The following is a 115,343-nucleotide window of genomic DNA, read 5'->3' as shown; positions in this document are numbered from 1 at the left end:
GTCGCGCGGACCATTGCCGATTGCATGGTGTTCGAGAACAAGATTTACCGCGAATGGCTTGTTGTCGACAGCATGGCGCAGATCAAGCAGATCGGCCTTGATCCGCAGGACTACGCCGAGAACCTCGCACAAGGGTATTTCGACAAAGGGTTGCTGTCCATCGACATCGGCGAAAACGGACGCCTGTCAGGGCAATACCCGCCTGAGGCCAAGCCTGACCTGGAGATCGCCCATAACGATCTTGAAGAGCAGGTGTTGATCTGGCTGAACGACATTCACAATCGCCGGATGTTCGGCAAAATCAATGAAGTGTACGCGCCGACCGTTCAGTACCACGGCCCGCTGATGAAGGAACTTTACGGTCAGGCCGCAGTGATCCATCAAACGGTTGGCTTTTACGCATCCATTCCTGATGGCCATTTCATGCCACAGCACATCTGCTCCGTGCCTTGCGATGAAGGCGGTCACAAGGTGGCGATCCGCTGGGTGGTGGAAGGGCATCACCTTGGCTGGGGCATTCTGGATGATCTTGGTGCACCGACTGGCAAACGGGTTCAGGTCATGGGCATGACCCATCTGCATATTCGCGATGGCCGGATTGTCGATGAATGGGTGAACTACGACGAAATGTCGATCCTGATGCAGGTAAAATTGGCACAGATGGCGGACCGGCCCAGCGCGGTCTTGCCTGAAGCCTGAGTTCAGGCGACCATCCCCCAAGGTTTTTGGCTTGGGGGATGGCGGCGTAACAGATGCAGGTCAGATGCTCTTGATCGACCCGCCGTCGATGCGGATTTTTGATCCTGTCACATAGCCCGCCCGCGCCGAAGCAAGGAATGTGACCACATCGGCAAACTCCTCCGGCTTTCCGTAGCGGCCCGCAGGGATCGTGGCGCGGGATTTTGCCGCGACCTCTGTCACATCAGTTTCGGTGCGTTTGGCGGCTGCGGCGTCCAGTTCATCGACCCGCTGAGTATGGATGCGGCCCGGCATCACAACATTGACGGTGATCCCGTCCCCTGCCACCTCATTGGCCAATGTCTTGGACCAACCCACAACCGCAGAACGGATACCATTGGACAGGGCAAGGTTCGGGATTGGCTGCTCTACTCCGGATGAGGTGATCGAAATAATCCGCCCCCATTCGCGCCTCTTCATGGCGGGCAGCAGACGGGTGTTGAGGTGGAACAAATTGGCGGCCATCGCCTCAAAATGGGTCAACCACTGACCGCGTTCTGCCGTTTGTGCCGTTCCCGGGGGTGGGCCGCCGCCGTTATTCACGATGATATCGACACCGCCGTCCTTGAGCAGATCATCGACGACAGAGTCCACTTGCCCAATATCCGCAAGATCCAACGCCAGCGGCGTCACATTCGACATGCCTTGCGCCCAATCTGCGATCTTGTCGCGGCTGCGTGCGGCGGCAAAGACCGTTGCACCTTCGGCAGCAAGCGATTTGGCAATGGCCATGCCAAGTCCGCGACTGGCACCCAGCACCAGCGCCCGTTTTCCGTTCAGTTCGAGATCCATTAGCCCAGTTCCTTCAATCTTCGTTCTTGCCGTTCGATCAATCGGTCCACTTCGGCGCGGCTGTCTGCCGAAAGCGCCGCACCCGGTTTGCGCAGCGCGTCATGGGCGATGATCCCGCGTTTGGCCAAGGTGTATTTGCGGATCGCCAGCCCCATGCCCGGCTGCTGTTCAAAACGGGCCAGCGGCAGATAGGCATCAAAGATATCGCGCCCGCGTTCGGCCTCTCCCTTGTTGTGGTGTTCCACCACGCTGACCATCATCTCCGGATAGGCAAAGCCGGTCATAGCCCCATCCGCCCCCCGCGCCATTTCTTCGGGCAGGAACAGACCACCATTGCCACAAAGGATCGAAAGCGGCCTGTTCAGCGCACCTGCCTTGCGTAGCGCTGTGATCTTCTCAAGCCCCGGCCAATCCTCATGCTTGAGGCAAACGCAGGTTGGCAGATCGTTAACTATTCTGGCGATCACCTTTGGCGCGATCTGCACCCCTGTGACCAGCGGAAAGTCCTGCAAGACAAATGGCACATCGCCAATCAGCTCGGCCACTTGGGTATAGTAAGTCACGATCTGGTCATCGGTACGCAGGTTGCCTGGCGGCGCCACCATCACGCCTGCCGCGCCAAGATCCATCACCATCTGCGTCAAGCCGCCGATCTGGGCAAAGCCGGGGGCGGATACACCTACAACCACCGGCACCCGGCCATCCACGCGGGCCAATATCCGTGCCACCACATCGCGGGATTCCTCGACGGTTAACTTGGGCGCTTCGCCCATCATGCCCAAGACTGTCAGCCCTGTCGCACCTGCGCCGAGGTAGAAATCCACCATCCTGTCACAGCTGTCCATGTCGATCCGTCCGTCCGGGTGAAAGGGCGTCACGGCAATCACAAAGACGCCAGCGGCTTGGGGAGTGAGTAAAGTCATTGTTGGTCCTATCGTGTCTTTTGAAGTGCCACCCGCCCGATCGCCATGGCAGTGGCGGCCTGACAAGGTTCGACCACCGGAATGCCAAGATGGGTTTCAAGATCGGTGCGAAAAGCGGTCATGCCTGCGCAGCCCAGAATAACAACGTCTGCCCGTGCTGTGTCGCGCAGGTGTTCGCCGACGGAAATGAGCCGCTCGAACGTGCGGGTTTCATCGGCCAATTCGGCCACGCCCAGCTCCAGCGGGTGATCCCCCGCCAGCCGGTCCATCACGCCCATGGCCCCGACATAGCGCATGTGACGCGGTATGCTGGTGGACAGGATGGAGATAATGCCGAACTGCTGGCCGAGGGTCATCGCGGTCAGGATGGAGGCCTCTGCAATGCCCAGCACAGGATGGTTTGATTGCTCGCGCAGCGCCGCCAATCCCGGATCGGAATAACAGGCCACGACGAAGGCGCTGGCGGTTTCTTCAAGAGCCGCGCAATGGGCCAGCATCGGGGCCACGACCCCATCCACATGCGCTTGCGTTTCAATGCCCGGCGGCCCTTCGGCCAGAGTCCGGGCTTCAATCGGAACCGGAGCGGCAGCGCGCATTGGGTCAACAGCGCGGCTAATGCCATCCGTGACGTGTTGGCTGCTGTTGGGGTTGATCACATAGATGGTCATGCGGGTGTTGCCTCTCTTCCCCAAAAGTCATCCGGCAGGGCCATATCCGCCTGACCGCCGCCGATACGTTCCAGCATCACGGCACATTGCCGCGCGGCATCGGCAAGGATCTCATCCTCGTGCACCTGCGTTGCGCGGCCATCCTCAAGCACCATGGCCCCGCCCACCATCACATTGCTAACATCATTGCCATTTGCAAAACAGACCAGCCGGTGCAGCGGCATGTTGGGCGGGAACAAATGCGCACGGCGCAGATCAACGGTGATCACATCCGCGCGTTTGCCAACCTCCAAAGACCCGATATCGGCCTCCATGCCCAAGGCCCGCGCCCCACCAATCGTACACATTTCCAACGTCTTGCCGATGGGCAGGACATCTGCATCCTGAAAATGCCTGCGGTGGTAATGCATCGCCTGCTGCATGTGGCGGAACATGTCTGCCGACCGGTCCGGCGCTGTGGCGTCTGATCCCAGGGCAACCGTCGCCCCCTGCGCCATCATCTCAATCGCGGGGCAGCGCCCCATGATAGAGGCATTGGCGGATGGATTATGCGCCACCTTGGTGTCTGTCTCGGCAATCAGCGCGATCTCGTCCTCGTGCAGATCAATGCAGTGGGACAGCAAGGATTGCGGCCCCAAAAGCCCCAGTTCATGTGCCCTGCGCACTGATCCGCGCCAGTGACCGTCCTGGGTGAAGACCGCGCTATTGTCTTTGGCAAACTGACGGACTGCCTGGCTTTGTGCACAGGCGGCGACGTAGTCTTCAGGCGCCATGTCGCGCTCATGCTCATCGCGTAAAACGGGATAGAGCATGGCGATGCGGATCGTGTCATCTGCCTTGCCGTGCCATGCCTCGAAGATATGTTGACAGGTCTCGAACTGCTGCTCAAAGCGCACCGGATAGGTTGTGCGGCTGCCGCCTTTGTAATGGGCATAATCAATTGGATGCGGGGCGCGGGTTGGCCCCACGGCAACAACCGAACGGGTGCCGACGGTCATGACCCCCTCGCAATGCGCCGTGGCATAGGCCGGATCATCTGTGCGCATGATTGTGTCACCGCCGCCCAGCAGGGATACCCCGGTGGTCACGCCAAACCGAAGCCGCTCCAACGCGGCAAGGCGGGCCTCGGCATACCAGAACGCCGTGTCCGAGGCTTGCGTGTAAACTTCGCCGCAGATCTCTTCCCACCTATTGCCGTTGTGCATGCCGATAGATTTGATCAGCCCGTGACCGGCGTGGGCATGCACATCCACAAGACCCGGCAGAATGATCTGGTCGGTGCAATCAATGACCTTTGCTGCACGCACCTGAACGGCCAGCGCCACAGCCTCCCCCACAGCCACGATCCGCCCGCCAGAAACGGCCACCGCGCCGCGATCCAGCACCTCGCGTTGATCGTTCATGGTCACAAGGCAACCACCAGTGAAAAGCGTATCAGCCTCTGTCATTCTGGTGCCTCCAGTTTTGGCAAACTTGCCACGTCAATCACGCCGTCCGCGGGCATCTTAAAACCCGGGTGCGCGCCCCAAAGACCAATCACCCGAACCGGATTGTAAAGTGTCAGCCAAGCCGGATCATCCTGCAACAGCCGGTAGGCCTCTTGCCAGATCTTCGCCCGCGCGGCGCGGTCCGTTGTGATGCGGCCCTTGTCGATCAAAGCCTCGATCTTGGGGTTTTCATAGCCTTGCCACCACGATCCTTTGATGCGCGCGTCGATCTTTTCATAAAGTACCCGGTAGGTGCTCATCGGGCTGGAATCAAAGACACAAAGATCTGCGATTTCCTTGCGGCGCACCATATGGGCATAGTCTTCACGTTCCGGATGGACGGTGACCGCCAATGCGATCCCAACCTCCGCCAATTGCACCGCCAAAGCCGCAGTGAGCCTTTCGGCCTCATCGGGGAGCCGTGTCGGGCAGTCCACGTTCAGGGTCAGACCGGAGCCATATCCCGCTTCGGCCAAGAGCCGTTTCGCGGTCTCTCGGTCCATTGTGATTGGCGCGGTGTGGCAGGAACCATAGTGATTTGGACTGACAAAACCGTGCAGCGGCCGGGCCGCGCCCTGCATCACGGTCTGCACAATCGCATCGCGGTCCACAGCAAGGCTGAGGGCACGGCGCACCCGCGCATCGGCCAGCGGCCCCTGCGCGGCATTCAGCAGATAAATAATTGCGACCGGGGACAGAAATTCATGACGCATCGCGCCAAGGGCGCGAGAAGCGTCAAAGTCCAATCCGTTGGCGACCGCAACCTCGCCGCGTTCCAGCAGCGCCAATCGGTCCGCCGGGTCTTGAACCAGCTTCCAGGTGATCCGGGCGTTGGCCGGTGTTCCGGCAAAATGATCCGCCACGCGGGTGGCGGTGATCTGCCCATCCGACACCGCTTGAAGGCGGTAAGGGCCGCTGCCGATCTGGACGGTGTAATTCTTTGTATCGAGGGCAGCAAAGGCGGATGGCGCCACGATGAAGCCTTGCTCCAGCACATCAAGCAGATCCGCCATCGGGGCGGCGAGCCGGACCGACAACCGAAGTGGGTTCAGAACCTCCAGCGCCGCGCCGCCAAGAAATTGCCGCCAAACGGCTGGGGCACCGAGGGTATAGCCTTTGTCCGCACGTGCCATACGCTCAAGGCTTGAGGCCACGGCTGCTGCGTCACAGGGAGAACCGTCATGAAATGTCACGCCCGGTTGCAAATCGAAAACCCAGTGCTGTGCATCCTCGCTGACCGTCCAGCTTTGTGCCAGATGTGGAACAAATTCGGTGCCCACCCGGCGCACCAATGTATCGTAGATCGCGTGCAGGATCGGCAGCTCATCGCTGGCATCGGTGCAATCATGGGGGTCGTGAATGCCTAAACGCGCCTGTGCGATTGTGGTCATGGGCGATCCCTTTCCGGCTCATCCGTCAGGTGGCACGCCACAGTTTGCCCTGCACCCACGTCCTGTAGTGCGGGTCGTTCGCGGGCGCAGCGGTCCCATGCAAAGGGGCAACGGGTCCGGAAACAGCAGCCCGTCGGAAGATCAAGCGCCGATGGCACCTCACCGCTGAGGACAATCTCTTCGCTGCTGCGCTTGGGTTTGATACTGGGTGCTGCAGAAAGAAGCGCACGTGTGTAGGGGTGCCGCGGGCGCGAGAAAAGAATATCGCGCGGCGCGTTCTCGACCATGAAACCCAGATACATCACGCCCACACGGTCCGCGATGTGATGCACAACGGAGAGGTCGTGGCTGATGAACAGATAGGCCAGCCCAAATTCGTCACGCAGATCTTTCATCAGGTTCAGGATCTGTGCCTGAATGGACACATCCAAAGCCGAGACCGGTTCATCCGCCACGATCAATCCCGGCGTCACCGACAGTGCACGGGCAATGCCGATCCGCTGCCGCTGCCCGCCGGAAAACTGGTGCGGATAACGCCCCGCATGTTCCGCGTTCAGCCCGACCCGCGCCAAGAGTTTCTCGATCTGCGCGGGCACGGCTTTGCGGTCTGCCGCGGATTTGGTCTGCTCCAACAATGGCTCTGCCACGATGTCGCGTACCTTCTGGCGGGGGTTCAGCGAAGCATAGGGATCTTGGAAGATCATCTGCATCTTGGCCCGCACCGGCAGCATCTCTGCAAACCCGTGACCGGCGATGTCTTCGCCATCGACATGGATTTCGCCCACGGTCGGTTTGTAGATACGGGCAATGGTTTTGGCGACCGTGGATTTGCCGCATCCGCTTTCGCCAACCAAAGCCATGATCTCGCCGCGGGCAATGGAAAAGCTCACGCCATTCACCGCCCGCACAACCGGGTTTTCCAACCGCAAGCCGCCCCTGTCCAGCTTGAGCCGGTCCAAAAGACCGCCGCCGATGGCAAAGTGCATCTCAAGATCACGCACATCCAACATGGGATCAGATATCGAAGTCATGCAAGCTCTCCCGGTTTGAGGGGGAAGTGGCAAGCCGCCCAAAGCGAGCCATGCTGCGCCGTGAGGGACGGCTCGCGCTCTGCGCAAAGCGCTTGCGCCCGTGGGCAGCGATCCTTGAAATTGCACCCTTTGGGCAGGTTTCGAATGTCCGGCACCGAGCCGGGGATCTGTTTCAACCGGTCATGGCGTTCTGCGGTGTCTGGGATGCTGTCAATCAGACCGCGGGTATAGGGATGGGTCGGCGTTTCAATCAGTTCTCTGGTTTTGCCGCGCTCAACCACGTTGCCGCAATACAGGACCGTGATGTGATCGGCCATTTCGGAGACCACCGCCAGATCATGGGTGATCAGGATCATCGACGCGCCCTTGTCCGCGATCTGCTGGCGCATCAGCTTGAGGATCTGGCTTTGGATGGTCACGTCTAGGGCAGTTGTCGGCTCATCCGCGATGATCAACCGGGGTCGGGCCAGCATGGCAATGGCGATCACGACCCGCTGTCTCATGCCGCCAGAGAACTGGTGCGGATAGGCCTTGAGACGTTCCTCAGCCCGGCTGATGCCGACGCTTTCCAGCATGTCGATACAGGCCTGCTTGCGGGCGCCTGCGTCCAGATCGGAGTGCAGGCACAAAACCTCATCCATCTGCCGACCCACAGTGTGCAACGGGTTGAGCGAGGTCATCGGATCTTGAAAGACCATCGATATCTCGCGGCCGCGCACCTGTCTCAGACGGTCCTCGCCAGCGGTTACAAGGTCTTGCCCGTCCAGCAGGATCTGCCCGCCCTCGATCTTTCCAGGGCTGTCGATCAGGCCGAGAATGGAAAAACCGACAACCGATTTGCCACCGCCGCTTTCACCGACAAGGCCCATCACCTCACCTGCGCCGATTTCGAAGCTGACACCGTTGACCGCTTTGACCGTTCCGGCAAAGGTGTGGAAATGGGTGTGCAGATCCTGCACCGCCAGCAACGGCTTTGACTTGGTTTGCGTGGTCATTTGAGCCTCGGATTAAGTTCGTCGCGCAGGAAATCGCCAAACAGGTTGATGCCAAAAACCAAGGTCATGATCGCCACACCGGGGAAAACCGAAGTCCACCACAGGCCGCTGAACAGCACGTCAAAACCGTTTTTGATCAGCAGGCCCAGCGACGGTTGGGTGATCGGCACACCCACCCCCAGAAAGCTCAGTGATGCTTCGATCAACACGAAGGTGCCGACCTGAATCGTGGCGATTACGATCAAGGGGGTCAGAACATTGGGCAGGACATGTTTGCGAATGATCTTGCGGTTGGACAATCCGGCCACCTTGGCCGCCTGCACGTATTCCTTTTCGATCTCCGACAGGGTCGAGCCCCGCACCGTTCTGGCATAGACGACCCAACCCACGGCGGTCAGCGCAATCAGAACCTTGTCGATGCCGGTGCCCACCGCGGACATCAGGAACAGGGCAATTAGAATGGACGGAAAGGACAGCTGAATGTCCGCAATGCGCATGATGATCGCATCGGCGATGCCACCATAAAACCCGGCAACCAGACCCAGCAGAGTGCCCAGCGTACAAGAAGCAATCATCGCCACCAGCCCGATAAACACCGAGATCCGTGCACCATAGAGAATCGACGCCCAGACATCCCGCCCCTGCCCGTCTGTGCCAAGCGGAAAGCGTGGATCGCCGCCCTCCAGCCACATGGGTGGTTTGTAGCTGTCCATCAGGTTCAGCGCGGCAATATCATAGGGATCCTGCGCCACCAGAAATGGGCCAGCCAGCACCGCAAAGGCAAAAAAGGCCATAAGCGCACTTCCAATGATAGCAGAGGTGCTGCGCTTGTAGTTGTGGAAAAACTCGGAACGGAAGAAGCCAGTCATCATATGCTCATTTCAGCGTGATGCGCGGGTCGATCATCGTGTAGACGATATCGACGATAAAGTTGATGACCACAAAGATCAGCGCCACCAGCATCAGGTAGACCACAATCACCGGGCGATCGGCGCGGTAGATGCTGTCGATCAAAAGCTTGCCCATGCCGGGCCAGGAAAAGATCGTTTCGGTGATTGTCGCAAAGGCAATCAGATCCCCCAATTGCAGACCAAAGATTGTCACCACCGGGATCAGCGCGTTTTTCAGCCCGTGTTTATACAGCACATCGCGCCGCGTCGCCCCTTTGGCGCGGGCAAATTTCATAAAGTCCTGACGCCCCACTTCCATCATGCCGGCACGGGTCATGCGCAGCAAAATGGCCATGGTTCCAAGGGACAGGGTGATCGCGGGCAACATGATGTGATGCCAGCCATCCCAAGTCAGCAAGCTGATCCGCAGACCAAAAAGCTCTGCCGTGTCGCCGCGGCCGGAAGAGGGAAAGACCCCCCAATGAACTGCGAAGAGGTAGATCAACACCATCCCGACCCAAAAACCCGGCAGGGAGATCCCCAAGAGAGACCCGGCCATGATAACCCGGCTGATCCGGCTGTTGGGGTTGGCCCCAGCATAGACGCCCAAGGGGATTGCCACGGCAATGGCGAGCGCCATCGCCACCAGAACCATTTCGACCGTGGCTGGCATCCGTTCAAGGATGAGGGTCATGGCAGGTTGGCGGAACACGTATGAATTGCCAAAATCACCCTGCACCAGACTGGTCAAAAACTTGCCGTATTGGACCAGCAACGACTGATCGAGCCCCAGCAAACGGCGGGCCTGCGCGATCTCGGCGTCGGTGGCGTCAATCGGGACAACCATGAACACTGGATCGCCAGTGAAACTCATCATCAGGAAGACAATCACCGAAACCACCCAAAGAACGAGGGTCATCTGGATCAATCGTTTGAGCAGGTATCCGAACATCAGCGCCGATCAGCCTTGTTTGATAGGAAAAAAATGACCCCAACGCGCATTGCGCGCTGGGGCCAGTTACGGGGTCAGTTAACGTCCATGTCGTAGGCCCACAGGAACTTGTCCACGCGCGGCTCAAGCATCACGCCATCACGGGCGGCATAGATGTCCTGCTCGTAATGCAGGGGGATCATCGGCACATCCGCCATCAGGATCTTGGTCGCTTCTTGCAGAAGGGCGTCACGTTCTTCGATCTTGGGGGTGGAATCGGCCTTATCAACCAGTGCGTCCATTTCAGCGTTGGAATAGGAACCACGGTTCACCTGACCATAGCCATCCTTCTTGCCCCGCGTGTAAAAAAGCGCACCATACATGGATCCGGCATCGCCCGACGGCACGTCCCAGCCACTCATGATAAAGCTGGAGTTCTCGGTCGGCACGCGGATGTAGCCCCAGAAGTTGGACTTGGGCATGATGTTCAGTTGCAGGTCAATGTTGATCTTGGCCAGCATCGACGCCAACGCCTGTGCAATCTGGGCATCGTTCACATATCGGTTGTTGGTGGCATCCAGCGTCATGGTGAAGCCATCAGCATAGCCTGCCTCGGCCATCAAAGCCTTGGCCCCCTCGATATCCAGCGGATACATCTCACGGAAGTTCAACCCGTCGACATGTCCAATGTGGGACGCTGGTACATATTGATCCGAAGGTGTCGCCAGCCCGTTCATCACGATCTTGTTGATCGCGTCCACGTCAATTGCCTGCGCAATTGCCGCACGCACACGCTGATCCGTCATTGGGTTCTTGCCCTCGATGGTCGGGGAGTTTTCGCGCATGTCCATGGCCAGAACGACATTCAAGAGACTTGGCCGGGTGATAACGCTGAACCCGCCCTCTTTCTTCACGCGGTCCACATCACGCACGGCAAGATCCTGGATCACGTCCACTTCGCCGGTCAGCAATGCCGCCGTGCGGGTGGCTGGATTGGTGATCGGGCGGAAGGTGACCTCTTTGATCTTTGGAGCCCCGGCCCAATAGCCATCAAAGGCTTTCAGAACCAGCTTTTCCTCTTTGATCCATTGATCCAGCATATAGGGCCCGGTGCCCATAGGCTTGAGGTCCATATCGGTGTCACCGGTGGCGGTGGTATATTCTTCATCAAGGATCAACAGCTCGGCCAGATCATTGGGCAAGACCGCATAGGGCTTGGGCGTTTTGATCTCGACCGTCGTGTCATCCACCGCGGTGATGGAGGCGATGTTTGCCACCAGATCAGGCCGAATGGATTCACGGGCCTTTTCAATGGTGAAAACAACATCCGACGCGGTAAATGCATTGCCGTTGTGGAAGGTCACACCATCGCGCAGCTTGAAGCGCCATGTGGTCTCATCCACGTTCTCCCAGCTTTCTGCAAGACCCGGCCCAAAGGACAGATCCCCCGCTCGCTTCACCAGCGGATCATAGAGGTGGTAATACATGATATTGGACGACAGCTCTTCGCCCGCGAGGGGGTAAAGGTGGCTTGGATCGGATGTCAGACCGATGGTCACCGACTTGCCATCGGCCTGGGCCATGCTGGCCGCCGCGGCTAGGACAGCCACTCCGACAGCTCCGGCGCGCAGGGCGGTTTGAGACAGATATTTCATGGAAACTCCTCTGGTTGGTCGCGTTTGCGAAAGGTAGAACCGGACGGTTTGCCGCCCTTGTTTTGGTTTGATTGAATTGGGTTTGCGCTGATCAGTGCCCCGGTTTCGCGGTCTGCACCTCGATCTGGTATCCCTCTGGATCGTTCATCACGAATGCCCGAATGCCTAGCTCCGCACTGTCGCGCGGCGCGGTTAATCCTTCGACGTTTTGGGACGCGGCCCATGCGTGCCACGCATCGACATCCGGCACCCGCAGACACAGTTGAACGGTTTTGTCCTCGGCCCAATTTTGCATACCGCGTGCTTCATCCACGAGGCCGACATGGGCCTGCCCGTCGATCCGGTAAATTTTTGACCAGCCCTGATCGATGGCCAGATCGAACCCCAGCACAGTCTCGTAAAAGGCCATCGCCGCGGGAAGGTCGCGATAATACTGAAAGGTGATGGCCAGCACGATCCCGTCATCCGGGCGTTTTACCTGTGTCGAAGTCATCTGGTTTCTCACTCTGGGTCAATTTGGTATCCGGACGGTATACCATTTGAACACCGAGTCAATAGCCCCTCTCAGAATCCTCTAAAGACCTGCAAGAGCCTGCGTTAGAACGGGTGGTAGATGTGTGAAATAATGGCTTCGCGCACGTTGCTCAGGTGCAGCTTCATCGCAGCCGAGGCCGCATCTGGCGCTTGCGCGGTGATGGCGTCAATGATCGCCAAATGCTCATGACAACCGGGCAGAAGCCGGTCGGGAATCGACCCCTGGTCGAACATCCGGGTCTTGTTCTTAAGCCCTTCTATCAACTCAACCAGTATTTTGGATCCGGCCAAACGCGCGATTTCAAGATGCAGGTCCCGGTCAAGCTTTGAGTGGGTGCGCGCATCTGGCCGCTCCCCTTCGATAAACCCTACAATCTGCGCCCTCAAAGCCAATAAGCCCTCGTATGAACCCTTTGAAAGAGCGGCCTTTTTAGCGGCTTCGCACTCGAGAAGGCTGCGGGCGTGCAGGATCTCCATGATATCGCTTAGGGACACACTGCTGACCATAGGGGTGCCGCCGGCAGACCGGGTCGCCAGGCCTTCGCTGATCAGCTGGCCAATCGCCTCTCGGACCGGGGTTCGTGACACACCAAGACGGTCGGCAAACTTCTTTTCGCGCAGCAAGGTGCCCGGCTCCAGCGTGCCATCGAGAATCATCGCCTTCATCCGCTCAAACGCAGAATTCCCCAAGGTTTGAACGGGATCGGCCATGGTTTCTCCTTCGTGGCTTGCTCGACTATGTCATATTTATATCCGAGGCATCTTTAAAGATGTGAGAAATGGTATACACTGAGTATTTCAATATGCAAAATTTGGCGTTGGACCGGGCATGAACAGCACTACTTTCGATCTCATCATTCGCGGCGGAACGGTGGTGACGCCCCAGGGGACACAGCGGTCTGACGTGGGCGTGGCAGGCGGGCGGATCACTGCCGTTGCACCAGACCTGCCCGGCGATGCCGGCGAGGTGATTGACGCCGGTGGCCATCTGGTTGTGCCCGGCGGTGTCGATACCCATTGCCATATCGAACAGATCTCGGGCGCAGGTCTGATGAATGCAGATACCTTTGAAACCGCCACCCGTTCAGCGGTCTTTGGCGGCACAACCTGCGTCGTGTCTTTTGCCGCACAGCATCCGGGCCAGAAGATCAAACAGGTCGTGGCGGATTACGCCGCGCTCGCCCAAAAGGGCGCGATGATTGATCACGCCTTCCACATGATCGTCGCCGATACGGGTAATGGCAACCTGACCGAAGATCTGCCCGACCTGATCGCGCAGAACCACAGGTCGATCAAGATTTTCACCACCTATGACAAGGTGCGACAAGACGACAAATCCATTCTCGACATTCTGGATCTCGCGGCCCGCGACGGTGCCTTGGTGTGTTTTCACGCCGAGAATGACGGCTTGATCCGCAACATGACCGACAAATTGCTGGCCGAGGGCAAAACAGCACCAAAATACCACGCGGCGTCACACCCACGAGAAGCAGAAATTGAAGCGATTGACCGCATGTGCCGCTTTGCCAAATTCACCGGGGCACGGATCATGATCTTTCACGTATCCACCCGCGAGGGGGCGGATATTGTGCGCAAGGCGCGCGCGAAAGGGGTGAATGTTCAGGCCGAGACCTGTCCGCATTACCTGTTCATGACGGTGGATATTCTGGAGCAGGACAATCCGGCGCGGTTCATGTGCTCTCCTCCGCAACGCACGCCCGAAGATCAGCAGGCGCTATGGGAGGCAATTGCCGATGGCACCTTGTCGTTGGTTACATCCGATCACGCCCCCTATCGGATGGATGCAAGCGGCAAGTTCGCCAACGGACGTGATGCCCCGTTCAACAAGATTGCCAACGGAATGCCGGGGCTTGAGACACGCCTGCCGCTGATGTTCAACGCAATGGTAAGCGAAGGGCGCGGCGGGCTGGATGCCTTTGCACGCGTCACCGCAACGGCCCCTGCACAGGCATTCGGCCTGATGAACAAGGGCGCAATCGCGCCGGGGTTCGATGCAGATATCGCCATTTGGAACCCTGAATTGAGCTACACCTATGGCGCCAACGATCTCAAAGACAATGTTGGCTACAACCCCTTTGAAGGAACCACCGTCACAGGCATGCCGGTGACCGTCCTTTCGCGGGGGCAAGTGATAGTCCGCGACCGCGCATTACACAGCCTGCCCGGTCACGGCGCATGGCAACCCATGACATGGCAGGGCAATCAGCGCCCTGCGTGAGGATTAGGAGCGGTGACGCGCCAGCGCAAGATGGGTGTTTCGCATAACAAATGAGGCGTCAAAGACCCGTCTGTTGATGTGTTGCTCTGCGGGCAGGCAAGCGGCAAGGCGGGCGGCCTCTTGCGCGAGTTCGTCCACCTGCATCGCAATCGTGGAAACGCCTCCGCCCAGCCAGGCGTAGTAGGACGGATCGCCATATCCGACAAATCCTATACCCTGCACCACCTCTTGGTCCGCCTCCAACAAAACGCTGAGCGCCCCGTTCGAGATTTCGAAACCGCCACAGACAATCGCCGTCACGTCGCCTGCCGCCAGCATTCGGGCCGCATTTTTCTGGCCAGTGATAAAATCCGGAGCGCCCAGCGCGATCCGACTGGCGTCAAGGGCAAGACCTGCAGACGCCAGACCGGCCTCGAACGCCGCGCGCCGTACCCGGCCCGAGGACAAACGTCCGTCCGCCCCGATATAGCCGATGGCTTGATGGCCCAACTCCGCCAAATGCTGCACGGCGGCGCCAATGGCGCTGTGATCTTCAACAAGAATGGACGACACAGGCTGGCCCACATCCTGCTCCCGGATCAGCTGGATCACATTTACTCCACCTAGGTGGGCGGCCACATCTTGCCCCGCGCCCGGAGCTGGAACATGGATCACCGACATCGCCTGCACTTCGTGCAGCCGCTCAAAGGCGCGCAATTCGGTGTCGGGGTCATCATTGGTCAAGTGGATGATCAAATGCAACGAATGGTCTTCGCAAGACTGCGCCAGCGTATTGGCAAAGCGGGCGTAAAATTCATTGACGATATTGGGGAGCAACAGACCAACAATCTTGGTCCCGTCGCCGCGCATTGCCTTGGCTGCGGCATTCCTGACGTAGCCAACTTTGCGGGCATGGTCTTGCACCGCCTTTCGGGTGTCGGGACGCACATTCGGATGGTCCGAAAGCGCCCGTGACACCGTCATATGGGAAATCCCCAGATCCCTGGCGATGGATTTGATGGTGACGCGATTGCTCAAGAAAGAATCCTACTTGTTTGGCCGGACGTTAGCATTTCTTGTTTGGATGTGTTGACAATTATGTTTGCGTTACAGCATATGTTCACGTGAACACGATGCGGAGAGGCTAAGCCCTTGGCGAGCGGAATTGAGAAAAGATGCGCAGATCTACTGGTCGAGCTTGGCTTGATCAAAGAGGGGCAAAGCTGCACCGCGACGCCTTTGACCGGCGGTGTGGCCTCCGACATCGCCATGGTGGAGTTTGAGGGCCGCAAAGTCTGTGCCAAGTTCGCCTTGGCCAAGCTGAAAGTTGCCGAAGACTGGTTCGCGCCGGTCCATCGCAACCGCGCCGAATATGAGTGGCTGCGCGTGGCGTCGGCCATTGCGCCGGACGGCGCGGTAAAGCTGTTTGGGCGGTCTGACACGCTGAATGGTTTTACCATGGAGTTTTTGGAGGGGTCGGACGTTTATCTTTGGAAAGATGCGCTGTTGGCGGGGCATGCTCCGCAGGGCGAAGCCACAGTGGTTGGTGATCTGATCGGACGCATTCATGCCGCATCGACCCAAGCGGGTTTCGATGCCGCGCCATTCCACAATGCTGACGATTTTCGCGCCCTGCGCATCGAACCCTATTTGACGTTTACCGCAGGGCGGCACCCCGATTGCCGCGACAACCTCCATGCGCTTGCGGATATGCTCTATTCGGCTGATCGCGTGCTGGTGCATGGCGATGTGAGCCCTAAAAACATTCTGTTGCGCGGCGGTCGCCCCGTGGTGCTGGATGCCGAATGTGCGACCCTTGGCGATGCCAGTTTTGACCCCTCTTTCTGTCTCAATCATCTGGTGCTGAAATCCATCCATCTTCCGAGAATGGCCAAGGCCTATCTGCAAGAGGCCGTTGCATTCTGGAACAGTTACCGCGCCCATGTCACCTGGGAAGACGATGCCGCGCTGGAACAGCGAATTTGCCGGTTGCTTCCTGCGCTGATGCTGGGGCGGATCGATGGAAAATCGCCGGTTGAATACTTGAACACCGCCTCACAAAGCCTGACACGCGATCTGGCACGATCGTTGATTATGGCGCCGCCAGCAACTTTGGCCGAGGTATTCACCACCATCCACAAAACAATAAGGGACGCCCAATCGTGAGTGAAATTGCATCCATCAACGGCATGCGGGTCTGGGACTCGCGTGGCAATCCGACAATCGAGGTCGAGGTCACCCTTGCAGATGGATCAACAGGTCGGGCGATTGCCCCGGCCGGGGCATCACGGGGCACACGCGAGGCGGTCGATCTGCGCGATGGCGGCACAGCCCTGCGCGGCATGGGGGTGCAGAAGGCGCTTGCCGGGATCGAACGACACATCGCGCCCCGGCTCCGCGGGATGGATGGGTTGGACCAGGCTGCGGTTGACGCTACACTTATCAACGCCGATGCCTCTACACTGAAGAAAAATCTTGGCGGCAATGCCATGGTCGCCACTTCGTTGGCCATGCTGCACGCCGCTGCCGATCATGCAGGCAAACCGCTTTGGCGTCATGTCGCGGACAGTTATGACCGCACCCCCAAGTTGCCCTTGCCAGAAATCCAGATCTTTGGCGGCGGCGCACACGCCGGCGGGCGCGTCGACATTCAGGATTTCATGATCATGGTGCCTGGCGCGACCAGTTTTGACGAAGTGATGGAAATTACCAACGAGGTCTACTTTGCCGCCGGCGATATCATGGCCCAGCGCGGCAAGCTGGCAGGTGTGGCAGACGAAGGCGGCTGGTGGCCGCAGTTTGACAGCAACGAAGAGGCGCTGGAAACCTTGGTCGCAGCCATCGAGAAGGCCGGCGAAAAGCCGGGGGACCGTGTTGTGATCTCACTCGACATCGCCGCGTCCGAGTTTGGCACGGCGGGACAATACCGGCTGTCCCTCGAAGACCGCGAGTTGGACAGCAGCGGCATGATCGACATGCTGGGGCGTTGGCTGGACACATACCCCATTGCTTCGATCGAAGATCCGCTGGGCGAAGACGATCCAGAAGGCATGGCCGAGTTCACGCGCCGGTTTGGGGGGCGTGTTCAAATCATTGGCGATGATTATCTGGTCACAAACGCCGATCTGGTGCGCGAGGCGATCTCGCAGGGGGCGTGCAATGCGGCACTGATCAAGGTGAACCAGGCCGGAACCGTGAGCGAATCCATTGCGTGTTTTGATGCCGCTGTGAAAGAAAGCTGGGGCGCGATTGTGTCTGCGCGGTCGGGCGAGACAGAAGATGTCTCGATCAGCCATCTGTCCACAGGTTTGGGATGCGGCCAGCTTAAGGTCGGCTCGTTTACCCGCTCCGAACGGATGGTAAAATGGAATGAGTGCCTGCGGATCCAGCGCGATCTGGGCAAAGACAGCTTTGTTCAGGGGGCGCCGCTGGCGCAGACCTGGTGGGGCAAACAAAGGAACTAAGGAACAGATTATGAAATTTCTTCGATTGGGTGATGCTGGGCAGGAAGTGCCATGCGTGTTGGATCAAAACGGGGTTGCCCGCGATATCCGCAGTGTTGCAGCCGACATTGGGCCGGATACGATTGAGGGCTTGCAGGCAAATCTCGCCAATACCGATCTTGCAGCCTTGCCAGAGGTCACGGCAGACGGGGCGCGGATCGGCAGCCCGATGGCCCAGCCGCGCAATATCTATTGCATTGGTTTGAACTACTCCGATCACGCAGCCGAGGCAGGTTTGCCTATTCCGGATGAGCCGATCCTGTTTACCAAATCCTCCGGCACGTTCTGCGCGCCCAATGATCCGATCCTGCACAGCCCCAAGATGACCAAACTGGATTGGGAAGTCGAGCTGGGCATTGTGATTGGCAAGTCGGCGCTGAACATCACCAAGGCAGAGGCCAAGGACCACATTCTGGGCTATACGCTGGTCAACGATGTGTCCGAACGGGCGTGGCAGCAGGAACGCTCTGGCCAATGGTCCAAGGGTAAATCCTTCCCCAACTTCTGTCCGACCGGCCCGATGATTGTGACAGGTGACGAGGTTGGCGATGCGGCCGCCCTGCCGATGTGGCTGGATGTGAACGGCCAGCGGATGCAGACCGGCAACACTGACACCATGATCTTTGATTGTGAAACCATCGTCAGCTACCTCAGCGAGTTTCTGCGCCTTGAACCGGGTGATCTGATCTGCACCGGCACCCCTCCGGGTGTGGGCGCGGGCATGAAACCGCAGGTCTGGCTCAACCCCGGTGATGTGGTTCGGCTGGGCATTGATGGTTTGGGTGAACAATCCCAGACAGTTGTTGCACTGTAGGGCAGCCATCCGATGAAAAAGCTACGGTCACAGCAGTGGTTCGACAATCCAGACAACCCGTCTATGACCGCGCTTTATTTGGGTCATTACCTCAACTACGGGCTCACACTCGAAGAACTGCAATCAGGCAAGCCGATCATCGGCATCGCCCAGACCGGCAGCGATCTGAGCCCGTGCAACCGCCATCATATTGAGCTGGCCAAGCGGGTGCGCGACGGGATTACGGCTGCGGGTGGTATCTGCCTTGAGTTCCCCGTGCATCCGATTCAGGAAACCGGCAAGCGCCCGACGGCGGCGCTTGACCGGAACCTTGCCTATCTGGGACTGGTTGAAAGCCTTTATGGTTATCCGCTGGACGGTGTGGTGCTGACTATTGGTTGCGACAAGACCACTCCGGCGCTGCTGATGGCGGCAGCCACGGTTGATATCCCCGCTGTCGCGCTTTCGGTTGGGCCCATGTTGAACGGCTGGCACGAAGGAAAACGATCGGGCACAGGGCAATCTATTTGGCTGGCTCGCAAGATGCTGGCGGCGGGCGAGATCGATGATGCCGAGTTCATGACAATGGCCACCGCATCCACCCCTTCCGTGGGGTTTTGCAACACCATGGGCACGGCCACTACGATGAACAGTCTGGCAGAGGCATTGGGCATGCAATTGCCCGGCGCGGCGGCCATTCCCGCGCCCTACCGCGAACGCGGGCAGATGGCCTATCACACCGGCCAGCGGATTGTGGACATGGTGCATGAAGACATCAAACCCTCTGACGTGATGACCCGCGCGGCCTTTGAAAATGCCATTGTGGTTAATTCCGCCCTTGGAGGCAGCACCAATGCCCCGATCCACCTGAATGCCGTCGCCGCCCAACTGGGTGTACCTCTCAGCAATGATGACTGGCACAGGTTGGGCCATCACATTCCGCTGCTGTGTAACGTGCAGCCTGCCGGTGACTATCTGGGAGAAGATTTCTATCGTGCCGGCGGAGTGCCCGCGGTTGTCAAAGAACTGCTGATCGCCGGGGTGTTGCCGCATCCGGACGCCATGACGATCACGGGCAAGTCAATTGCCGAGATCTATGCCGATGCAAAGGTGTCAGAGCGGGACGTGATCCGCACCGTGGCTGATCCGCTGAAAGAGGCAGCGGGTTTTCTGCATTTGTCGGGCAATCTGTTTGACAGTGCGATCATGAAAACATCCGTGATCTCGCCCGACTTTCGCAAGAGATACCTGTCTGACCCCGAAGACCCCGACGCCTTTGAGGGCCGCGCCATCGTGTTTGATGGGCCAGAGGATTATCACGACCGGATTGATGACCCCGCATTGCAGATCGACGCAGATTGCATTCTGGTGATCCGCGGCGCGGGGCCCATCGGATATCCCGGTGGGGCCGAGGTGGTGAACATGCAGCCGCCTGCCGCCCTGATCCGCGCCGGAATTTCAGAGCTGCCAACCCTTGGCGATGGCCGTCAATCGGGCACATCCGGAAGTCCGTCCATTCTCAATGCCAGCCCCGAAGCGGCGGCAGGTGGCGGATTGGCTCTGCTGCAGACAGGTGATCGCATCCGGGTCGATCTGGCGCTCCGGAAGGTGAATGTGCTGATCCCCGATGCCGAGTTGGCGCGGCGCAAGGAGGATTTGGCAAAAGCGGGCGGCTATCAATACCCCGCCCATCAAACCCCTTGGCAAGAGATCCAGCGCGGCATGGTCGATCAGCTCGATCGCGGCATGGTGTTGAAACCAGCGGTCAAGTACCGCGCCATTGCCCAGAAAAGACAGGTGCCCCGTGACAACCATTGATACCAGCATCGCATCACCCGGTCTTAGCTACGCGATTTACCCAAGCCTGTCAGGCAAACGCGCCTTTGTGACGGGCGGCGCCACCGGTATCGGCGCGGCGATGGTACGGGCCTATGCAGATCAAGGTGTGCATGTCGGCTTTATCGACATCGCTGAAACCGAGGGGCGTCAGCTTTGCCGATCAATTACCGATGCGGGGGGCGCGGCGTGGTTTCGCAAGGTGGACGTCACAGATATTGCCGCGATGCAGGCCGCGATTGCGGATTTTGCGAAGGCCGAAGGCCCGATTGATGTTCTGGTCAACAACGTGGCCAATGATAGCCGTCATGAGATGCAGGATGTGACCCCTGACGTCTGGAACCAATCGTTTGACGTGAACCTGCGCCCTGCGTTTTTCGCCATTCAAGCGGTGGCCGAACAGATGATCGCCCGCAAGCAGGGCAGCATCATCAACTTCGGCTCGATCTCCTGGAAGGCCAAAGTGGACAGCATGCCAGCCTACACCACGGCCAAAGCCGCCGTGCATGGGTTGACCAGATCCTTTGTCAAACCATTGGGCGCGGCCGGGGTGCGGATCAACACGTTATTGCCTGGATGGGTGATGACCGAGCGCCAGATAACACTGCATCTGGATGCAGAGGGCGAACAGTTCTTGCGGGCCAATCAACCGCTTGCGGGTCGGATAACCCCTGAAGACACCGCAGCGATGGCGCTTTTCCTATCAGCGGATGACAGCGCCTTGTGCACCGGTCAGGAATTTACCGTCGATGGTGGTTGGACGTGACCGAGGCGCGTGGTGGCACAGTAATTTCCGGCCTCTCCGATCCGTCGGTTGAGCTGTTTGACCAACGGATTTGCAGGCTGGGCGAAGGCGTGTTCTGGCATCCACTGCGCCAGCAGTTGTTCTGGTTCGACATTCTCGGGCGCAAGATGCACAGCAAGCGGAACGGCAAACCGATCACTTGGATGTTCGACGAACATGTTTCCGCCGCCGGATGGATCGACCATGATACGCTCCTGATCGCCAGCGAAAGCCGTTTATTCACCTTTGATCCGGATTCCGGTGCGCGGCGCGATGTCGTGCCGCTCGAAGCCGACAATCCGGTCACGCGGTCCAATGACGGGCGAGCGGACCCCTATGGTGGGTTCTGGATTGGCACAATGGGCAAAAAAGCCGAAAATGGCGCAGGCGCGATCTACCGGTATCACGATGGCACTCTGCGCCAGATCTTCGCGGATCTGACGATCCCGAATGCCATTTGCTTTTCGCCCGATGGCGCCTGGGCCTATTACACAGATACGCTGACACAGATCATCCATAAACAGGCATTGGACGATCACGGCTGGCCGCAAGGGCCGGTGCAGGTGTTTGCGGATCTGCGGGAAGACGGGTTGTTTCCGGATGGCGCAGTCGTCGATGCCGATGGCCATCTGTGGAACGCGCAATGGGGCGCATCAAGGGTTGCCCGCTATACCCCTGACGGCAGATTTCAAACTGCGGTTGTCTTTCCTGCGTCGCAAATCAGCTGCCCGGCTTTTGGCGGCTCAGGTTTGGACCGCTTGTTCGCGACTTCTGCGGCAGACGGGTTGCCTCAAGACGCATCGGCTCACGGCAAAACCTATGACGTCCAGACGGCTGTCAGGGGCCAAGAGGAACATCAGGTCCATCTTTGACAGGCGCCTTCATCGCCGCGTTGAGAACACAAACGACGTCCGCTGCCGATAGACCTCACCGGGCCGCAGTATCGGCGATGGCGCCTTTGGGTTGTTGATGGCATTGGGCCAGTTCTGCGGCTCAAGCGCGATACCGGCATAGCTGTTCCAGTTGCGCGTCCCTTCCCTCACCAGATCGGTCAGTTCGCCATCATAGACCTGCAATCCCGGTTCGGTGCTGTGTATGGCCATGCGAACCCCGCTGTCCGGCGCGGAAAGCTGCGCCAAAAGGGCCTGTCCCTGCTGATGCTCAAAACAAAAGTTGTGATCAATCCCGCCGTCCCGCAATGCCGCGCGCAATGGTTTGGCCACCCGAAAGTCGAGAGCCGTTCCCGCCAATGGCACCGGATCGTTTTCTGGAATCAGCGTATCGTCCGGGCGTTGATATGACCCCGCCGGGATATGCAACAGATGGTCTGTGACATCTTCGGTCAGGCCCAGGTTAAAATACCCATGATGGGCAAAGTTGCACAGGGTCGGTTTGTCCGCCTGCGCGGTGATCTCCAGGCTCAATGCGGGTCCGGCGGTGATGCTAAAGGTCAGCCTGACGTCCATCGCCCCCGGAAAGCCCATATGCCCATCCGCCAAATCCATCCCGAGCGTCACCCGATCAGGATGGTGATCCAAAACTTGCCAGTTCAGCCGCGAGGTGCCGCACGCGCCGCCGTGCAGCGTGTGTCGATTTAGAAAGTTCTGGTCTGTCTGATGGTCAGTTCCATCGATCGAAAAACGCCCTTCTGCGATCCGGTTGGCGCAGCGACCGACCGTCGCGCCCAGATAGATGGCTTGGTTCAGATAGCCCTCAAGATCATCCAGCCCTAGGACCAAGGATTTTGGATGACCAGCGATGTAGAGGCTCTGCAAGGTTGCGCCATAGCTTAGGACATTGGCGCGCAACCCCTGCCCCGCAATCGGGATTTGCCAGACAGTCTGGCCATCCGGCAGAACCCCTAATGAGCGTGGACGAGAATCTTCTGTCATTGGGTCAGTAGGTCGCACGGCCGCCGGACATGTCGAACACGGCAGCTGTGGAATAGGAACACGCCTCTGAGGACAGGAACATCACCATTTCGGCCACCTCATCCACAGTGCCCATACGGCCCATCGGTATCTTCGAAAGCATGTAGGAAATCTGTTCTTCAGTCACATCATCCAGCATCTCGGTCTTGATCACCGCTGGGGTGATCGCATTCACCCGGATGCCGGTTTGCGCCAGCTCCTTGCCCAAGGATTTGGTCAGGCTGATCACACCCGCCTTGGATGCCGAATAGGCCGAGGCGTTGGGATTGCCCTCTTTGCCCGCGACAGAGGCCACATTGATGATGCGGCCATAGTCCTGCTTTTTCATGAACGGCACCACTGCGCGGGCGCAATGAAACACCCCGTTCAGGTTCACCTGCATCACGCGGGCCCAGTCTTCGGGCGGAAAGACCTCGACCATGGCGTTTGGTCCTGCGATTCCTGCGGAGTTCACAAGGATATCCAGCCCGCCCATCTGATCATTTGCCTCTTGTGCGGCAGCGGCCACATCGGAATAGTCGCTGACATCTACAACCCGGTGCATGACAGGCCCAAGCGGGGCAAGTTCCTGCGCCTTCTGGGTCAGGACATCGGCGTTGGCATCCCAAAGACAGACCTTTGCGCCCCGCTCCAGCATGGCGCGGGCTGCTGCCGCCCCCATGCCACGTGCGCCACCCGTGATGATCGCCTTGCGCCCTGAAAAAATTTGCGCGTTCATAATATTATCCTTGTTATTCATTGTGGAACGGGTTGCGTTCACATCAACATTTTGATGATTGCGTCATGGCTCTCGCGGTCATCCGGCCCATTCAAATTGACCGTGCCGCGCCGCGTGCCAGAGCGCATGACGATGGCGCGCTCGGCCACTTCCATGACGTGTTCGATATTGTGCATGATGACGATCACCGACAGATTGTGCGACTTGAGCGTCCGTATCAGATCCAGCACTTTTCCGGTCTCGCGCACCCCAAGGGCCGCTGTCGGTTCATCCATGATCACCACTTTTCGGCCCCACATCACCGATTTGGCGATGGCCACACATTGCCGCTGACCACCTGAAAAGGCGCTGACCTCCTGGTCGATGCGGGGGATATTGATTGCCATTTGGCTGACCGCTTCGCGGGCCTCGTTGCGCATCGCTTTGCGGTCCACAAATCCCAGCATCTTGCGCCAGCCGCCGCCGACCTTTTCCTTGCCCGCAAAAACATTGGCGGCCACGTCCAAATTGTCAAAAAGCGCGAGATCCTGATAAATCGTTTCAATCCCGTGATCACGGGCTTCGTGCGGCGTGCCAAAGGATACCGGCTGCCCACCGATACGGATTTGCCCCGCGTCAGGTTGGTAGTAGCCCGACAAGGTCTTGATCAGCGTCGATTTGCCCGCACCGTTGTCGCCCAGCAGTGCAAGAACCTCGTTCTCATAGAGCTCGAAATCCACACCGCGCAACACTTCAACAGGGCCAAACCGTTTTTCGATACCGGTCATTTCGACCACTTTGTTTGGTGCGGTCATGACCGTTTCCCCCGGTTGATAATGGCGTCCGACAGAACAGCGAGGATCAGAACACAGCCCGATGCGACCCCCTGCCAATAGACAGACACAGCATTCAAAACGAGGATGTTATTGACCAGCGCCAGGAACAAAACACCAAGTGCCGCGCCCAGAACCGTGCCGCGTCCGCCATAGATCGAACAGCCGCCAACGATCACTGCGGTGATCACGCGCAGTTCCATCCCCGTCGCGGTGTTTGGAAATGCGGAGCCAAGCCGCGCCACAACAACAACACCCCCCAAGGCCGCAAGAACCGAACAGATTACATAGCCCATCAGCTTGAGACGCTTGACGTTGATCCCTGCGCGCAGGGCTGCCATTTCGGACCCGCCTAGAAAGGAGAATTTGCGGAACCAGACATTCTGCCACATCGCCATGTGAAAAAGCACAACCAGCACCACAACCAGTACCACCAGATTGGGCAGCCCAAAGACAACGTCGCCGTTGGCCAGAGCCTTGAAACTGCCGGGGATCGAAGACATCGCGTATCCACCGGACAGGATGTACACCGCGCTGCGGAAAATCGTCATGGTGCCAAGTGTCGTGATCAGCGGATTGAGCCCGACATAGGCGATCAGATATCCGTTCACCAAGCCCACAACGACACCGGCACAAAGACCCGCGGCGATGGCCACAGGAATGGACAGGCCGGCATTAAAGGCCAGCGCAATGACAACCGCGCTTAGCGCGACGACAGAGCCAACCGAAAGATCGATCCCACCGCTCAGCAGAACAATCGTCAGGCCGATGGCGACGATCATCTCGATTGACATACCAATCACCACATTCTTGATGTTGGCGGCCGTCAGGAAATAGGGCGACAGCATTGTCGCGGCGATGGCGGTGATCAGGATCATCACGCCGACGATAATCTCGCGGCTCAACAGCAGGCGTTTGACGTCAAACCCTCCTGCATCGCCTAGCCGATCAGTGTTTGTCTGGGGCAAGGTCATGGGACCTCTTCATGAGAAAGGACAGTAATGTCCGGCCAGCAATCTGCCAGCCGGACGCGAGGCTGCTTATGAACAGCTCCCGACGAGGAATGAATCGGCGTTCTCTTTGGTGATGAAGAACATGCCGGGATCAATTTTTGGTGGCAGAACAGAGACACCCACATCCGCACCGGGCGTGCCGTCGAGGTTGTTGTTGACATATTCATAGGCCAGCTTCAGCGCGAGAAACCCTTCGAGATAGGTGTTGACCGCCGAGGTTGTCTGAATCGCGCCATCCTTGATGCCGCAGACGATGGGATCAAAGACATCCGACGCCACAACCATCACTTCGCCTTTGCGGCCCAGTTCGGTCAGCGCTGTTGCCACGCCGGTGCCGGTTGCGTTGATCACTACCAGACCGTCGATATCGGGATTGCCAAGCAACATTGTCTTGGTACGTTCGGCGGTGATCTGATCATCGCCTTGGTTGTCTTCGATCGCGACAACCTCATATGCGGGTGCATTGGCAGACAGGTAGTCTTTCAGGCCTTGGATACGCACTTGCAGGTTGGTTTGGTTGATGGCTGTCAGCAGGCCGATCTGGCCCTCTTCTTTGCCTTGCCCTTGCAGCAACTCAACGATCTTTTTGCCGTACTGAAAGCCGACATTGTAGTGATCTGGCCCAACAAAGGTGATGCGCGGGCTGTCCGGTGCGTCGCTGTCGAACGTGGCCACGGGCACACCCATTTCCGTCACGCGCTTGATGGTTTCGGACATGGACGGGTCAAATGCGCCGGTGAGGAAGGCGGACGGTTGGGTCAGCGCGATCTGCTCCATCTGGTTTTGCGTTGCGATGTTGTCAAACTCCACGGGGCCGGTGAATTCGAACTGCACGCCCAGTTGATCAGCCGCATCTTGTGCACCCTGCCGGATCGGCACCCAGAACGGATGGCCCGAGATCGGAACAACCATAACATATTTCTGATCCGACACATCCGCCGCATAGGCGCCTGTCACAGCCGCCGCCGATAGCGCAATAGCCGCGAGGGTTGATTTGATAATTGACTTCATTTGGGTCCTCCCTGAACACCGTACGCCGTCCCGATTGTCGGACCGGCAGAAGCGCGAAAAATGGATCAAATCCACCTCATCGCAAATTGGTACATTGAATGGACCATATAACCAAAACAAGATCTGTCAACCGCCCCTCCCGTTTTCAACTTTTTGGCAGCTCCAACGCGCTGGTGGCCAAGTTATTGTAGATCCGGTCCATGTGGCGATGCATCATCCGGCGGGCCAGATCGGGATCGCCCGCCGTGATCGCAGCCAGAATTTTCCGGTGGTCTCGAACCGCATAGTCCCGCATTTCGGCGGTCGAAAAGTGATCTTCAAGGCGCTGGTAATACTTGCCGCGCTGCATGTTCCACAGATCGCGCACCATATCGCCCAGCACAGTATTCTGACTTGCACGGGCAATTTCGCGGTGGGACTGGCGGTCCGACGGGTGGCGCAGACCATAGCGCCGCTCGCCTTCTTCCAGCGCCTTTGCAGCGGCTTTGATCCGCTCAATATCCGCTTCAGTTCCCAGCTTGGCCGCTAGAAACGCGGTTTCTCCTTCGACTGCACGGCGGGCTTGAATAATATCCAGCGGCCGTCTGCCACTGACATCCAGTGACGGCAAGCGGTTGGCATTGGACAGCGCATTCTCCGCGACAAAGATCCCGCTGGAGGTGCGAATTTCCAGAACACCGCTGAGTTCAAGCACAACAAGAGCCTGCCGCAGCGATCCGCGACTGACCTTCAACTGATCCGCAAAGTCGCGCTCGGACGGCAACCGGTCTCCAGGGGAAAATCGCCCGCCAGGCTGAGTTCGATCAACAATTCCGCGATCTGGTCATGTAGTTTGTTCTGTTTCAGAGCCCGAACCGGCATGCGTCCTCTTTCGAGCGGCGAGGCAAATACCGAGCCGCAACTGTCACATGGCATTTGGTTCATCCTATAAACCGATTGGCAAACACACATTCACCGCACATGGCGGGATGTGCCTTGGCCAAACTTAGAATTTGGCGACCAGCTGGCGCAGTGATCCGACGTTCATGCGCTTATAGGCATTCTTCCGATGGGTGATGATGGTGGTTTCTGCCAGCCCCAATATCTCAGCCGTCTGCGCAGCAGTACGTCCCTTGATGGCCATGGCGGCAACTTCCCGTTCGCGGTGCGTGAGGCCTGGATAGCTGAGCGCGAGACGTGCTTGAATGTCCTGCTCCATCCAGACGGAGCCTTTCAGGGAAAAAGCCACGTGCCGCTCCACCGCAGCCAAGAGGAACGGCAATACTGCCGCCGCCCTTTTGTGGCTGGGAGGGTCAAAAACACCACTCTCTTCGGCGCTGTAAAGACTGACACAAAGGCCATAGGTGGATGCGCGCCGCACTAGGGAAATTCGCCCCGCGATGCCGGGCAGATCATAGCAATCCCGACGGTAAGTGAAGGATTTGATGTCAGCCGCGTTCTGGCTTGTCAGGAAATCCCCCTCTCCCTTGCGACCGGACAGCAGAACGGTGTTTGGGTCTTCATCCATGTGGCGGGTGTAGCCCTGCGCCGCCCGTTCGGCCCGTTGTTTGCCTTTGCGGCCGTCGGTGCCAACCAAAAGCGGCAGATCACGATCTCCCTGGCAGAAGACCGACACAAAATCGGCACCGCAAACCTCATGCGCAAGCTCAAGCAGTGCCGGCACACACCGGGTTGATCCGATGCATTCCACCAGCGCAGCACATTGGGTCGCTGTCAGGCTGAGTTCTGTGTCCTCTGGTGGATTTGACCGCTTCAAATCAATTTCCTTTGGCGAAATGGAGCGCATTCTGGCCCTAGGTTGTGCCCTAAAGTAGTCGCGGCGCCGCTCCTCATCAATGAGGAATGCCTTGGTTCATTTCACAGGCTACGACTTTGCTAAACCCGGCTGCTGCCACTGCTGTGCCGAAACGAACTGCCAAAGGAGATCCCTCATGTTTGCCCGCGAAAACATCACATTCGATCCGATTGCCCTGCCCGACCGCGCAGATATGACAGACGCCGAAATACTGGCACAGGCGCAATCTTTTCACGGTAAAATGCTCAAGCGGCACACGGTGCGCGATTTTAGCGACCGCCCCGTTGACCGAGCCGTGATCGAGGAATGCATCCGAACCGCCGGAACCGCGCCATCGGGTGCCAATCACCAGCCATGGCATTTTGTGGCCATCTCCGATCCTATGTTCAAAAAACGCATCCGCGATGCCTCGGAAGAAGAAGAACGCAGATTCTATGAGGGCGGCGCAGGCGATGAATGGCTCAAGGCGCTTGAGCCGATCGGGACCAATGACAACAAACCCCATCTTGAGGATGCGCCCTGGTTGATTGTGATTTTTGCCCAGCGATGGGGCCATTTTGACGACGGTACGCGCTACAAAAATTACTACGTTCCTGAAAGCGTTGGCATCGCCACAGGATTTTTGCTTGCGGCGCTGCACCATGCCGGGCTGACATCCTTGACACATACCCCCAACCCGATGAAGTTTCTCAACGATATGCTTGGCCGGCCACAATCGGAAAAGCCGGTGATGATCCTTGCGGTTGGCCATCCCGCGGCTGATGCCACGATCCCGCGTGTCGCCAAGATCAAGAAACCGCTAAGCGAGATCCTAACCGTTTCAGAATGATCGCCTGAAAGATCGCGCCCGGCTATTTTACCAAACAGATGAGAAAGCTTTGCCATGACCTATGTCGTGACCGATAATTGTATCGCCTGCAAATACACCGACTGCGTTGAGGTTTGCCCCGTTGATTGCTTCTACGAGGGGGAAAACATGCTGGTGATCCATCCCGACGAATGCATTGATTGCGGTGTTTGCGAGCCTGAATGCCCGGCGGACGCGATCCGAACAGATGCCGAGCCTGGCAGCGACCAATGGGTCGCACATGCGCGGCTATACGCAGAGATCTGGCCGGTCATTACGGCCCGCAAGCCGCCCCTTAAAACCGCCGCGCAGCGCGATGGCGAGACAGGCAAATTCGAACTATTCTTTGGTCAGGCGCAAGCTTAGGGGCAGATACCCTGCAGTCCTTATCAAAGTTCACCCGCCTTTCAGTGCGCCTTGCAGAAATGATCGGGCCGGATCGCGAGAATCAGCCCGAGATCGGGTTGACAATTCTCCCATCACCCACAAGGAAGGCGGCACTGAATGGTCCGTCCGAAACGCCCGTAAAAAGGGCGGCTTCACCCGGTTTGTCCAGTAAAGTTGTCGTTCAAAACAAGGTCAATTTCTGCGTTCCAGCGATGACTTAAATCAAATAAAATTCGGAGTACTATTATGCCTCGTATCGGTATGAAATTGCCTGATGTGACATTCCGCACCCGCGTGCGCGACGACAGCATCGATGGGCCAAACCCTTTCACCTGGAAAGACATGACAACGCAGGATTACTTCGGTGGCCGCCGTGCCATCCTGTTCTCACTGCCCGGTGCATTTACACCGACATGTTCTACCTATCAGCTGCCTGGCTTTGAAACCCTGGCGGGTGAATTTGCCGAACAAGGCGTGCAAGATATCTACTGCCTCTCGGTGAACGATTCCTTTGTGATGAACAAATGGGCTGCAGATCAGGGCATCAAGACCGTCAAGGTGATCCCCGATGGATCCGCAGAATTTACGCGTAAAATCGGGATGTTGGTTCAGAAGGACAACCTTGGGTTCGGCCTGCGCAGCTGGCGCTATGCGGCTGTTGTAGATGACGGCAAAATCGTCGCCTGGTTCGAAGAGCCGGGCATCGAGGACAATTGCGCGGATGATCCTTACGGCGAAAGCAGCCCTGAGAACATCCTCAAGCACATCAAAGCCAACAACCCATTTGCGGTTGCCTCCTGATCCGGCGCTATTGAGCTGAATGGCCTGAGCCACGTTATCCAGCCCCGCGGTTTCGCGGGGCTGTTCTTGTTTGGGCATCCTCACTTTCGGACAATCCTGAGATGGTCTTCTGGCCATTAAGCCAATGTTAGCGACCTAGGCTTACACCCCGCTCTGCAACCCGTGATCCGAATGCAGGAGCAAAATATGAACAAGCCGCTTATCACAGCATGCCTGATGTGTACCGCCACCGCCGTGGCAGCCGCCGATCTTCAGGAAATGGGCGATATGTCCAAAGAAATGGTGGCCCGCGCCGTCACCCATTATCAGAAAGTCGGACGTGAGCAGGCCGAAAAGGATTTCAACCACAAATCCGAAGACTGGTACGCCGAAAAGTATTTTCTACATATGTTTGCCATGAACGTAGATGGCACCGTCTGGGCCGATAACGTTTGGCCAGAATTTGTCGGGACAGATTTTACCGCCGCGGCAGACTTTGACGGGTTCGAGTTTGGCCATGACATCATTGCGAACACACCGCAAAGCGGCGAAGTCTATCAGGTGCAGCTGAAATTCATGAACCCGGAAAGCGGCGATCTCACGCCATCTGTCGGCTCCTGTGTGCGGGCTGATGCGCAAAATATCTTGTGCAGTTGGGCCAACGGCTGATCTCTGCCACGAATGAAAGGCGCAAGCCGTGTTCCCGACCTCTATCAAGCAGAAAATCATCTTTGTCGCCCTGCTGTCCTTTATCGGGGCGACGGTGGTGTCCATGTTTTCCTATCGCGGCTTGAATGATGCCACCGGCGCCATGCAATATTTGACTGATATTGCAGCGCCGCAGGAGAAAGCAAACAACGAGGCAAGCGCGGCGCTCGCGACATTGATCCAGAAGCTTTACCAGTACCTTCTCTGGCTTGAAATGAACGGCCCAGCCGAAGATGCCGCGAAAATGCGCGGTCAGATTGATCAGATGATCGTCGAGTTGGACCGTTTTGCTGAGGCGGGTCTTGTCCCCGTAGAAAGCTATACCGAGTTCAAGAAGAAACTGAACGGCCTTTTGGGCATGGCAGAACGAAACCCCAGGATCGCATTTGGCGGGTTGCGCGGAGCGCTTTCTGTCTATGGTGAGATATTTGGCGTCATTTCAGAGAACCTGACAAATTCGAAAACCGAGACCGAGAATGCCATCAAGCGGGCGCAAAGCTCGATCAGCAGATCCCTTTTTGTGATCCTCACCGTCGGCATTTCCACAATTGCGTTAAGCCTGCTCATTTCCATTGCGGTCAGCATCCGCCTGTCACGTGGCATTCATAAGATGGTCAATGCAATGACCGCGATTGCCGCCGATCAGGATGATGTCGAAATTCCCAATATCGGGCAAAAAGATGAATTGGGACAGATGGCGGGTGCCCTGGTCGTGTTCCGTGACGGCCAACAGGCCAAACGGGATTTGGCCATCGCACAGGCCCAACATCAAGACGCCGAAAAAGCCAAAGAGGCCGCCGCCCGAGAAGCGGAAGCGGCGCGTCTGCAAGCCTTGCAAGAACAGGCCGATCTGGAACGGCAACAAGCAGAAGACGCTTTGGAACGATCGCGCAAAACAGAAGCAATGCAAGCCGAACTCGCGAGGGTGATCGCATTGGCACAGGCGGGGGATTTCACCGGCAGAATGCAAAACGCCGCGTCAGAGGATGACGACGATGCCATCCGCGCCTCGGTAAATCAGCTTGTCGAGACGGTCGAGGTTGGTGTCAAAGAAACGTCCCGTGTTCTTGAGGCTTTGGCAAAATGCGATCTCACCCTCAAGATGGAAGGTGAGTTCCAAGGCGCATTTTCAAAACTCAAAATGAATGTGAACAAGGGGACCTCATCGCTTGGCGCTGCTCTTGGTCACATTTCGCAGAACGCGCAGATCGTTACCAACAGCTCTTCTGAGTTGTCCAATGCGGCCAAAGACCTGTCCCAGCGCACCGAAGGCGCTGCGAGCCGTCTCAGCACAGCCAATGACATGATGCGCGAAATCAACTCTGCTTCATTGTCCGCATCCGATCATGCCAACAAAGCCACCGAATTTGCTGTCAGCGCCCAGAGCGCTGCCGAACAAAGCGGACAGGTTGTCGATAAAACAGTCACAGCGATGGCGCAGATCGCGGAATATTCAAACAAGATCAGCGTCGCAACCGATGTAATCAATGAGATCGCCTTTCAGACCAATCTGCTCGCGTTGAACGCAGGCGTTGAGGCGGCCCGTGCGGGGGAAAGTGGCAAAGGGTTCTCAGTTGTCGCAACCGAAGTGCGCTCCCTTGCTCAAAGGTCGGCGGAATCGGCCCATGAAATCGGCCAACTGATCGCCAACAGCCAACGCGGCGTAGAACAGGGCAGCAAATTGATCACTGAACTTGGCAGTGCAATGGACGAGGTGGTCGCCCGCATTTCCAAAGCCGCCGAAGCGGTGCAAGCCATTGCTGTCTCCACTGGAGATCAGGCGCATCAGATCAAGCAGATGGAAGGGACTGTTGTTGAATTGGAACAATTGACCCAGACCAACGCCGCGATGAGCGAGGAATCTTCAGCTGCGACCGCAGTTTTGCTGGAATCTGCCCAGCAGATGAAAGCACTCATTGAGAATTTCAAGTTCGAAGGCGGGGTCAATTCTTCTCAGACCGATGCCATTGTGTCTTCTGAAGCCGCAGCGGATGATCTCTGGACGGCCTCAGAGAATGCCATGCGCGCCAGCTGATTGATTTGGGTTTCCACTTGGTGGCCAGGTGGATTTCCAGATCAATCCGAGCCAACGCAGATCTGGTGCAATGCTCCAAATCAATCTTTGAAATCGCTGCTGGCCGATAAACCCATCACAGACCTGACGCCAAAATTGCGTCAAAAACGGCGTTTTCCGCGAAAACATCACCGTGGAACATACCTGTTGCATTCTTTGATCAAAGATGCACAATCAAAGATAGGAACAGAGTCGAAGGGAGGAGACCTCAAATGACCCCGCATAAGATCAGCATGTTAGGCACAGGCCTGATATGTAATTTCTACACACAGGTGCTGCACGGGCAGCGAAATCCTGATCGTGTCATGAATGTTTATTCACGCACCGAGGAACGCGGTCAGGCGTTCTGTGAGCAATGGGGCATTCCGCGCCATGCCACATCCATGGAAGAAACGATCAACGATCCAGAAACGGATGTTGTCGTCGTTGGCCTGCCCAACTCAATGCATGAAGAGGCGATTCGCCTCTGCGCCGAAGCGGGCAAAGCGGTCTTGTGTACCAAACCACTGGCCCGGAATGCCGAAGAAGCCAAGCGGATGCTTGAGCTCGTCGAAAAGGCTGGTATCTTTGCTGGCTATCTCGAAGACCTTTGCTACACCCCCAAGACGCTCAAGGCGTTGGAGGCCGTTAAAAAGGGTGCGTTGGGTGACATCACCTGGGTCCGTTCCCGCGAGGCACACCCTGGCCCGCATTCCGCCTGGTTCTGGGATAAGAACCGCGCTGGCGGCGGCTGTACCATCGATATGGGCTGTCATTGCGTTGAAATCATTCGTAACTTTGTCGGTAAGGGCAACCGCCCCGTCGAAGTGATGGCATGGGCCGACACGCTGTATCACCCGATCCCGATCGAAGACAATTCCATCGGCCTTATCCGCTTTGAAAGTGGTGCTGTGGGGCAGATGGAATGTTCCTGGACATTCCGTGGCGGTATGGATCTGCGCGATGAGGTCAGCGGCACCCAAGGCATGGTGCGGTTGGATCACTTCCTGCGCACTGGCTTTGAGATGTACAGCTCAGGCGGCGCTGATGGATATGTTGCCGAAAAGGCAGAAACCGACAGCGGCTGGTTGTTCCCAGTAGGCGACGAAGCCGTGGCACTTGGATATGTCGACATGTTCACCGATCAGTTCGCCGCATTGGAAGAAGGCCGTGAGCCGCAGGAAACCTTCTATGACGGCTATGTCGTCGCCGCGGTTCTGGATGCGTTCTACAAGTCCCTGGAAACCCGTGCCTGGGCACCGGTTGAGCTGGATTGGAGATATGGCACAACGCCGCATCTGTCGCCCAACAAACAACAGCACGATGGCAAAGACATCCTCAAGACAGAACTGTTGCCAGATGGCCGCAAACGCCTGATCGTCCGCAACCCGGACACAGGTGAGACAGAAGACATCTTGATGGACGCCTGATGCGATCATCATAGAAACACAAAGCCCGGCTCTGAAAGGAGCCGGGCCTTTTTCATTAAGGGCTTCTGAACAAGCAGAGGCAGAGCAACGCGTCGCTCAGATGATCGGCATTTGCGCAGGAATATCAAACGGCGACAGCACCTCGTGCCCCGTTTCCGTGATCAAGAACATCTGCTCCAACCGCACGCCGCCTATATCTTCGCGATACACACCTGGTTCAACCATCAGCACCATACCGGGCTGGATCAAGGCCTGTTCCCCCGGAACAAGGCGCGGCCACTCATGAACTGAGGTGCCGATGCCATGCCCCATATGTACAGGATTGAAATACCCCGCGTCCTTGATGCGCTGGCGTATCGGCGCGTCAAATTCATGTGCCGTAATTCCCGGCCGCAGCGTATCGCGCACCATTTGGTAGCACTCATAAGCCAGGTCGTAAGCCTGCATCAGCGCGGGCGACGCCTCACCCAAGCAAGCAGTACGGCAGCTGTCGCCCCAGTAGCCCCGCGCACGTGGCGCCAGATCCGAGATGATTGGATCTCCGTGCGCCAGAGTACGGCCCGTCGCTGGGCCGCCGATTGCTGCGGTGCGCGCCACGCCACTGACGAAATCCCCCGCCACGGGCAGCCTTGTACCCTCGGCCTCTTCCATTGCAAACCGAATGTCGCGCCATGCAAACAGTTCGCTTTTCCCTTCCGTCACAGCGGCGGCAACGGCATCTTGCCCTGCGGCCGTCAGCTCTGCGCAATGGCGCAGCGCGGCAATCTCTTGGGGGGTTTTGATAGATCGGGCACGGCCCAATTCCACATCAAACCACCGGATGCGCGCGCGCCCGCCAATGGCAGCCATAACGGAAGCCGGACAGTTTGCCGCCTCGACCGCGATTGCGCCCTTAACGTTCGTCCGGTCCAGCATTTGACCCAGCCCTTCGGCATATTTTTGCGTCAGATGGCGCAGATCGGCAAAGCCAAGGCTTTCATAGGTGAACACATGATCTGCATCCGAAGATCGCGCCGCGGCGGCCTCTAACTCATTGCACAAAACACTGATCTCACCTTCAGGACTGATCAGTGCTGCCGTCGGACCACCGTCAAAAGGCGACGGTCCGGTTTCAACACCGGCCACGTGCCGGGCGGCATAGGCCACGCTGTCTGGCGCAGTCAGCAACGCCCATTGCGATCGTTCCGCGCCTGCAGCGGCGATCACCTTTTGTGTGCGTTCATCCATCAATCCGCCTCCGTTTTTTGTAGAAACGATGCCACAGCATCGCGGCCCGAATGGGCGGTGAACTCCATGTGGTAGTCGCGGCTTTCTCCGGCGCCCAACATTGGCAACCGGCCTTGCTCACGCAGCGCCTCACGGGGCGTGGTGTCTACACTTGATGGCTCAAGCCCCACAACATAGGTGCCTTCCCCAAACATCCGCCAAAGCAAGAGATAAGGTAGGGTGTCCGAACGGAACCGTTCGTGAAACAGCAAGTCTTCTTGCGCATTCACCACCGATGCTTCGGCCCAGCCATCGATGGATTTCGGGTAGATCTCCATCACCTCTTCGGAAAATCCAGCTTCGGGAGGCCCAAAAACCTGCCAGCCTTCCGGGTCAAACGTCCCGCGCGGCTCGGCTTTTTCATAGTCAACGATAACCCGCGCGCCCTCTTCGATCAGGGGAAAGCCAAGGTTTACATGATAAAGTGAAAGTTGCGGATTGGCAGTATGGGCGTGATTGGTCACACGGTCGTGCAAAGACATGGTGTTGCTGCCAACCGCCACCTCGATGCGGCGCGTCAGGCTGAGGTTTTCGCCAAAAAGGCAGGCTTGTCGCACCTCGCCTTCGGCCCATAGAATTGGCTGATCGCCGTCCCACCGCGTACCATAACCCGTCAGCTTTGCTGGAATATTGGTCAGCCGCCCATGTAGCGGATAAGTCTCCGTTGGTTTGGCCGGATAGTTCAGATGGCTGGCGTCATCCTCGGTAGGGAACATCGTGTGATCAAGCCCGCCTGTCGCCATCAAACCGCCGCCGAAGGACCGCAGCCAGCTTTCCAGCCACCGGGCTTCCCCATACCATGGCGCCTGCACACCAAGCGGCGCAGTAAAATTCAGCGGGCGCCCGTCGATCCGCGCCGCGCCCAGATCAAAGGCCCGGTCCACGATCACCTCAAACTCAAGCCCGCCGCCAGAACGGAACTCAAGCATCCGCACCCCGCGCCCGGCGCCATCAGACAATTCGACCAACCGCACTCCCGCGACCTGATCCAAACTGCCGACACGGCGCATCAGGTCTTTGCGGTTTAGCGTGTTGCCGAAAATCTGCATCAGATCATCGCTCCGCCGCCATCAACAATCAGAGTCTGGCCGGTGACAAATCCTGATCCTTCATCTGCAAAATAGGCCACCGCACGGGAGATGTCCCCAGGTGTTCCGCGCACTTTCATAGATTGGAAATCAAGGATTTTCTTGTTGAATTCATCTTGATCGGGATGATGTTCTTCGGCTTTGGTCGGGATAGCGCCGGGTGCAACCGCGTTGACGGTCACGCCTTCTTTGCCGATTTCTCGGGCCAATGTTCGGGTCAGACCGATGATACCGCCCTTGGAACTGACATAGCTCATCAACCCCTCCCAACCGATAAAGAGTGTGTTCGAAACAATGTTCACAACCCGGCCAGTGCCGCTTTTCTTAAGGTAGGGAAAACATGCCTTTGCGGTCAGGAAACAGCCACGCTGATTGACCGAAATGATATGGTCAAATTCTTCAGCGCTGATCTCAAGCCAGGGGCGCAGCTTGTAAGTCGCGGCGTTATTGACCAACACATCTATCCCGCCAAAGGCCTGCGCGACAGTCTCGGCCATGGCTTCGATCTGGGCCGGAATGGCAAGGTCACATTCCACTGCAATTGCATCATGTCCCGCATCTGTCAGCTCTTTGGCCAACGCATGGAGGCGCTCCGAGGAACGCCCGACGCAAGCCACCGCATGGCCGCTTTGGCAAAAGTGATGAGCCATGTCTGCGCCAAGGCCTCCGGCGGCCCCTGTGATGATGACGACACGTTTGCTCATGTACGGTCCTTTCCAAATTCGTATGTGCGTGTGGGAAGATCAGATGTTGGGCGCGGTGCGCCATAGGCGAGGTAACCACCGTCAACCGGCAGAACCTGACCGGTGATATAACGGCCTTCGCGGCTCGATAGAAAAAGCGCGGCATTGGCGATATCTTCGCAAGCGGCCAGTTCGCGCATCGGTATACGGTCGATCAATTGGGGCAGGTCCAGGAGGCCTTCGTCGATGGCCGATTGCACCATCGGGGTCAAAACGTAGCCCGGCTCTATCGCGTTGACACGCACGCCACGTGAGGCCCATTCCACCGCCATGGCACGGGTCATTCCGACGATCCCGGTCTTGGTCGCGCAATAGGGCGTGCGCCCCGGCATGCCGCGTTCGGCATTCACGCTGGCGAGGTTGACGATCGATCCGTAGCCTGCCGCAAACATGCCCGGCACCACGGCTTGGATGCAGTCAAACACGCCTGTTAAATTGACCGCGATACTTTCGTCCCAAAGAGCGCGGTCCAGGTCCTCTGTGGCGCCAATGCGTTGGATGCCTGCGTTGTTCACGAGAATCGTTGGCGCACCAAGATCTGCGGTGATTGCCGCGACTGTTTCAAACACTGCGCCGCGATCTGAGGTGTTCAGCTGCCATGATCCGGCCTCGGCTCCGATAGCATGCGCAACCTCGTCGGCCCCGTCCTTGACGATATCCGTCACGGCCACTTTTGCCCCATGTGCCGCCATCACTTCGGCGCAGGCACGGCCAATGCCTTGCGCAGCGCCAGTGATCAAGGCGACCTGTCCATCAAGCCTCATGCCGGCACCCCCTCTAGTTCAGTGATCTGCGCATCCAACTCATCGGCAGCGGCCTGCCAGATCTCTTCGGTGGTGCGCACATAGTGAACGCGGGCAAATTGATCGAAGGTTTTGATACCTTTGCCGGGTATCGTTTTGCAGATCAACGCAACCGGTCCAACGGCGGTTTCTGCGTCGCGAAAGGCGGTGCGGAGCGCGGTGAGATCATGGCCGTCCACGTCGATTGCTTTGATGCCAAACGCCTCAAATTTGGGCGCAAGCGGACCGATGTCCAAGACCTCAGCAGTGGCGCCATCGGCCTGTTCGCCATTGTCATTGATCACAAAAACCAAATTAGACAGGCCGCGGGCTGCCGCAAACATAAAGCCTTCCCAAGCGGCGCCTTCTTGCAGCTCACCATCAGAGACTTCGCAAATGACCCGCGCGTTGCTGCCTTGCATCCGAAGACCCAGCGCCAAACCAGCGGCCTGACTTGGCCCCTGCCCCAATGACCCGCCCGTCATCTCAAACCCCTTGAGATCATCCAATGGGCTTTCTTCAATTTCGGTCCCGTCAAAGCCGTAGGTCATCAGCTCTTCTTGTTCATATTCACCAACGGACCAAAGCGCGGCATAAAGCGCGATGGCGGCATGGCCTGTCGACAACAGAAAACGATCTTGTGGGCGCTTGATGTCGTGAAACACCACCGTCATGATATCGGCCAGCTCAAGCCCTTGTCCGGCATAGCCCTGTTTGGGTTGACGGCACATTTCGATCACCATCCGGCGGATCCGCGCGGCAGTCAGCGCAAGCTCTGCGGTTGAGGGCGCATTGGGTTTCATGATGCCTCCAGTTGTTTTTGCGCAAACGCGGCAGCTAGGTCTGTGCAGCCAAGGCCAAGCTTGCTACGAGAAAATTCGGGTGTCCCGTATTCGCCCCAACGGTCGTTGATCCCTTTGATCTGGACGGGCACACCAATACCGCGTGTCGCCAGGGCTGCACTGACGCTGGCACCAAGGCCACCATGTACCAGATGATTTTCCACCGTGATCACCCGTGCATTACGGGCGCAAAACGCAGCCACTTGCGCATCGGGAAAGGGTTTCAGCGTCGGCACATGCAAATGCGACACCCCGCCCTGATCGGCCAGCGTTTCAATCGCTTCCACGGCCCAGCGGGTCGCGGCGCCAGTGGTCACAACCGCCAGATCGCCGCTGCCCTCGCGCAATTCCCGTGCTGGCCCGATTTCAAATCCGGTGCCAGTGTCGAATAGCTGTTCGGCGCGGCCACGGCTGCAACGGATATAAATCACGCCCTCGTGTTCAGCGGCGGCAACAACTGCGGCCCGTAACTCGGTGGCATCGGCAGGGTCAATCACTGTCAAACCCGGCAAGGAGCGGATCAACGCCAGATCGTCGATAGCCTGATGCGTACCGCGGAAACGGCTGTCCAAACCGGGCAAAAATCCAGCGATGATCGCGTGGCACGGTTGGGTCGCAAGGCTCATCGCGATCTGGTCATAGGCGCGACGTGTTGCAAAAACGCCAAAGGTCACCGCGACAGGCAAAAGACCGGATTTGGCCAAACCAGCGGTCACACCCATGAGGTTTTGCTCGGCCATGCCGACCTGTACAAACCGATCGGGGTGCGCCTTGGCAAAAGGCAGAACGTCGGTCCATTTGGACAAATCCGCTGTCACCACAACCAGATCATCGCTGGTTTGCGCCAGATCTTCCAATGCGGCGGCAAAGGGGGCCTCGACCACGGCCTTGCCCAGGTTCTTGTCTTCTGGATCAAGCATTGTCGCCCGCCTTTTTGCCTTTGGGCGGGCCTGCCCAATAGGTGGACCGCATCGTGTGTTTGACGCCCGGAACATTGACCGCAAAGATGTCGAAACTTTCAGTTTTGTCTGCTGGTGTGCGATAAGTGTGCGGTGTGCCTGCGGGGATCCAGAAAATATCGTGCTTTTTGGCCTCGTATTCGACACCGTCAATAATCACGATACCTTCGCCGTTAATGATGAGATAAATCTCATCACCATAGCCGTGGGTATGTGGCGGAAATTCCCCGCCCGGCTCGCCGCGCAGCATGACAAAGTCCATCATCCGTTCTGGCCACAACATCAAGTTGATCGGCAGATTGCAGGGGTTTTGCGGGAAATCCGCAGAGACCCGCGGATCGTACAGATTGCCTTTCAGCGGCTCATCCTTGCGCATCTCTTCCAGGCGGTCCCAGAAATCATAGGCCTGCTGTGCGCCCGGCCCGGTCAAATTGTCAAACCCGTTACCATCGTAAAACCCGCGGTCTTTTCCGTCTTTGTCGTTGCTCATGAGTGATGTCTCCTATTCGCCGTCCAATGCGCCGTCTTCGGGCAGACCCACCGCCCGTCGTCCGTATTTGTGTTTGATTGAAAAATCGCGGCCCGCGTAATCCACCGCACCGCCTTGCGCGAGCCAAGCGATCGCCTTGGCAACCCATTGCGGCGGGATATGTGCCTCCCACGGGGTTTGGCTGACGGGATTGAGGCCCGATTGCGCGATGGATTTTTGCATGCCTGTCGCGACTGTGCCGGGGCTGAGTCCTACAGCTGTCACGCCCCTATCGCCCCATTCGGCCATCACACTGCGGGTCAGCGACAGCACCGCGGCTTTGGAAGCGCAGTAATGCGACCAACCTTCCAATGCTTTGACCGCCGCGATGGAGCTGATGTTGATCACTGTCCCGCCACCGCTTTGCCCCATCAGGGGCAGGCCTTCGCGCAGCATGTGGTAAACGCCCAGCACGTTCACATTCATGACTTGCGCCCATGCCTGTGGATCGCTGTCTTCGAGGCGGGCAATCGGGTCAATCAACCCGGCATTGTTCACCAGAATGTCCAAGCCGCCAAACCGGTCCTTGCAGGCCGCAATGGCATTGGCCACGTCGGTGGGATTGGCCACGTCGCAGGTCAATGCCTCTGCAGCGCCGCCGTGGTCTTTGATGTCATCTGCCAGCGCGCCGATCTCATCTCCGGATCGGGCCAGCAAGATCACATTTGCCCCCAAATCCGAGAGGTGCAGCGCGGTCTCGGCCCCGATCCCCCGCGATGCCCCGGTGATGATGGCAGTTTTACCCTCGAACTTCATTTTGTGTCTCCCATGCGCTCATTGTTGGCGTCAAAGCGCATCAATGCGCTTGGGGTGTATTCAATGGCTATTCCTGCGCCGACCTCAATCGTTGGCTGGCCGCGCAGCATCAACCGTATCGGTGTGCCACCTTCGGGCGGGTCCAGCGTCACGATTGTCGCCCCGCCCAAAGGCTCCACCATTGAGACCGTTGATCTTAGACCGCTGTCGACACCAATCAGCCGCCCGTCTTCAGGACGCAGGCCGACCCGCTCAACCCCGTCCAGATCTACTCCATTGAGATCAAGTGCCCCGTTTTTGGTAACACCGCTGATGGCATCCACATCGAACAGGTTGATCGCAGGCGCGCCGAGCATAGAAGCAACATAGGTATTAGCAGGCGCATCGTAGATTTCTATCGGAGTGCCAATTTGTTGCACCTGCCCATCGCGCAGGATCGCCATACGGTCGGCGATCGACATCGCCTCTTCCTGATCGTGCGTTACATAGATCAGGGTATGTCCGACCTCGCGTTGAATGCGTTTCAGCTCGATCCGGGTCTCTTCACGCAGACGTGCATCCAAGGCCGAGATCGGATCGTCCATCAGATAGGCCACTGGATCGCGAACCAGCGCACGGGCAATCGCGACCCGCTGTCGTTCGCCCCCCGACAATTGCGCCGGATGTTTGTGCAGGATGTGCGACATATGCAGTTTTTCCGCCACATCGCCCAGCTTGGCCTCGATCTCCGCAGGAGCGGTTTTGCGTTCGACCAGCGGGAAGATCACATTCTCCCGTGCAGTCATATGCGGAAACAAGGCGAGGTTCTGGAACACCATTGCGATGTTTCGTTCTGCCGGCCCGATGTGGGTTACCGGTTTGCCGTCGATCAACACCTCACCACTGTCCGGGGTGTCCAGGCCCAGAATAATCCGAAGGATGGTTGATTTGCCTGACAGAGGCGGCCCAAAGAAGCAGAAGAATTCGTTATCCTCAATATCAAAGGACACATCGTTCAACGCCATGGTGTCGCCAAAGCGTTTGGTTACATTGCGAAAGGAAATACTAGCCATTATGCCACCTGCAGGCTTTCGCCGCTTTGCGCTGCGAAAAGACGGATTGCATTGTCCTGGGGGGCAATGCGGGTTTGATCCCCGACGTTCACAGCAACCTTGTTATCAAAAACCGCCTTTACCGATGCGGCACCCTTGCCCATGTGGACAATTGTCCGCGCGCCGATCCGTTCGACAAAGGTCACAGAGAGGGAGACACCCGCATCATCAAACTGCACGGCCTCGGGGCGGAAGCCGCAGACCACATCGCGGCTTTTTGCGGCGCGACCGGCCTGTGCATCACTACCTTTGAGCGCGATGCTGCCGCCCAGCTCAAGATCGACAAACATATCACCGCCCCGATCTGCCAAGGCGCCCGGCAGCAAGTTCATCCCCGGCGAGCCCAAAAACTGCGCGACAAACAGATTGCGAGGGTTGTTGTAGACATCAATCGGCGTGCCAACTTGTTGCAGGACGCCGTGGTCCATAACCGCAATCCGGTCCGCCATTGTCATGGCCTCAAGCTGATCATGAGTTACGTAAACCATGGTCTGTTTGAATTTGCGCTGCAGCTGCTTGAGCTCTTGACGCATCACCGCGCGGAACGCGGCGTCGACGTTGGACAAGGGTTCATCCAACAAGAATATTGACGGCTCCAGAATAGCGGAACGACCGATGGCCAGACGCTGCAAGATGTTCACTGACAGTCCCGCAGACGGTCTATGCAGGATCGCGGTCAATTCCAGAAACTCCGCGATCTCCTGAACTTTGCGATCCAGTTCAGCCTTGGGGGTGCCGTTCATCCGCAGCCCATAAGCGAGGTTTTCATAGACCGACATATGGGTGAAGATCGCGTAGTTCTGGAATACAAATCCAACGCCGCGCTTTTGCATCGGCACATGGGTGATGTCCCGTTCGCCAAATTTGACCGTACCGTGGGTCGGGGTTTCCATCCCCGCGATGATATTCATCGTGGTGGATTTACCGCAACCCGATGGCCCGAGCAGCGCGAGAAACTCACCATCGCGCACTTCCAAGTTCATGGTTTGGATCGCGGTGAAATCTCCGAATTTCTTGACGATATTAGCAAGGTGGATGCTGGTCATTTGCCTGCCTCCTTGGATTTGGGAAGGAAATACATCGCAGCAACAGCGAGGATCGACAGGGCAATCAGGATCACCAGACCTGCAGCCGCAACATAGCTCCAGGCCAGTTCCAGCGTCATGATCTTATAAAAGAACACCGAAATCGTTTCCGTCGCTGTGCCCGGACCGCCAGCTGTCATGATGAACAGCGTGTCAAAGATCTTGAAAACCTCGATCACGCGGATCGCCAGCGCAATCACGATAATGACTTTGATCTTGGGCAACACAATGGTGCGGAACCGCTGCCACGGGGATGCGCCCAGAAGGGTCGCCGCCGTCAGTTGTTCGCGCGGCACGCCCAAAAGCCCTGCCAAAAGGATCAAGAACATCAGCGGCGTCCACTGCCAGATGTCTGCAATCATAACCGCAAAGATCGCAAGGTCAGGGTCTGTCAGCCAGCGGATACTCACATCAAGCCCGGTCAGCGCAGAGAGCAAACCATTGATTGGACCATCCGATTGGAACAGCAAAAAGAACATATATCCGGCAACCGCAGGTACGATCATCATCGGCACCAGCAGCGTGGAATAGAGCACCTTCTTGCCGCGGAAATCTTGCATGAACAGGGTGGCGAGACCCAGCCCCAACAAGAATTCAACCGGCACTGCGATACCGATCACGATCATTGTGCGCCACAGGGCACCCCAAAATCGCGGATCTGCAAAGAGGTCCGAGTAGTTCCAAAAACCGATCCACAATTCATGCGCCCGGGTCCAAGATCGTCCGGCCAGCGGAGTCCAGTCGGAGAAGCTGAGGTAGAGCTGCATCAGCAGCGGGAAAACCGCGACAAAGAGGATCAGAAGCTGTGCCGGCAGGGTCAACCAAAGTCCAAGCCGGGATTTCGGTGCGTCTTTCGCAGCGTTCGAGGTTTGGGGCGAGGAATGTGTCATTGCTTCAACGCTCCGAATGTCAGGCCACGCACGAGGTGTTTTTGAATCAAGATGCCCATAATCACAGGCGGCACAGCTGCAATCAGACCCAGCGCCGCCTTGGCACCGTAAAGTTGTCCGGTCATCGAAGATGAAAGTGACGCCATGTACACGGGGATCGTGACCCAATCGCGCGTCGTGAGCATCAATGCGATCAGGTAGTCGGACCAGTTCAGGATAAAGACCAGCAACGCGGATGAGGCCAGCGGGCCGCGCATCATTGGCAGGGTCACGCGGGTAAGGACACGAAAGCGCGAACACCCTTCGACCAATGCAGCCTCTTCGATCTCAATCGGCATATCGTCAAAATAGGTTTTCATGAGCCAGAAGGCGAAGGGCAGTGTGACGATGCCGTAGACCAGGCTCAGCCCGTACCACGTGTCGGTAAGTCCTAAGAACGTCCACATCACCATCACCGGGATCATGACCGCGAGGGGGGGGAACAGCCGGAGCTGAATCAATGCCAGCGGCAGGTTCTTACCTGACCCGTAACGCGATACGCCATAGGCCGCGCTCGATCCGACAACCATCGCGATCAAGGTGCCGATTGTCGCCGCCAGCAGGGAGGCCAAAATGGGGCGCCCCGCGGTGCGCTCCAATGTCGACAACAACTCGCTTGAGCTTGCGCCGAAGATATAGCGGAAGTTGTCCAGCGTCGGGTCTTTGGGCCACCATGTCAGGTTGTCGCCACTGGCAGACCATTCGGGAATAGGTTTGAACGCCATCGACATCATCCACAAAACCGGAATGAGCGTGAAGACCAATGCCAGCCCGATGGCAAAAAATCGAAATACGCGGAAGGACAGTGACAACTGCATGCAAAAAGCCCTTTGAGACAGGATCAAAGCACAGGCCAGCCCGCAAAGGCCGGCCTGTAGGATTGTGTTTGTGGATCAGGTAACCGGATCAGTGATCGTCGGCCAAGCCTCGTTGTTAAAGCGGATTGCTTCGAGCAACTTGTCTTCGCCCACGCGGCGGGTGATGCGTTTCCACTGGCGCTCGGTGTCCGCCATTGCCTGCTCGGCGGTTTTTTCACCGGTGAGGGCCGCAACGAGGTTTTCGTCCAGGGCGTTGTGGAAGGCTGTCGCGCCGGGATAGTTAATCGACGGCACTGCACGTTGAATCGATTTGCGGATCGTGTCCACATGGTAGTCGTGATAGGTCCGCTGCACCAACGGATCATCCAGATGCGCGTTCTGCCATGGGTCGAAGTAACCCGCAGGGTTTGCCACCATCCAAGATGAGATTTGCGGCCCGCCCAGCCACTGCAGGAACAGATAGCAGGCTTCGGGATTGTCCGCTTGATTGGATACGGATGCGGCCAGCGAGAACCACAAAAGGGAGCGGCTGATCAGGTCGCCATCGACTTCGCGGCCTGGCGGCGTCCAAGATCCCAGCTTCCCGACAACCTTGGACCCTTCATTTGCCGGATTGTCGAGGAACTTGGGCATATTCGACCATGCGCACGTCATTGCAGAGGTGCCGTTCGCCATAGACCCGTATTGCTCTGGCCAGCTCCAAGAGATCGCATCCGGGGCATGGTGGGCAAGGCTATCGACATATTCTTGCGTGGCCCGTGCGCCAGCTTCGGAGTTGATCAGCATGCTGCCATCGTCGGCAAACAGGAACTGGTTTGGATTGCCCATCGTGGTGTAGCGGCCGTACCAGTTGATATAGCCCCAACCCTGATTGCGCAGATCGGTGCAGCCGTGAATCTCACCATTTGTGTGTTTGGTGAAGAACAGCGCCGTTTCATCAAGTTCGGCATAGGTGGAAGGCAAGGTCAGCTCGCGGCCTGTCGCGGCCTTGTGGGCCTGACGCATCGCGTCATCCTCAAACAGATCTTTGCGATAGATCCATGTGAGGAAGTCACCATCGAGCGAGATACCATAGTAACTGCCCCTATATTTGTTGAGCAAGCTAACGCCTTGCTCACCGCCGACATAGCCGTTTTCAGCAGCCCATTCCGGCTGATGCTTTTCGACAAACTCGTCAAGATTTGCGACGCCGCCGGTTTCGACGATGTCGCCGAGACGGTTAAAGTCAGTGGTGTAGATGTCGTATTCACCAGCGTTGGTTGAGATATCTTGCACCGCCTTGGTAAATTCCTGCCCGGACGGAACCCCGATAATGTCCAGCGTGATACCGCTTTCAGCTTCGAACAGTTCTTTGATGGATGGTGCGCCCTCGGGGAAAGCCTGGGTCAATTGGCCAATGGATCCTTCTGACAGCGCCAGACGAATGCGGGTCGGTGCTGAGTTGGTGCCGGCCATTGCGCGCAACGCCTCCATTGCGCGGCCTTCAGGTGTGTCTGCCCCGTACTGATAGGCTTCGGCGCCCTCGAAGCCTGTTGGCCCACCGATCTTGCCGTTTGCCAAAGCCTCTTGAGCGATGCCCCGGCGCGGCATGATCAACGGCGATGCTAACGCAGCCGAAGTTCCGTAAAGCAGGCCCTTGGTGAACCGGCGGCGGGTCATTCCGTTCTTAAGTGTCATTCTGGTGTCCTCCCGTTTGATGACCTGTGCGCCGCGCATTCCTCCCGCGCACCGCTTGTCATGGAGCGACGCTAACCCACATAAACTGATCACGTCAATAAAATCTTTGATCAAAGATATATAATCGGATTAAATGGGCCTAGCATGACAGCCCAATCACGGCGGTCCGTAATAACAAGGAGTGTGAAAACAATGACAAAAGCTGAGCGAACGGGCACAGAATCACCTGCATCCCCCAAGATCGCAGGACAGGACAAGCGCCGCCCCGTGATCGTGACGGCCGCCCTCACCGGGGCGATTCACACCCCGTCGATGTCGCCGTATCTGCCCGTGACTCCGGAAGAGATTGTCGCTGAGGGTATCCGCGCCGCGCAGGCCGGAGCGGCAGTGCTTCATGTGCATGCCCGCGACCCAGAGACCGGAAAGCCGGATCAAAGCGTGGCCGCTTTTGCCGATATCCTACCAAAGCTGAAGGCACAGACCGATTGCGTGATCAACGTAACCACGGGCGGCTCGCCATTCATGCCTGTGGAAGAACGGGTGCAGCCGGTAGCGCATTATGGCCCGGAACTGGCTTCTCTCAATATGGGATCCATGAACTTTGGTCTGTTTGGGATGCTGGACCGTTACGACACATTCGAACATGCCTGGGAACGCGAGCATCTCGAAAATTCTCGGGATCTGGCTTTCCGTAACACTTTCAAGGAGATCGAATATATTCTCACAACTTGCGGTGCGCGCGGCACGCGGTTTGAATTTGAATGCTACGACATCAGCCATCTTTATACGCTCAAGCACTTCCTTGACCGTGGACTGGTGACGGGGCCGCTTTTTGTACAATCCGTCTTTGGCTTGCTTGGGGGCATCGGCAACCATGCAGAGGATGTGATGATGATGCGCCGCACAGCGGACCGCTTGTTTGGCGATCAATATGTCTGGTCGGTGCTTGGCGCGGGCGCAGCGCAACAAAGGATTGCAGCCAGTTCTGTTGCCATGGGCGGCAATCTGAGGGTTGGCCTCGAAGATTCTCTCTGGAAGGCACCGGGCAAGCTGGCGACAACCAGCGCCGAACAAATTGAATTGGCCAAAGGCACTTTGGCTGCGCAGGGTTGCCGCGTGGCGACTCCTGCGGAAGCTCGCGAAATGCTGGCCCTGAAAGGCAAAGATCAGGTTAATTTTTAATCAAGGCGAAGGAAATCTCAATTGCGGGCGGTTACAGGATGTTGCCGCCCTACCCCGCCTCCAGCTCGTCATTTCGCGCACAAATCGTCGCTGCGGCATCCAACAAATCAGAGCGCAGCGCATCTTTGGCACGTTGTGCATCGCGGGTGCGCAGTCCTTCGATCATTTCCATATGATCGTCATTGCCGCTCATCAAAGCATCCCGAGCAGATCCGCCGTTGAGCATGTTCAACATCGGGCCATACCGCAGCCATGCCAGCTCGATCACATCCATCAGTTGCGGATTGTCAGCAATCGCATAAATGCTGAAATGGAACTGCTGATTGAGACGCAGATAAGCCTTTAGGTTCAATGTCTCGCTCTGCAGCAATTGATCCATCTGGGCCCGAAACGCCGTCAGCGTGGCGATGTCTTCGGCTGTAACTTTCTCCACCGCACATTCGATGGCACGGCCCTCGACCGCCAAGCGCAAATCCATCAGGTCATCCAAACGCTGCGGTGAGAAAGCCACGATTGACGCGGACCGGCGGGGATGACTTTCCAATGCGCCGATGATTGTCAGCTGATTGATCGCCTCGCGCACGGGCATGTGGCTGGTCTTAAAGACCTGCGCAAACTCATCAATGCGGAATTTTTGCCCAGGGGCAAACTCCCCCATCATGATAGCGTCTTTGAGTTCTTGAAAAACGTGCTGCAGGCTGGATTTTGCCTCGAAACTTTTTAACTCTGGCAGTGTGGAGGACATGAAGCACCTTTGATCTTTGATCGCAAGAAAGCCTATTTCAATCGTGCACCCGTGTCACGCGCAAATTGGCAATCTCGGGTTGAACTATATGCTTGTGCCACGTTTCTTCTCATAACGACAGCCCAACATCTGAATGGTTGCGGCATGAATATCGCTCAATTGCAGTTTCACTTGATAGCCTGATCGGGATCGATCCGTTACCAATCAGTCCGCCTCTCAATTGACGACACCTCTTATCCTAGATAAAGAATATCTTGATTGATTCGTAAGGAGATGTCGATGAAACTGAGTGATGGCGTTGAATGGGCGGCCCATTGCGTTTTGCTTTTGGCGGCCTTGCCCGGAGAGGCCCGGCTGTCAGGAGGCGCTTTGGCCGAATTTCACGGTGTGCCCGAGAGCTATCTGCTCAAACACCTGAAGGCGCTTGCCAAGAACGGTATTCTGGCGTCCTTTCCCGGACCGGCTGGAGGATATGGCCTGGCGAAACCGCCACAAGATATTTCATTGCTGGACATTGTTCACGCCGTCGAAGGGACGACCCCCGCTTTTCGCTGCTCAGAAATTCGTCAGCGTGGGCCATGTGCCGTCGACGACCCCAAAGCCTATCCCAAGCCGTGTGGCATCAACCGTGCGATGCTCCGCGCCGAAATGGCCTATCGCGAAGCTCTCCAGACGGAAACCATCAGCGATCTCTTAACCGATTTCGCTGCTTCCGTTGACCCGCGCATTGCAGTCCTGGGCCAAGCCTGGGCCACCCAGAATATAAGGAATGTTGTATAATGAAGGTTTTTGTAACCGGCGGTACCGGCGTGCTTGGCCGTCCCGTCATCCGTGCGCTGGCCCGTTGTGGGCACACGATTATCGCAATGGCCCGCAACCCCGCAAAAATGGAGGCCTTGCGCGCGCTCGGGGCGGAGCCGATCGGTGCCAGCCTCTTTGATCCTTCAAGCCTGCGCGACGGCATGGCAGGCTGCGATGCCGTTCTGCATCTTGCAACGCGCATACCCAAAACATCAGACATGAAATCCGCGACGGCCTGGGCCGACAATGACCGTATCCGGGATGAAGGCACCCGCAACCTTGTGGATGTCGCGCTGGCCAGTGACAGTGTCAAAACCTTCATCTATCCGAGCGTGTTTTTCATGTATGCGGATGGCCGCGACACTTGGCTGAGTGCAAAATCGGCAAAACTCGATCCGCCAACGCCGCTGCGATCCACTTTAACGGCAGAGAACCACGTAGCCCGTTTTGCCGCACACGGCAGTCAAAACCGGGGAATCAATTTGCGGTTTGGCAGTTTCTACGGCCCCAGTTCCCGAGACAGCCAAGAAATGATCGCCATGGCGCGAAAAGGTGTCGTGATGCCCTTGGCCAGCGGCGGCACATACAAGTCAATGATCTGGATCGACGATGCAGCGTCAGCGGTGATCGCCGCACTCAATCATGGCCAATCCGGCACTTTCGATGTGGCCGAGACAGAACCCTTCACACAAGATCAGGCGATCAAAGCGCTGGCCACGGCCGTTGGCCGCCGCGGTTTGTTCAAGCTGCCACGTTTCCTGCTCCGGTTTGCGCTACATTCCGATATGCGCGGTCTTTTGGGCCGCAGCCAACGCATTACCTCGCAGGAATTTTCCGAGATGACGGGCTGGCAAGCTGAGGTGGCCAACCAAACTGAAGGATGGCAACGGATCGCCTAAGCCCCCGCGCCAAAACGCTTTCGTAGTCAAGGCGGGCAAAACTTGGCTTGTCTTCAAAAAATTTCTATCAGACCGGAACCGAACCTTTCATCCCGCGTTATTGTCTGAGACCCCGGCCCGGCACCTCGTTTCTGAATTGCCCAGTCTATTGCCGAGTTGGGGTCTCAAACCCAAAACGCCTGCCACGCCGCTGGCTCTGCTGCCTTAGGTCCGCCGCGCAGCGCCAAGATGAAAGCCCAAAATATGACCAGCACGCTGATGACCCGCCTCGCAATTCTGGGCATCGGGGTTGTGACGGCATTTGCGACTTTAGAATTTGCCCAGGATTTCTTTGCCCCCGTGCTGTCTGCGTTGATCCTTGGGATCGTGCTTTCGCCGCTTGTCCGGTTTTGGGAACGCATTGGCCTTCGTCCGTCATTGTCCGCGTTTGCCACGGTTGCGTTCACGATGATTGCCGTGGTGTGCCTCGTCCTTCTGCTGGAACCCTACGTGGCAGAGGCCATCGCGCGCGCGCCCGTCATATGGATTGAGTTGCGAACCACGATCGAAGGGATCAGGGCGATGATCCTCGGTTTGGATGAAATTGCAGAAGACGTCGTAGCGGCGGTTGACCCAAAAGGCGACAAGGCTCCGCCCCCGGCAGAAGGCATTGATGTGCCTTCAATCACGGATGCCTTGTTTTATGCGCCACAGTTCCTGGCTCAACTGATGATGTTTGTTGGTGTTTTATATTTCTTTTTGCTGACCCGAACAGAGATTTACAGATGGGTCGGTGCCTCTGTTCCTACATTAAACAGGGATGACTTTCTGCATGCAGAACGTCAGGTCTCCCGTTATTTCCTGACCATCACCGCGATCAACGGATCGTTTGGCGTGGCCATTGCTATCGTGATGCAGCTGATCGGCATGCCCGGCGCGGTGTTCTGGGGTGTTTCGGCGTTCTTTCTCAATTACATCCTCTACCTGGGTCCGTTGGCCTTGGGCGCCACGCTGCTGGTGGCGGGTTTGGTCGTGTTCAACGGCGCGGCCAGCTTTGCCCCCGCCGCGATCTATCTGTCTATGAATGCTGTAGAGGGCCAGTTTGTGACCCCAGCTATGGTCGGCAAACGCATGTCGGTGAACACGCTGTTGGTGTTTGTGTCGCTGGTGTTCTGGCTTTGGCTATGGGGGCCGATTGGGGGCGTGATCGCGATCCCGCTGTTGATCTGGATGATCACAATCACCGAACGCGCATTGGGTCAGCCGATCGTGGACGGTATCCCGAACCTGATCCGTACAGATCCCGATCAGAACAAACTCTGAGGGTCGCTCAGAACCATCGCATGTGGGTCGATCTTCGTCGCGATGGCCCCGGCACCTTAGGTTCAGGACCCATTCATCCTTTTTCTCTGGTTTGACAGATTTTGCCTGTGACAAGGCGCTGCTGCGCAGGGACTTTGGTTGAGTTTCAAGCAGCTGCAACGAAGCTCACGGGGAAAATCTGCCAAAACTGAAGGACGGCAAAACCTTTTATTTCAGTGGCGTGAGTCGTTTTTAATGAACCCGTTTGTTGCTACATGTCTCAAGCCACTGAACTTGCACGGTTTTGGCGCCAGAGACACAGGATGAATAGATCCTGAACCTAGAAGTCGCCCGGCTCCAACTCAAAGGTTGCCGCATCAAAACGCACCGTCATCTTATATTGGTCGTCATCGCGCGTAACGTCGATCTCTGCCCCCAATTGGATGGCGAAAGCGGTGATCAGCTTTGACCCCATGCCACTGCTTTTGGGGGCAGGTTTATCTCCGAGGCTGTTGGCAAGAACAAAACGGCATTTGTCATTCGCGTCGCGTGTGAAACTCACAGATATCTTGCTGCGCCCAGCGTCTTTAGCGCCCACATATTTCATCGCGTTGGTTGCCGCCTCCGAGGCCAGCAGGGACATCGGCACAGCCTGATCAGGATAGAGCATGACATCTTCGACCTGTAGCTCGACGTCGATGTCCTTGGCGGCGTCTGTCCCGATTTCAACCGACCTTTCGATGATTTCCCGAACCAGTTCGCCCACATTGACCAACCCGCCGCTGCTGGTCTGGTAAAGGTCGCGGTGAATGGTCGCGAGGCTCAGAACGCGATCCTGCATCCGGCGCAGAATGCGTTTTGTATCGTCATGCTGCGCTTCTCGGATTTGCATGTTCAGGATCGAGGAGATCAGTTGCAGGTTGTTCTTGACCCGATGATGCACCTCTTTAAGCAGGACGTTTTTCTGCCGCACAGAATCTTCCAGCTCCGCCTCGTCGCGCAGGATGGAATGGGCCATGGCGAGGAAGGAATTTTGTATGTTTTGCAGTTCGCTTGGCATCTCGCGGGTGCGTTCGTCCGTCAGCAAGGTACGGTTGTCGGCAAAGCGCATCATCTGTGCGCCAACGCTTCGAATGTGGCGAGACACCAACCGGTGCACCGCAAAAAGCGCCACGGCGAGGCTGATCATCCACATCAAGGCTGGGAACAGGCTGGTGGGGAGGATCTTGCTGATCTGACCGGAAACACCATTGTCTTTGTCCCAAACGCCCAAGGCAAATATTTTTCCTGCCTCGATGGGCACAACTGCATAGATGCGATCCTCACCATAGACACTCTGGCGGGAAAAGGTTTGCGCACTCACGGTGGAAAACTCTGCAAGGTTGATGCCCAAAGGCAAATTCGCAACGGCAGCCTCTGCGCCGTTGCGGGAACTCAGGATTTCGCCGTTTCCGTTAAAGGTCAGTAGATCCAGCAGCGCCTCATTGCCGCTGTCATCGCCCAGAGCGTCCAGGATGGAATGGGGAACGGACACAGTGACAAAACCAGTCAGATCATCCTCGTCAAACACCGGATGGGAAATGTTTATCACCGACCCTTCGCCGTTGGGCCCGTCTATACTGACCTCAATGCGCGGCCTCCCCGTTTCGATGGCTTCGGCAAAGCCGGGGGTGTTGGAATAGTCCAGCTCGACCCCGGATGAAGAACAGTTCATCCGTCCGGAAACCGGTACATAACCGATGAAATTGAAGATCCCGGCGTTTTCCAGAACCTTCGCCAGTCGTTTGGAACATGCTGCCGGATTTTCCAGCATTTGCGGAAGAAACGCACCGACACCAGAGGCGAGACCGAATGCCCGCTGGATGACGATGCGCTCTTCTGCTGCAGCCTGTTCGGTCAAACCCAGCAGGGCCAGTTCCGAATTCTGCTGCGCCTGTTCTGTCACGCTGCGCGTCTGGCTGACAGCAATCATGCCGATTGGCAGCATCGCCAATGACATCATCACCGCCATCCGAAACCGCAGGCTTTTGTACCAGCGCGGTGTTTGATCTTCACTCAGCTTCACTGCGGAACCGTACCTGCACCCGAAATAACTGCCATTGTGGCCGAATCTGTTAATTCCATCGGCCCTTCATCGTCCAGATGCAAAAGTTCCGTAAGCTTGGCGCGGCCACGGTTTGCGCGGCTTTTGACAGTGCCAACGGCCACGCCGCACATATCCGCAGCTTCCTCATAGGAAAACCCGGATGCCCCAACAAGGATCAGCGCCTCGCGCTGTTCGTCTGGCAGCAACTCAAACGCCTGCTTAAAGTCGCTCAACTGCATTCGCCCATCATGATCCGGCTTGACCGAGAGTGTCGCCGTGAACACGCCATCCACATCAGCGACCTCGCGGTTCAGTTTGCGGCGGCTGGAATAATAGGTGTTGCGCAGGATGGTGAACAACCAAGCCCGCATCTTGGTGCCGGGCTTGAACTTATCAATGTTGGTCCAAGCTTTGACAACGGTGTCTTGCACCATGTCATCGGCGGTCGCCCCGTTGCGTGTCAAACTCAGCGCAAAGGCACGCAGGGCCGGCAAATGCTCGACCAATTCATTTCTTGGATCTTCGGACATTAACTGTTGCCCTTCTGCTCAGCATCCTGCGCTTTGAGAACATCAAGAAGATCCTTGAACCGATCAGGGAGCTGCTCCTGCACAAGGTCGGAATAGACCATCTTGAGGTTCTGATCGATCAGGTCTGCTATGCGCTCATCGTCTTTTGATTTGTTATCTGTCATTGCTTCTCGGTCTCTTTTTTTCGAAAAAACTCATCACCCAACGGAACCGAACGCATGATCACCGCGTTTGGTTCCGAAACAAATTGAAAAAAAGGCAAAAAAGAATGTCGGATACACAAGACACTGTGGACCTTTCTGATCAGATCGCACGGGAACTTCCGTACCTCCGCCGCTATGCGCGGGCACTGACCGGGTCTCAGACCAGTGGGGACAATTACGCAATCGCCACGTTGGAGGCGATTCTGGAAGATCGTTCCATTATTCAAGGCGACATGACAACCAAGGTTGGCCTGTTCAAATGTTTTCACGCAATTTGGTCCAGTTCCGGCGCGCCGGTGGTCGAAGACAGTGCCGGTGCGCTTGGCAGGGCCCAAGCACATCTGGCGTCCCTTGCGCCAAACACACGCGAGGCATTGTTGCTGTCCACCGTTGAGGAATTCACCATAGGTCAAGTCGCCGCAATCATGTCTGTCAGCGAGGACGAGGCGCAGCATCTGATCTCGACCGCGCGTTCGGACATGGAAAACAGCGTCTCTGGCCGCATCCTGATCATTGAGGACGAACCGATCATCGCCGCCGATCTCAGTGCGATTGTCAGTGATCTTGGCCATACGGTCACTGGCGTGGGCCGGACCCGCGCAGATGCCGTTGCCAAGGGCAAAGGCGATAAGCCTGATCTCATCCTTGCTGATATTCAGCTGGCCGATAATTCGTCCGGCATTGATGCGGTCAATGATTTGCTGACGGAATTGGGGGACACTCCGGTGATCTTCATCACGGCCTTCCCAGAGCGGCTTCTGACAGGGGACCGCCCCGAACCTGCGTTCTTGATCGCCAAACCGTACAAGGAAGATCAGGTGCAATCTGCGGTGAGCCAGGCGATGTTCTTTGCCTCAACCGAAACACTCAAACGTTGATTTGAACGCGCATCCAAAAAGAAAACCCCGCCTGCACTTCAGGCGGGGTTTTTCGTTGGGTGGTGGCTGTCGCAGCAGGTGCCGGATTTATCCGGACCGTCCTTTGACAGCGCGCGCGATCAACGTGGCGGCAAAAAGTGCCAAAAAGATCAAGAAGAGGATCTGTGCGATACCTGCCGATGCAGTTGCGATACCGCCAAACCCAAAGATGGCCGCGATGATGGCGACCACAAAAAAGATAACTGCCCAAGAAAGCATGTCATGGTCCTTTCGTTAATGTTGGTGCGTCTCGATGTGACGCTGATCTGAGACAACAACGGACTACCCCTTGGACAAGTTCCAAAGAATCTTGGCCAATGTTTTATGGAACTTTTCGCGCAGCCATCTGTTGTGTGGACAGAGACACACGAACAAAAATCAAGGAGTGATATCATGGCACGTGCCAGCACCAACGGTTCCGCAAAAGACGTTTCTGTTGAAGACCTGACCAATCAGATCGAAATCCTGCGCAAGGATTTGAGCGATCTGACCAGCACAATGTCCGACATGGGCAAAGCCAAGAAAGCGCAGCTTGCCGACGCAGCCGCGCAACAAGTCGAAGCGGCCCGCCAAAAAGGCATTGAGACCGCAGATCTGCTGGGCAGCCACGCCCGCGACGTGCACGGTCAGGCCAATGATTTTGTGAAATCGCAACCTGCCACCGCACTTGGTATCGCGGCTGGCGTTGGATTTCTTGTCGGCTTGATGAGCACACGCCGCTAAGATGCTGAGCAAGGTCAAACATTCCGCGGCACGGGCCGCTCGCAAGGCCGGTATGGTCAGTGCGGGCGCCCTGTGCGTCCTTGTAGGCGCTGGTTTTCTGACCGGTGCCAGCTGGATTTTTCTGGCGACTGCCTATGGCACGTTGATTGCGGCGTCGGTCATCGGCGCGGCCTACGCGGGCATCGGGTTGCTCTTGATCGGATTGGCCGGATCGGATGAACCACATCAGGACACCGCGCCAGAGCCGGAGGCGACGCCAGCGCCAGCCTCGTCCGACGCGCCGCCGTTACTGCAGGCATTCTTATTTGGTCTGCAGGCAGGCGCCTCTAGTGATCGGCGCTGACCCGAGAAACTGCGTTCTTAACCATATCCGCTGAAAAAGGTCGCGGCAGGACCACGACATTGGCCGCGGCGTCATACACTGTTTCGGCTGAATCGCTCAGCAGAATACTGCGCTCCGCAAGGTCACATTGGACCAGGACGGCGCTGTTTTCCTCAGGCGTTTCTGACAAGGGTTGCCAAATGATCAAGGACGCCTTGTCCTGACCTTTCGCCGCCTCTTTTGCGTCCTCCGCAGACCGGTAGGTGACAATATGCGCCGCGGGGTCCAAATCCTGCAACGTTTGTGCAAGGTCCAACGCCACGACGACGTCATCCAAAACGATGACTACTTTTCTTCGCATGTGCGTTTCCCCAAAGTGAAACACCAATATAGCGCCACGGAAACACACCGCATTAAACTATGACATAGGAGCAGACATTAAATGGCCCAAAAATGCGAAAATTGCCCACTACGTCAAAAACCTCTATTTCAAGACCTCTCGGCAGAAGAAGTTCGCTTTATGCAGAAATTCAAGGTGGGCGAGCTCGTCGTAGATCCCGGCACGCCAATCTTGATGGAGGGGTCCAACAGTCCACAGCTTTTCACAGCTCTCAGCGGCATGGGACTTCGGTACAACACATTGCCAAATGGCCGCCGGCAAGTGCTGAGCTTTGTGTTTCCGGGTGATTTTATCGGGATGCAGGCGGGCATCATGGGCGAAATGGGTCATTCCGTTGAGGCGACAACGCAAATGACCCTTTGTGTGTTTGATCGATCAGGCATTTGGAACCTGTTTAAATCCCACCCCGAACGCGCGTTTGATCTGACATGGCTTGCGGCCAGCGAGGAACATTTCCTGGGCGAGGCGCTGTCTTCCGTCGGGCAGCGCAGCGCCATTCAAGCCATCGCTTGGGCAAAGGTGCGGGTGTTCCAACGGGGACAGGCATTGGGATTGGTACGCAACGGTGTGATGCCTTTGCCGTTCCGGCAACAGGATCTGGCCGATGCACTGGGGCTTTCGCTTGTGCACACCAATAAGACGCTGGCGGTCCTGCGTGACCGGCAATTGTCATCATGGTCAGACGGCGAGTTGCAGATCAACAACCTCGAAGAGCTGGCACGCATTGCCGAAACTGACACCGAAAAGCTGCCCGCGCGGCCGATTTTGTGACATTCCATGGAACCCCGAAGGCAAGTCGTGCGTTAATTCGCTCAGGCTGAGATATGAAAGACCCCATGATAGCGCCCGAATATATTCACCGTAGCGGCCTCACATGAGCAAACGCGCCCTTGTCGCCAAGCTGATCCAGGATGTCCGCGCCAGCTATTGGTTCTTGCCGGGCTCATTGGTTTGCCTTGCCGCCGTTCTGGCGCAAGGCACCCTGTACCTTGACCAGCATCCCGATCTGTTACCATTCGATTTGCCCAAAGGTTTGCGCGACACCCAAGTGGACGGTGCGCGGTCTTTGATGTCGATCATCTCGCAATCTGTGTTCGGGGTTGCCGGGGTGATGTTCTCCATGACGATTGTGGCTGTATCCTTTGCCTCAGGCAATTTCGGGCCACGGCTGATTGGCAATTTCATGCGCGATCGGGGCAACCAATGGAGCCTTGGCATTCTGGTTGCCACCTTCGTTTACGCCTTGCTTATCACCCGCGCGATCCAAAGCCCGACAGGCGCCGATGCAGATCTGTCCACCGCTCTTTTTGTCCCTTATCTGTCGATTCTCATCGCGCTTGGGCTGACCTTCGTGTCGGTCTTCACGGTTGTCTATTTTGTCCACCACATCCCTGAGACAATCAATGTGTCCAATATCACCGCCGGACTGGGCAAACGCCTGGTCAGGGATATCAAGGCGCTGATTGATGCCCAGTCAGATCGTGATCCCGCCGGGACCTCGCAGCAACCCACCGGTGATCCCGCCATAACCGTCACCCTGGGGCAATCCGGCTACATTCAAACCATGAACAAGGAACAACTGCGTGATCTGGCGCAGGATCATGACCTGTTCATCGATGTTCCCTTGCCCGTGGGCGAATTTGTCACGGAAGACACCGTGGTTCTGCGGATCTGGGGGCCAGACGTACCAGACGAAAGGAAGGAGGAACTGACCTCCTGTTTCGCGCTTGGCCATAGTCCGACGGAAAGTCAAAACCTGATGTTCATTGTTGATCAACTGGTCGAGATGATTGCCCGCGCCATGTCACCGGGGGTCAATGATCCGTTCACCGCTATCAATTGCCTCAACTGGTTGCATTCGGCCTGTGTGGTCGCGGCCAACCACGAGGGTGGCTTGCGCCCTGCGCAAGATGGTCCCGTGAAAACCAAAGCACTGGAATTTGGCGATCTTCTGGAGGCAAGTTTTGGAGTGCCGTGGAAATATATCCATGCCGACCCGCTTTGCGCCCGTCATATGCGGGTGATCTTTGCGCAATTGCCCAGCCAGCTGGAACATCCCGACCATCTGGACAGCTTCCGTGCCTTTATGGATCGGGTAGATCCGGCAATCTGATCTTAACGCAGCCGCGCCTCGGTTTTGGCGTCAAAGAAATATGCGGTGCCGGGCGCAAGGACCACTTCAACTGCAGTGCCTGACCGGATCAATTCATCGCCCTTGGTCTCGACCACGATCCGCTCTGAAGTTGGGGTGTTGAGATAGTCATAGGCCACCCCGCCCAATTGTTCTGAAATATCCACCGTGATCGGGGAACTCGCCGGCTTGATCGTCAAGTCCTGCGGGCGCAGGCCCACGGTGATGTCGCTGCCCTCTGCTGGCAAGGCCACCGATGCGGCGATCACGGCATCATTTAGCGCCGGAATGCGCACCTTGCCGCCCTCCACCACACCGGTCACAAAATTCATGCTGGGCGATCCGATGAACCCCGCGACAAATTTGTTGTCCGGGTTCTGATACAGCTCCATCGGGCTGCCGACCTGTTCGATGCGCCCGGCCCTGAGCACGACGATCTTGTCGGCAAGGGTCATGGCTTCGACCTGATCATGGGTGACATAAATCATCGTCGCGCCGATCTTGTTGTGCAGGCGACTGATCTCCACGCGCATATCAACGCGCAACTCGGCATCGAGATTGGACAGAGGTTCGTCGAACAAAAACACCTCCGGCCCGCGCACAATGGCGCGGCCGATGGCAACGCGCTGGCGTTGTCCACCGGACAGAGCCTTCGGCTTGCGGTCCAGGTAATCGTCCAGTTGCAAAATGCGGCTCGCCTCGGCGACTTTCTTTTCAATCTCGGCTTTGGGCACGTTGTTCATTTTGAGGCCAAAGCCCATATTCTCTTTCACCGTCATATGCGGGTAAAGCGCATAGGTCTGGAACACCATCGCGATGCCCCTGTCCGAGGGATCATCATGGGTCACGTCGCGCCCGCCGATATGGATCTGGCCGCCCGTAGTTTCCTCCAGCCCTGCGATCATCCGCAGCAAGGTGGATTTGCCGCAGCCCGAGGGGCCGACAAAGACGCAGAACTCGCCTTCGTTGATCTCAAGATCGACGCCATGGATCACCTGAACATCACCGTATTTTTTGACGGCCTTGGAAAGTGTAACACCGGACATTTCAGTATTCCTTCGCGGTTGTTAGGACGGGAATTGCCAGGACGTTGCCTCGGCCCCGATGTTTTCAGCAGCTTGCAAAAGTGGCGCACGGAATGCGTCCAACCCTTCAAGCGTATGACGTGTGGTGGATGTGGCAATCGACAGCGCCCCAATGACACGGCCATTCGTGGTCAATATCGGCGCCGCAATTGAGATGATGCCCTGTTCGTGTTCCTGTCGGTCAAAGGCAATGCCCGCCTCGCGGATCGCCTCAAGCTCGATCGCGAGGCTTTCGGCGGTGCAATGGGTGGCGGGGGTATATTGGAAATAGGCCTGTTGCTGCAGCGCCAGTTGCAACCTTTTTGGAGCCATAAAGGCAAGCATCGCCTTGCCCACACCCGTGCAATAGGCGGGCGCAACCTTACCCGCTTCGGCGAGGGTTTCGAAACGGTCTGTCGCCTCCAGCTTATCAACGAACAAAACCTGACCGTTGTCGATCTGCGCAAGGTGAACTGTTTCACCCGCCAGCGCCGCCAGCTCTTCGACAAAAGGCCGCGCGATGGGGGCAAGCGAGGCGTTCTTCCATGCCGTATGGGCCAGCCGCATCAGACGCAGGCCAAGTGAATATGTCCCGTCTTCGGGGTCATATGACAGCATGTGTTGATTCGTCAGCGTTTGCAGGAACCGATAGAGCGTCGCCTTGGGATGAACGCTTTGCGCCAGCAGTTCAGAGAACCGAACAGGGCGGCCAATCTCTGCCACCATATCCAGTATTTCCAAAGCTTTTCCGACTGTTCCGTCGTTTTGCACCGGCTTGTTCACGTAATAATCCCCTCCCGCTTCATAGGGCGCGACCTTATGAAACTGTTGACATGGATAGCTGATCAGCGCAGTGTTTTCAATAGTTGAGATTAAGGTTTCATTATTTGAAACCATCCGTCAACAGGGAAAAACCTGGGACCTTAGGGAGGAAACCATGTTCCATCGCACCAAAACTCTTGCCGCCGCTGTGGCAACTTCGACTTTGCTTGCCTCATCGCTTTTTGCCGGTGAGTTGGTGATCAACACCGATACATCGGACCCCGCGCCAAAGGCCGCTTTCGAGGCGTTGATCGCAGGTTTTGAAGCCGAAAATCCGGACATCAAAGTGACCTGGAACTTGTTTGATCACGAGGGCTACAAAACTTCGATCCGCAACTTCCTGACCGCCGACGCGCCCGATCTGGCGAACTGGTATGCGGGCAACCGGATGCTGCCATACGTCAACGCGGGTCTGTTTGAGCCTGTTGATGACGTTTGGGCCGAACACGGTTTGAACGAAAGCCTTGCCTCCGCCAAAGGGTCGATGACAATCGATGGCAAGATCTGGGGCGTGCCTTACACCTATTACCAGTGGGGCGTTTACTATCGCAAAGACCTGTTTGAGGCGAACAACATCGCCGTGCCCACCAACTGGGATGAATTCAAGGCGGCAGGCGCAACCCTGAACGCGGCGGGCATCACACCGATCACCATCGGCACCAAGTACCTTTGGACCGCTGGCGGCGTGTTCGACTATCTGAACCTGCGCACCAACGGCTATGACTTCCACATGGCACTGACCAAGGGTGAAGTGGCTTGGACCGATGACCGCGTCCGCGCCACAATGGCCAACTGGAAAGAGCTGATCGACGCTGACTTCTTCCTTGAAAACCACGCCGCCTATTCCTGGCAGGAAGCCTTGGCGCCAATGGTTCAGGGCGATGCCGCGATGTATATCATGGGTAACTTTGCCGTTGCGCCCCTGCGCGAAGCGGGCCTGACGGATGACCAAATCGGGTTCTTCCAGTTCCCCGTGATCAACCCCGATGTGCCGCTGGCCGAAGAGGCGCCAACCGACACGATCCACATCCCAGCCAATGCCAAGAACAAAGAGGACGCCAAGAAATTCCTCGCGTATCTGGCCCGCGCCGATGTGCAGACCCAGATCAACGACACGCTGGGCCAGCTGCCGATCAACGCGGACTCCTCTGTGGGCGACGACAAGTTCCTGCAGGCCGGTTACAAGATGCTCAGCTCTACCACGGGCGGCATCGCACAGTTCTTTGACCGCGACGCGCCAGCCGAGATGGCCAAAGCGGGCATGGAAGGCTTTCAGGAGTTCATGGTCAAGCCAGAGCGGCTGGACGCGATCCTTGAGCGTCTCGAAAAAGTTCGGGGCCGGGTCTACAAATAAGGCTGCCATCTAAACTACGTGCCGCCGCCTCAACGGGCGGCGGCACAGGTACCATTTGCGACCCTGGGGGAGGATGACATGAAAACCTACTGGAAAAAGAACCAGCAGCGTTTGGCACCCTGGCTGTTTCTCGCGCCGGGCATTGCGATGTTCGCGATTTACGTCATCATCCCGATTTTTCAGTCCATGAGCATCTCGCTTTATGCCTGGGACGGGCTGGGCGAGAAAGAATACGTCGGCCTCTCCAACTATGTAGAGCTGATGGACGACGACGCGTTCTATACCTCTCTCAAGAACAACGTGATCTGGCTGGTGCTTTACATGCTGGCGATCCCGGCGGGTCTGTTTGTGGCCTTGTTCCTGAACCAGACGGTCCGCGGCATCCGGATTTACAAGTCTTTGTTCTTTTTTCCATTCGTGATTTCGCAGGTTGTTGTTGGCCTTGTCTTCTCATGGTTTTACGACCCCAACTTTGGCCTATTGAACATCGCGCTTCAGGCGGTTGGGTTTGACCCCATCGCGGTGCTGGCAGATGAGGACTGGGTCACCTACGGCATTATCGCTGCCGGTCTCTGGCCGCAGACGGCCTATTGTATGATCCTGTATCTCACGGGCCTCAACGCTGTTGATCCCGAGCAGATCGAAGCTGCGCGTTTGGACAATGCAAAGGGGTTCAAGATGCTGTGGTATGTCGTCTTGCCGCAGCTGAAACCTGCGACCTTTATTGCCATGGTTGTCACCGTGATCGGGGCGCTACGATCCTTTGATCTGATCTCGATCATGACCGATGGCGGGCCGTGGGGATCGTCGCGGGTTCTGGCCTTTTACATGTATGAGCAAGCCTTCTCGGAATATGGGTTCCGCATGGGGTACGGCGCGGCGATTGCCGTGGTGCTATTCCTGATCATGATGGTTTATATCACCGCCTTCCTTGTCAAAATGTACCGCGACGAAAGGGGGCTTTGAGATGTTTCCGACACCCATTGAAAAGACCTCAACCGCCAGTCAGACACTGTACAAGATCGCCTTGCCGATTGCCCTGATCGTTTGGCTGCTGCCGCTTCTGGCGGTGGCGCTGACCTCGATCCGATCCGCTGGGGACATCACGGCGGGTAATTACTGGGGCTGGCCGACCTCCTTTAACCTGCTTGAGAATTACACGGCGATCTTTGAAAACACGCCGATTGGCAAATACATCCTGAACAGTTTCAAGGTGACAATCCCGACCGTGATCGGCGCGGTGGCCCTGTCGTGCATGACCGGTTTTGCCCTTGGCGTGTACCGGTTCAAATCCAACCTGCCCTTGTTTTTCATGTTTGTCGCAGGCAATTTTGTACCCTTTCAAATCCTGATGGTGCCGGTGCGCGATTTGTCGCTGAACCTTGGGATCTACAACACAACGATGGGGCTGGCACTGTTTCATATCGCCTTTCAAACCGGGTTTTGCACATTGTTCATGCGCAACTTCATCAAGGCGATGCCTTTTGCACTGATTGAGGCCGCGCGGGTTGAAGGCGTGAGCGAGATCAAGATTTTCTGGTATGTTGTCATGCCCCTGATGAAGCCCGCGATTGCCGCGCTTTCAGTGCTGATCTTTACGTTCATCTGGAATGATTATTTCTGGGCAACCGTTCTGACCCAAGGGGCGGACACACAACCGATCACCGCGGGTCTATATTCGCTCAACGGGCAATGGGTTGCGGCATGGCATCTGGTGTCTGCGGGATCTATCGTGGCGGCAATGCCACCTGTCTTGATGTTCTTCCTAATGCAAAAACACTTTATCGCCGGTCTGACCCTTGGGGCCGTGAAATGATCCAAAGCTGGCGATTGGACGATGGACGGCAGTCCCTTGTTCTGGGCTGCGCCGATGGGCGTTTGGCCGAAGTGATCTATTGGGGTTCGCCCCTGCCCGAGGGTGAGAACCTCGAAACACTTTTTGCAGCGGGAAGGCAGGATGTGACTGGCGGTATGCTGGATCAGGCGCCCGCCCTGTCGATCTGTCCCGACGCCGGACGCAGCTTTCCCGGACAGGCCGGTCTGTCGCTGCGCCGTGCCGATGGGGCGGCGATCCATCCCGACTTGAGGCTTGAGGATGCGCAGCAAACTGCGGATGCGCTGACCTTGGTGTACAAAGATATCACGCTGGGGCTCACCTATACTGCGCGCTTCACGATCAACGCCGACACGCACATGATCACGGCCCAGGCAGCGCTGACCTCTGATCAGCCCGTCCGCCTTGAATGGTTAGCGGCACCTGTGCTGCCCGCGCCGCAATTGGCCGATGAGATGATTGATTTCGCGGGTCGCTGGTGCGGTGAATTTCAGATGGTGCACAGCCCGTGGTCCGCTGGCATCCGCATGCGCGAAAGCCGCACGGGCCGCAGCGGGCATGAACATTTTCCCGGTTTGATCCTACCCTGCCTTGGCGCGACCAATACCCAAGGCCAAGCATACGCTCTGCATTACGGCTGGTCCGGCGGGCACCGGATGGTGGCCGAAGAATTGCCCGATGGCCGCAGACTGGTGCAGTTCGGCAATGCCTCAGCCACCGAATTGGAACCCGCAACAGAATTTGCCACTGCCCCGCTATATGCAACGTTCTCGGCCCAAGGGATCAATGGCTGCGCGACCGCCTTTCAACGTCATCTGCGTGACGCGATTGTGCGCTTTCCCGATCCGGCCCGCCCCCGCCCTGTGCATTACAACTGCTGGGAGGCGATCTATTTCGACCACAAATTGTCGGACCTCAAAGACATCGCCGCCCGTGCGGCAGATCTGGGCGCAGAGCGGTTTGTGCTGGATGACGGGTGGTTCGGCAAACGCGATGACGACACCACATCGCTTGGCGATTGGACGGTGGACGCCCGCAAATACCCCGATGGATTGGGCCCGCTGATCGACCATGTGCAGGGTCTGGGCATGACATTCGGCCTTTGGTTTGAGCCTGAAATGATCAACACCGACAGCGAAACCTATCGCGCCCATCCCGATTGGGTGCTCGGCCCCGAAGATCAGATCACCGGCCGGCAGCAACTGGTACTTGATATGGCGCAAGACGCGGTGCGCGACTTTCTGTTTGACCGGATTTCTGCCCTGCTGTCCGCCCATCCCATCGATTATATAAAATGGGATCACAACCGGGTTTTGCCCGCCCCCGACGCGGCGCAGACCCGTGGCACCTATGCCCTGCTGGACCGGCTGGGCGCGGCCCACCCCGAGGTCGAGATTGAAAGCTGCGCCTCGGGCGGCGGGAGGATTGATTTTGGCATTCTGGAGCGCACGCAACGGGTCTGGCTGTCCGACAGCAATGATGCCCATGAACGCCTCAAGATCCAGCACAACGCAGCGCTGTTCCTGCCGATGGTCGTCACCGGCAGCCATGTCGGCCCGCTTCTTTGCCACACATCGGGGCGCAAACATGACATAAGGTTCCGCGCTTGGGTCGCGGCGCAGCGGCACATGGGGTTCGAAATGGACCCGCGCGAATTGACCGATAGTGAGGCCGATGTCCTGCGCGATGTCACGGGCTGGTGGAAGGCCAATCGCGATTGGATGGCGCGGGCAGATATCCTGCGCCTTGATACAGGCGATGCGGCAATGATCGCAGAGCAGCAGATGGCCGAGGATGGCAGCCGTTTCGTGGCATTTGCCGGACTTGCGGCCGCGCCCAGCCAGATTGTGCCGCGCCCCCTGCGCCTGACCGGATTGGACGCAAACGCCGCATACGAGATCAATCTGCGCAACCGCGATGATCGCGAGCGGCTGTCGCGCGGGGCACCGGCGCTGCGCAACGGGCCGGTCACGCTTTCAGGTGCCTATTTGATGAACAACGGTCTTACCCTGCCGTGGTCTTTTCCGGACCGGATGTGGGTGATCGAAGGAAAACGGCTATGACAGATAACAAACGCAGAAACCGGGCGTGGTATGGCAAGGCCGATCGGGACGGGTTTATTCACCGCAGCTGGATGAAAAATCAGGGGTTTCCGGATCACGTCTTTGATGGTCGTCCGGTCATTGGCATTTGCAACACATGGTCCGAACTCACGCCTTGCAATTCCGGCCTGCGTGATTTGGCCGAAGGGGTAAAACGCGGCGTCTGGGAGGCGGGCGGCTTTCCCGTTGAGTTCCCGGTGATGTCGCTGGGCGAGACCCAGATGAAACCCACCGCAATGCTGTTTCGCAATTTGCTGGCGATGGATGTCGAGGAGTCCATCCGGGCCTATGGGATTGACGGTGTTGTTCTGCTTGGCGGGTGTGACAAGACCACGCCGGGGCAGTTGATGGGCGCCGCGTCGGTCGATTTGCCGACGATCGTGGTCAGCTCCGGCCCGATGCTGAACGGCAAGTGGCAGGGCAAGGACATCGGCTCTGGCACGGATGTCTGGAAATTCTCCGAAGCGGTGCGCGCGGGCGAGATGACATTGCAGGATTTCATGGCCGCAGAAAGCGGGATGAGCCGGTCCAAGGGGGTCTGCATGACCATGGGGACCGCCTCTACCATGGCGTCCGTGGTTGAGGCGATGGGCCTGTCACTGCCGACCAATGCCGCGCTGCCGGCCGTCGACAGCCGCCGGATGGCGCTGGCGCATATGACCGGAAAACGCATCGTCGAGATGGTCGAAGAGGAACTGAAGCTCTCTGATGTGGTCAGCCGCGAAAGCTTTGAAAATGCGATCCTTGCTAATGCTGCCGTGGGCGGATCGACCAATGCCGTGGTGCATCTTCTGGCGATTGCGGGACGGGTCGGCATCGACTTGAGTTTGAATGATTTTGAACTGGGCAGTGATGTGCCCCTGCTCGTCAATTGTATGCCATCGGGGCAGTACCTGATGGAGGATTTCTGCTATGCGGGCGGGATGCCCGTTGTGCTCAAGGAATTGGGCGAGATGCTGCGACCGGCCCGGACGGTCCTTGGCGGCGATATCGGGGTCTATGCGGATGGTGCGGAATGCTGGAACGAGGATGTGATCCGCCCGATGTCCAACCCGCTCAAACCAGCCGCAGGTCTGCGGGTGCTGCGCGGCAATCTGGCGCCGCAGGGGGCGATCATCAAACCCTCCGCCGCGACCGAAAGCTTGCTGGAACATGAGGCCGAAGCTTACGTTTTCGAGAGCATCGAGGACTTCAAAGCCAACATCGACCGCGAAGATTTGCCCGTGACCAAGGACACGATCCTTGTGCTCAAAGGCTGCGGGCCAAAGGGATATCCGGGCATGCCGGAAGTGGGCAATATGCCGATCCCGGCCCGTCTGGTCAAAGAGGGCGTGCGCGACATGGTCCGACTGTCGGACGCCCGCATGTCCGGCACCGCCTATGGCACCGTGGTTTTGCACATCTCGCCCGAGGCGCAGGCGGGTGGCACATTGGCTCTGGTCAAAACCGGTGACCGCATCCGCCTGTCTGCCAGCGAAGGATCACTTGAGCTGTTGGTCGATGAGACCGAACTGGAGACACGCCGCGCCGCATGGGCCCCCGATCCTGCGCATTATACGCGCGGATATGCAAAAATGTATGTTGATCATGTCCTGCAGGCCGATCAGGGCGCAGACCTTGATTTCCTCGTCGGCAAAGACACCCGTCCCGTCACAAGAGAGAGCCATTGATGCCCACAGCCACGTTTCACGATCTCAAAGATACTTCCGTTTTTATCACCGGCGGCGGCGCGGGCATTGGTGCCGCGATCACCGAAGGGTTTATCGAACAGGGCGCCAAGGTCGCCTTTGTCCAGCGTTCGGATGCCAGCGGGTTTTGCGATGACATGCAGGACAAACACGGGGTGCGGCCGCTTTTCATCCCTTGCGACATCACCGATGTCAGCGCCCTGCAATCGGCCATTTCAACCGCCGCCGAAGCCCACGGCGCGGTGACGGTTTTGGTGAACAACGCCGCCAATGACAAACGCCACGACACCGAGGACGTCACCGAAGAGTTTTGGGACTGGTCGCAGGCGATCAACCTGAAGGCCTATTTTTTTGCCTGTCAGGCAGTGATCGCAGGCATGCGGGCGGCGGGCGGCGGTGCCATCGTCAACTTTTCCTCAATCAGTTACATGATGGGCAACGCGGGTTACCCGTCCTACACAACGGCAAACGCAGGCATCAACGGCATGAGCCGCAGCCTTGCCCGCGAATTTGGCCCCGACAAGATTCGCGTCAACGCCTTGGCCCCCGGCTGGGTCATGACCGACAAACAACGCGATCTTTGGGTCACGCCAGAGGCGCTGGCTGCGCATCTTGAGCGGCAATGCCTCAAGGAAGAGTTGCTCCCGCAGGACATCGTTGACGCGGTGTTGTTTTTGTCTTCCAAAACCTCGCGGATGATGACCGGACAGATGATGGTTGTTGACGGCGGAACAGTGGTGACAGGATAACAAAATGAACGCGGTTGAATGGATTGCCGTCGATTGGGGCACTTCTGCTCTGCGGGTCTGGCTGATGGGAGCGGATGCGCCCCGGCTTTTGCGATCTGACAAGGGCATGGGCGGGCTGGCACCCGATCAATTTGAAGCGGCCCTGCTGGATCTGGTTGGCCCTTACCTTGAAGGGCCTGTGCCGGTGATCGCTTGCGGCATGGTCGGTGCGCGTCAGGGCTGGGCCGAGGCGCCCTATGCCAAGGTGCCATGTGCGCCGCCGGGGATCGGCAATGCCACCCGGCCAACGGTGGCTGATGCGCGGCTCGATATGCATATTCTGCCCGGTGTGTCTCAGGACAGGCCTGCCGATGTGATGCGCGGCGAAGAAACCCAGATCGCCGGCTTTCTGGCGCAGACACCGGACTATGACGGCGTGCTGTGCCTGCCCGGCACCCACACCAAATGGGCACACATCAGCGCCGGCGAGATCGTCAGCTTTCAAACCGCCATGACCGGAGAGTTGTTTGCGCTGTTGTCTGGGCAATCTGTTCTGCGCCATTCCATCGGCACAGGTTGGGATGATGCCGCCTTTGCCGAAGCGCTTTCAGATGCGATGTCGCGGCCGCAGGCCATCGCGGCCAAGCTGTTTCAGATCCGTGCAGAAAGTTTGCTGCACCCGCCCGCACCAGACAGCGCCCGCGCCCGACTTTCTGGCTTATTGATCGGGCTCGAACTGGCGGCGACAAAGCCCTATTGGCTGGGCCAGAGGATTGCCCTGATCGGTGATTCCGCCCTTTGCGCCCGATATGCCGAAGCGCTGGCCGCGCAAGGCTTGCAACCTGAACACACCAACGCGGACGAAATGACCCTTGCCGGGCTGTCTGCCGCGTATCAATCCCTCAAGGAGACCTCGTCATGAGCCGCCCCATCATTGCCATCCTGCGCGGTGTCACCCCGGATGAGGCTGTGCCCATCGGCACGGCGCTGATCGATGCGGGCATCGACCGGATCGAAGTGCCCTTGAACTCACCCGATCCCCTGCGCAGCATCGAAGCCTTGGCAAAGGCGTTTGGCGATCACGCGCTGATCGGAGCGGGCACAGTGCTGACCCCCAAGAACGTGACCGATGTTGCGGATTGTGGTGGCAAATTGATCGTATCTCCCGATTGCAACAGCGACGTCATCAAGGCCACCAAGGCCGCAGGCATGTTGTCCTTTCCCGGCGTGATGAGCCCGAGCGAGTGCTTTGCCGCCCTGCGTCACGGGGCTGACGGGTTGAAATTCTTTCCGTCCTTTCTGGTTGGCACTGCGGGTCTCAAGGCGATCTCAGCGGTGCTGCCCAAAGGCACGCAGACTTTTGCGGTCGGCGGTGTGGGGCCGGACAACTTTGCCGAGTGGCGGGCGGCAGGGGTTACAGGTTTTGGCATCGGGACCGGCGTTTTCACCCCAGGCCTGACCGCAGCAGAGGTCGGCGCAAAGGCGCAGGCCATCACCGCAGCTTTTGATGAGGCATGGACATGACCGCTCCTGAGGTTTTTGATGATCGCATATGTGTTCTTGGTGAAGGGCCGCTTTGGCATCCGCTGCGCGGTCAGTTCTTTTGGTTCGATATCCTGCGCAAACGGTTGATGAGCCGGATTGGTGAGGAAACTCTCGAATGGCAATTTGACGAACATGTCTCTGCTGCCGGTTGGGTCGATGAAAACCGCCTGCTCGTCGCATCGGAGACAAGCCTGTCAACCTTTGACCTGAACACCGGCGAAAGCGAATGGGTGATCGGGCTGGAGGTGGACAACACGGTCACACGGTCCAACGATGGCCGTGCCGACCCTTTCGGCGGCTTCTGGATCGGGACAATGGGCAAATCCGCCGAGAAAGGCGCGGGTTCGATCTATCGTTTCTACAAGGGTGAGCTGCGCAAGCTTTACGGCGATATTTCCGTGTCCAACGCCATTTGTTTCGCCCCGGACGGAACCTGCGCCTATTTCACCGACACCCATAGCCGGCAGGTCATGCGCCAACCCCTTGGGCCGGATGGTTGGCCCGAAAGCGATCCAGTGGTGTTTATCGATTTGCGCGAAGAGGGTTTGAATCCTGATGGCGCGGTGGTGGACAGTAAGGGGTGCATCTGGGTCGCGCTCTGGGGTGCCGGTCAAATTGCCCGCTATGATCCGCAGGGGCGGTCCCTATCGGCCATTGATTATCCTGCATCCCAGATGACCTGCCCCTCCTTTGGCGGGCCGGATCTGACCACGCTTTATGCAACGTCGGCGGCGGTGCATCTGGATGAGACACAGGGCGGACAGACTTTCGTGCTCCAGACTGATGTGACCGGACAGCGCGAACATCAGGTTATTCTATGACCGATCTGAAACGCAGCCTCGGCACCTGCTATTACCCCGAACACTGGCCCGAAGAGATCTGGACCGAGGATGCCCGCCGGATGGCCGAGGCCGGGCTGACCTGGGTGCGCATCGGTGAATTTGCATGGTCTCGGCTGGAGGCGGCGCCGGGTGAATACACCTTTGGCTGGCTTGATCGCGCGATTGAGATTTTGGGCGCGGCAGGCCTCAAGGTCGTGCTGGGCACGCCCACCGCGACACCGCCGCGTTGGCTTGTGGACAAACATCCCGATATGCTGGCCCGCGATGCCGAAGGTCGCCCGCGCGGATTTGGATCGCGGCGGCACTATTGCTTTTCCCATGTGGGTTATCTTGCCGAATGCAGCCGCATCGTCACCGCATTGGCCGAACGCTATGGCCGGAACCCGCATGTGGCGGCATGGCAGACCGATAATGAATATGGCTGCCACGACACCACCATCTCCTACAGCGTTGCGGCCCGCGACGCCTTTCGCGGATGGTTGCGCGCCCGCTATCCCGGCGCTGGAAATGACGGGGATATTGCGGCGTTAAATGCCGCGTGGGGCAATGTGTTCTGGTCGATGGAATACGATGATTTTGACCAGATCGAGCTGCCCAACCTTACGGTGACGGAACCGAACCCCGCCCATGCGCTGGCCTTCCGCCGTTTTGCCTCGGATCAGGTTGTGGCATTCAACCGCGCGCAGGTTGAGAACATTCGGGCCCATTCGGATGCACCTATCACCCATAACTACATGGGCCGGATCACCGATTTTGACCATTTCCAGGTTGGCGAAGATCTGGATTTTGCCAGTTGGGACAGTTACCCGCTGGGCTTTCTCGAAGACCGCGTTGGCGCGGATGCGGACCATCAACGCCGCTTTGCCCGGCAGGGTGATCCGGATTTTCAGGCCTTTCACCACGATCTTTATCGTGCCGTTGGCAAGGGCCGCTGGTGGGTGATGGAACAACAACCCGGTCCGGTGAACTGGGCCCCGTCCAACCCCGCGCCCGCACCCGGCATGGTCCGGCTTTGGTCATGGGAAGCCTTTGCCCACGGGGCCGAGGCGGTGTGTTACTTCCGTTGGCGGCAGGCACCCTTTGCGCAGGAACAGATGCACAGCGGTCTGCTCAGGATCGACAGCGCCGATGCGCCGGGCCTGGATGAGGCCCGCAAGGTCGCTGCCGAGATTGCCGATGCGCCGGATGTTTCCGCCGCGCAGGCTCCGGTTGCCCTGATCTTTGACTATGACGCCGATGCCGCTTGGTCGGTGCAACCCCATGGCGCGGGGCTCAGTTATTTTGGGCTTGTGTTTGACACCTACAAGGCGCTGCGGCGGTTGGGGCTTTCGGTGGACATTCTGCCGCCCAACACACCCGATTTCACGGTTTACAAGCTCATTGTTGCACCCGGGCTCATGCATATGCCAGAGCCGCTGAAGGTGGCGCTGACAAAGACGCAGGCGCAGGTTGTTTTGGGGCCGCGCAGCGGGGCGCGGGATGCGGATATGTGCATTCCCCTGCCGATGCCGCCTGCAATTGCGGGGTTGGATGTCACCGTCGCGCGGGTGGAAAGCCTTCGCGCGGACATGCCCAGACCATTGGAAGGGGGCGGCGCGATCATCGGGTATTGCGAAGAATTGGAAGGCCGTGCAGAGGTGCTGGAGCGCAGTGAGGATGGCAGTGCCGTGGTCTGCGCCTCCGGGCATCTGCGCTATGTCGGTGCGTGGCTGGATCAGACAGCATTGAAACGGGTTCTGGCTGCCGCCTGTGCCAATTCGGGACTGGAGACATTGGACCTGCCAGATGCGGTGCGCATACGCGACACAGGAAAGGAACGGTTCTGGTTCAACTACGACCTGCACGCCGCAGACGTTCAAGGGCGGCACCTGCCGCCCCTTTCGGTCTTGCGAGAGAACTTGCCGGACTAAAGCCCGTTCACCGGCACCTTTAACATTGGATTGCCGTCTTTGTCGGTGGGCACCTCGCCTGCGCGCATATTTACCTGCAAGGACGGGATAATCAGCTTGGGCACGTCGAGCTGTTTGTCACGCTCTGTGCGGAACTTGATGAACTCTTCACGGGTCTTGCCGCCGCCAACATGAATGTTGTCGGCCTTCTGTTCGGCCACGGTTGTTTCCCACATGATCGCGCGGCCGTTGGGGCCGTAGTCGTGACACATGAACAGCCGCATCTCGTCGGGCAACGACAACACCTTTTGAATGCTGTCATAAAGCTGCCCTGCATCACCGCCGGGGAAATCGGCGCGGGCCGAACCGCCGTCGGGCATAAACAACGTATCCCCGGCAAAGGCCGCATTGCCCATCACATGTACCATGCAGGCGGGCGTATGGCCCGGCGTGTACATGGCAAAGCCTTGCATGTTGCCAACGGTATAGGTGTCGCCGTCCTTGAATAACGCGTCAAATTGCGATCCATCGCGCTGAAACTCGGTGCCTTCGTTAAAGATCTTGCCAAAGGTGTCCTGCACCACAAGAATCTTTTCCCCCACACCGATCCTGCCGCCCAGTTTTTCCTGCAGATAGGGCGCGGCGCTCAGATGGTCGGCGTGTACATGGGTCTCGATGATCCAATCCAGCGTCAGCCCGCGATCCGTGATCTCCTTGATCAGCGCATCAGCGTGGTCGTATGTGATCCGCCCTGCGGCGTAGTTAATATCCATTACACTGTCGATGATCGCGCAGTGATTGCTGCTGGGGTCTTTGACGATATAGGTGATCGTATTTGTAGCCTCATCGAAATGGGCTGAGACATCCGGCTTTACCGACAGATCAACGGGATAGGTCATGGGGTAATCCTTGGTTTCTCGAGGTGAAAAGCATACGTGCCGCGTTCAGAGTAAACGCAGCACGACAAAGCGCTCAAGGGGTTTGCCGAAAGCGAGGCAAATCAGATTTTGCAGGTCCGGATGCCGAAGATCCGGTAAAGTGGGCAAAACCGCATCGCAGATGTAGCGATCAGCACCAGCCCAACCACCACGGCGATTACGGTCGCGGTGCCACTGGCAAACAGGGCCATATTCGACACAAACGGCAGGGCAATCAAAATCAGTCCCAAAACAACACGAAGTACACGGTCGATTGAACCTACATTGGCAGTCATCTCATCTCTCCTTTTACAAGCGTTGGCACATCTTACCAGATCGCCCCGCCTGCAACGGTGACAATGTCACCAACTTTGCAAGAGATTAACCCACGTGCCCGGCCAGTTGTTCCAGTGCGGCGCGGTTGGTCATGGTGATGCTGCCTCGCCCCTGTGCGATCCAGCCGCGGCGCTGGTATTCTTGCAATTGCCGCGAAATCACTTCGCGGGCTGTGCCCAACTCGACCGAGAGCTTCTGGTGGGTCGTCGATATCGTGTCAGCGCCTTCGGACAGATCAATCAACCGGTCAGCCAACCGCACATCCAGCCGTTGAAAGGCGACCTCGTCAATCATGCGAAACAGATCGGTGATCCGCTTGGAAAAAGCCGCAAAGACAAAATCGCGAAACGACTTGGATCCGGCGACCAGATCATCAAAAACATCGCGGGGCACGGCGGCTGCCTTCACGGCGGTTTCTGAGATGCCTTCAGCCGCGTAATCCTCATAGGCCAGTAAGCAGGCGGTGGTCAGCACGCAGCTTTCCCCGGCGTGAATGCGATACAGCACAATCTCATGGCCGGTTTCGGACACTTGTTGCACCCTCACCGTGCCGTCCAGAAGAAACAGCATGTTCTCCGGTGACCTGTCCGGGCCAAAAATCATCGTATCCTTGGGCACGTCAACGATCGCACTGCGGGTCAGGAGGATCTGTTTGATCTCCGGTTCCAGCCGCGCCAGTCCGGCAAAGCGTTCGACCCAATCGATGGTCAGATCTGTTTGCGCCATTGATCCTGCTTTCCTTGCTTTGCTCTGCCCTATCTTGCCACCGCCGACCGCGCCGCGCCATGGGGCAACTTGCCCATGCAAGTCAGGTAAATTTGCGGAACAATCTGGTTTGGTCGAATATTTCTTCCAACTCTTCCATGCGTTCTTTGGTATCGCCCCAACTGAGGTTCTGAACTGCGGAGATCATCGTTTCGGTCAAAAGCATCGTCGTTACCGCACTGTCCCAAGCAGACGGCACGACAATCCGGCTGGACAGGCTGATCTGGGCCAGTTGATGCACGGGTGAACGCCATTGATCGGTAAAGAGGATGATTTTGGCACCCTGCGCATGGGCCATTTCCGCCAGCTTCAGCGTGTTGTTTTCATATCGGCGCACGTCGTAGATTACAAAAACATCGCCCTCTTTTACATCCAGAAGGTAGTGCGGCCATGTGTTTGAGGTCGATTGAATATGGGTGATCTTGGGGCGGATCACCTGCATGTGCAAAAACAGATATTCCGCCAGCGTATGGGTGATACGCCCGCCGACGATATAGAGGTGCCGCTGGTCATCAGCGACCAGTTTGCAGGCCTCATCAAAACCTTTGGGATCAATCTGGCCAAGGGTGTGGCGAATGTTGTCGATCACCGCCTCGGTAAACCGGTTGAGCATATGTCCGGACGGGGCGTTTTCGGCCCATGTGTCGTGTTTCTCAATCGGGTCTTTGGCTTTGGCCTTGAGTTCCTCGCGCAGTTCGGACTGAAAATCGGGATACCCTTTGAACCCCAGCTTTTGCACCATCCGCGCCACTGTGGGCACCGATACATTGGCATCCTTGGCCAGCGCCGTCAGCGGGCCAAGGCCGGAAGCAGGGTAGTTTTCGAGGATGGAATGGGCCAACTGCCGCTCGGCGCGGGTCAGATCATCCAGCTTTTCCTGAATGCGATCTGAAATTGTCAGTGGTGCCTCAGACATGGTGGCCCTCCCCTTTTGATTGATAATATAACAAATGAAACTTTGTTGTGATATATTTTTCAAAATTTTGTTGACAGACCGCCCCGTCGCCGCTCAGGTTGGCCGCTATGGAGGCGTGATGACAGACACACAGAATCAAGAACAGACAGAAGTTGTGCAAGTGGTTAACCCCGCAGCTGGCTCTTCTGTTGTGTTGGTCTGCGAACATGCCTCGCATTATATTCCTGATCATTTTCAGAATCTTGGCCTTTCTGGAGACGCTTTGACCAGTCACGCGGCCTGGGATCCCGGCGCGATGCCGGTGGCACGGCGGTTGGCCGAACGGCTGGACGCGGTGCTGGTGGCCAGCTGTGTGACGCGCCTTGTCTATGACTGCAACCGCCCGCCCGAAGCGCCGGATGCGATGCCGCCCAAAAGCGAGATTTTCGACATTCCGGGCAACCAAAACCTGTCGCAGTCCCAGCGCGATGCGCGGACAGCCGCCTATTACCTGCCCTTCCGCGATGCCGTGGCCAAGACCGCGGCACAAGTGGCCGAGCCCGTGATCGTCACCATTCACAGTTTCACTCCGGTCTATCACGGCAAGACCCGCGCGGTAGAAATTGGCGTGCTGCATGACAGCGACACGCGGCTTGCCGATGCGATGCTGCAAAATGCAGCGGATCACACGGATGCGGTGGTGCAGCGCAATGCGCCCTACGGCCCCGAGCATGGCGTGACCCATACTTTGAAAGAGCACGGTATCGCCAACGGGCATATGAACGTGATGCTGGAAATCCGCAATGATCTGATCGACACGCCAGAGCGCCAGATAGCCATGGCCGATATGATCGCCGGATGGCTCTCAAGCGCCTATAAACTGACCCAGGCAAAAGGGGCCGTGACATGCGTGGCGTGATGCGTGGCTATATCACTGCGGTGGACGCGGTGAATTATCGCATTGGCCGGATTGCCATGTACGGCATCTTTGTCTTGATGGGCATCCTGCTCTGGTCCTCGGTCAGCAAGACATTCTTTCTGCCCTCGCTTTGGACGCTGGAAATGGCGCAATTCGTGATGGTTGGCTACTACATCCTTGGCGGTCCCTATTCGTTGCAACTGGGATCGAATGTGCGGATGGATCTGCTTTATGGTGGCTGGTCTACGCGCCGCAAAGCGTGGGTGGATCTGTTCACCGTGTTGCTGTTGATCTTCTACCTTCTGGTGCTGCTCTACGGCGCCATCAGTTCCACTGCCTATTCACTGGGCTATTGGAAGACAGAGCCGATTTCCTACCTGTTTGGTGTGATCACCGGCAGCGAAGAGGTCGGCCGCCTTGAGCGGTCTTCCTCTGTCTGGCGGCCGTATATGTGGCCCATCAAACTGGTGATGATCATCGGGTTCACACTGATGATTCTGCAATGCCTTTCCGAATTCTGCAAAGACGTGCTGCGCCTGAAAGGTGAAGAAGTATAATGCCTTACGAGTTGATCGCCACGTTGATGTTCTCAACCATGATGCTGATGCTGTTGACCGGTCAGAGGGTGTTCGGTGCCATCGGGTTTATCGCTGTTGTCGCAGCGCTGCTGCTTTGGGGGGACAAGGGCGGTTATGACATCGGCTTTGCCGCCGCGATGAAGCTGATGAAATGGTATCCGCTTTTGACCCTGCCGATGTTCATTTTCATGGGCTATGTCCTGTCGGAATCAAAGATCGCCGATGACCTCTACAAGATGTTTCATGTCTGGATGGGCGGCCTTCGTGGTGGGCTGGCGATTGGCACAATCGGATTGATGGTTCTGATCTCTGCGATGAACGGGCTGAGCGTGGCGGGTATGGCCATCGGAGCCACCATCGCCCTGCCAGAACTCTTGAAGCGAGGTTATGACAAGCGCATGGTGACGGGGGTCATTCAGGCCGGATCGTCCCTTGGTATTCTGGTGCCGCCTTCAGTTGTGCTGGTGCTGTATGCAATGATTGCGCGGCAACCTGTGGGGCAGTTGTGGCTGGCCGGTGTGGTGCCGGGGCTGATGATGGCTTCGATGTTTATCGCCTATATCGCCATCCGCTGCCGGATGAATCCTTCTCTCGGTCCGGTTCTGTCCGCAGAAGACCGCGACATGCCCCGCGATGAGAAACTGCGCCTTCTGCGCGCCGGTCTGTTGCCGATCATCATCTTTGCGGTGATGATGGTGCCTTTCGTGAATGGCTGGACCTCGCTGGTGGAAAGCTCTGCCATTGGCGCACTGGCGGCCTTTTTTGCCGCGGTGATCAAGGGCCGCATGACGCGCGAGGTCTTTGAGAACTCCGTGCGCAACACGCTGGGCATCACCTGTATGTTCATGTGGATCATCCTTGCTGCGCTGGCCTTTGGCGCGGTGTTTGACGGCCTCGGCGCAGTCAAAGCGATTGAGAGCCTCTTTACCGAACAGCTCAACCTCAGCCCGTGGATGATCCTGATCCTGATGCAACTCAGCTTTATCCTGATGGGCACATTTCTGGATGACACGGCGATGCTGGTGATCGTTGCGCCGCTTTATGTGCCGCTGGTGGGGGCGCTTGGGTTTGATCTGATCTGGTACGGCATCCTGTATACGATCACCACTCAGATCGCCTATATGACGCCGCCCTTTGGCTATAACCTGTTTTTGATGCGCGCCATGGCACCGCCCGAAATTTCGCTGCGCGATATCTACGGGTCCATCACTCCCTTTGTGCTGGTGATGGTGCTGGCCCTGACCCTCGTGATGATCTTCCCCGGATTGGCCACATGGCTGCCGGAGGTTGTCTACGGAAACTGACAATAAAGAAGCCGGGCCAACCGGTGTAACCTTCAACAAGGAGAACGACCATGACCACAAGACGTAAGTTTATCCAAGGGGCCGCCATTGCGGGCCCGGCCGCGCTGGCCACACCTGCGCTGGCACAAAGCACCATCAAATGGCGCATGCAGACCTATGCCGGCGCTGCTTTGGCCGCCGAAGTCATCGATCCTGCGATCAAGATGTTCAACCAGATCGCTGGCGACCGGATGCAGATCGAGCTGTTCTATGCCGATCAGCTGGTTCCAACGGGCGAATTGTTCCAAGCGATGCAGCGCGGCACAATCGACGCCGTGCAATCCGATGATGACAGCATGGCATCGCCCACCGAAGTGACGGTATTTGGCGGTTATTTCCCGTTTGGCTCGCGCTACAGTCTCGATGTGCCGGTGCTGTTTAACCAGTACGGCCTGAACGAAATTTGGGATGAAGAATATTCCAAAGTTGGCGTCAAACACATCTCCGCCGGGGCTTGGGATCCTTGCCACTTTGCCACAAAAGATCCGATCAACAGCCTTGCCGACCTGAATGGCAAGCGCATCTTTACCTTCCCAACCGCGGGCCGGTTCCTCAGCCAGTTTGGCGTGGTTCCTGTGAACCTGCCGTGGGAAGACATCGAAGTGGCCGTGCAAACCGGCGAGCTGGATGGGATCGCGTGGTCGGGCATCACCGAAGACTACACCGTTGGCTGGGCCGATGTGACCAACTACTTCCTCACCAACAACATCTCTGGCGCTTGGGCGGGTTCATTCTTTGCCAATATGGATCGCTGGAACGAGTTGCCTGAAGATCTGCAAACCCTGTTCCGGGTCTGCTGTGACCAGTCGCATTACTATCGCCAATGGTGGTACTGGGGCGGCGAAGCCAACCTGCGCGTCAACGGCGACAAGCTGAAGCTGACAACCATCCCGGACGAAGAATGGGCCACGGTCGAGAACGCCGCCCAGGAGTTCTGGGAAGAGATCGCAGCAGAAAGCGACGTCAAACGCCGTGTTGTTGATATCTTCAAAAAGTACAACGCAGACATGGTCAAAGCTGGCCGTCCGTACCGTTACGGCTAAAACTCAACGTAGGGTGGGGATAGTCTCCACCCTACGCCTCTATCTGAAAGGGATCACATGAACTTCGACGATCTGAAAGCCCGCGTCTCGGATGGCAGCATCGACACCGTGCTGGCATGCTTTGTGGATATGCAGGGCCGCCTGATGGGCAAACGCTTTCACGCGGTGAATTTCGTTGAGACCTCTTACGCAGAGACCCATTGCTGCAACTATCTGCTGGCCACCGACCTCGAGATGGCCACGCCTGATGGCTATGCCTCGACCTCCTGGGAAAGCGGCTATGGCGATTATGTCATGCAGCCAGACCTGAACACGATCCGCCCGGTGCCTTGGCTTGAAGGTACGGCAATGGTGCTTTGTGATGTGCTGGATCACCACACCCATGAACCTGTCCCTCATTCGCCCCGCGCGATCCTGAAAAAGCAGATTGCCCGGCTTGAGGCGCTTGGCTTTGACGCGATGATGGCAACCGAGCTTGAGTTCTTTTTGTTTGAGCAAAGCTATGACGAAATTCGCAAAAACGGGTTCCGCGATCTGACCCCGATCAGCGGATACAACGAAGATTACCACATTTTCCAGACCACCAAGGAAGAGGGCGTGATGCGGCCGATCCGCAACCATCTGTTCAACGCTGGTCTGCCAATTGAAAACTCCAAAGGGGAGGCCGAGGCCGGTCAGGAAGAGCTGAACATCCGCTATTCCGCCGCGCTCGATTGTGCCGATTACCATTCGATTGCCAAACACGCGATCAAGGAAATCTCCTGGCAACATGGCCATGCCGCGTCCTTCTTGCCCAAGTGGCATCATACCAAGGTGGGCAGTTCATCCCACGTGCATCAATCTCTTTGGGTCGATGGCAAGCCCGCGTTCTTTGATCCCGAGGCCAAGCTGGGCATGTCCGAATTGATGAGCCACTACATGGCCGGGCTGATTGCCTATTCGCCGGACTACACCTTCTTTCTTGCGCCCTATGTGAACAGCTACAAACGGTTCTCAAAAGGCACCTTTGCGCCGACCAAAACCGTCTGGTCCGTGGACAACCGCACCGCCGGTTTCCGTCTATGCGGTGAGGGCACCAAGGGCGTGCGCGTTGAATGCCGGATCGGTGGATCCGATCTGAACCCCTATCTGGCGCAAGCGGCCATGTTGGCTGCCGGGATCAAGGGCATCGAAGACAAGATGACCCTGCCCGCCCCAACCACCGGCGATGTCTATGAAGACGCTAAAGCGGCAGACATCCCGCAAACCTTGCGCGCCGCGACAGAGACCCTGCGCAATTCGAAATTCCTGCGCGAAGCCATGGGCGATGACGTGATCGATCACTACACCCGCTGCGCCGAATGGGAACAAGAAGAGTTCGACCGCGTGGTGACGGATTGGGAAATCGCCCGCGGGTTCGAGCGGGCCTGATCGCGCGGCTTGCACGGGCCCCGCGCCAACGTTATCGGGCGGCAGTGCTGCCTTCTTTACCTGTGAAACATCCTCTTCGGCGCTGCCGAGATTCGGAGACAAGACATGAGTACAATCACCTGTATTTCGCCCATTGACGGGTCGGTTTATGCCGAGCGCCCTGCCCTGACCGCCGAGGCTGCCAAGGCTGCCGTGGACCGCGCCACAGCAGCGGGGGCTGCATGGGCTGCGCGGCCGCTCAAGGAACGGATTGATCTGGTCATGGCCGGTGTGGCCAAGGTCGGCGAGATGAACGAAGAGATCGTGCCGGAGATCGCCCACCAGATGGGCCGGCCCATCCGTTATGGCGGTGAATTCGGTGGTTTCAATGAACGGGCCAGCTATATGGCCGAGATCGCCGAAGAGGCGCTTGCCGATATCGAGCTGGAAGACAGCGGAGCGTTTCGCCGCCTGATCAAGCGGGTGCCCCATGGCGTTGTTCTGGTGATCGCGCCATGGAACTATCCGTTCATGACGGCCATCAACACGGTCGCCCCGGCCCTGATCGCGGGCAATACCGTGATGCTGAAACATGCCTCCCAAACGCCGCTTGTCGGTGAACGGATGGCGCAAGCCTTTCATGCCGCTGGTGTGCCTGAGGACGTGTTCCAAAATGTCTTTCTTGACCACCAGACCACATCAGACCTGATTGCCGCCAAAAGCTTTGGATTTGTGAATTTCACCGGATCTGTCGGGGGCGGCAAAGCGATTGAAACGGCAGCGGCTGGCACCTTCACCGGTATCGGGCTTGAGCTGGGCGGCAAGGATCCCGGTTATGTGTGCGACGATGCGGACATCGACGCGGCGGTGGATACCCTGATTGACGGGGCCATGTTCAACGCAGGGCAGTGCTGCTGCGGGATCGAACGGATTTATGTGGCAGAGCAGCATTTCGACAGCTTTGTCGAAAAGGCCGTGGCGATTGTGAAAGGGTACAAGCTGGGCAATCCACTGGATCCGGAGACAACGCTTGGCCCGATGGCTCAGGCTCGGTTTGCCGATGAGGTCCGTGCCCAAACCGCCGAGGCGATTGCTGCCGGCGCCAAAGCGCATATTGATCCGGCGGATTTTCCGCAAGATGGCGGTGCCTATCTGATGCCACAGATCCTGACGGGCGTGACCCATGACATGCGGGTGATGCGCGAGGAAAGCTTTGGCCCGGTTGTGGGCATCATGCCGGTCAAGGATGACGCCGAAGCCATTGCACTGATGAATGACAGCGACTTTGGTCTGACGGCCTCTGTCTGGACGGCGGACACCGCCCGCGCCATGGCCATTGGCGATCAGATCGAAACCGGCACCGTGTTCCAGAACCGCGCTGATTACCTTGATCCCGGTCTGTGCTGGACCGGCTGCAAAGACACCGGTCGTGGCGGGGGATTGTCGATCATCGGCTATCACAACCTGACACGGCCCAAATCATATCACCTAAAGAAAGCCTGATCCGATGACGCTCACTGCAAATTGGTCTTATCCCACCGCCGTCCGCTTTGGTGCGGGGCGCATTTCTGAAATTGCCGATGCTTGTAAGGCCGCTGGCATTTCCAAGCCGCTGCTGATCACGGATCGCGGTCTGGCAAACATGGAGATCACCACCCGCACGCTGGATCTGCTTGAGGCGGCGGGCATGGGGCGGGCAATTTTTGCCGATGTTGATCCAAACCCGAATGAGAAAAACGCCGAAGCGGGTGTGAAAGCCTTTAACGAGGGCGGCCATGATGGCGTGGTGGCTTTCGGCGGAGGCTCTGGCCTTGATCTGGGCAAGCTGGTGGCCTTTCTTGCCGGTCAAACGCGCCCTTTGTGGGATTTTGAGGATATTGGCGATTGGTGGACCCGCGCCGATGCCGATGCCATCGCGCCGATCGTGGCGGTGCCGACCACGGCAGGCACCGGCTCCGAAGTGGGCCGCGCCTCTGTGATCACCAATTCGGAGACCGAAGAGAAGAAGATCATTTTCCATCCCAAATTCCTGCCCAGCGTGGTGATTTGTGACCCGGAGCTGACTGTGGGCATGCCGCAGTTTATCACGGCAGGCACCGGCCTTGATGCCTTTGCCCATTGTGTTGAGGCATTTTCATCACCGCATTATCACCCGATGTCCCAGGGCATGGCGCTGGAAGGTATGCGCCTGGTCAAGGAATACCTGCCCCGCGCCTATGCGGACGGCGCTGACCTTGAAGCGCGGGCGCATATGATGTCCGCCGCGGCGATGGGCGCGACCGCGTTTCAAAAGGGTTTGGGCGCAATCCACGCCCTGTCGCACCCGATTGGCGCAATGTACCACACGCACCATGGCACCACGAATGCGGTCTGCATGCCGGCGGTCCTGAAGTTCAACGCGCCCGCCATCCGCGGCGTTTTTGATAAGGCGGCGCGTTATCTGGATATCGACGGGGGCTTTGACGGGTTCTGCGCGTTTGTCGATGATTTCAACGCGCTGTTCCAAGTGCCGCGAAATCTGGGCGAGCTGGGGATCGCAAACCCCGACATCGACCGGATCGTCGCGGGTGCCTTGAAAGACCCCAGCACCGGTGGCAACCCTGTTGAGATGACCGAGGAAAACACCCGCAAATTGCTCTTGCAGATCGTTTGAACCACGGTCCAGAGAACAGAACGGTCAGGTGCCACTGCGCCTGACCGTTTTTTGCTGGCCTATCGGAACACGCGGCATCCTGTTTCGGTGATCGCGCCTTTCTCGACCGGATAGTTGCGTTTGGGGTTGATGATGGCCCGCTGAATGCCCGTCAGCCGGCGCATACATTGATTGGCAGCCGCATTGCCCGCACGTCGCCCATCCACATAGATATCAAGCCAGACGTACCCTTTGTATCCACTGTGGCAGGGGCCGTTCTGGGGCGCGTTTCCATCGCCACAAAGATCTTCGACAATGGCGTATTTGCGCAGGCGCGGAAAATAGAACCGCGTGCCAGCCGGGAAATCCATGATACTGCGGCCGCCACGTTTGACGTGCCCGACCGCCAGCGTCACCGGATCCGCATAGGTGCCGGTGCCCCCTGCCCCCCTGTGCAATACCGGCCGCGCAATCGCGGTTGAGCCGCGCGGCGTGTTGTCCCAATAGCTGTAACCGGTCAAAAATGCGCTGAATTGCTGTTCGGCTTGCGCAGCCCCTGCACCCAGCATCAGGCCGAGCGCCATCGTGACCTGCAAACAGGTTTTCTTGATCTGCATCTGGTTGATCCTCTTTGGTTTTTCGGGACCGACGGCGCGTTTAGATTGGCCGCCGGACGCCTTCGAAACCTCAGCCAGATTTTCTAACATGCTGTTAATCGCCGCCGCAGGTCGAGGGGCGACAGCCTGTATTTGACCCGGCCAGAACGCCCCAATACCAGAGGCCGCACCCTGCGGTCACAAATGGTTAACCATGTAGATGATTGCTTTTGCGGGCAAACGGGCCAGAAAACCCTACCCGGCCATTTTTACAGAATCACATGACAAATTCGCGGAACTTTCAGCCAAAGGCTGTTTCAAATTGGCCAGAATCAACTTTAGCGGTTTTCCCAATTCAATAATCTTGGCCGATTGCGCGGATAAATCACGCCTCAGAAACAATGGTGCCACATTACCCAGTAAATTAGGCCGAAAATGTGCCGTTTGATGACTCGCCCAATTTTAGACATATACTAAGCTCATTCTCTTCAACATTGGCGGATTTCCCGCGAATTGAGATCAGAATTCTAGTGGGTCTTTCTGGAGGGTGGCCAGACCGACCTAGCGCGCACTGCCAGCGCGGAACTGCCGATAAGGCAGGACCTGGGGGTATTGCAACCAACTAGACCAAATGGACCGGGCTACAGATTTTGGACGGCGCTTTGCTGGCGCGGCTCAGGGTTTGTCCGGTCTTTGACATGTAGACCAAAGGCTGCCGCCCGATGACGACAACAGTTTGCAATACCAAAGGATCCCGTGGATGAGCCGCCTTGCGCGTTCATATACCGAGACCCGCGTTGCACGTGGCAAGTCGGACAGGGTGTTTCTGGACCCCAGCAACCGGCGCCGGTCGCGGGTATTGCTGTCGGCGATGACATTGTTCGCCGCCGTGTTGATCTGGCTGGTGGTGTTTTCCATTTCACTGGTCTCGACACGCGGGATCAAGGCGGCGCTGCCGGACGAGATTATCACGCTCAAAGGTGAATTTCATCAAACTGGCACCCATGATCACGCCAGCCACGCGCACGGTTCAGGCGGCATTCTGCCTGCGATTGAACGCTATGCGCTTCAGGAGACCTCAAAGTATCGCTGTATCGCGGAGGAAAAACCTGCCTCAGAAAACGCCCAGCGCGTTTATGCGGTTGTGCCCAGCCATCTGGTTGAATCTCCAGCGTCTCTGAACGAAAGCTGCGATGTTGTGGATGTGGTCATGCCGATGTGGTTCGACCTGCGTGTCGAACAAGACGCCCTGCGCGTCGGCGGTCTGGCCGATGACGCACGCGAAGCCGTGCGCGGTTACGTGGCGCAGCAAAAAGGCCGGGTGAAGGTGTTGCCGATCCTGCGCTTTGATCCATCAAGCTATTCCTATTTCGAAACCGCGAGGGGGCTCCGCGCGGTGGCGGCGGCACTGTCTGGTTTTGCTGACGACCTGGCCAAGAGCGACGAGGCGGTGGGCCTTTGCATTGATGCCAGTCTGATTGCAGCAAAAGGCAGTGCCGCCTTGGCAGAGGTGTTTGGCCCCTTCGCCAGCCGGATGTCCGATTTGGGCCTCCAGTCCTGCGCCGTGATTTCCGGCACCACTGAAGACGCCAACCTGGTGGTCACAGATCATTTTCTCGATCTGGTTGTTGTTAAGGGCTTTGAAGAGCCCTGGGTCGGCTCCGCCCCGCGGCCGGTTGCTGCACGTGACTGGTTTGAAAAGCGTGTGACCGCGGTGCAAGACATCGTTGCCGAAGACAAGCTGGTACTGGCACTTGGCACCTTTTCGGTGGATTGGGTTTCGGGCCGGGCCAAGCCCAACACGATGCCCTATGCGCAAATGGCATCAGCGCTGGCCGAGGCCGACGCCAAGCCGACCTTCATCCCTGCGGCCGGTGCGTCACAGGCGATCTATGTGGATGACAAGGGCCGCCAGCACCGCAGCTGGATTCTTGATGCAGCCTCTGCCCACAATCAGATGAAGTGGCTGAAAAAGCGCGGCGTTCGCGGCGTTGGTGTATGGAATCTTGGTTATGAAGACCCCGGTCTCTGGGCTGTTCTGGATCAGGCGCAGCATGACACCCCGCTGGATGGCGATACGCTGAGCAACGTTGTGTTTACCAACTACGTAAACCGCATTGGTGCGGGGCCGTTTGTTGCGCCCCTGTCCATGCCGGTGATTGGGCAGCGTGAGGTCGTGTTGGACCCCCAGACAAATCAGGTTCTGGATGTGCAACATGACAGCATGGCCCGCCCGGCCAGCGTACGCCTCTATGGGCGCGGCGCCCCCAACAAGGTGGTTTTGACCTTTGATGACGGACCGGTGCGCAACTACACCACCGAGACGCTGGATATCCTCAAAGAGACCAAAACGCCTGCGTCGTTCTTTGTGCTGGGTCACAATGCGCTGCAGAACCCTGATCTGATTGACCGGATCATCGAAGACGGTCACGAGCTGGGTTCGCACACCTATTGGCACCCGCATATGAATGACATTTCTGCCTCCCGTGCGACGGTTGAGGTGAATTCGGTGCAATTGCTGGTCAACGGCATCACCGGGCGCAGCATGCGCCTGTATCGTGAGCCCTATATGCGCAGCGGCGGGCCGATCACCTCCAAGGAAGTGGCATCCCTGCTGCCGCTGGAAGAGGCGGGATATATCATCACTGGCATGGATATTGTGCCGCGCGACTGGCTGACCACCTCTGCCGAGGAACTGGCGGCCGAAGTGGTTCGCCAGGTCGAAGAGAATGCCGGCGGTATTGTTCTGTTGCATGATGGTGGTGGCGATCAAAGCCAGACCGTTGCGGCCCTGCCAATCCTGATCGCGGATCTGCGGGCCAAGGGGTATGAGTTCACTTCTATCGCGGATTTCCTCGACACCAACCCGGAAATACTCATGCCGCATGTGGACGGGATCAGCACCGCGTTCAGCAGCGTGTCCTTTAAGGCGGTTGGCAACAGCTGGTCGGTGTTGGAGATCACGTTCTGGTCGGTCTTTGGCCTTGGCCTGTTCCGGGGGCTGCTTTTGTTGTTCCTGACGTCCCGCCGCAAACGCCATGTGGCCAGCTATGCCGCAGATGTGCCCAGCGTGACCGTGGTGATCCCGGCCTATAACGAAGCGCATGTGATCACCCAGTGTATTGAACGGGTGTTGCAGTCTCAGTACCCCTATTTCGATATTATAGTGGTGGATGACGGATCAACCGATGACACATACGCCAAGGCGCTGCCTTACGACACTCTTCCCAATGTGACGGTGTTGACCCAAAAGAACGGCGGCAAATCCGCAGCGATGAACCGGGCCCTGTTTGAGACCGAAAGCGACGTGTTGATCTGCATCGATGCGGATTCGCAGATTGCGCCGGATGCGGTGGGGCTGCTGGCCGGTCACTTTAGCGATCCCGATATCGGCGCGGTGGCGGGCCGTGTTGTCGTGGGCAACCGCAACAACCTGCTGACCCGTCTGCAGGCGCTGGAGTATATCACCGCGCAAAGCGTGGAACGCCGCGCCAAGGAATACCTCAACGCGATTACCGTTGTGCCCGGTGCCATCGGCGCATGGCGGACCACCGCCTTGATGGAGGCGGGGATCTTCTCGACTGAGACCCTGACCGAAGACGCCGACATGACCATGGCCGTAATCCGGTCCAACTATCGCGTGATCTACGAAGACCGCGCCGTGGCCAAAACCGAAACGCCTGCCACCGTGTCCGGTTTGCTGACCCAACGTCTGCGCTGGTCGCTGGGTATGATGCAAGCTGGATGGAAACACCTGGGTGCTGTGGTCGAGGGGCGCAAGCTGGGCCTGATTTCCCTGCCCGATCTGGCGATCTTTGGCTATCTGATGCCGCTGCTGGCGCCCTTGGCGGATCTGTTCCTGCTGATCCTTGCGGGCGGCTATATCATGGGCTGGATCAACGGTACAGAACCTGCGGTGACAACGGCCGTCCCGCCAAGCCTGTTGCTGGCCTATCTGATCTTGCCGCTGCTTGAGCTGTTCACCGTTCTGCTGGCGTTCAAGCTGGACCCGAAAGAAGATCGCGGTCTATTGTGGCTTATCCCGATGCAGCGCCTGTTTTATCGCCAGTTGCTGTACATTTCGGTGATCCGCGCCCTTTGGCGTGCCACCACGGGATCACTTGCCAAATGGGGCCATGCGCAACGCGCCGGTTTCCAGTTCGACCAGACGAGAAAGTCATGATGAACCGCCGCAGTTTTCTAAAAGCAAGCAGCGCCCTGCCGCTGGCCTTGGTTCTGCCCGGCACCATGGCGCAGGCGCTCAGCAAATCGCGCAATACGATTGTTGTGATTGACGGTCTCTCGGCGGCCAGTGACGCAGACAGGCTTTCGGCGACGATGGACGGGTTGATCCGTCTGGGTGTGCCAATCAGCTGCATTGTTGAAACGGCACATCCTGAGGCAGGTCCGCTGCGTGTGGATCATCCGGTGGCGGCCCTGCTGCGTGATATGCGGGGACGGTTGCCCGGATTGATCGACCTCTTGCCTGTGCTCCCCGATCTGGCCAACCGGACCGCGCATTTCCAATCCCGCGACGCCTATGACGCGCAGCACCGCCTGTTTGATGCCCTTTGGGGCGATCGCGACGGCCAGTCCGCAGGGTTCCGCCCTCGTGCTGTGGCCTGCGACATGGCCGAAAACGCGCTGCCCCCCACCGGCGTCCGAACCAGCGGTATCCGCAATGTCCTGATGCGCCCGGCTGCAAACGCCAGCGCTGCGGTGCAATCTCAGGCATGGGACAACGGGGTGGTGCGTCTGATCGGGGGCAAGCGGGTACAACTGACCGACACTGCGGCCCAATTGCAGAACGATCCGGCCAACCCTGGTGAACGGGTCTTGTACCTGTCAGCTGAAAATCTGGCCGCCCTCCCTGCCGCTGATCTGCCCGACCTTGCCGCCCAATTTGCCACGGCTGTGATGCAGCCTGATGGCGACACATGGGTCAGCCCGATCTTGGCCTCTGACGTGCAGTTCCGCGATGCCTATAGCTACAACCGCAAGATGGCGTTGCACTTTATGGCCTCCCCCGGATCAACGGCGGTGGAACGGGCCATTCTCACTGATTTCCGGCTTGATCTGCTCAACGCTGGACTGCCCTCCAGCTTTGGCGAGGCGGTCGAGACTGGCCAGACGGATCGTGACGGCACCGGCTATTGGATTGACATTCAGCGCACCAAAGCGGTGCTGCCCATCCTGCCCGTGCAACACTACCTTGCCGGATCCGCCAAATTGGACCCTGCCGCGCTGAACGCGGATCGTAACAGCTTTGGCATGGGCGTCGAGTTTCGCCCACGCAGCACGGCCCGTGCCGCCGGGATCACCGAAGACAACACCATGGTTGTCCCCGCAGAGATCATCAACGCGCCCGCCCAATTGGCCGAATTGGACCGCGCCGATTATGGCACCGAGGATTTCACTGTCCTGATTTCGGATCAGGTGCTGCAAAACGCGCCGCAGCGGAAAATCCTGAAGCAGGCTCTGCTGCAATTGGCCGATGACGGGATCACCCGCCCTGTGACCTTGCCCGAATATGTGCGCGGGATTACCCCAACCGATGCCTACCTGAACCACTTTCGCCGGACAGCTGCCTATGCGGGTCGCGCCCGTGGATCTGATCGGGCGCAGGGCCGTCAAAGTCACGCGCAACTGATGGAAGACGCCAAGACCGCCTGGCGCTATTTTGAGAAATGGACCAACCGGCGGACCGGCCTATGCCCGGCAACGGTCAATTTCTCCGGCAGCGGCTCCACCCTGCACGAAGCGGTCACGATGTGGGACGTAGGCAGCCAGATCAACGCATTGGTCGCCGCCAACGAGCTGTCGCTGATCACCGACAAGGCGTTTCAAACCGCTATCCGCAAAATCCTGCCCAACATCGCGGGCCGTAAATCGCAGGGACGATTGCTGCCGCAGGGGTGGATCGCCACGGACAGGATCAAATGGGGCGTTAAGGATTTTGATGGCTGCGATGCCGGACGGCTCATGGCCGCGCTTTACAATCTGGACACCCACAGCGCCACCAAGGATCGGGCTGAGCCAACCGTGCGATCCTGGGATCTGGACAAGGTGATCAAGGATGGCGTGATTTACAACGTGACCGATGGGGTCGAGACCACGACTTACCGCTCGCATTGTGCCCATTACGCGGCTTGGGCCTTTCGCACCTGGGGGCTTGAGGTCCGCTCGCCCTATGAGGTGCTTGACGGCAAAAGTGAAACGGATGGCCGGATTGCCCTGTTGGAAGTGGGCGGTCACATCGGGCCGATGGGGGCAGAACCGCTGCTGCTCGAAGCGATTGAACTGGGGATGTCACCGGAATCGGAATACCTTGCGGATGTGCTTTTTGCCGCGCAACTAGAGGAATATGACGAAACCGGCAACCTGACCTGTGTGTCAGAGGGGCCTATCGACCGCGCACCTTGGTTTACCTATCAAGGAATCCAGTTTGACGCGCCTGGGCGGATCTGGGCCACCGACACAGTCGCCAGCCTGCCCGAACACCGCTCCCCCGAGTTCCGCAAGAAAAACCATGTGGTCAGTTCCAAGGCCGCTTACCTTTGGGCGGCTTACAAGAACCACGATTATTGCGATCTGTTGGTGGACTATGTGCGCGAACGGGCAAGAACCGACAACGGCTTTGCCTCCAGCATCTATCGCGAGACAGGCAAGGCGACGGCAACCTATGCCGACATCAATACCAATGCGATCATCCTGCAATCCATCGCCCAGATCATGCGCAACGCCAAAAGCCAGTAACGCCACCCATCGACTTCACTATTGCAGTGATATTACAGATATGTAATTCTTCCCTCCAAACCGGAAGGGATCTGATTTGGCACAACTGGACAATTCACCTGTAGATGACACCGATCTTTGCATTGGCACACGGCTGCGCGAATTTCGTATGGCTCAAGGGTATTCGCTCGCAAAACTTGCCAACATCACCGGCATCTCAGACGCGACCCTGTCGCGGGTGGAAAACGCGCAAACGCTGGTTTCTGCCCATAACCTTTATATCCTCAGCCAAGCACTGAACGTCGATATCACTGCATTCTATGAGCCTGCTGCCCATCCGATCCGCAGCGGCATCCGGTCGGTGTCCCGCGCCGGGGATGGCCGGCAGATTGATACGGCGCGGTTCACCTCTACCGTTCTGGCCGCCGATCTGTCGAACAAGAAAATGCACCCAGCCATGGACGTTGTAACCGCCACCACATTGGATCAGGTCGGCGGCATGGCCAGTCACAGCGGCGAAGAATTCCTGCTCGTCATGGACGGCGTGTTGATCCTGCATTCAGAGCATTACGCCCCCCTGCGCCTGAACGCCGGAGATTCCATCTATTTCGACGCAGGCATGGCGCATGCCTATCTCACGCCTGATGGCACGCCCGCCCGCATTCTGGTGGTCAATTCCGCCGAACCCGATCTGGGCGTTGATACGCCTGTCTCCTCCTCCCCCTCCTGAAAGGCCAGCTAAATGAACGCCGAAACAAAGCTCACCCCCGAGGCGATCCGCAGCGCCGAACTGGTCCTGCCTGTGCAAGATCTGAAAACAGAGATGCCGTTTTTCCTTGGCCAGTTGGGCTTCCGGCTGGATACAATCTATCCCGCCGATGATCCGGCTGTGGCGGTGGTGTCCGGTCATGGTCTGCGGTTGCGGCTTGAACGCGGGGCAGAGGTCGCGCCGGGCAAGGTCATACTCTACTGCGATGCCCCGGATGATCTGGGCGGTGTGGGCACTATCGTCACCTCGCCCAACGGCAATCAGGTCGAGATACAGGATGCCAATCCGCCGCTGGTGATCCCGGAAACGCGGCATTCATTTATGGTGCGCCGTTTGGCCGACAGCGACAGTTGGATCATCGGCCGTGCAGGCATGCGCTATCGCGATCTGATCACCGACCGTCTGGGCGGGTCGATCATCGCCAGCCATATCCGCATTCCCGATGGCGGGCCGGTGCCGGATATGGTGCATTATCACACCGTCGGATTTCAGTTGATCTTTTGTTATCGCGGCTGGGTGCGGCTGGTTTATGAGGACTACGGTGATCCATTTATCCTTGAGGCCGGCAATTGCGTGATCCAGCCACCGCAGATCCGCCACCGGGTGCTTGAAGCATCTGACAACGTCGAGGTGTTGGAGATCGGCGTGCCTGCGGAACATATCACCACCATTGACCACGAGATGGAGCTGCCCAACGGCCCCGCGAACCCTGACCGCGAGTGGGACGGCACCAAATTTGTACACCACCGCGAGGATCAGGCGACATGGACCCCCTGGCGTGTACCAGGATGGGAAGCGCGGGACACGGGCATTGGTGGGGCCACCCAAGGTATCGCGGGTGTACAGGTCAGCCGCCCCAGTGCAGATGCGCAGGACGCGTGGACAAGCCATGATACCGATATCCTGTTCACCTTTGTCAAAGAGGGCAGCCTGACCCTTGAGGCCGACAGCGAGGGGCGCAAAACACATGATCTGGTTGCGGGGGATGCCTTTGTCCTGCCGCCGTTCCTGAAGACCCGCTATATCAACCCATCCGCCGATTGCGAGCTGATCGAGGTAACTCTACCGTCATCCTTTGGAACAACGGTCCACGAGACCTAAGAAAGAGGGCCGCCCCGTGAGGCGGCCCTTTCATTCAGCCGACCCGATCTGATCAGGTTTCTTTTTTGTCGTTCACGATATTCATCGAGGCCACGCCGCTGTTGCCCAGCTCGACCGAGGCAAATGGGCCGCCGTGGCACATGTTGCCGGGGTCTTGGTTGTCCATCGGCGGTGTGTCCGCCAGCACCTGTTCGGCAAATTGTTCGGCGTTGTCTTTGGGCCGGTAGCCGAGGAAGGACGCCTTCGAATTGTCCACTGGAACGCGGTCATTGTTGGACACGCCATAAACCACGCTAAAGCCCGTCACCGGCGTGTCGATCGACCGCTGCACCAGTTGGATCAGATCATCATAAGACAGCCATGATCCCAGTGCCCGTGCGTTGTTCACCTGTGCACAGGACAAAATGCGCATATGTACGCTTTCCAGCCCGCGTTTGTCCCAGTACATGCTGCCCAGATCTTCAGCAAAGCATTTGGCCAGACCATAGAATGTATCCGGGCGGTGCGGCGCGTCGGTGCCGATAAAATCGGTCTTGGGGTGCATGCCAACCGCATGGATAGAGCTGCCGTAAACCACGCGGCGCAAACCTTGGCGGTATGCGGCCTCCCAGATGTTATAGGCCCCGATGAAATTGGGACCGAGCAGTTCTTCAAACGGGCCTTCGTCCGCGTAGGCGCCCATATGCACAACCATATCCGCGCCTTCGAGAACACGCAGCATGTCATCAAGGCTGGCCAGATCACCCTTCATGTAGGTCTCACCGGGGTAGAGTTTACCGATATCTTCCACGATGTCGGTCGAGACCAGTTCATCACACATCTGGGTCAGCGGTTCACGGAGGTAGGAACCAAGGCGGCCAGCGGCGCCTGTCAAAACGAGTTTTTTCATGCGTCAGTCTTTCTTGAGTTTTGATGTGGCCTCGGCAAGGCGGGTCATCGCCTTGTCCAAAACCTCGGCAGAGGTGGCCGTCGATAAGCGGAAATAGGGCGACATCTCATAGGCGCTGCCGGGCACGGCGGCGATACCTGCGGCGTCCAGCAGATAGGCGGCAAAGTCGATGTCGCCCGCAATCACTTTGCCTTCCGGAGTTTGGCCCCCAATGAACGCGGCGCAGCCAATATAGGCATAGAAAGCGCCGCCCGGTGCGTCGAGTGTCAGACCCTCAATCTGCGCGATCCGGTCCACCACCAGATTGCGGCGGGCCTCGAACGCGGCGTTGAACCGGCGCACGTCGTCTTGGGGGCCGTTCAAGGCGGCGACTGCGGCGGCCTGCGCAATGGTGCAGGGTCCAGAGCTGATCTGCGACTGCACCTTGGTCATTGCGGCAATCAAGGGCGCAGGTCCGCCCGCGTAGCCGATCCGCCAACCGGTCATGGCATAGGCTTTGGAAACGCCGTTGACAGTCAGCGTGCGATCCCTGAGATCCGGACATGCGGCGGCAAAGGACAGGAAATTGCGCCCGTCAAACAGGATGTGTTCATAGATCTCATCAGACAGGATCAAAACCCGAGGATGATCGCGCAGCACTGCGGCCAAGGCGCGTAAGGCATCATCATCATAGGTTGCGCCCGCCGGATTGGATGGGCTGTTGAGAATGATCCAGCGGGTCTTGGGCGTGATCGCATCCTCCAGCGCCTTAGGCGTCAGGCAGAATCCCTCCTCGGCCCTGGTTTTGACCGTGACCGGCACGCCGCCCAGGATCAGCACCATATCCTTGTATTGACCAAAATAGGGCGCACAAAGCACCACCTCGTCACCCGGCTCCAACGTTGCCATCAGTGCATCGAAAATGACCTGTTTTGCGCCATTGCTGACAATCACATCAGTCTCTGCCGCATAATCCAGACCGTTTTCGCGGGCAAACTTGGCCGAGACCGCCTGCCGCGCCGCCAATGTACCTTGGGTGGGCGGATAACGGGTGTCTCCGGCAAGAGCAGCCTGATGGGCGGCCTCAATGATATGGGCAGGCGTGTCAAAATCCGGCTCGCCCAAACCCAGATCAATCACATCGCGTCCTGCGGCCTTGGCGGCTTTCGCAGCTTGACTGACGGCGGCGGATGCCGACGGTTTCACTGTGGCAAGACGGGCGGCGGCATAGGTCATTTGAGCTGGCCTTTCACCTCTGCCAACAAGGCATCGCTGGCCTTGGCCAACAGGCCGGTGTCACTGCCGCAGGCGACAAAAGTGAACCCGTCATTGAGCAATTTGGCGGCAAAAGCCGGATCGGAAACCAAAGTGCCAACAGGCATGCCCTTGTCTATCAACCGCTGCGCAACGGGCATGATTTTCGACCAAACCGCATCATCCATCGGTTTGCCCAGCAGGCCCATGTCGGCGGCAATATCGGCAGGCCCAAAGAAGATCCCGCTGACACCGTCCACGGCGGCGATGTCTTCGGCCTGTTCAAGCGCGGAGGCGGTTTCGATCTGCAACAGAACCGTGGTTTCATCCGCAACCTTGGCGAAATAATCTCCCACACGGCCAAATTTGTTGGCCCGCGTGTTGCCCGACACACCGCGCATCCCCAGTGGTGGATAGCGGGTCGCGGCGACTGCTCGTTGCGCTTCCTCGACCGTTTGGATCATCGGAAACAACAGCCCCTGCACACCCATATCGAGGAGGCGCTTGACGATCACGGGATCATTCCATTCGGGCCGCACAATGGCAGTCGTTTGGCAGGAAGCAAAAACCTGCAATTGGCCCAGAACGCTAAAGTAGTCGTTGGGCGAATGTTCCATATCAATCAGTGCCCAGTCATAGCCGCTTGGCGCAGTGACCTCGGCGGCAAAGGCGCTGGCGAAACTGATCCAGAGGCCAAGCTGCTTTTGCCCAGCGGCAATGGCGTGGGTAAAGGGGTTTTGTTCAAGCTCCATCAGATCACTGCCTTTTCGCTGACCGGGCGATTTTGCCCGATACGTTCAAAATGAAATTCGCTGAGGTCGAGGGTCTTGTATGTACCATGCAACATGATCTCGGCCGTGCCGCGCCCCATGGCCGGGGATTGCTGCAATCCATGGCCCGAAAAGCCATTGATGAAAAAGAAATTGGACACCTCGTCATGCGGACCCAAGATCGCATTCTGATCAAAGGTGTTATAGGCGTAGTGGCCCACCCATTCGCTTTGCACCTTGATCGCTTCAAATTGCGGGATACGGGTGGCGATGGTCGGCCAGATGTGGTTTTCCCAGATCGAGAAATCCATGGCGAAGTCATCGTAATCCACCCCCGGATCGACGTCTGCGTGACCGCCCGCCATATAGGTGCCGCCGCCAACCTCGCGGAAATGCACGCCAGAGGGATCAATTGTAAGGGGCAATTCGCGATCCAGCGGTTTCTCCGCCGCGAAAATCCAGGTGAAGCGTTTGCGCGGCTCGACCGGTATTTCGATACCGGCCATGCGGCTGGTGCGCACCGCACGCGGGCCGGAGGCATTCAACAGCTTGCCACAGGCCACAACCTCGCCCGACGCCAGCGTGACGGATTCCACAACGGTGCCTGCCGCGTTCTTGGTGATTGAGACAACCTCATTCTGGAGATATTCCACACCGTTTCTCTTTGCGCCACGGCGCAGACAATCGAAAACGGCGGTGCCATCCCAATAGCCCTCGTCAACGGTGTTGATCGACCCCAGCACCACGTCGTCGAGATTATAAAACGGGTAGGCCTCGGCAATCTCATCACGGCCGAGCAACCGAGTGGCAGCGCCGGCGGCAAGCTGAATTTTCTGGTTTTGACGCAGGGTTTTGGCAAAGCTTTCAGTGTCGGCCAAATAGAGATAACCAAAACTTTGGATCGTCAATTTCGGCACATTGTCATCACCGCCCATGTGATCGCGCAGGTTCTTGATAAAGTCTGCGCCAAACTGGGACACCTTCACGTTGAGGCTGGTTGAAAACTGCTGCCGGATGCAGGAATTCGTATGCATGGTAGAGGCGTTTTGATAGGTGGGGTCGCGTTCCACCACCAGAATGCGCCCGTCAAAGCTGGCGTCATTGGACAGAAACCAAGCAGCCGATGATCCCATAATGGCACCGCCGACAATCACTACGTCATAGTTCTGATGAGCAGGGGCTTGCAGTTTGCTCATGCCAGATTCTTTCCCTTGCTGATGGCCGCTTGGACGGCGGCGATGTCTTCGGCGCTGAGTCCATAGTCTTTTGCGGCGGTTTCGGCAGAGATATAGCCGCGTGCCAGATCGCGTTTGACCAGCGCCGGATCACGCTCGGACGGATCGCCGTAGCCAGCACCCCCGGGGAAGGCCATCATTACCTTGCGCCCATGGGGCACAAATTGTTTGCCCTTGCCGTTCATCGCGGTGCCGTCATCCTGCGCGATGGTGGTTGGTGCGCCGGATGCACCGCCCCGGCGGCCACGGGCCGGATGATCGACCCTGTCAAACATCGCCTGAATGTCAAATTCATAGCCTTCCTGCGCGCCCACTTCCATGTACTGGCCCAGACCGCCGCGCTGTTTACCCGCGCCGCCGCTGTCCGGGCGCAGTTCCTTGCGCCAGATGATCACGGGACCGACATGTTCCGTGGCCTCCACTGGCATGGTCATCACGCCCGAGGGGAAGGCCGTGGCGTTCAGCCCGTCATGCTCAGGACGCGCGCCCGATCCGCCGGAGTTGAAGGTCAGCACCTCGGACCGTCTGGCCCCCTTGGGCGCGGGGCCATCGCTGCGCGGGCGCAGGGAGACCTGGAAGTTGCACAGGCACCCGGCCCCTTCGGCAGGCACCAGATCCGGCAGGATCTTGTCGAGCGCGTCGTAAACCGTATCGGGCACAAAATGCCCCACGATGTGGCGCAGCGCCACTGGCGCGGGGTGCACGGCATTTACGATGGTGTCTTCGGGCGCGGTGATCTCAAACGGGGCCAACGAGGCCGCGTTGTTCGGGATCTCCGGCGCAATGGCGCATTTTAGCGCATAGCAGGCATAGGCCTTGGTATAGACCAGAGGGCAGTTGATACCTTTCTTGTCCACCCCGGAGGTGCCGGTGAAATCCGACAGGATCCGGTCCTCTTCGATGCTGACCTTGACCTTGAGCGTAATCGGCGTGGCAAAGCCATCCACCGTCATTTCACCAGAGGCGGATTTGCGCGGCAGGGCATTGATCCGCTCCAGCGTGGCACGGCGGGAGTTTTCGAGGATGAAGCTGCCGATGCCATCCAGATCATCGAGGTCGAATTCCTCCATCATCTCAACCAACCGGCGATGGCCGATCTCGTTGCAGGTGGTCAGGGCAAAGATGTCACCAACCAATTGATCCGGCTCGCGCACATTGCCGCGGATGATCCGCACCAGCGTTTCATCCACCTCACCGCCAGCGGCGAATTTCATGATCGGGATGTACAGCCCCTCTTCATAGACACTGGCCGCATCCGCCCCAAAGCCGCGCCCGCCGATGTCCACGATATGCGCGGTGCAGGCAAAGAACCCCACAAGAACGCCCTTATAAAACGAGGGCGTGACCATGGTGATGTCATGCAAATGGCCGGTGCCCTCCCAAGGATCGTTGGTGATGTAAACATCCCCTTCGATGATGTTCTGGCGCCCGATGCGGCGGATGAAATGCGCGACCGCGTCGGCCATCGCGTTGACGTGCCCCGGCGTGCCGGTGACCGCCTGGGCCAGCATTTTGCCATGGGTGTCATAGACCCCTGCCGACAGATCGCCCGCCTCGCGTACGGAGGTGGAGAACGCCGTCCGAACCAAGGCCTGCGCCTGTTCTTCAACGACGGAAATCAGGCGGTTCCACATGACCTGATAGGCGACGTTTGAATGTTGCTTTGCCATGGGATTACCCTTTCACACTGACGTCGATGCAGCCGTCGGGCTGGCGGATAGCCTTGCGGCTGGAGGGGATGATGATGGTGGTTTCATCCTCTGTCACGGCGGCAGGGCCAGCGATCTCTGCCCCCTCGGACATTTGATCGCGCAAGACCACGGCGGCATCCTGATAAGCAGACTTGGCCGGGTCAAACATCTGGCGGCGTCCGGCAATCGGCGCAGCGCCCGCCGGGGTGGCCATCGCGATTTGCGCCACCTGTTCGGGCGGCGTTGTGGCATTGACGGACCAAACCGTGATCTCGATATCAAGTCCGGTCACCTTACGGCCGAACAGTTTGACATAATCCTCTTCGAACCGTGCCTCAAAGGTGCCGGCGTCGGGATTCATCGCTTGATCTTCGGTCAGAACAATCGGGATCTCCCAGCCCTGCCCGGCATAGCGCATGTAAACCTTGAACTCGGACAGGATCGGCGCATCTGCGTCGCAATTGCGAACAAATCCGGTGGCCTCGGCCTTGAGCTCCGACAACAGCCTTTGGATCTTGGGACCGTCAAAATCCGACAGCTTCATATAGACAGAGCGGTTCGCCTCAAAGCTGAAAGGCGCACGCAAGAACCCGATGGCAGACCCAACACCGGCCCCCGGCGGCACCAGCAGGCGGTCTACGCCCAGTTTCTCGCAAAGCCGACCGGCATGCAGCGGAGCCGCGCCGCCAAAGGCGATCATCGTATATTCGCTGAGGTCTTCGCCATTCTCAACCGCGTGCACACGGGCGGCATTGGCCATGTTTTCATCTACCACTTCGGCCAGACCAAAAGCGGCGGTGGCGGCGTCCATATCCAGAACCTCGCCCAGAACGCTGGACAGCGCCCCTTCTGAATTGGCGGTTTCGAGCTTGATCGACCCACCGGCAAAATTGTCCGGGTCGAGCTTGCCCAGCACCAGATCGGCGTCCGTCACGGCAGGTTTGTCGCCGCCCCGCCCATAGCAAGCCGGTCCCGGTTCGGAACCTGCGCTTTCGGGACCAACGCGGATCTGGCGCATGCTGTCCACATGGGCCAGGCTGCCACCGCCTGCGCCGATCTCGACCATGTCGATCACCGGGATGGATATCGGCATCCCCGACCCTTTCTTGAAACGGTAGGTCCGCGCCACTTCGAACACCCGACTGGTTTTTGGGGTCTGGTTCTTGATCAGGCAGATCTTGGCCGTTGTGCCGCCCATGTCGAATGACAATACCTTGTCCAACCCATACCGCGCCGCGATATGGGCCGCAAAAACCGCGCCACCTGCGGGGCCGGATTCAACCAGACGCACAGGGAACTCAGCCGCGTTTTCGATCGAGATGATCCCGCCGCCCGAATGCATCAGGAAGATGTTGCAGCTCACCCCCTCATCGCGCAGACGCCCTTCAAGACGGCCCAGATAGGACTTCATCAAGGGTTTGATATAGGCGTTGGCGACCACGGTGTTGAACCGCTCATATTCGCGCATCTGAGGGGAGACTTCACAAGACAATGAAATCATCGCGTCTGGCATTTTCTCGGCCACGACCTCAGCCACCATGCGTTCGTGATCGCCGTTGAGATAGGAATGCATCAGGCCGATGGCGACACTGTCATAGCCCGCCGCGGCAATCTGATCGACCACATCTTCAACCGCCGCACGGTCCAACGCGATCAGCACATGACCACGCGCATCGACCCGTTCCGGCACCGTAAAGCGCGACTGACGCGGCAAAAGCGGTTCCGGCAGGTTGAGGTTGAGATCATATTGCTCGAACCGGCTTTCGGTGCGCATCTCGATCACATCACGGAAGCCTTGGGTGGTGATCAGCGCCGTCTTGGCCCCGCGCCGTTCGATCAGCGCATTCGTGGCCAGGGTTGTGCCATGGATGATCTGGCCAATGTCCGCCGGGATGATCCCGGCCTTGGCGCAAACCTGATGCATGCCGTCAATGATAGCATTTTCCGGAGCCGCGTAGGTGGTCAGCACCTTGGTGGAAAAGGGGCTGCCGTTCACTTCAAGCACCACATCGGTAAAGGTGCCGCCAATGTCTACGCCCAGTCGAATCGAATTCTCTGTCATCTGTCCAACCTGAATGATTTGCCGCAGGGTAGCGGCGCGGAGCAGATCACATCAAATTCTTATTTCCGATATGAGTGATAGATTTTTGTGATCCACTAGCGATCACAAGATCACCGCCTCCGCCTCGCGGGCGATGTAATCCTTTGAGATTTGCCCGGCGATGGCGGCGGCGACTTCGACATAACGCGCCACTTTGCCCGCCTGATAACGGGCAGCAAAGCGCAACGGTGCCGGGGTCCAGTCGACCCGCAATTGGCGCAGTGGTGCGCCGCCTGCCTCCGCCGTGACCAAAGCCCTGGGGAGGACCGCAACGCCAAGACCATCGCGGGCCATTTTCACACAGGACGACAGGCTGTTTGACGGCACAATCCGCCCTTTTGGAAGCCCTTGCCGGTCGGCGTATTCATTCAGCGCTATGGAAGCTTGGGTGTCTCGGGCCGGGGTCAGGATGCCTGCCTCTAGCAGATCACCAATGCCGTATTGCTGCCCCTCGTCAAAGGTCAATGATGCGCCGCACACCCAGATATAGGGATATTGCCCCAATTCAGTGATCCCCGTGGCGCTGGATGAGAAAGGCGCGGTCTGGATCGCCAGATCCACCGCGTTCTTGGTCAGGGCAATATCGAGATTTCGAGATAGATCCACAGTCAACTCAACGCTCACGCTGGGATAAGCGTCCTTGAGACTAAGCAGGAAACTGTGCAGCCAAGTGCAGGCCACCAGTTCGGTCACGCCAAGGCGCAGTCGGTCCTGAATGAGGTCGGGCCGCTTTGCCACCGTGATCAGCCCCTCGGCCTCATGCAGCACCCGGCGGGCCGCTTGCACGATCTCGGTGCCTTTGTCAGTCAGTTGCACCGATCCTGCATTGCGCAGCATCAACGTGACGCCCAAGGTCGCTTCGATACCAGCAATCCGCGCCGATATATTCGGCTGTGTGGTGTTGAGATGTGCCGCAGCTTTGCGGAAACTGCCCAAATCGGCCACCCAGATCAGGGCTTCAAGTTGTTTGAGGGTAAAGGTGTTACCGATCATCGCGGAGCCTTGCATTCGAGGGGCGGCGGATGCCTTTGCCCAGACAAGCCTTTGGTGGCAGGCAAAGTCAACTGCGCCTGCGCTATCGCTTGATTAATCCTGAACAACCCATCATATTCATACTATCGAATTTTTGCGGAGGTATCAGATGGCGCTTTCTCGACGCGGTTTTGTGGCAGGTGGGGCGGGCCTGATGGCAGGCGCGGCATTTGGCCTCCGCCCCGCCCCTGCTTTTGCACAGATTGATCTGGGGCCCATCCATCTGGACGTGGTCAGCGATGGGTCTTTGACCCTGCCGGGCGGTTTCATTTTTGATCCGATGCCGCAGGATGAACTGGCCCCGATCATCGAACGTTTCAATCTGTCTGCGGATGTTCTCACGCCGCCGTGCAATGTCACATTGATGCGCAACGGGGACCGCGTGGTCCTGTTCGATGTTGGGTCCGGCCCGGATTTCGCCCCCAATGCCGGCACGCTTTTGACATCGCTTGAGGCGCTTGACGTTACCCCCGAGGACGTGACCGATGTGGTCTTCACCCATGCCCATCCGGATCACCTTTGGGGGCTATTGGATGATTTTGACGATCCATTGTTCAGCAATGCAAGCTACATGATCGGGCAGGCCGAGTGGGATTACTGGATGGATCCCAACACCGTCGGCACCATCGGCGACGCGCGGGCCTCTTTTGCCGTGGGGGCACAGCGACGGCTTGAGATGATCGAAGACAACATCGCCTTTTTCAAAGATGGCCAAGAGATCCTGCCCGGCGTTGCGGCGCGGGCCACCTTTGGCCACACGCCCGGCCATATGGCCTTTGAGGTGCGATCGGGCAGCAATGCCGTGATGATCCTTGGCGATTGTATCGGCAATCACCACGTCGCTTTTGCCCGGCCCGATTGGCGATCAGGGTCAGATCAGGATCAGGATCAGGCAGCCCAAACCCGCGTGGCGCTGCTGGATCAGCTGGCCGCCGAACAGATGCAGGTCATCGGTTACCACCTGCCGCAAGGCGCAGGATATGTCGAAAGAGGCTCAGACGGTTACACATTTACAGGACAGATATAATGCTGCGTTCATTGCTTATCTCCACATGCATTTTGGCCGGGGCCGCGCAGGCCAGCGAGGACATACCGGATCAATATCCCGGCTCCTTGCTGTACTCCAAACCGGTGGAATTCATTCCCGGTGTTTACTCGGCCATCGGCGCAACCGCCCCGCCGACCTATGAAAACGCCGGACACAACAACAACCTCAGCTTTATTGTGACAGGCGACGGCGTTGTGGTGATCAATGGTGGCGCGTCCTACCTTCTGGCCGAAGCACTGCACAAAGAGATCAAGGCGCTGACCGATGAACCGGTCAAGCTGGTGCTGAATGAAAACGGTCAGGGGCATGCGATGCTGGGCAATTCCTATTGGTCCGATCAAGGCGTCAAGATTGTCGCCCATGCGGATGCTGCCCTTGAGATTGAGGAGTTTGGTGGCGCCAGCCTGCGGGCGCATCAGAACCGACTGCTTGAACGTGCCGATCAGACCCGTGTTGTGATGCCGGATGAGACATTTGAAGACAGCTATCCGATTTCCATGGGTGGCATGGAGATCGAGGCGCGGTATCTTGGGCCGGCCCACAGCCCCGGTGATATCGTCGTCTGGTTGCCAGCGCAAAGTCTGGTGATTTCCGGCGATATGGCGTTTCACGAACGGATGCTGCCGATCTTTGAACACACCTATACCGCCGATTGGCTGGAGACTTGGGACACCGAATTTGAAGCATTGGGCGCGACCTATGTGATCCCCGGCCATGGCCATCCGACCAACATGGATCAGGTGCGCCGCTATACCAAAGGGTATCTGGAATACCTGCGAGAAAAAGTTGGGGCGCATCTGGACGCGGGCGGTGATCTGGCCGAAGCCTATTATGTGGACCAATCGCCCTATGCGCATCTTGATACGTTCGAGGAACTGGCGACCAAGAATGCAGGCCGCGTCTACGAACAGATGGAATTTGAATAAGGTCTGATGGCCGCCTGCCCCTCAGGCGGCCACGACCACACGGCGGCGCAGCAATGTATGTGTCGCCATTGCCCCCAGCCACATGCAGAAGACGGCGACCCATGCCGTGATCGCAAAGATCGACCCGCCCGACATGCCCGCGCCCACCGCGCAGCCTCCGGCCAGCATGCTGCCAAAACCCATCAAAACAGCGCCCAGCAGGTAGCGTTCCATCGGGGTGTCCGGGCCAAAACGTTCGATCCGGATTTCGCGGGTCAGCAGCGCCATCAATCCGGCCCCCGCAAAAACCCCCGGCACCAGCCCGATACCAAAGCCCAGTGGCAGGTCGGGCGCATTGACCAGCCCCATAAGGGTGTCTGTCGATGGTCCGGTGAAGGTGACAGACGATACAGGCACCACATCAAAGGAGGTTTGCGCGATTGCATAGGTCAAAGCCCAGCCTAGCGCCACGGCCGCGCCCACGCCCGCAGCAGCGAAGATGCGGCTTGGCTTGACCTGGGTGCGCCACGCCAAGATAAGCCCGCCGATCAGGGCCAGGGCCGCAACCGAAGCTGCCACAGCCGCGCTCAGCCCCAATTGGGTCAGCATGTTGCGCGCTTCTCCCCCCTCAACCAACCACAGCACCGTCAGGCTTTCACGGGCGGGCGATAACACCCCGCGCAAAGAGGCCTGTGCGACCAGCGTCAGCACCAGTCCCGTCAGGATCGCCCGCATATTGCCTGTGGCCGACAAGACCAGCAAACGGCTGGCACAGCCGCGCGCGAGGATCATCCCCACACCAAACATCAAACCGCCGATGATCGCGCCGGACATGCTGCCGGTGGCGGCAAGTTGCCTTGCGTCTGACACATCCAGAAGGCCAAGCGCCACGCCGCCCTGCACCAGCATGACCGCAGCCGAAAACGCGATCAGCCAGATCGACAACCGTGATCCAAAGCGCCCCTCGGCCACTTCCGCTGTGGCGGCGCGCAGGCAAAACTGTGAATGCTGGGCGGCCATGCCAAAGACAACACCGGTGATCGCACCGGCCATCATCAACACAGCCGGATCGCCAAAGCGGTCGATCAAAGCCTCCAACATCGGCAATCCTCGGACAGGTCAGTGGTTACAGATACGCGATCACTCGCCCACCGCTTCGCGGACGATGTCATCCAGCAGGCTTTGTACCTCCTGCATCGGCCCTTCAGGATAATTGCGATACCCGACCGAGACCTTGCCGTCCTTGTCGGTGACAAAAATGCCGTATGGACAGTGGGCGATGTTCATCGGATCGGCCTCCATCACCTTGCGGGACAGAACGGCAGAGCAGAACAAGAAGATATCGGCCCCGTCAAAAATTTTGACATCGCTGCCGACATCCGCGCCCGTGCGGTTCAGCATTTCACCCGTGTGGCTGACGTAGTCAATGACCAGCCCGCGCCCGACAATTGCACTTTCAACGCTAAACGTGGCGTCGTCAAAGCTGCCGTCAAAATCATAGGACGTGGATAATGTGTCGGCCTGCGCCGTCACCGCCATGGCGGTGGCAAACAGACCTGCGATAATTGTATTTTTCATGGATTGATCCCCTTTTCTCAGGGTCAGAATACCATAGCAGGAGGCGCGGGGCTTTGACCCTGATCAAAGCCCCGTCCAAAACGTATCAGCCGAACATGTCTGCGGTAATGCCCGCATACCATCCTTCGGATTCCTCATAGGTGGCTTTGCGCAGATCCGCGCTTTCTCCTGTTTGGGAAATGAAGCCATCAACCTTGGCGATCTTTTCGTCCGTCGCCTCGTAGCTTGCGCCGACCTTGACCCCATCGTTGGTGTCGATGAGTGACCAGCAGGTGTTGGAGAACCGCGCCGGAAAGACCTTTGACCCGGTCAGCGCGCCGCGCACCGCATTGGCGCAAACCTTGGCTTGGCTGTTGGCAGAGAATCCGGATTTGGGCATGTCGCCCTGTTGCGATGCATCGCCCAAAACATAGATATCTGCGTCTGCCTTGGTGGACATGTCGACTGCATTGACCGGTGCCCAATTGCCATCTGTCACACCTGCGATTTCAGCGATGCGGCCCGCTTTCATCGCGGGGATGACGTTACAGACGTCCACTTTGGTTTCTTCGCCGTCTATCGTGACGGTCATGGCGTTCGGATCGACCGAAACATTGCCGCCACCGAAGTCTTCTCCGATCCAGTCGATCATGCCCTCATAGTGATTGGCCCAGCCTTCTTGAAACAGGGCCATCTTTGAGAACTTCGGCTTGGGGTCCGCAACAATGATCTTGGCCGTCGGATTGTTGTTCTTGAGGAAATGCGCGACCATCGACACCCGCTCATAAGGACCGGGCGGGCAGCGGTAAGGGTTGGGCGGCGCGACCATGGCAAATATGCCTCCTTCAGGCATTGCCATCAGCTGCGCCTTGAGCAGTTCGCTTTGTGATCCGGCCTTGTAGGCGTGCGGCATTGCATTCTGTGCAGACAGATCCCAGCCTTCAACCGCACCATCCACAAAATCAATGCCGGGGCTGAGGATCAGCTTGTCATAAGGCACGCTTCCCCCACCGGCGAGGGAAACCGTCTTGGCATCGCGGTCCACACCCACAGCCCAGTCATGCACGACATTCACGCCGCCTGCGGCCAAACTGCCGTAGCTATGGCCGATGTCCTCGATGTCCTTGAACCCGCCAAGATAGAGGTTGGAGAAAAAGCAGGTGTAATACATGCGCGTGGGCTCGATCAGCGTGACGTCAATCGCACCTTTGCTGTCCTTGGCGATGTAACGCGCCGCGGTTGCGCCGCCAGCACCGCCGCCCACGACCACAACACGCGGTTTTGCATGCCCGTCAGCCAATACCATCGGCGCGGAAAGGGATGCCGTGGCCGCAGCCGTTGTCCCGATAAAATGACGTCTGTTCAGTTTCATTTTTCTTCCTCCCTGACGGACCCTATTCGAGGGCCTCAAAATATGCGGCCAATGCCGCGATCTCTTCGTCTGACAACCGGCCCGCCATCATTTGCATCACCGGATGCGGCCTGAGTTTGCGTTTGTAGGCATGCATGGCCACAACGAAATCTTCGACTGGCCAGTTGGTGATCGAGGGGATGCCTGCATCCTCTCCATCGCGCTGATGGCAGGTGGTGCAATCTCCGGCCAGATATTCACCATACTCCGGATCGCCCTGTAGCGCGAGAATTGCGGGATCAATGTCATGATCCGTTGCCGTTGCTGTTGGTTCCGCCTCGGGAAAGTTTGCCGGGTTGTCGGAAAACTGGCGCAGATAAGCCAGCAGATCTCTGCGATCGGCCGGGTCCTTGATCCCCTTGAAGTTCATCCGGGTTTTCGACACCAACGCCTTGGGATTTTCTATATAGGCGTCGAGTGTTTCTGCCGTCCAGGTCAGACCATCACTGCCCATCCGGTCCATACTTTTGGAATATCGGAAGCCTTCGATGATACCCGCCCTACGGCCAAACACTCCGTTCAACTGTGGGCCAACCCGATCTTTGGCCCCCTCTCCCACCTGATGGCAAGCTTTGCATTGCTGGAAAACCTTCGCACCGTTTACCGCATCGCCCACTTCAGTGGCAGAGGAGACCCCCGCCGCCAGAGAGGCGACGAGAAACGCAAAGAGAGTGGTGAATCGAGTGGTCACCCCGTCACTCCGCGAAGGTCTTGAGATATTCAATCACCGCCGCTTGATCCTCTTCTTTTTTCAAACCAGCGAACCCCATCTTGGTGCCCTTGAGGTATTTCTTGGGTTTGCCAAGGAAAGCCGCAAGTTCTTCGGGTGTCCAGACCAACCCACCCTCGGCTGCCGCCTCCAGGGCTTTGGAATATTTGAACCCGTCCACAGCCCCCGGCGCGCCGCCAACGATCCCGTTCAGGACCGGACCAGAGCGGTTCTTGGCCTTGGCGCCGACCTGATGGCAGGACTTACATTTTTTGAAAACCTTCTCGCCCGCCTTGGCCAATTCGGCGTCAATCGCAGGCGCGGCGGCTTCAACCGGCGCTTCTTCGGTCTCTTCCACCTTGGCTGCACTGGCTTGCGTGACTTCGGCAGTTGCTGGCTTGTCTTCTTCGGGGGTGACATCAAGAACCATGGCACGCATGGTCACTTTGACCTCTTCCTTGCAGTTTTCCATGCAAGGCTCGCCGCTCCAGATTGCGTATTCGGTTTCGGCGCGATTGTCCAAAATGAACCCGTCCGCGTTGGGCAATTCGACATCGGCAAATGTCTCATCCGAAAGTACAAAATCATCTTCGATCAGGTCGTTGGAATACAGGATGTAGGCGACAATCGCATAGACCTCGTCATCGCTGAGTGTGCCTGCGTTGCCATAGGGCATGGACCGTTTGATATAGTCAAACGCCGTGCTGAGATGCGGCCAGTAAGAACCGACCGTCTTGAGCGGGTCGTCATGATCCAGCGTGTCCGCACCGCCCGCCAGTTTAGGCCAGTTGTCGATCCCTTCGGCGAAATCCCCGTGGCAGACCGCGCATTGCTCAGCAAAGATCTCTTCGCCAACGATCGCGTCACCTGATCCGGCGGGCAGGCCGTCGCCGTTGGGGCTTACATCGCCATCCCATGCGGCAATTTCTTCGGGCAGGGCGGCGCGGCCAAGGCCGAATTTCTCGGCGGATGCGGGCGCGGCCAATCCGGTCAGCAAAGCGATCAGGGGAATGGATTTAAGAAACTTCGACATTTTCAGCCTCGCCCGTGCTGCGCACCAACCATGTCTGGATGCAGTTGTTGTGATAGATCGAATTGAGCCCGCGCACTTCGCGCAGCTGCGCCTTGGTGGGCTGCACATACCCGGTGTCATCCATGGCACGCGATTGCAGCAGCATCTCTTCCCCGTCCCAATTGGTATCGAGGTAGAAGCGGGTCAGTGCCATTTTCTCACCCGGCTTGGCCAGGCGGGCAGTTTCCCATGTCTTGCCGCCATCCTTGGAGACATCCACCCGTTTGATCGCACCGCGGCCCGACCACGCCAATCCGGTGATCACCAATGGCCCCTTGCCGTGCGTGATCGGTGCTTGCGGGCTGGGTGAGGTGACAACCGATTTTGCATCCATCGCCCATGTCCATTTGCGGCTGATGCCGTTTTCCAGCGTGTCAGTGTATTTGCTGGTCTCTTCGCGGCTTTCGACAGGGGCATCCATGACCTCGATCCGGCGGATCCATTTGACCCACATGTTGCCTTCCCAACCAGGGACAACCAGACGCACCGGATAGCCGTGCTCCTTGCGCAACGCCTCGCCGTTGGCCTTGAAGGCGACCAAGACATCATCCAGCGCCTTTTCCATCGGGATCGACCGGCCATTTGACGATGCATCTGCACCTTCGACAAACACCCATTTGTCCTTCAGATCCCCTGCCGTATCCAGACCGGCCTCTTCCAGCAGCGTGCGCAGGGGCACGCCGGTGTATTCCATGTTATGGATCATGCCATGGGTGAATTGCGCCCCGTTCAACTGAGCCCCGGCCCATTCCATCCCGGTGTTGGCCGCACATTCACAGAAATACACATGGTTCTCGCGCGGGAAACGCTCCAGATCGGCATAGGTAAAGACCAGTGGCGTATCCACCAGACCATTGATCATCAGGCGGTAATCCTGCTTTTTCAGGTCAATCGCACCGGAATGGTGCCGTTCGAACGCGCAGCCCTGCGGGGTAATCGTTCCGTCAAGGGCGTGGATCGGGGTGAAATTGATCGAACTAACGGTGTCGGCGGTCAGCCATTCCACATTGCGGCGGATCACATCGTTTTCATATTCAATTGGCAAACCGTAAGGCGTGGCGTCGACACCATCGCCCAATTCCCGCGCCCAAGGCTGAACTTCGGTGATCAGCGGATCGGGCGTGGCGGCACGGGCAGTGCCTGCGGCAATAGCGCCTGCACTGGCCGCGGCGGCCCCACGCAGAAAGGCACGGCGCGAGGGAGCGCCCGGTGTTCTTTTATCTGACATCTGTCATGTCTCCTCTGGCAGTTCGGGGGTTACGCCCCGACAACTTTCACACTGTTGTTCGGATCAAGGGATACCGTCCCCTGTTTGGCGATATGCGCCTCGACCACATCCCAGATCTGCGGCCCTTCGGTGCCCTGGTTGACCGAGGCCCAGCCTGCGACCTGATAGGTCTTGGCCGGATCGATCAACTCACCGGTTTTCAGCAAGGTCATTTCGGTGATCCGTTCGCCTTGCTTTTTGGTCACGTCAATTCGGTAACCAAGGCCGCCAACGCGCACCATATCGCCGCCCTGCTGGTAATAGGGATCGGGGTTGAACAGGTTGTCAGCGACGTCTTCGAGCACGACATGCAGGAATTCACCTGTCATCTCGGTCCGGTACGCCTCACCATAGGTCATGGACGTGACGTTCCAGATGTCCTCGCGGGTGATGTCCTGACCGGGCAGGATCGACGGCCCCCAGCGCACACCGGGGGACAGGGCGATATCCGCCTCGCGTTCCGAGATCAGTGCGTCACAGATCAGGTCGTCCCATGTGCCGTTGAAATTTCCGCGGCGGTAAAGCGTTTGGTCATCAGCCGTCTTGCCGATCACCTTGGTCAGATCGTCGAGGTATGGCGCACGTTGTTCGTCAATCAGCTTGGCCACTTCTGCATCCGGGGTGATCACATCCGAGAAGATCGGGATCAGCTTATGACGAAAGCCCATCATACGGCCATCGCGCACGTCCAGATCGACGCGGCTGACGAACTTGCCATTCGATCCCGAAGCCACAATGATCGTATCGCCCACCAACACCGGTTCGGGCAGTGCGTCATGGGTATGGCCGGACAGGATCACGTCGATGCCGGTGACAATACCTGCCATCCGCTTGTCCACGTCAAAGCCATTGTGGCTGAGGCAGACGACCAGCTCGGCCCCTTCGGCGCGAACCTGATCGACCATGTCCTGCATGTTCTCATCGCGGATGCCGAAAGCATATTCAGGGAACATCCAGCCGGGGTTGGCGATGGGCATATAGGGAAAGGCCTGGCCGATCACAGCGATCTTCACGCCGCCGCGCTCAAAGAACTTGTAGGGCGGGAACAATTCCGCCGGTTCATCCCATTCGGCGTCAAAGATGTTCTGGCCCAGCGCCGCAAAAGGCAGGCCCTCTACAATCTCGTTCACCCGGTCGGAACCCAGCGTGAACTCCCAGTGGAAGGTCATCGCGTCCGGTTTCAAGGCGTTCATGACATTGACCATGTCCTGCCCCTGGGTGTGATAGCAGGTGTAGCTGCCGTGCCATGTGTCGCCGCCGTCCAGCAGCAGGGCGTCGGGACGTTCGGCACGGATGGAATTGATCACTGTCGCAACCCGGTCCAGACCACCAACGCGACCATAGCCTTTGGCGAGGGATGCAAAATCATTGTAGGTCAGGGCATAGGCGGAGGGGCTGCCGTCCTCGATGCCATATGCGCGACGGAAGTCCGCACCAGTCAAATGGGGCACCGCGCCTTTGTTGTCGCCCACGCCGATATTTACCTCTGGCTCACGAAAATACAGTGGTTTGAGCTGGGCATGGATGTCCGTGACATGGATCAACGAGACATTCCCAAAGCTGTCAAATTCCAGCAGTTTGTCCTGTGTCAGGGCCTGTTGTGCGGCAAGTTGAGACCAATTGCCAAAGCCGGACCCGCCATAAAGGGCCGCAGCGGCCATGGAGGTTTGCAGGAAATCGCGGCGAGAAATCATAGGGTGGCTCCAGTCACGCGCACGTATGCGCATTTGTGAATTTAATAGATGCGAAAATCCCCGCGCAGCGTTCTGCGCGGGGTCATGTCTTAGTTTCGGATGGACGGTCCTTCGACGGACAGACCATTGCCGCGCGAAGCGACATAAAGCTCAAGCGCGATAAACTCGGGCGAGCCGGGCTTGTATGTCTCGGCGCGCGTGTCGCGCACGCAGCCTTTGAAACGGGCGTGGACCGCGTTCAACTTGGTGTTTTTCAAGCGGTAAACAGGAAAGCCGTTGATCTGGCCCTGGCTGAGGTGATCGGCGCGGATCATCTTGCCATAGCTGTCTTCGTGGCAATTTGCGCAAGACAGTTCCAACTGGCCCGTGCGGGTGTAGTAGAGTTCCTTGCCCTGCTCCCATGTGGATTGCGCCGGACCGTCAATGGCGACATTGATCGGCATGCCGCGAGATACAGATGCCAAGAGCGCGGTCATGTTGACCATTTTGCTTTTGGTGTACTTCCACTTTTCCGCGCCCATACGGTTTTCGCGGCAGTCGTTGATCTGCATCTCAAGGGTGCGCACCTCACCCGCCGCTTCGTTCCACTTGGGATAGACCGCCCGCACGCCGGCCATCGTTTCAGGCTCATTGTGGCAGCTTGCACAGGACTTGCCTTCGGAGCCTTCAGCGGTGTTCCAGACCTCTTCGGCCTGTTCCACAAAGATCATGCCGGGATTGTCGAAATCGTCCGCTTGCATCGCGCGGGTTTCTGTCCCGCGGAAATGCCAACCCGATATAACTTCGTCCATGACGTCCTCAAGATGCGCAGGCGCTGCTGTCCGCGTTACCATGGTGATGTCTTCATTCAGGATCAGCGTGTCATCCACCGGATCGGCAAATGCCGCCCCGCCAAATGCCATCACCGATACCGCGCAGGCCATTTGTGCCAGTCGTTTCATATGTGTTCCTCCCAGTGACACAGCCCCTCAGCCGATCGCAATTTTTTTGCTTGTTTCGTAGATCGACCCATCATCGTCATACCAGGTGAACTTGAATTCACCGGCTTCGGGCACGGTGGCCTGAAATTCAAGATAGGGGTTGGTCGAGATTGCCGGCTCAAGGGTCACGTCAATCACGTTTTCACCGTTAAAGTCACAGGTAAAGCGATTGATAATGGACCGCGGAATGGGGTTGCCATCATCGTCTTTACGCTGGCCGGATTCCATTTTGTGGCTGATCAAAGTCTTGATCGTGATCGCCTCGCCGGCGGCCGCTTTCTTGGGGACTTTGACGCGGGGTTTTACACCAGATGCCATGTTAAATTCTCCTTAATGCCTTAGCCGCCGCAGCCGCCGATTGTTACTTTGACCGTGCTGGATGCTTTGGCGAATGTGCCGTCCGCCATCTTGGCGATGGCTACAACATCCTGAGTGCCCGCAAGGCGGATCCGCGTGGAGGCCTGATGCGAGGCGGCCAGCTTGCCAAATTTAAAGGTGGCGACAGGTGGTGTCGGGTTGCCCAGCGCCAGCACCATAATCTCGACCGCGCCGGGGGCGTCGACCTCGATTGGCACGGTGTTGCCGTTCTCGGCAATCTCGGGCGCGGTCAGTGTAATGCCGGTGTCGGCCATTGCTGCGCCGCCGGTGAAGGCTTCGATCTCGGCTTCGCCCGCGGCGTAGCCCTTGACCGGAAGACCCGCGAGAACAAGTGCCCCCGCCCCAAGCGCCAGCGCATTGCGTCGTGTGAATTCCATGAGTGATCTCCTAGTCTGGTCCGCAGAACCTGCGAATTATTCTTTGAGTGTCTTGAGGTAGGCAACAACATCTTCGATTTGCTGCGCGGTCAGGACCGGACCAAAGGTCTCGTCCGCCGCCTCGCCTGTGTAGGCTTTGCCTGGCCGGATGAAGCCCTCGGTCTTGTAAAAGGCCGGCATCATCGTGTCTTCGAACATGAGTTTGGCATTGGCCACGATCCCGCGCAGCTCTGCTTCGTTCCAGCGATCACCAGCGCCATCCAGCGCAGGACCAATCTCACCGTGGAACGGCACATCGCTCAGATCGGTGACCTGATGACAGGCCACGCAGTTGCCCTTTTTCTTGTTGCCGACGATGTCGCGGCCCTCGACTGGATCACCGGCCACGCCTGACAATGACATCGCAACGGTGCCATCCTCGTATTTCACCGCTGTAGGCGCCACGACTTCGGCCAGTGCCGCGCTTGTCAGCATGCCCGCAATCACGGCTGCAGTTCCTAAAATCTTCATGCGTCCTCCCTTGCCTTCACGGCGTTTTGTATACCGTAGCGCACGATTTCCCGATCACGCAACAACAAATTCAGTTTAATGAATTATTTTATCTGAGCGACCAATCTCTTGAGCGCCCTTCCGATCAACCGGCACGTTCGGCGATCTTACGGGCATGATATTTCTGGAAACTTTCGTCTCCGGCATAGCCCTTTTCAACGACCCAGTTGAACATGTCAAACGTGGTTTGGCGACCAAATGCGCCCGGCATGGTCGCCACCGCCGCCTTGGAAGCGGGCATGCCCCCTTCAACATTTTCCGGGAAAAACAGAATCGTCGGCGTGAACAGAACACCCCATTTGCGGACCATCTGCTTCTCCGTCAAAGTTTCTCCGTCAAAATCGGTGACCTCGACATCGCCAAACATATTCACCTGCACAACAAAGAAATTCCGGGCGATGTAATCGGCGATCTCGGGCTGCGGATAGATCTCTTCGTGCATCTTGGTGCAGTAGATGCATCCACGCTGTTCGATCATCACCACCAGCCGCTTGCCCTCGGCGTTGGCCTCTTCCAGATCCTCGCTCAGATCCTTGAACGTGTCGCGCATCCAAGGTGCTTTGTGCAGCCCGTCATCGCCCAGCTCTGCTGCATGTAATGGCAGGGTCAAGGCCAGCAAGCTGGCAAACAAAATAGCAATCCGTTTCATTATCAACTCTCCCTCATCTCAATACGCCGATGTCCGGCGCGATCGACAGCATCCATTGCGCAATGTAATTGATCGAGTTTGTCGCGATCAGGATGCCGAACACAATCAGCATAACGCCCATCAGCTTTTCAATCGTTCCCAAATGACGGCGGAATTTTTGCATCCATCGCATGAATGGTCCGATGAACAGCGCCGCAAGGACAAAAGGCAAGGTCATGCCAAATCCGTAAACAAAAAGCAGCGCCGCGCCGGTCGATGCGGTATCTGCCCCCGCGGCTGTGAACAGGATCGCCGCCAACACCGGACCCACGCAGGGCGTCCAGCCAAAAGCAAAGGCCAGCCCGATCACATAAGCGCCCAGCAGGCTGACATTGGAGGTGCCCCCGCCATCGGCCCGCAATTGCCGGTAGAGGATGCCAATGCGGATCACCCCCAGAAAATGCAGGCCCATCGCGATGATGATTGCCGCCG

Annotated in this window: 112 protein-coding genes (2 of these 112 running past the window's edge); 46 read left to right on the top strand and 66 right to left on the bottom strand. The window is 57.9% G+C overall.

The window, feature by feature from the left end:
- On the top strand, positions 1–699 hold the 3' portion of the coding sequence (locus JNX03_RS17075) for an ester cyclase (protein WP_203210193.1). The gene continues 450 nt to the left of window position 1, outside the view; only the last 699 of its 1,149 coding nucleotides appear in the window; its start codon lies off the left edge, out of view; it ends in the stop codon at positions 697–699.
- A gap of 60 nt (positions 700–759) precedes the next feature.
- On the opposite strand, the gene JNX03_RS17070 is transcribed toward JNX03_RS17075, so the two are convergent.
- From JNX03_RS17070 to JNX03_RS17015, 12 genes are all read right to left on the bottom strand, one after another.
- Positions 760–1,530 (bottom strand): SDR family oxidoreductase, encoded by a 771-nt coding sequence (locus tag JNX03_RS17070; protein WP_203210192.1) that lies wholly within the window; start codon positions 1,528–1,530, stop codon positions 760–762.
- Positions 1,530–2,453 (bottom strand): dihydrodipicolinate synthase family protein, encoded by a 924-nt coding sequence (locus JNX03_RS17065; protein WP_203210191.1) that lies wholly within the window; start codon positions 2,451–2,453, stop codon positions 1,530–1,532. The genes JNX03_RS17070 and JNX03_RS17065 overlap by 1 nt, the downstream gene beginning before the upstream one ends.
- Positions 2,454–2,461: 8 nt before the next feature.
- Positions 2,462–3,121 carry an aspartate/glutamate racemase family protein gene (locus tag JNX03_RS17060; protein WP_203210190.1) on the bottom strand — a complete coding sequence of 220 codons (660 nt, stop codon included), beginning with the start codon at positions 3,119–3,121 and terminating at the stop codon, positions 2,462–2,464.
- Positions 3,118–4,569 (bottom strand): amidohydrolase family protein, encoded by a 1,452-nt coding sequence (locus JNX03_RS17055; RefSeq protein WP_203210189.1) that lies wholly within the window; start codon positions 4,567–4,569, stop codon positions 3,118–3,120. The genes JNX03_RS17060 and JNX03_RS17055 overlap by 4 nt, the downstream gene beginning before the upstream one ends.
- Entirely contained in the window at positions 4,566–5,999 is a 1,434-nt protein-coding gene (locus JNX03_RS17050; protein WP_203210188.1) for an ABC transporter substrate-binding protein, read from the bottom strand. Before JNX03_RS17050 ends, JNX03_RS17055 begins: the two co-directional genes overlap by 4 nt.
- Positions 5,996–7,030 (bottom strand): ABC transporter ATP-binding protein, encoded by a 1,035-nt coding sequence (locus JNX03_RS17045; RefSeq protein WP_203210187.1) that lies wholly within the window; start codon positions 7,028–7,030, stop codon positions 5,996–5,998. The genes JNX03_RS17050 and JNX03_RS17045 overlap by 4 nt, the downstream gene beginning before the upstream one ends.
- Entirely contained in the window at positions 7,027–8,025 is a 999-nt protein-coding gene (locus JNX03_RS17040; protein ID WP_203210186.1) for an ABC transporter ATP-binding protein, read from the bottom strand. The genes JNX03_RS17045 and JNX03_RS17040 overlap by 4 nt, the downstream gene beginning before the upstream one ends.
- Positions 8,022–8,894, bottom strand: coding sequence for an ABC transporter permease (locus JNX03_RS17035; RefSeq protein WP_203210185.1), 873 nt, complete (start codon positions 8,892–8,894; stop codon positions 8,022–8,024). Before JNX03_RS17035 ends, JNX03_RS17040 begins: the two co-directional genes overlap by 4 nt.
- Before the next feature lie 7 nt (positions 8,895–8,901).
- Positions 8,902–9,867 (bottom strand): ABC transporter permease, encoded by a 966-nt coding sequence (locus JNX03_RS17030; protein WP_203210184.1) that lies wholly within the window; start codon positions 9,865–9,867, stop codon positions 8,902–8,904.
- Between the two features lie 74 nt (positions 9,868–9,941).
- Entirely contained in the window at positions 9,942–11,501 is a 1,560-nt protein-coding gene (locus JNX03_RS17025) for an ABC transporter substrate-binding protein (RefSeq protein WP_203210183.1), read from the bottom strand.
- A 91-nt stretch (positions 11,502–11,592) separates the two neighbouring features.
- Positions 11,593–11,994, bottom strand: coding sequence for a VOC family protein (locus tag JNX03_RS17020; RefSeq protein ID WP_203210182.1), 402 nt, complete (start codon positions 11,992–11,994; stop codon positions 11,593–11,595).
- Positions 11,995–12,098: 104 nt separating this feature from the next.
- A complete protein-coding gene (locus tag JNX03_RS17015) occupies positions 12,099–12,746 on the bottom strand; it encodes a GntR family transcriptional regulator (RefSeq protein WP_203210181.1) in 648 nt (215 codons plus the stop codon).
- A 118-nt stretch (positions 12,747–12,864) separates the two neighbouring features.
- On the opposite strand from JNX03_RS17015, the gene hydA reads away from it, so the two are divergent.
- Positions 12,865–14,274, top strand: a complete 1,410-nt coding sequence (gene hydA / locus JNX03_RS17010) for a dihydropyrimidinase (RefSeq protein WP_203210180.1) — start codon at positions 12,865–12,867, stop codon at positions 14,272–14,274.
- Between the two features lie 3 nt (positions 14,275–14,277).
- Here the strand turns inward: hydA and JNX03_RS17005 are convergent, their stop codons facing one another.
- Positions 14,278–15,291, bottom strand: a complete 1,014-nt coding sequence (locus JNX03_RS17005; RefSeq protein ID WP_203210179.1) for a LacI family DNA-binding transcriptional regulator — start codon at positions 15,289–15,291, stop codon at positions 14,278–14,280.
- 114 nt (positions 15,292–15,405) lie between these two features.
- Here JNX03_RS17005 and JNX03_RS17000 point away from each other — a divergent pair, with 114 nt between their 5' ends.
- Genes JNX03_RS17000 through JNX03_RS16975 form a run of 6 tightly spaced genes read left to right on the top strand, consistent with a single transcriptional unit; the run spans position 15,406 to position 22,041 of the window.
- Positions 15,406–16,419, top strand: coding sequence for a phosphotransferase family protein (locus tag JNX03_RS17000; RefSeq protein WP_203210178.1), 1,014 nt, complete (start codon positions 15,406–15,408; stop codon positions 16,417–16,419).
- Positions 16,416–17,717: a phosphopyruvate hydratase gene (gene eno / locus JNX03_RS16995; protein WP_203210177.1), complete on the top strand. Its 1,302-nt coding sequence runs from the start codon at positions 16,416–16,418 to the stop codon at positions 17,715–17,717. Before JNX03_RS17000 ends, eno begins: the two co-directional genes overlap by 4 nt.
- A gap of 10 nt (positions 17,718–17,727) precedes the next feature.
- On the top strand, positions 17,728–18,570 hold the full coding sequence (locus JNX03_RS16990; RefSeq protein ID WP_203210176.1) for a fumarylacetoacetate hydrolase family protein: 843 nt from the start codon (positions 17,728–17,730) through the stop codon (positions 18,568–18,570).
- A gap of 12 nt (positions 18,571–18,582) precedes the next feature.
- Positions 18,583–20,367 carry an IlvD/Edd family dehydratase gene (locus JNX03_RS16985; protein ID WP_203210175.1) on the top strand — a complete coding sequence of 595 codons (1,785 nt, stop codon included), beginning with the start codon at positions 18,583–18,585 and terminating at the stop codon, positions 20,365–20,367.
- Complete coding sequence (locus JNX03_RS16980; RefSeq protein WP_231024317.1) at positions 20,354–21,151, top strand: SDR family NAD(P)-dependent oxidoreductase; 798 nt, start codon at positions 20,354–20,356, stop codon at positions 21,149–21,151. Before JNX03_RS16985 ends, JNX03_RS16980 begins: the two co-directional genes overlap by 14 nt.
- Positions 21,148–22,041 carry an SMP-30/gluconolactonase/LRE family protein gene (locus JNX03_RS16975; protein ID WP_231024315.1) on the top strand — a complete coding sequence of 298 codons (894 nt, stop codon included), beginning with the start codon at positions 21,148–21,150 and terminating at the stop codon, positions 22,039–22,041. Before JNX03_RS16980 ends, JNX03_RS16975 begins: the two co-directional genes overlap by 4 nt.
- A gap of 9 nt (positions 22,042–22,050) precedes the next feature.
- On the opposite strand, the gene JNX03_RS16970 is transcribed toward JNX03_RS16975, so the two are convergent.
- From JNX03_RS16970 to JNX03_RS16940, 7 genes are all read right to left on the bottom strand, one after another.
- Positions 22,051–23,061 carry an aldose epimerase family protein gene (locus tag JNX03_RS16970; RefSeq protein ID WP_203210174.1) on the bottom strand — a complete coding sequence of 337 codons (1,011 nt, stop codon included), beginning with the start codon at positions 23,059–23,061 and terminating at the stop codon, positions 22,051–22,053.
- Between the two features lie 4 nt (positions 23,062–23,065).
- A complete protein-coding gene (locus JNX03_RS16965) occupies positions 23,066–23,818 on the bottom strand; it encodes an SDR family NAD(P)-dependent oxidoreductase (RefSeq protein WP_203210173.1) in 753 nt (250 codons plus the stop codon).
- 38 nt (positions 23,819–23,856) lie between these two features.
- Positions 23,857–24,612 carry an ATP-binding cassette domain-containing protein gene (locus JNX03_RS16960; protein WP_203210172.1) on the bottom strand — a complete coding sequence of 252 codons (756 nt, stop codon included), beginning with the start codon at positions 24,610–24,612 and terminating at the stop codon, positions 23,857–23,859.
- Complete coding sequence (locus JNX03_RS16955; protein ID WP_203210171.1) at positions 24,609–25,604, bottom strand: ABC transporter permease; 996 nt, start codon at positions 25,602–25,604, stop codon at positions 24,609–24,611. Before JNX03_RS16955 ends, JNX03_RS16960 begins: the two co-directional genes overlap by 4 nt.
- A gap of 66 nt (positions 25,605–25,670) precedes the next feature.
- On the bottom strand, positions 25,671–26,654 hold the full coding sequence (locus JNX03_RS16950) for a substrate-binding domain-containing protein (protein ID WP_037905972.1): 984 nt from the start codon (positions 26,652–26,654) through the stop codon (positions 25,671–25,673).
- Positions 26,655–26,799: 145 nt separating this feature from the next.
- On the bottom strand, positions 26,800–27,465 hold the full coding sequence (locus tag JNX03_RS16945) for a FadR/GntR family transcriptional regulator (protein WP_280526501.1): 666 nt from the start codon (positions 27,463–27,465) through the stop codon (positions 26,800–26,802).
- 174 nt (positions 27,466–27,639) lie between these two features.
- Positions 27,640–28,410 (bottom strand): helix-turn-helix transcriptional regulator, encoded by a 771-nt coding sequence (locus JNX03_RS16940; RefSeq protein ID WP_203210169.1) that lies wholly within the window; start codon positions 28,408–28,410, stop codon positions 27,640–27,642.
- 175 nt (positions 28,411–28,585) lie between these two features.
- On the opposite strand from JNX03_RS16940, the gene JNX03_RS16935 reads away from it, so the two are divergent.
- The 6 genes from JNX03_RS16935 to JNX03_RS16910 all read left to right on the top strand — a co-directional run bounded on the left by JNX03_RS16935 (position 28,586) and on the right by JNX03_RS16910 (position 34,654).
- Positions 28,586–29,278: a nitroreductase family protein gene (locus JNX03_RS16935; RefSeq protein WP_203210168.1), complete on the top strand. Its 693-nt coding sequence runs from the start codon at positions 28,586–28,588 to the stop codon at positions 29,276–29,278.
- 54 nt (positions 29,279–29,332) lie between these two features.
- Entirely contained in the window at positions 29,333–29,662 is a 330-nt protein-coding gene (gene fdxA / locus JNX03_RS16930; RefSeq protein WP_203210167.1) for a ferredoxin FdxA, read from the top strand.
- Positions 29,663–29,929: 267 nt separating this feature from the next.
- Positions 29,930–30,484, top strand: coding sequence for a peroxiredoxin (locus JNX03_RS16925; protein WP_203210166.1), 555 nt, complete (start codon positions 29,930–29,932; stop codon positions 30,482–30,484).
- A gap of 186 nt (positions 30,485–30,670) precedes the next feature.
- Positions 30,671–31,132 (top strand): hypothetical protein, encoded by a 462-nt coding sequence (locus JNX03_RS16920; RefSeq protein ID WP_203210165.1) that lies wholly within the window; start codon positions 30,671–30,673, stop codon positions 31,130–31,132.
- Between the two features lie 28 nt (positions 31,133–31,160).
- On the top strand, positions 31,161–33,206 hold the full coding sequence (locus JNX03_RS16915) for a methyl-accepting chemotaxis protein (RefSeq protein WP_203210164.1): 2,046 nt from the start codon (positions 31,161–31,163) through the stop codon (positions 33,204–33,206).
- Positions 33,207–33,457: 251 nt separating this feature from the next.
- Entirely contained in the window at positions 33,458–34,654 is a 1,197-nt protein-coding gene (locus tag JNX03_RS16910) for a Gfo/Idh/MocA family protein (protein WP_203210163.1), read from the top strand.
- A gap of 96 nt (positions 34,655–34,750) precedes the next feature.
- On the opposite strand, the gene JNX03_RS16905 is transcribed toward JNX03_RS16910, so the two are convergent.
- The 13 genes from JNX03_RS16905 to JNX03_RS16845 all read right to left on the bottom strand — a co-directional run bounded on the left by JNX03_RS16905 (position 34,751) and on the right by JNX03_RS16845 (position 47,219).
- Positions 34,751–35,881, bottom strand: a complete 1,131-nt coding sequence (locus tag JNX03_RS16905; RefSeq protein WP_203210162.1) for a M24 family metallopeptidase — start codon at positions 35,879–35,881, stop codon at positions 34,751–34,753.
- Positions 35,881–36,969, bottom strand: coding sequence for an aldose 1-epimerase family protein (locus JNX03_RS16900; RefSeq protein ID WP_203210161.1), 1,089 nt, complete (start codon positions 36,967–36,969; stop codon positions 35,881–35,883). Before JNX03_RS16900 ends, JNX03_RS16905 begins: the two co-directional genes overlap by 1 nt.
- A complete protein-coding gene (locus JNX03_RS16895; protein WP_203210160.1) occupies positions 36,969–37,712 on the bottom strand; it encodes an SDR family NAD(P)-dependent oxidoreductase in 744 nt (247 codons plus the stop codon). The genes JNX03_RS16900 and JNX03_RS16895 overlap by 1 nt, the downstream gene beginning before the upstream one ends.
- Entirely contained in the window at positions 37,709–38,515 is an 807-nt protein-coding gene (locus JNX03_RS16890; RefSeq protein WP_203210159.1) for an SDR family NAD(P)-dependent oxidoreductase, read from the bottom strand. The genes JNX03_RS16895 and JNX03_RS16890 overlap by 4 nt, the downstream gene beginning before the upstream one ends.
- Positions 38,512–39,336 carry a transketolase gene (locus JNX03_RS16885; RefSeq protein ID WP_203210158.1) on the bottom strand — a complete coding sequence of 275 codons (825 nt, stop codon included), beginning with the start codon at positions 39,334–39,336 and terminating at the stop codon, positions 38,512–38,514. The genes JNX03_RS16890 and JNX03_RS16885 overlap by 4 nt, the downstream gene beginning before the upstream one ends.
- Positions 39,333–40,295 carry a transketolase family protein gene (locus JNX03_RS16880; RefSeq protein WP_203210157.1) on the bottom strand — a complete coding sequence of 321 codons (963 nt, stop codon included), beginning with the start codon at positions 40,293–40,295 and terminating at the stop codon, positions 39,333–39,335. Before JNX03_RS16880 ends, JNX03_RS16885 begins: the two co-directional genes overlap by 4 nt.
- Entirely contained in the window at positions 40,288–40,824 is a 537-nt protein-coding gene (locus tag JNX03_RS16875) for a cupin domain-containing protein (RefSeq protein ID WP_203210156.1), read from the bottom strand. The genes JNX03_RS16880 and JNX03_RS16875 overlap by 8 nt, the downstream gene beginning before the upstream one ends.
- A gap of 12 nt (positions 40,825–40,836) precedes the next feature.
- Positions 40,837–41,619 (bottom strand): SDR family oxidoreductase, encoded by a 783-nt coding sequence (locus JNX03_RS16870; RefSeq protein WP_203210155.1) that lies wholly within the window; start codon positions 41,617–41,619, stop codon positions 40,837–40,839.
- On the bottom strand, positions 41,616–42,671 hold the full coding sequence (locus JNX03_RS16865) for an ABC transporter ATP-binding protein (RefSeq protein ID WP_203210154.1): 1,056 nt from the start codon (positions 42,669–42,671) through the stop codon (positions 41,616–41,618). The genes JNX03_RS16870 and JNX03_RS16865 overlap by 4 nt, the downstream gene beginning before the upstream one ends.
- The gene (locus JNX03_RS16860; protein WP_203210153.1) at positions 42,671–43,756 is read right to left on the bottom strand and encodes an ABC transporter ATP-binding protein; all 1,086 of its coding nucleotides are present in this window, start codon (positions 43,754–43,756) and stop codon (positions 42,671–42,673) included. The genes JNX03_RS16865 and JNX03_RS16860 overlap by 1 nt, the downstream gene beginning before the upstream one ends.
- Positions 43,753–44,685, bottom strand: a complete 933-nt coding sequence (locus JNX03_RS16855; RefSeq protein ID WP_203210152.1) for a carbohydrate ABC transporter permease — start codon at positions 44,683–44,685, stop codon at positions 43,753–43,755. The genes JNX03_RS16860 and JNX03_RS16855 overlap by 4 nt, the downstream gene beginning before the upstream one ends.
- A complete protein-coding gene (locus JNX03_RS16850) occupies positions 44,682–45,542 on the bottom strand; it encodes a carbohydrate ABC transporter permease (protein WP_203210151.1) in 861 nt (286 codons plus the stop codon). The genes JNX03_RS16855 and JNX03_RS16850 overlap by 4 nt, the downstream gene beginning before the upstream one ends.
- Before the next feature lie 75 nt (positions 45,543–45,617).
- Positions 45,618–47,219: an extracellular solute-binding protein gene (locus JNX03_RS16845; protein ID WP_203210150.1), complete on the bottom strand. Its 1,602-nt coding sequence runs from the start codon at positions 47,217–47,219 to the stop codon at positions 45,618–45,620.
- 192 nt (positions 47,220–47,411) lie between these two features.
- On the opposite strand from JNX03_RS16845, the gene JNX03_RS16840 reads away from it, so the two are divergent.
- A complete protein-coding gene (locus JNX03_RS16840) occupies positions 47,412–48,401 on the top strand; it encodes a 3-keto-5-aminohexanoate cleavage protein (RefSeq protein WP_203210149.1) in 990 nt (329 codons plus the stop codon).
- A gap of 49 nt (positions 48,402–48,450) precedes the next feature.
- On the opposite strand, the gene JNX03_RS16835 is transcribed toward JNX03_RS16840, so the two are convergent.
- Positions 48,451–49,146, bottom strand: a complete 696-nt coding sequence (locus tag JNX03_RS16835; RefSeq protein WP_203210148.1) for a GntR family transcriptional regulator — start codon at positions 49,144–49,146, stop codon at positions 48,451–48,453.
- 279 nt (positions 49,147–49,425) lie between these two features.
- On the opposite strand from JNX03_RS16835, the gene JNX03_RS16830 reads away from it, so the two are divergent.
- From JNX03_RS16830 to JNX03_RS16820, 3 genes are all read left to right on the top strand, one after another.
- The gene (locus tag JNX03_RS16830; RefSeq protein WP_203210147.1) at positions 49,426–49,926 is read left to right on the top strand and encodes an RrF2 family transcriptional regulator; all 501 of its coding nucleotides are present in this window, start codon (positions 49,426–49,428) and stop codon (positions 49,924–49,926) included.
- On the top strand, positions 49,926–50,846 hold the full coding sequence (locus tag JNX03_RS16825) for an NAD-dependent epimerase/dehydratase family protein (RefSeq protein ID WP_203210146.1): 921 nt from the start codon (positions 49,926–49,928) through the stop codon (positions 50,844–50,846). Before JNX03_RS16830 ends, JNX03_RS16825 begins: the two co-directional genes overlap by 1 nt.
- A gap of 243 nt (positions 50,847–51,089) precedes the next feature.
- Positions 51,090–52,148: an AI-2E family transporter gene (locus JNX03_RS16820; RefSeq protein ID WP_203210145.1), complete on the top strand. Its 1,059-nt coding sequence runs from the start codon at positions 51,090–51,092 to the stop codon at positions 52,146–52,148.
- 319 nt (positions 52,149–52,467) lie between these two features.
- Here JNX03_RS16820 and JNX03_RS16815 read toward each other — a convergent pair whose 3' ends face one another.
- Genes JNX03_RS16815 through JNX03_RS16805 form a run of 3 tightly spaced genes read right to left on the bottom strand, consistent with a single transcriptional unit; the run spans position 52,468 to position 54,907 of the window.
- Positions 52,468–54,192 (bottom strand): sensor histidine kinase, encoded by a 1,725-nt coding sequence (locus JNX03_RS16815; protein WP_203210144.1) that lies wholly within the window; start codon positions 54,190–54,192, stop codon positions 52,468–52,470.
- Entirely contained in the window at positions 54,189–54,743 is a 555-nt protein-coding gene (locus JNX03_RS16810; protein ID WP_203210143.1) for an RNA polymerase sigma factor, read from the bottom strand. The genes JNX03_RS16815 and JNX03_RS16810 overlap by 4 nt, the downstream gene beginning before the upstream one ends.
- A complete protein-coding gene (locus tag JNX03_RS16805; RefSeq protein ID WP_160168848.1) occupies positions 54,743–54,907 on the bottom strand; it encodes a NepR family anti-sigma factor in 165 nt (54 codons plus the stop codon). Before JNX03_RS16805 ends, JNX03_RS16810 begins: the two co-directional genes overlap by 1 nt.
- Positions 54,908–55,011: 104 nt before the next feature.
- Between JNX03_RS16805 and JNX03_RS16800 the strand changes: the two genes are divergently transcribed.
- A complete protein-coding gene (locus tag JNX03_RS16800) occupies positions 55,012–55,824 on the top strand; it encodes a response regulator (protein ID WP_203210142.1) in 813 nt (270 codons plus the stop codon).
- 87 nt (positions 55,825–55,911) lie between these two features.
- Here the strand turns inward: JNX03_RS16800 and JNX03_RS16795 are convergent, their stop codons facing one another.
- The gene (locus tag JNX03_RS16795; RefSeq protein WP_203210141.1) at positions 55,912–56,082 is read right to left on the bottom strand and encodes a DUF1328 domain-containing protein; all 171 of its coding nucleotides are present in this window, start codon (positions 56,080–56,082) and stop codon (positions 55,912–55,914) included.
- 174 nt (positions 56,083–56,256) lie between these two features.
- Between JNX03_RS16795 and JNX03_RS16790 the strand changes: the two genes are divergently transcribed.
- Together JNX03_RS16790 and JNX03_RS16785 are read left to right on the top strand one after the other, a co-directional pair.
- Complete coding sequence (locus JNX03_RS16790) at positions 56,257–56,586, top strand: DUF883 family protein (RefSeq protein WP_203210140.1); 330 nt, start codon at positions 56,257–56,259, stop codon at positions 56,584–56,586.
- Between the two features lies 1 nt (position 56,587).
- Positions 56,588–56,929: a phage holin family protein gene (locus JNX03_RS16785; RefSeq protein ID WP_203210139.1), complete on the top strand. Its 342-nt coding sequence runs from the start codon at positions 56,588–56,590 to the stop codon at positions 56,927–56,929.
- Here JNX03_RS16785 and JNX03_RS16780 read toward each other — a convergent pair.
- Positions 56,913–57,269 (bottom strand): hypothetical protein, encoded by a 357-nt coding sequence (locus tag JNX03_RS16780; RefSeq protein ID WP_203210138.1) that lies wholly within the window; start codon positions 57,267–57,269, stop codon positions 56,913–56,915. The two genes, JNX03_RS16785 and JNX03_RS16780, sit on opposite strands and share 17 nt — an antisense overlap.
- Before the next feature lie 81 nt (positions 57,270–57,350).
- On the opposite strand from JNX03_RS16780, the gene JNX03_RS16775 reads away from it, so the two are divergent.
- The gene (locus JNX03_RS16775) at positions 57,351–58,079 is read left to right on the top strand and encodes a Crp/Fnr family transcriptional regulator (protein WP_203210137.1); all 729 of its coding nucleotides are present in this window, start codon (positions 57,351–57,353) and stop codon (positions 58,077–58,079) included.
- 103 nt (positions 58,080–58,182) lie between these two features.
- The gene (locus JNX03_RS16770; RefSeq protein ID WP_203210136.1) at positions 58,183–59,421 is read left to right on the top strand and encodes a DUF2254 domain-containing protein; all 1,239 of its coding nucleotides are present in this window, start codon (positions 58,183–58,185) and stop codon (positions 59,419–59,421) included.
- A 2-nt stretch (positions 59,422–59,423) separates the two neighbouring features.
- Here JNX03_RS16770 and JNX03_RS16765 read toward each other — a convergent pair whose 3' ends face one another.
- Both JNX03_RS16765 and JNX03_RS16760 read right to left on the bottom strand, forming a co-directional pair.
- Positions 59,424–60,485: an ABC transporter ATP-binding protein gene (locus JNX03_RS16765; RefSeq protein WP_203210135.1), complete on the bottom strand. Its 1,062-nt coding sequence runs from the start codon at positions 60,483–60,485 to the stop codon at positions 59,424–59,426.
- 21 nt (positions 60,486–60,506) lie between these two features.
- Positions 60,507–61,286 carry an IclR family transcriptional regulator gene (locus JNX03_RS16760; protein ID WP_280526485.1) on the bottom strand — a complete coding sequence of 260 codons (780 nt, stop codon included), beginning with the start codon at positions 61,284–61,286 and terminating at the stop codon, positions 60,507–60,509.
- A gap of 154 nt (positions 61,287–61,440) precedes the next feature.
- Between JNX03_RS16760 and JNX03_RS16755 the strand changes: the two genes are divergently transcribed.
- The 10 genes from JNX03_RS16755 to JNX03_RS16710 all read left to right on the top strand — a co-directional run bounded on the left by JNX03_RS16755 (position 61,441) and on the right by JNX03_RS16710 (position 73,328).
- Positions 61,441–62,679, top strand: coding sequence for an ABC transporter substrate-binding protein (locus tag JNX03_RS16755; protein WP_203210133.1), 1,239 nt, complete (start codon positions 61,441–61,443; stop codon positions 62,677–62,679).
- Between the two features lie 78 nt (positions 62,680–62,757).
- A complete protein-coding gene (locus tag JNX03_RS16750; protein WP_203210132.1) occupies positions 62,758–63,645 on the top strand; it encodes a carbohydrate ABC transporter permease in 888 nt (295 codons plus the stop codon).
- Position 63,646: 1 nt separating this feature from the next.
- Positions 63,647–64,495 (top strand): carbohydrate ABC transporter permease, encoded by an 849-nt coding sequence (locus tag JNX03_RS16745; RefSeq protein WP_203210131.1) that lies wholly within the window; start codon positions 63,647–63,649, stop codon positions 64,493–64,495.
- The gene (locus tag JNX03_RS16740) at positions 64,492–66,576 is read left to right on the top strand and encodes an alpha-galactosidase (protein WP_203212277.1); all 2,085 of its coding nucleotides are present in this window, start codon (positions 64,492–64,494) and stop codon (positions 66,574–66,576) included. Before JNX03_RS16745 ends, JNX03_RS16740 begins: the two co-directional genes overlap by 4 nt.
- Positions 66,573–68,285 (top strand): IlvD/Edd family dehydratase, encoded by a 1,713-nt coding sequence (locus tag JNX03_RS16735; RefSeq protein WP_203210130.1) that lies wholly within the window; start codon positions 66,573–66,575, stop codon positions 68,283–68,285. The genes JNX03_RS16740 and JNX03_RS16735 overlap by 4 nt, the downstream gene beginning before the upstream one ends.
- On the top strand, positions 68,285–69,052 hold the full coding sequence (locus JNX03_RS16730; protein ID WP_203210129.1) for an SDR family NAD(P)-dependent oxidoreductase: 768 nt from the start codon (positions 68,285–68,287) through the stop codon (positions 69,050–69,052). The genes JNX03_RS16735 and JNX03_RS16730 overlap by 1 nt, the downstream gene beginning before the upstream one ends.
- 4 nt (positions 69,053–69,056) lie before the next feature.
- Positions 69,057–69,953: a 2-dehydro-3-deoxygalactonokinase gene (locus JNX03_RS16725; RefSeq protein ID WP_203210128.1), complete on the top strand. Its 897-nt coding sequence runs from the start codon at positions 69,057–69,059 to the stop codon at positions 69,951–69,953.
- Positions 69,950–70,555, top strand: a complete 606-nt coding sequence (locus JNX03_RS16720) for a 2-dehydro-3-deoxy-6-phosphogalactonate aldolase (RefSeq protein WP_203210127.1) — start codon at positions 69,950–69,952, stop codon at positions 70,553–70,555. Before JNX03_RS16725 ends, JNX03_RS16720 begins: the two co-directional genes overlap by 4 nt.
- Positions 70,552–71,397, top strand: a complete 846-nt coding sequence (locus JNX03_RS16715) for an SMP-30/gluconolactonase/LRE family protein (RefSeq protein ID WP_203212276.1) — start codon at positions 70,552–70,554, stop codon at positions 71,395–71,397. Before JNX03_RS16720 ends, JNX03_RS16715 begins: the two co-directional genes overlap by 4 nt.
- Positions 71,394–73,328 carry a beta-galactosidase gene (locus tag JNX03_RS16710; RefSeq protein WP_231024313.1) on the top strand — a complete coding sequence of 645 codons (1,935 nt, stop codon included), beginning with the start codon at positions 71,394–71,396 and terminating at the stop codon, positions 73,326–73,328. The genes JNX03_RS16715 and JNX03_RS16710 overlap by 4 nt, the downstream gene beginning before the upstream one ends.
- On the opposite strand, the gene JNX03_RS16705 is transcribed toward JNX03_RS16710, so the two are convergent.
- From JNX03_RS16705 to JNX03_RS16690, 4 genes are all read right to left on the bottom strand, one after another.
- A complete protein-coding gene (locus JNX03_RS16705) occupies positions 73,325–74,206 on the bottom strand; it encodes an MBL fold metallo-hydrolase (RefSeq protein ID WP_203210126.1) in 882 nt (293 codons plus the stop codon). The genes JNX03_RS16710 and JNX03_RS16705 overlap by 4 nt on opposite strands.
- A gap of 101 nt (positions 74,207–74,307) precedes the next feature.
- Complete coding sequence (locus JNX03_RS16700) at positions 74,308–74,520, bottom strand: YgaP family membrane protein (RefSeq protein WP_203210125.1); 213 nt, start codon at positions 74,518–74,520, stop codon at positions 74,308–74,310.
- 85 nt (positions 74,521–74,605) lie between these two features.
- Positions 74,606–75,286, bottom strand: coding sequence for a Crp/Fnr family transcriptional regulator (locus JNX03_RS16695; protein WP_203210124.1), 681 nt, complete (start codon positions 75,284–75,286; stop codon positions 74,606–74,608).
- An 82-nt stretch (positions 75,287–75,368) separates the two neighbouring features.
- Positions 75,369–76,241, bottom strand: a complete 873-nt coding sequence (locus JNX03_RS16690; protein ID WP_203210123.1) for a MurR/RpiR family transcriptional regulator — start codon at positions 76,239–76,241, stop codon at positions 75,369–75,371.
- Between the two features lie 118 nt (positions 76,242–76,359).
- On the opposite strand from JNX03_RS16690, the gene JNX03_RS16685 reads away from it, so the two are divergent.
- The 7 genes from JNX03_RS16685 (at position 76,360) to JNX03_RS16655 (ending at position 84,145) form a co-directional block, all read left to right on the top strand.
- The gene (locus JNX03_RS16685) at positions 76,360–77,139 is read left to right on the top strand and encodes an N-formylglutamate amidohydrolase (RefSeq protein WP_203210122.1); all 780 of its coding nucleotides are present in this window, start codon (positions 76,360–76,362) and stop codon (positions 77,137–77,139) included.
- The gene (locus tag JNX03_RS16680) at positions 77,127–77,696 is read left to right on the top strand and encodes a TRAP transporter small permease subunit (RefSeq protein WP_203210121.1); all 570 of its coding nucleotides are present in this window, start codon (positions 77,127–77,129) and stop codon (positions 77,694–77,696) included. The genes JNX03_RS16685 and JNX03_RS16680 overlap by 13 nt, the downstream gene beginning before the upstream one ends.
- Complete coding sequence (locus tag JNX03_RS16675) at positions 77,696–79,021, top strand: TRAP transporter large permease (protein WP_203210120.1); 1,326 nt, start codon at positions 77,696–77,698, stop codon at positions 79,019–79,021. Before JNX03_RS16680 ends, JNX03_RS16675 begins: the two co-directional genes overlap by 1 nt.
- Before the next feature lie 50 nt (positions 79,022–79,071).
- A complete protein-coding gene (locus tag JNX03_RS16670; RefSeq protein ID WP_203210119.1) occupies positions 79,072–80,103 on the top strand; it encodes a TRAP transporter substrate-binding protein in 1,032 nt (343 codons plus the stop codon).
- Positions 80,104–80,160: 57 nt separating this feature from the next.
- Entirely contained in the window at positions 80,161–81,513 is a 1,353-nt protein-coding gene (locus JNX03_RS16665; RefSeq protein ID WP_203210118.1) for a glutamine synthetase family protein, read from the top strand.
- A 105-nt stretch (positions 81,514–81,618) separates the two neighbouring features.
- Positions 81,619–82,995 carry an aldehyde dehydrogenase family protein gene (locus tag JNX03_RS16660; protein WP_203210117.1) on the top strand — a complete coding sequence of 459 codons (1,377 nt, stop codon included), beginning with the start codon at positions 81,619–81,621 and terminating at the stop codon, positions 82,993–82,995.
- A 4-nt stretch (positions 82,996–82,999) separates the two neighbouring features.
- Positions 83,000–84,145, top strand: coding sequence for an iron-containing alcohol dehydrogenase (locus JNX03_RS16655; protein WP_203210116.1), 1,146 nt, complete (start codon positions 83,000–83,002; stop codon positions 84,143–84,145).
- A gap of 59 nt (positions 84,146–84,204) precedes the next feature.
- On the opposite strand, the gene JNX03_RS16650 is transcribed toward JNX03_RS16655, so the two are convergent.
- Complete coding sequence (locus JNX03_RS16650; protein WP_231024312.1) at positions 84,205–84,741, bottom strand: hypothetical protein; 537 nt, start codon at positions 84,739–84,741, stop codon at positions 84,205–84,207.
- A 739-nt stretch (positions 84,742–85,480) separates the two neighbouring features.
- On the opposite strand from JNX03_RS16650, the gene JNX03_RS16645 reads away from it, so the two are divergent.
- The 4 genes from JNX03_RS16645 to JNX03_RS16630 all read left to right on the top strand — a co-directional run bounded on the left by JNX03_RS16645 (position 85,481) and on the right by JNX03_RS16630 (position 93,325).
- Positions 85,481–88,903, top strand: a complete 3,423-nt coding sequence (locus JNX03_RS16645; RefSeq protein ID WP_203210115.1) for a glycosyltransferase — start codon at positions 85,481–85,483, stop codon at positions 88,901–88,903.
- Positions 88,900–91,476, top strand: coding sequence for a DUF3131 domain-containing protein (locus JNX03_RS16640; RefSeq protein ID WP_203210114.1), 2,577 nt, complete (start codon positions 88,900–88,902; stop codon positions 91,474–91,476). Before JNX03_RS16645 ends, JNX03_RS16640 begins: the two co-directional genes overlap by 4 nt.
- Before the next feature lie 76 nt (positions 91,477–91,552).
- Entirely contained in the window at positions 91,553–92,185 is a 633-nt protein-coding gene (locus JNX03_RS16635; RefSeq protein ID WP_203210113.1) for a helix-turn-helix domain-containing protein, read from the top strand.
- Positions 92,186–92,197: 12 nt separating this feature from the next.
- Positions 92,198–93,325 carry a cupin gene (locus tag JNX03_RS16630; protein WP_203210112.1) on the top strand — a complete coding sequence of 376 codons (1,128 nt, stop codon included), beginning with the start codon at positions 92,198–92,200 and terminating at the stop codon, positions 93,323–93,325.
- Positions 93,326–93,377: 52 nt separating this feature from the next.
- Here JNX03_RS16630 and JNX03_RS16625 read toward each other — a convergent pair whose 3' ends face one another.
- The 7 genes from JNX03_RS16625 to JNX03_RS16595 all read right to left on the bottom strand — a co-directional run bounded on the left by JNX03_RS16625 (position 93,378) and on the right by JNX03_RS16595 (position 102,237).
- Positions 93,378–94,214, bottom strand: coding sequence for an NAD-dependent epimerase/dehydratase family protein (locus JNX03_RS16625; protein WP_203210111.1), 837 nt, complete (start codon positions 94,212–94,214; stop codon positions 93,378–93,380).
- Between the two features lie 3 nt (positions 94,215–94,217).
- Complete coding sequence (locus tag JNX03_RS16620; RefSeq protein ID WP_203210110.1) at positions 94,218–95,429, bottom strand: pyridoxal phosphate-dependent aminotransferase; 1,212 nt, start codon at positions 95,427–95,429, stop codon at positions 94,218–94,220.
- A complete protein-coding gene (locus JNX03_RS16615) occupies positions 95,426–96,199 on the bottom strand; it encodes an HpcH/HpaI aldolase family protein (protein WP_203210109.1) in 774 nt (257 codons plus the stop codon). The genes JNX03_RS16620 and JNX03_RS16615 overlap by 4 nt, the downstream gene beginning before the upstream one ends.
- Complete coding sequence (locus tag JNX03_RS16610; protein WP_203210108.1) at positions 96,199–97,413, bottom strand: NAD(P)/FAD-dependent oxidoreductase; 1,215 nt, start codon at positions 97,411–97,413, stop codon at positions 96,199–96,201. Before JNX03_RS16610 ends, JNX03_RS16615 begins: the two co-directional genes overlap by 1 nt.
- Positions 97,410–99,122, bottom strand: a complete 1,713-nt coding sequence (locus JNX03_RS16605; protein WP_203210107.1) for a hydantoinase B/oxoprolinase family protein — start codon at positions 99,120–99,122, stop codon at positions 97,410–97,412. Before JNX03_RS16605 ends, JNX03_RS16610 begins: the two co-directional genes overlap by 4 nt.
- Before the next feature lie 4 nt (positions 99,123–99,126).
- Positions 99,127–101,205 (bottom strand): hydantoinase/oxoprolinase family protein, encoded by a 2,079-nt coding sequence (locus JNX03_RS16600; RefSeq protein ID WP_203210106.1) that lies wholly within the window; start codon positions 101,203–101,205, stop codon positions 99,127–99,129.
- A 102-nt stretch (positions 101,206–101,307) separates the two neighbouring features.
- Positions 101,308–102,237, bottom strand: coding sequence for a LysR family transcriptional regulator (locus JNX03_RS16595; protein WP_203210105.1), 930 nt, complete (start codon positions 102,235–102,237; stop codon positions 101,308–101,310).
- Positions 102,238–102,385: 148 nt separating this feature from the next.
- On the opposite strand from JNX03_RS16595, the gene JNX03_RS16590 reads away from it, so the two are divergent.
- Complete coding sequence (locus JNX03_RS16590; RefSeq protein ID WP_203210104.1) at positions 102,386–103,303, top strand: MBL fold metallo-hydrolase; 918 nt, start codon at positions 102,386–102,388, stop codon at positions 103,301–103,303.
- Positions 103,303–104,250: an MBL fold metallo-hydrolase gene (locus JNX03_RS16585; RefSeq protein WP_203210103.1), complete on the top strand. Its 948-nt coding sequence runs from the start codon at positions 103,303–103,305 to the stop codon at positions 104,248–104,250. Before JNX03_RS16590 ends, JNX03_RS16585 begins: the two co-directional genes overlap by 1 nt.
- Positions 104,251–104,271: 21 nt before the next feature.
- On the opposite strand, the gene JNX03_RS16580 is transcribed toward JNX03_RS16585, so the two are convergent.
- From JNX03_RS16580 to JNX03_RS16520, 13 genes are all read right to left on the bottom strand, one after another.
- Positions 104,272–105,330 carry a YeeE/YedE family protein gene (locus JNX03_RS16580; RefSeq protein WP_203210102.1) on the bottom strand — a complete coding sequence of 353 codons (1,059 nt, stop codon included), beginning with the start codon at positions 105,328–105,330 and terminating at the stop codon, positions 104,272–104,274.
- Between the two features lie 39 nt (positions 105,331–105,369).
- Positions 105,370–105,807: a DUF302 domain-containing protein gene (locus JNX03_RS16575; protein ID WP_203210101.1), complete on the bottom strand. Its 438-nt coding sequence runs from the start codon at positions 105,805–105,807 to the stop codon at positions 105,370–105,372.
- Positions 105,808–105,892: 85 nt separating this feature from the next.
- Positions 105,893–107,158 (bottom strand): NAD(P)/FAD-dependent oxidoreductase, encoded by a 1,266-nt coding sequence (locus tag JNX03_RS16570; RefSeq protein ID WP_203210100.1) that lies wholly within the window; start codon positions 107,156–107,158, stop codon positions 105,893–105,895.
- A gap of 22 nt (positions 107,159–107,180) precedes the next feature.
- Entirely contained in the window at positions 107,181–107,888 is a 708-nt protein-coding gene (locus JNX03_RS16565) for a c-type cytochrome (RefSeq protein ID WP_203210099.1), read from the bottom strand.
- Positions 107,889–107,892: 4 nt separating this feature from the next.
- Entirely contained in the window at positions 107,893–108,939 is a 1,047-nt protein-coding gene (locus tag JNX03_RS16560; protein ID WP_203210098.1) for a c-type cytochrome, read from the bottom strand.
- A complete protein-coding gene (soxC, locus tag JNX03_RS16555; protein ID WP_203210097.1) occupies positions 108,923–110,206 on the bottom strand; it encodes a sulfite dehydrogenase in 1,284 nt (427 codons plus the stop codon). Before soxC ends, JNX03_RS16560 begins: the two co-directional genes overlap by 17 nt.
- A gap of 29 nt (positions 110,207–110,235) precedes the next feature.
- Positions 110,236–111,939 (bottom strand): thiosulfohydrolase SoxB, encoded by a 1,704-nt coding sequence (gene soxB, locus JNX03_RS16550; protein WP_203210096.1) that lies wholly within the window; start codon positions 111,937–111,939, stop codon positions 110,236–110,238.
- An 89-nt stretch (positions 111,940–112,028) separates the two neighbouring features.
- The gene (soxA, locus tag JNX03_RS16545) at positions 112,029–112,880 is read right to left on the bottom strand and encodes a sulfur oxidation c-type cytochrome SoxA (RefSeq protein ID WP_203210095.1); all 852 of its coding nucleotides are present in this window, start codon (positions 112,878–112,880) and stop codon (positions 112,029–112,031) included.
- A gap of 27 nt (positions 112,881–112,907) precedes the next feature.
- Positions 112,908–113,237 (bottom strand): thiosulfate oxidation carrier complex protein SoxZ, encoded by a 330-nt coding sequence (gene soxZ / locus JNX03_RS16540; RefSeq protein WP_025049676.1) that lies wholly within the window; start codon positions 113,235–113,237, stop codon positions 112,908–112,910.
- Positions 113,238–113,257: 20 nt separating this feature from the next.
- Entirely contained in the window at positions 113,258–113,674 is a 417-nt protein-coding gene (gene soxY, locus JNX03_RS16535) for a thiosulfate oxidation carrier protein SoxY (RefSeq protein WP_203210094.1), read from the bottom strand.
- Between the two features lie 36 nt (positions 113,675–113,710).
- The gene (gene soxX / locus JNX03_RS16530; protein WP_203210093.1) at positions 113,711–114,184 is read right to left on the bottom strand and encodes a sulfur oxidation c-type cytochrome SoxX; all 474 of its coding nucleotides are present in this window, start codon (positions 114,182–114,184) and stop codon (positions 113,711–113,713) included.
- Between the two features lie 124 nt (positions 114,185–114,308).
- Positions 114,309–114,872 (bottom strand): thioredoxin family protein, encoded by a 564-nt coding sequence (locus JNX03_RS16525; protein ID WP_203210092.1) that lies wholly within the window; start codon positions 114,870–114,872, stop codon positions 114,309–114,311.
- A gap of 13 nt (positions 114,873–114,885) precedes the next feature.
- On the bottom strand, positions 114,886–115,343 hold the 3' portion of the coding sequence (locus JNX03_RS16520) for a cytochrome c biogenesis CcdA family protein (RefSeq protein WP_203210091.1). 283 nt of this gene lie beyond the right edge of the window; only the last 458 of its 741 coding nucleotides appear in the window; the start codon falls outside the window, past its right edge; its stop codon occupies positions 114,886–114,888.

This window comes from Sulfitobacter mediterraneus (assembly GCF_016801775.1).
Lineage (GTDB): Bacteria > Pseudomonadota > Alphaproteobacteria > Rhodobacterales > Rhodobacteraceae > Sulfitobacter > Sulfitobacter mediterraneus_A.
The sequence above is the reverse complement of the archived record's forward strand: the minus strand, read 5'-3'. Positions and strand labels throughout refer to the sequence as shown.

Coding starts and splice junctions, on each gene's coding strand:
- soxX (WP_203210093.1), bottom strand. CDS start 114,184: ATGAAGATTTTAGGAACTGCAGCCGTGATTGCGGGCATGCTGACAAGC.
- JNX03_RS16845 (WP_203210150.1), bottom strand. CDS start 47,219: ATGACACTTAAGAACGGAATGACCCGCCGCCGGTTCACCAAGGGCCTG.
- JNX03_RS16830 (WP_203210147.1), top strand. CDS start 49,426: ATGAAACTGAGTGATGGCGTTGAATGGGCGGCCCATTGCGTTTTGCTT.
- JNX03_RS16770 (WP_203210136.1), top strand. CDS start 58,183: ATGAGCAAACGCGCCCTTGTCGCCAAGCTGATCCAGGATGTCCGCGCC.
- JNX03_RS16950 (WP_037905972.1), bottom strand. CDS start 26,654: ATGAAGTCAATTATCAAATCAACCCTCGCGGCTATTGCGCTATCGGCG.
- JNX03_RS16585 (WP_203210103.1), top strand. CDS start 103,303: ATGCTGCGTTCATTGCTTATCTCCACATGCATTTTGGCCGGGGCCGCG.
- JNX03_RS17015 (WP_203210181.1), bottom strand. CDS start 12,746: ATGGCCGATCCCGTTCAAACCTTGGGGAATTCTGCGTTTGAGCGGATG.
- soxC (WP_203210097.1), bottom strand. CDS start 110,206: ATGTCAGATAAAAGAACACCGGGCGCTCCCTCGCGCCGTGCCTTTCTG.
- JNX03_RS16825 (WP_203210146.1), top strand. CDS start 49,926: ATGAAGGTTTTTGTAACCGGCGGTACCGGCGTGCTTGGCCGTCCCGTC.
- JNX03_RS16890 (WP_203210159.1), bottom strand. CDS start 38,515: ATGAGGCTTGATGGACAGGTCGCCTTGATCACTGGCGCTGCGCAAGGC.
- JNX03_RS16755 (WP_203210133.1), top strand. CDS start 61,441: ATGTTCCATCGCACCAAAACTCTTGCCGCCGCTGTGGCAACTTCGACT.
- JNX03_RS16705 (WP_203210126.1), bottom strand. CDS start 74,206: ATGACCTATCCCGTTGATCTGTCGGTAAAGCCGGATGTCTCAGCCCAT.
- JNX03_RS16970 (WP_203210174.1), bottom strand. CDS start 23,061: ATGACAGAAGATTCTCGTCCACGCTCATTAGGGGTTCTGCCGGATGGC.
- JNX03_RS16985 (WP_203210175.1), top strand. CDS start 18,583: ATGAAAAAGCTACGGTCACAGCAGTGGTTCGACAATCCAGACAACCCG.
- JNX03_RS17070 (WP_203210192.1), bottom strand. CDS start 1,530: ATGGATCTCGAACTGAACGGAAAACGGGCGCTGGTGCTGGGTGCCAGT.
- JNX03_RS16600 (WP_203210106.1), bottom strand. CDS start 101,205: ATGACAGAGAATTCGATTCGACTGGGCGTAGACATTGGCGGCACCTTT.
- JNX03_RS16700 (WP_203210125.1), bottom strand. CDS start 74,520: ATGACTGCCAATGTAGGTTCAATCGACCGTGTACTTCGTGTTGTTTTG.
- JNX03_RS16810 (WP_203210143.1), bottom strand. CDS start 54,743: ATGTCCGAAGATCCAAGAAATGAATTGGTCGAGCATTTGCCGGCCCTG.
- soxY (WP_203210094.1), bottom strand. CDS start 113,674: ATGGAATTCACACGACGCAATGCGCTGGCGCTTGGGGCGGGGGCACTT.
- JNX03_RS17020 (WP_203210182.1), bottom strand. CDS start 11,994: ATGACTTCGACACAGGTAAAACGCCCGGATGACGGGATCGTGCTGGCC.
- JNX03_RS16875 (WP_203210156.1), bottom strand. CDS start 40,824: ATGAGCAACGACAAAGACGGAAAAGACCGCGGGTTTTACGATGGTAAC.
- JNX03_RS16880 (WP_203210157.1), bottom strand. CDS start 40,295: ATGCTTGATCCAGAAGACAAGAACCTGGGCAAGGCCGTGGTCGAGGCC.
- JNX03_RS17045 (WP_203210187.1), bottom strand. CDS start 7,030: ATGACTTCGATATCTGATCCCATGTTGGATGTGCGTGATCTTGAGATG.
- JNX03_RS16935 (WP_203210168.1), top strand. CDS start 28,586: ATGTTTGCCCGCGAAAACATCACATTCGATCCGATTGCCCTGCCCGAC.
- JNX03_RS16525 (WP_203210092.1), bottom strand. CDS start 114,872: ATGAAACGGATTGCTATTTTGTTTGCCAGCTTGCTGGCCTTGACCCTG.
- JNX03_RS16690 (WP_203210123.1), bottom strand. CDS start 76,241: ATGTCTGAGGCACCACTGACAATTTCAGATCGCATTCAGGAAAAGCTG.
- JNX03_RS16605 (WP_203210107.1), bottom strand. CDS start 99,122: ATGGCAAAGCAACATTCAAACGTCGCCTATCAGGTCATGTGGAACCGC.
- JNX03_RS16685 (WP_203210122.1), top strand. CDS start 76,360: ATGACAGACACACAGAATCAAGAACAGACAGAAGTTGTGCAAGTGGTT.
- JNX03_RS17060 (WP_203210190.1), bottom strand. CDS start 3,121: ATGACCATCTATGTGATCAACCCCAACAGCAGCCAACACGTCACGGAT.
- soxZ (WP_025049676.1), bottom strand. CDS start 113,237: ATGGCATCTGGTGTAAAACCCCGCGTCAAAGTCCCCAAGAAAGCGGCC.
- JNX03_RS16820 (WP_203210145.1), top strand. CDS start 51,090: ATGACCAGCACGCTGATGACCCGCCTCGCAATTCTGGGCATCGGGGTT.
- JNX03_RS16610 (WP_203210108.1), bottom strand. CDS start 97,413: ATGAGCAAACTGCAAGCCCCTGCTCATCAGAACTATGACGTAGTGATT.
- JNX03_RS16590 (WP_203210104.1), top strand. CDS start 102,386: ATGGCGCTTTCTCGACGCGGTTTTGTGGCAGGTGGGGCGGGCCTGATG.
- JNX03_RS16900 (WP_203210161.1), bottom strand. CDS start 36,969: ATGCAGATTTTCGGCAACACGCTAAACCGCAAAGACCTGATGCGCCGT.
- JNX03_RS16720 (WP_203210127.1), top strand. CDS start 69,950: ATGAGCCGCCCCATCATTGCCATCCTGCGCGGTGTCACCCCGGATGAG.
- JNX03_RS16990 (WP_203210176.1), top strand. CDS start 17,728: ATGAAATTTCTTCGATTGGGTGATGCTGGGCAGGAAGTGCCATGCGTG.
- JNX03_RS16910 (WP_203210163.1), top strand. CDS start 33,458: ATGACCCCGCATAAGATCAGCATGTTAGGCACAGGCCTGATATGTAAT.
- JNX03_RS16840 (WP_203210149.1), top strand. CDS start 47,412: ATGACAAAAGCTGAGCGAACGGGCACAGAATCACCTGCATCCCCCAAG.
- JNX03_RS16715 (WP_203212276.1), top strand. CDS start 70,552: ATGACCGCTCCTGAGGTTTTTGATGATCGCATATGTGTTCTTGGTGAA.
- JNX03_RS17040 (WP_203210186.1), bottom strand. CDS start 8,025: ATGACCACGCAAACCAAGTCAAAGCCGTTGCTGGCGGTGCAGGATCTG.
- JNX03_RS16665 (WP_203210118.1), top strand. CDS start 80,161: ATGAACTTCGACGATCTGAAAGCCCGCGTCTCGGATGGCAGCATCGAC.
- JNX03_RS16730 (WP_203210129.1), top strand. CDS start 68,285: ATGCCCACAGCCACGTTTCACGATCTCAAAGATACTTCCGTTTTTATC.
- JNX03_RS16835 (WP_203210148.1), bottom strand. CDS start 49,146: ATGTCCTCCACACTGCCAGAGTTAAAAAGTTTCGAGGCAAAATCCAGC.
- JNX03_RS16740 (WP_203212277.1), top strand. CDS start 64,492: ATGATCCAAAGCTGGCGATTGGACGATGGACGGCAGTCCCTTGTTCTG.
- JNX03_RS16965 (WP_203210173.1), bottom strand. CDS start 23,818: ATGAACGCGCAAATTTTTTCAGGGCGCAAGGCGATCATCACGGGTGGC.
- JNX03_RS17025 (WP_203210183.1), bottom strand. CDS start 11,501: ATGAAATATCTGTCTCAAACCGCCCTGCGCGCCGGAGCTGTCGGAGTG.
- JNX03_RS16680 (WP_203210121.1), top strand. CDS start 77,127: ATGCGTGGCGTGATGCGTGGCTATATCACTGCGGTGGACGCGGTGAAT.
- JNX03_RS16750 (WP_203210132.1), top strand. CDS start 62,758: ATGAAAACCTACTGGAAAAAGAACCAGCAGCGTTTGGCACCCTGGCTG.
- JNX03_RS16860 (WP_203210153.1), bottom strand. CDS start 43,756: ATGACCAGCATCCACCTTGCTAATATCGTCAAGAAATTCGGAGATTTC.
- soxB (WP_203210096.1), bottom strand. CDS start 111,939: ATGATTTCTCGCCGCGATTTCCTGCAAACCTCCATGGCCGCTGCGGCC.
- JNX03_RS16645 (WP_203210115.1), top strand. CDS start 85,481: ATGAGCCGCCTTGCGCGTTCATATACCGAGACCCGCGTTGCACGTGGC.
- JNX03_RS16780 (WP_203210138.1), bottom strand. CDS start 57,269: ATGCGAAGAAAAGTAGTCATCGTTTTGGATGACGTCGTCGTGGCGTTG.
- JNX03_RS16575 (WP_203210101.1), bottom strand. CDS start 105,807: ATGAAAAATACAATTATCGCAGGTCTGTTTGCCACCGCCATGGCGGTG.
- JNX03_RS17030 (WP_203210184.1), bottom strand. CDS start 9,867: ATGTTCGGATACCTGCTCAAACGATTGATCCAGATGACCCTCGTTCTT.
- JNX03_RS16650 (WP_231024312.1), bottom strand. CDS start 84,741: ATGCAGATCAAGAAAACCTGTTTGCAGGTCACGATGGCGCTCGGCCTG.
- JNX03_RS16560 (WP_203210098.1), bottom strand. CDS start 108,939: ATGTCGAAGTTTCTTAAATCCATTCCCCTGATCGCTTTGCTGACCGGA.
- fdxA (WP_203210167.1), top strand. CDS start 29,333: ATGACCTATGTCGTGACCGATAATTGTATCGCCTGCAAATACACCGAC.
- JNX03_RS16785 (WP_203210139.1), top strand. CDS start 56,588: ATGCTGAGCAAGGTCAAACATTCCGCGGCACGGGCCGCTCGCAAGGCC.
- JNX03_RS16630 (WP_203210112.1), top strand. CDS start 92,198: ATGAACGCCGAAACAAAGCTCACCCCCGAGGCGATCCGCAGCGCCGAA.
- JNX03_RS16580 (WP_203210102.1), bottom strand. CDS start 105,330: ATGTTGGAGGCTTTGATCGACCGCTTTGGCGATCCGGCTGTGTTGATG.
- JNX03_RS17050 (WP_203210188.1), bottom strand. CDS start 5,999: ATGACCACAATCGCACAGGCGCGTTTAGGCATTCACGACCCCCATGAT.
- soxA (WP_203210095.1), bottom strand. CDS start 112,880: ATGAAACGACTGGCACAAATGGCCTGCGCGGTATCGGTGATGGCATTT.
- JNX03_RS16905 (WP_203210162.1), bottom strand. CDS start 35,881: ATGGATGAACGCACACAAAAGGTGATCGCCGCTGCAGGCGCGGAACGA.
- JNX03_RS16850 (WP_203210151.1), bottom strand. CDS start 45,542: ATGCAGTTGTCACTGTCCTTCCGCGTATTTCGATTTTTTGCCATCGGG.
- JNX03_RS16925 (WP_203210166.1), top strand. CDS start 29,930: ATGCCTCGTATCGGTATGAAATTGCCTGATGTGACATTCCGCACCCGC.
- JNX03_RS16735 (WP_203210130.1), top strand. CDS start 66,573: ATGACAGATAACAAACGCAGAAACCGGGCGTGGTATGGCAAGGCCGAT.
- JNX03_RS16615 (WP_203210109.1), bottom strand. CDS start 96,199: ATGGAGCTTGAACAAAACCCCTTTACCCACGCCATTGCCGCTGGGCAA.
- JNX03_RS16920 (WP_203210165.1), top strand. CDS start 30,671: ATGAACAAGCCGCTTATCACAGCATGCCTGATGTGTACCGCCACCGCC.
- JNX03_RS16640 (WP_203210114.1), top strand. CDS start 88,900: ATGATGAACCGCCGCAGTTTTCTAAAAGCAAGCAGCGCCCTGCCGCTG.
- JNX03_RS16870 (WP_203210155.1), bottom strand. CDS start 41,619: ATGAAGTTCGAGGGTAAAACTGCCATCATCACCGGGGCATCGCGGGGG.
- hydA (WP_203210180.1), top strand. CDS start 12,865: ATGAACAGCACTACTTTCGATCTCATCATTCGCGGCGGAACGGTGGTG.
- JNX03_RS16795 (WP_203210141.1), bottom strand. CDS start 56,082: ATGCTTTCTTGGGCAGTTATCTTTTTTGTGGTCGCCATCATCGCGGCC.
- JNX03_RS16725 (WP_203210128.1), top strand. CDS start 69,057: ATGAACGCGGTTGAATGGATTGCCGTCGATTGGGGCACTTCTGCTCTG.
- JNX03_RS16620 (WP_203210110.1), bottom strand. CDS start 95,429: ATGACCTATGCCGCCGCCCGTCTTGCCACAGTGAAACCGTCGGCATCC.
- JNX03_RS16960 (WP_203210172.1), bottom strand. CDS start 24,612: ATGACCGCACCAAACAAAGTGGTCGAAATGACCGGTATCGAAAAACGG.
- JNX03_RS16710 (WP_231024313.1), top strand. CDS start 71,394: ATGACCGATCTGAAACGCAGCCTCGGCACCTGCTATTACCCCGAACAC.
- JNX03_RS16885 (WP_203210158.1), bottom strand. CDS start 39,336: ATGAAACCCAATGCGCCCTCAACCGCAGAGCTTGCGCTGACTGCCGCG.
- JNX03_RS16955 (WP_203210171.1), bottom strand. CDS start 25,604: ATGACCTTGCCCCAGACAAACACTGATCGGCTAGGCGATGCAGGAGGG.
- JNX03_RS16675 (WP_203210120.1), top strand. CDS start 77,696: ATGCCTTACGAGTTGATCGCCACGTTGATGTTCTCAACCATGATGCTG.
- JNX03_RS16765 (WP_203210135.1), bottom strand. CDS start 60,485: ATGTCCGGTGTTACACTTTCCAAGGCCGTCAAAAAATACGGTGATGTT.
- JNX03_RS16805 (WP_160168848.1), bottom strand. CDS start 54,907: ATGACAGATAACAAATCAAAAGACGATGAGCGCATAGCAGACCTGATC.
- JNX03_RS16625 (WP_203210111.1), bottom strand. CDS start 94,214: ATGAAAAAACTCGTTTTGACAGGCGCCGCTGGCCGCCTTGGTTCCTAC.
- JNX03_RS16595 (WP_203210105.1), bottom strand. CDS start 102,237: ATGATCGGTAACACCTTTACCCTCAAACAACTTGAAGCCCTGATCTGG.
- JNX03_RS16895 (WP_203210160.1), bottom strand. CDS start 37,712: ATGAGCAAACGTGTCGTCATCATCACAGGGGCCGCCGGAGGCCTTGGC.
- JNX03_RS17055 (WP_203210189.1), bottom strand. CDS start 4,569: ATGACAGAGGCTGATACGCTTTTCACTGGTGGTTGCCTTGTGACCATG.
- JNX03_RS16570 (WP_203210100.1), bottom strand. CDS start 107,158: ATGAAACTGAACAGACGTCATTTTATCGGGACAACGGCTGCGGCCACG.
- JNX03_RS16660 (WP_203210117.1), top strand. CDS start 81,619: ATGAGTACAATCACCTGTATTTCGCCCATTGACGGGTCGGTTTATGCC.
- JNX03_RS17065 (WP_203210191.1), bottom strand. CDS start 2,453: ATGACTTTACTCACTCCCCAAGCCGCTGGCGTCTTTGTGATTGCCGTG.
- JNX03_RS16655 (WP_203210116.1), top strand. CDS start 83,000: ATGACGCTCACTGCAAATTGGTCTTATCCCACCGCCGTCCGCTTTGGT.
- JNX03_RS17035 (WP_203210185.1), bottom strand. CDS start 8,894: ATGACTGGCTTCTTCCGTTCCGAGTTTTTCCACAACTACAAGCGCAGC.
- JNX03_RS16745 (WP_203210131.1), top strand. CDS start 63,647: ATGTTTCCGACACCCATTGAAAAGACCTCAACCGCCAGTCAGACACTG.
- JNX03_RS16790 (WP_203210140.1), top strand. CDS start 56,257: ATGGCACGTGCCAGCACCAACGGTTCCGCAAAAGACGTTTCTGTTGAA.
- JNX03_RS16775 (WP_203210137.1), top strand. CDS start 57,351: ATGGCCCAAAAATGCGAAAATTGCCCACTACGTCAAAAACCTCTATTT.
- JNX03_RS16855 (WP_203210152.1), bottom strand. CDS start 44,685: ATGACACATTCCTCGCCCCAAACCTCGAACGCTGCGAAAGACGCACCG.
- JNX03_RS16800 (WP_203210142.1), top strand. CDS start 55,012: ATGTCGGATACACAAGACACTGTGGACCTTTCTGATCAGATCGCACGG.
- JNX03_RS16695 (WP_203210124.1), bottom strand. CDS start 75,286: ATGGCGCAAACAGATCTGACCATCGATTGGGTCGAACGCTTTGCCGGA.
- JNX03_RS16670 (WP_203210119.1), top strand. CDS start 79,072: ATGACCACAAGACGTAAGTTTATCCAAGGGGCCGCCATTGCGGGCCCG.
- JNX03_RS16865 (WP_203210154.1), bottom strand. CDS start 42,671: ATGGCTAGTATTTCCTTTCGCAATGTAACCAAACGCTTTGGCGACACC.